General features: G+C 59.4%; 100 protein-coding genes and 1 riboswitch (1 of these 101 cut by a window edge). Of the genes, 52 read left to right on the top strand and 48 right to left on the bottom strand.

Features of this window, described 5'->3' with window-relative positions; genetic code table 11:
- The first annotated feature begins 51 nt into the window (after positions 1 to 51).
- From ribF to LB453_RS18975, 9 genes are all read left to right on the top strand, one after another.
- The gene (gene ribF / locus LB453_RS19015) at positions 52 to 975 is read left to right on the top strand and encodes a bifunctional riboflavin kinase/FAD synthetase (protein WP_103793903.1); all 924 of its coding nucleotides are present in this window, start codon (positions 52 to 54) and stop codon (positions 973 to 975) included.
- A gap of 28 nt (positions 976 to 1,003) precedes the next feature.
- Positions 1,004 to 3,823 carry an isoleucine--tRNA ligase gene (gene ileS, locus LB453_RS19010; protein ID WP_103794039.1) on the top strand — a complete coding sequence of 940 codons (2,820 nt, stop codon included), beginning with the start codon at positions 1,004 to 1,006 and terminating at the stop codon, positions 3,821 to 3,823.
- The gene (lspA, locus tag LB453_RS19005; RefSeq protein ID WP_103793904.1) at positions 3,823 to 4,326 is read left to right on the top strand and encodes a signal peptidase II; all 504 of its coding nucleotides are present in this window, start codon (positions 3,823 to 3,825) and stop codon (positions 4,324 to 4,326) included. Before ileS ends, lspA begins: the two co-directional genes overlap by 1 nt.
- Before the next feature lie 3 nt (positions 4,327 to 4,329).
- Positions 4,330 to 4,800, top strand: coding sequence for an FKBP-type peptidyl-prolyl cis-trans isomerase (fkpB, locus tag LB453_RS19000; protein ID WP_103793905.1), 471 nt, complete (start codon positions 4,330 to 4,332; stop codon positions 4,798 to 4,800).
- Entirely contained in the window at positions 4,781 to 5,734 is a 954-nt protein-coding gene (ispH, locus tag LB453_RS18995) for a 4-hydroxy-3-methylbut-2-enyl diphosphate reductase (RefSeq protein WP_103793906.1), read from the top strand. Before fkpB ends, ispH begins: the two co-directional genes overlap by 20 nt.
- Positions 5,735 to 5,947: 213 nt before the next feature.
- Positions 5,948 to 6,763, top strand: coding sequence for a 4-hydroxy-tetrahydrodipicolinate reductase (gene dapB / locus LB453_RS18990; RefSeq protein ID WP_103793907.1), 816 nt, complete (start codon positions 5,948 to 5,950; stop codon positions 6,761 to 6,763).
- 471 nt (positions 6,764 to 7,234) lie between these two features.
- A complete protein-coding gene (gene carA / locus LB453_RS18985; RefSeq protein WP_224481551.1) occupies positions 7,235 to 8,383 on the top strand; it encodes a glutamine-hydrolyzing carbamoyl-phosphate synthase small subunit in 1,149 nt (382 codons plus the stop codon).
- A 14-nt stretch (positions 8,384 to 8,397) separates the two neighbouring features.
- Positions 8,398 to 11,622: a carbamoyl-phosphate synthase large subunit gene (gene carB / locus LB453_RS18980; protein WP_103793908.1), complete on the top strand. Its 3,225-nt coding sequence runs from the start codon at positions 8,398 to 8,400 to the stop codon at positions 11,620 to 11,622.
- A gap of 238 nt (positions 11,623 to 11,860) precedes the next feature.
- On the top strand, positions 11,861 to 13,000 hold the full coding sequence (locus LB453_RS18975; protein ID WP_103793909.1) for a porin: 1,140 nt from the start codon (positions 11,861 to 11,863) through the stop codon (positions 12,998 to 13,000).
- Between the two features lie 40 nt (positions 13,001 to 13,040).
- On the opposite strand, the gene LB453_RS18970 is transcribed toward LB453_RS18975, so the two are convergent.
- Positions 13,041 to 13,418 (bottom strand): DUF805 domain-containing protein, encoded by a 378-nt coding sequence (locus LB453_RS18970; RefSeq protein WP_103793910.1) that lies wholly within the window; start codon positions 13,416 to 13,418, stop codon positions 13,041 to 13,043.
- A 253-nt stretch (positions 13,419 to 13,671) separates the two neighbouring features.
- Between LB453_RS18970 and folA the strand changes: the two genes are divergently transcribed.
- Positions 13,672 to 14,151: a type 3 dihydrofolate reductase gene (folA, locus tag LB453_RS18965; protein WP_103793911.1), complete on the top strand. Its 480-nt coding sequence runs from the start codon at positions 13,672 to 13,674 to the stop codon at positions 14,149 to 14,151.
- A gap of 56 nt (positions 14,152 to 14,207) precedes the next feature.
- Here the strand turns inward: folA and apaH are convergent, their stop codons facing one another.
- From apaH to lptD, 6 genes are read right to left on the bottom strand one after another with little or no spacing between them, the layout of a single operon-like run.
- On the bottom strand, positions 14,208 to 15,062 hold the full coding sequence (apaH, locus tag LB453_RS18960) for a bis(5'-nucleosyl)-tetraphosphatase (symmetrical) ApaH (protein WP_103793912.1): 855 nt from the start codon (positions 15,060 to 15,062) through the stop codon (positions 14,208 to 14,210).
- Positions 15,063 to 15,120: 58 nt separating this feature from the next.
- Positions 15,121 to 15,498 (bottom strand): Co2+/Mg2+ efflux protein ApaG, encoded by a 378-nt coding sequence (gene apaG / locus LB453_RS18955; RefSeq protein ID WP_103793913.1) that lies wholly within the window; start codon positions 15,496 to 15,498, stop codon positions 15,121 to 15,123.
- A 3-nt stretch (positions 15,499 to 15,501) separates the two neighbouring features.
- Positions 15,502 to 16,323, bottom strand: a complete 822-nt coding sequence (gene rsmA, locus LB453_RS18950) for a 16S rRNA (adenine(1518)-N(6)/adenine(1519)-N(6))-dimethyltransferase RsmA (protein ID WP_103793914.1) — start codon at positions 16,321 to 16,323, stop codon at positions 15,502 to 15,504.
- Complete coding sequence (gene pdxA, locus LB453_RS18945; protein WP_103793915.1) at positions 16,316 to 17,308, bottom strand: 4-hydroxythreonine-4-phosphate dehydrogenase PdxA; 993 nt, start codon at positions 17,306 to 17,308, stop codon at positions 16,316 to 16,318. The genes rsmA and pdxA overlap by 8 nt, the downstream gene beginning before the upstream one ends.
- Positions 17,298 to 18,593 (bottom strand): peptidylprolyl isomerase SurA, encoded by a 1,296-nt coding sequence (surA, locus tag LB453_RS18940; RefSeq protein ID WP_103793916.1) that lies wholly within the window; start codon positions 18,591 to 18,593, stop codon positions 17,298 to 17,300. Before surA ends, pdxA begins: the two co-directional genes overlap by 11 nt.
- A gap of 55 nt (positions 18,594 to 18,648) precedes the next feature.
- Entirely contained in the window at positions 18,649 to 21,027 is a 2,379-nt protein-coding gene (gene lptD / locus LB453_RS18935; RefSeq protein WP_103793917.1) for an LPS assembly protein LptD, read from the bottom strand.
- Between the two features lie 182 nt (positions 21,028 to 21,209).
- On the opposite strand from lptD, the gene djlA reads away from it, so the two are divergent.
- Positions 21,210 to 22,013: a co-chaperone DjlA gene (gene djlA / locus LB453_RS18930; RefSeq protein WP_103793918.1), complete on the top strand. Its 804-nt coding sequence runs from the start codon at positions 21,210 to 21,212 to the stop codon at positions 22,011 to 22,013.
- Between the two features lie 13 nt (positions 22,014 to 22,026).
- Here djlA and rluA read toward each other — a convergent pair whose 3' ends face one another.
- The 3 genes from rluA to polB all read right to left on the bottom strand — a co-directional run bounded on the left by rluA (position 22,027) and on the right by polB (position 28,155).
- The gene (gene rluA / locus LB453_RS18925; RefSeq protein WP_103794040.1) at positions 22,027 to 22,680 is read right to left on the bottom strand and encodes a bifunctional tRNA pseudouridine(32) synthase/23S rRNA pseudouridine(746) synthase RluA; all 654 of its coding nucleotides are present in this window, start codon (positions 22,678 to 22,680) and stop codon (positions 22,027 to 22,029) included.
- Positions 22,681 to 22,731: 51 nt separating this feature from the next.
- On the bottom strand, positions 22,732 to 25,638 hold the full coding sequence (gene rapA, locus LB453_RS18920) for an RNA polymerase-associated protein RapA (RefSeq protein ID WP_103793919.1): 2,907 nt from the start codon (positions 25,636 to 25,638) through the stop codon (positions 22,732 to 22,734).
- A 156-nt stretch (positions 25,639 to 25,794) separates the two neighbouring features.
- A complete protein-coding gene (gene polB / locus LB453_RS18915) occupies positions 25,795 to 28,155 on the bottom strand; it encodes a DNA polymerase II (protein WP_103793920.1) in 2,361 nt (786 codons plus the stop codon).
- A 154-nt stretch (positions 28,156 to 28,309) separates the two neighbouring features.
- Between polB and LB453_RS18910 the strand changes: the two genes are divergently transcribed.
- Positions 28,310 to 29,074 carry a DedA family protein gene (locus tag LB453_RS18910; protein ID WP_103793921.1) on the top strand — a complete coding sequence of 255 codons (765 nt, stop codon included), beginning with the start codon at positions 28,310 to 28,312 and terminating at the stop codon, positions 29,072 to 29,074.
- On the opposite strand, the gene thiQ is transcribed toward LB453_RS18910, so the two are convergent.
- The 4 genes from thiQ to sgrR form a co-directional block, all read right to left on the bottom strand.
- A complete protein-coding gene (gene thiQ / locus LB453_RS18905; protein WP_103793922.1) occupies positions 29,051 to 29,773 on the bottom strand; it encodes a thiamine ABC transporter ATP-binding protein ThiQ in 723 nt (240 codons plus the stop codon). The genes LB453_RS18910 and thiQ overlap by 24 nt on opposite strands.
- Complete coding sequence (thiP, locus tag LB453_RS18900) at positions 29,757 to 31,367, bottom strand: thiamine/thiamine pyrophosphate ABC transporter permease ThiP (protein ID WP_103793923.1); 1,611 nt, start codon at positions 31,365 to 31,367, stop codon at positions 29,757 to 29,759. The genes thiQ and thiP overlap by 17 nt, the downstream gene beginning before the upstream one ends.
- A complete protein-coding gene (gene thiB, locus LB453_RS18895) occupies positions 31,343 to 32,329 on the bottom strand; it encodes a thiamine ABC transporter substrate binding subunit (protein ID WP_103793924.1) in 987 nt (328 codons plus the stop codon). Before thiB ends, thiP begins: the two co-directional genes overlap by 25 nt.
- Positions 32,330 to 32,374: 45 nt before the next feature.
- Positions 32,375 to 32,467, bottom strand: a riboswitch (TPP riboswitch).
- A gap of 35 nt (positions 32,468 to 32,502) precedes the next feature.
- A complete protein-coding gene (sgrR, locus tag LB453_RS18890) occupies positions 32,503 to 34,164 on the bottom strand; it encodes an HTH-type transcriptional regulator SgrR (protein ID WP_103793925.1) in 1,662 nt (553 codons plus the stop codon).
- Between the two features lie 249 nt (positions 34,165 to 34,413).
- Here sgrR and LB453_RS18885 point away from each other — a divergent pair, with 249 nt between their 5' ends.
- Positions 34,414 to 35,592 (top strand): MFS transporter, encoded by a 1,179-nt coding sequence (locus LB453_RS18885; protein WP_103793926.1) that lies wholly within the window; start codon positions 34,414 to 34,416, stop codon positions 35,590 to 35,592.
- A 153-nt stretch (positions 35,593 to 35,745) separates the two neighbouring features.
- Here LB453_RS18885 and leuD read toward each other — a convergent pair whose 3' ends face one another.
- The 5 genes from leuD to leuL all read right to left on the bottom strand — a co-directional run bounded on the left by leuD (position 35,746) and on the right by leuL (position 40,586).
- Positions 35,746 to 36,351, bottom strand: coding sequence for a 3-isopropylmalate dehydratase small subunit (gene leuD / locus LB453_RS18880; RefSeq protein ID WP_103793927.1), 606 nt, complete (start codon positions 36,349 to 36,351; stop codon positions 35,746 to 35,748).
- 2 nt (positions 36,352 to 36,353) lie between these two features.
- Positions 36,354 to 37,757 carry a 3-isopropylmalate dehydratase large subunit gene (gene leuC / locus LB453_RS18875; protein WP_103793928.1) on the bottom strand — a complete coding sequence of 468 codons (1,404 nt, stop codon included), beginning with the start codon at positions 37,755 to 37,757 and terminating at the stop codon, positions 36,354 to 36,356.
- A gap of 4 nt (positions 37,758 to 37,761) precedes the next feature.
- Positions 37,762 to 38,853: a 3-isopropylmalate dehydrogenase gene (gene leuB, locus LB453_RS18870; RefSeq protein ID WP_103793929.1), complete on the bottom strand. Its 1,092-nt coding sequence runs from the start codon at positions 38,851 to 38,853 to the stop codon at positions 37,762 to 37,764.
- A 2-nt stretch (positions 38,854 to 38,855) separates the two neighbouring features.
- Positions 38,856 to 40,412 (bottom strand): 2-isopropylmalate synthase, encoded by a 1,557-nt coding sequence (leuA, locus tag LB453_RS18865; RefSeq protein WP_103793930.1) that lies wholly within the window; start codon positions 40,410 to 40,412, stop codon positions 38,856 to 38,858.
- 90 nt (positions 40,413 to 40,502) lie between these two features.
- Positions 40,503 to 40,586, bottom strand: coding sequence for a leu operon leader peptide (leuL, locus tag LB453_RS23450; RefSeq protein ID WP_127908400.1), 84 nt, complete (start codon positions 40,584 to 40,586; stop codon positions 40,503 to 40,505).
- 728 nt (positions 40,587 to 41,314) lie between these two features.
- Here leuL and ilvI point away from each other — a divergent pair.
- The 22 genes from ilvI (at position 41,315) to mutT (ending at position 67,115) form a co-directional block, all read left to right on the top strand.
- Complete coding sequence (gene ilvI, locus LB453_RS18855; RefSeq protein ID WP_103793931.1) at positions 41,315 to 43,039, top strand: acetolactate synthase 3 large subunit; 1,725 nt, start codon at positions 41,315 to 41,317, stop codon at positions 43,037 to 43,039.
- Positions 43,040 to 43,041: 2 nt separating this feature from the next.
- Complete coding sequence (gene ilvN / locus LB453_RS18850; protein ID WP_033749472.1) at positions 43,042 to 43,533, top strand: acetolactate synthase small subunit; 492 nt, start codon at positions 43,042 to 43,044, stop codon at positions 43,531 to 43,533.
- Positions 43,534 to 43,721: 188 nt separating this feature from the next.
- Positions 43,722 to 44,732: a catabolite repressor/activator gene (gene cra / locus LB453_RS18845; RefSeq protein WP_103793932.1), complete on the top strand. Its 1,011-nt coding sequence runs from the start codon at positions 43,722 to 43,724 to the stop codon at positions 44,730 to 44,732.
- A gap of 487 nt (positions 44,733 to 45,219) precedes the next feature.
- The gene (gene mraZ / locus LB453_RS18840; RefSeq protein ID WP_103793933.1) at positions 45,220 to 45,678 is read left to right on the top strand and encodes a division/cell wall cluster transcriptional repressor MraZ; all 459 of its coding nucleotides are present in this window, start codon (positions 45,220 to 45,222) and stop codon (positions 45,676 to 45,678) included.
- A gap of 2 nt (positions 45,679 to 45,680) precedes the next feature.
- Positions 45,681 to 46,622, top strand: coding sequence for a 16S rRNA (cytosine(1402)-N(4))-methyltransferase RsmH (gene rsmH, locus LB453_RS18835; RefSeq protein ID WP_103793934.1), 942 nt, complete (start codon positions 45,681 to 45,683; stop codon positions 46,620 to 46,622).
- A complete protein-coding gene (gene ftsL, locus LB453_RS18830) occupies positions 46,619 to 46,939 on the top strand; it encodes a cell division protein FtsL (protein WP_033749477.1) in 321 nt (106 codons plus the stop codon). The genes rsmH and ftsL overlap by 4 nt, the downstream gene beginning before the upstream one ends.
- Positions 46,940 to 46,955: 16 nt before the next feature.
- Positions 46,956 to 48,722, top strand: coding sequence for a peptidoglycan glycosyltransferase FtsI (locus tag LB453_RS18825; protein ID WP_103793935.1), 1,767 nt, complete (start codon positions 46,956 to 46,958; stop codon positions 48,720 to 48,722).
- Positions 48,709 to 50,196, top strand: a complete 1,488-nt coding sequence (gene murE, locus LB453_RS18820; RefSeq protein ID WP_224481550.1) for a UDP-N-acetylmuramoyl-L-alanyl-D-glutamate--2,6-diaminopimelate ligase — start codon at positions 48,709 to 48,711, stop codon at positions 50,194 to 50,196. Before LB453_RS18825 ends, murE begins: the two co-directional genes overlap by 14 nt.
- Positions 50,193 to 51,551 (top strand): UDP-N-acetylmuramoyl-tripeptide--D-alanyl-D-alanine ligase, encoded by a 1,359-nt coding sequence (gene murF, locus LB453_RS18815; RefSeq protein ID WP_103793937.1) that lies wholly within the window; start codon positions 50,193 to 50,195, stop codon positions 51,549 to 51,551. Before murE ends, murF begins: the two co-directional genes overlap by 4 nt.
- Complete coding sequence (gene mraY / locus LB453_RS18810) at positions 51,545 to 52,627, top strand: phospho-N-acetylmuramoyl-pentapeptide-transferase (protein ID WP_033749483.1); 1,083 nt, start codon at positions 51,545 to 51,547, stop codon at positions 52,625 to 52,627. The genes murF and mraY overlap by 7 nt, the downstream gene beginning before the upstream one ends.
- Before the next feature lie 2 nt (positions 52,628 to 52,629).
- Positions 52,630 to 53,946: a UDP-N-acetylmuramoyl-L-alanine--D-glutamate ligase gene (gene murD / locus LB453_RS18805; protein WP_103793938.1), complete on the top strand. Its 1,317-nt coding sequence runs from the start codon at positions 52,630 to 52,632 to the stop codon at positions 53,944 to 53,946.
- Entirely contained in the window at positions 53,946 to 55,172 is a 1,227-nt protein-coding gene (gene ftsW, locus LB453_RS18800) for a cell division protein FtsW (RefSeq protein ID WP_103793939.1), read from the top strand. The genes murD and ftsW overlap by 1 nt, the downstream gene beginning before the upstream one ends.
- Positions 55,169 to 56,227, top strand: coding sequence for an undecaprenyldiphospho-muramoylpentapeptide beta-N-acetylglucosaminyltransferase (murG, locus tag LB453_RS18795; RefSeq protein ID WP_103793940.1), 1,059 nt, complete (start codon positions 55,169 to 55,171; stop codon positions 56,225 to 56,227). The genes ftsW and murG overlap by 4 nt, the downstream gene beginning before the upstream one ends.
- A gap of 69 nt (positions 56,228 to 56,296) precedes the next feature.
- Entirely contained in the window at positions 56,297 to 57,772 is a 1,476-nt protein-coding gene (gene murC / locus LB453_RS18790) for a UDP-N-acetylmuramate--L-alanine ligase (RefSeq protein WP_103793941.1), read from the top strand.
- Complete coding sequence (locus LB453_RS18785; protein ID WP_103793942.1) at positions 57,765 to 58,685, top strand: D-alanine--D-alanine ligase; 921 nt, start codon at positions 57,765 to 57,767, stop codon at positions 58,683 to 58,685. Before murC ends, LB453_RS18785 begins: the two co-directional genes overlap by 8 nt.
- A 1-nt stretch (position 58,686) precedes the next feature.
- Positions 58,687 to 59,523 carry a cell division protein FtsQ gene (ftsQ, locus tag LB453_RS18780; RefSeq protein ID WP_048783799.1) on the top strand — a complete coding sequence of 279 codons (837 nt, stop codon included), beginning with the start codon at positions 58,687 to 58,689 and terminating at the stop codon, positions 59,521 to 59,523.
- On the top strand, positions 59,520 to 60,776 hold the full coding sequence (gene ftsA / locus LB453_RS18775; RefSeq protein ID WP_033749492.1) for a cell division protein FtsA: 1,257 nt from the start codon (positions 59,520 to 59,522) through the stop codon (positions 60,774 to 60,776). Before ftsQ ends, ftsA begins: the two co-directional genes overlap by 4 nt.
- Before the next feature lie 69 nt (positions 60,777 to 60,845).
- On the top strand, positions 60,846 to 62,000 hold the full coding sequence (gene ftsZ / locus LB453_RS18770) for a cell division protein FtsZ (RefSeq protein WP_033749494.1): 1,155 nt from the start codon (positions 60,846 to 60,848) through the stop codon (positions 61,998 to 62,000).
- Between the two features lie 101 nt (positions 62,001 to 62,101).
- Positions 62,102 to 63,019 carry a UDP-3-O-acyl-N-acetylglucosamine deacetylase gene (gene lpxC, locus LB453_RS18765; protein ID WP_033749496.1) on the top strand — a complete coding sequence of 306 codons (918 nt, stop codon included), beginning with the start codon at positions 62,102 to 62,104 and terminating at the stop codon, positions 63,017 to 63,019.
- 300 nt (positions 63,020 to 63,319) lie between these two features.
- Entirely contained in the window at positions 63,320 to 63,826 is a 507-nt protein-coding gene (gene secM, locus LB453_RS18760) for a secA translation cis-regulator SecM (RefSeq protein WP_199187274.1), read from the top strand.
- A 70-nt stretch (positions 63,827 to 63,896) separates the two neighbouring features.
- On the top strand, positions 63,897 to 66,602 hold the full coding sequence (secA, locus tag LB453_RS18755) for a preprotein translocase subunit SecA (protein ID WP_103793944.1): 2,706 nt from the start codon (positions 63,897 to 63,899) through the stop codon (positions 66,600 to 66,602).
- Positions 66,603 to 66,719: 117 nt separating this feature from the next.
- Positions 66,720 to 67,115 carry an 8-oxo-dGTP diphosphatase MutT gene (gene mutT, locus LB453_RS18750; protein ID WP_103793945.1) on the top strand — a complete coding sequence of 132 codons (396 nt, stop codon included), beginning with the start codon at positions 66,720 to 66,722 and terminating at the stop codon, positions 67,113 to 67,115.
- A 24-nt stretch (positions 67,116 to 67,139) separates the two neighbouring features.
- On the opposite strand, the gene yacG is transcribed toward mutT, so the two are convergent.
- The 3 genes from yacG to coaE are packed head-to-tail and all read right to left on the bottom strand — an operon-like array spanning position 67,140 to position 68,702.
- Complete coding sequence (yacG, locus tag LB453_RS18745; RefSeq protein WP_103793946.1) at positions 67,140 to 67,337, bottom strand: DNA gyrase inhibitor YacG; 198 nt, start codon at positions 67,335 to 67,337, stop codon at positions 67,140 to 67,142.
- An 8-nt stretch (positions 67,338 to 67,345) separates the two neighbouring features.
- On the bottom strand, positions 67,346 to 68,089 hold the full coding sequence (gene zapD, locus LB453_RS18740) for a cell division protein ZapD (RefSeq protein ID WP_103793947.1): 744 nt from the start codon (positions 68,087 to 68,089) through the stop codon (positions 67,346 to 67,348).
- A gap of 4 nt (positions 68,090 to 68,093) precedes the next feature.
- A complete protein-coding gene (coaE, locus tag LB453_RS18735; RefSeq protein ID WP_103793948.1) occupies positions 68,094 to 68,702 on the bottom strand; it encodes a dephospho-CoA kinase in 609 nt (202 codons plus the stop codon).
- Positions 68,703 to 68,918: 216 nt separating this feature from the next.
- Between coaE and LB453_RS18730 the strand changes: the two genes are divergently transcribed.
- A complete protein-coding gene (locus tag LB453_RS18730; RefSeq protein WP_103793949.1) occupies positions 68,919 to 69,959 on the top strand; it encodes a GMP reductase in 1,041 nt (346 codons plus the stop codon).
- A 32-nt stretch (positions 69,960 to 69,991) separates the two neighbouring features.
- Here LB453_RS18730 and hofC read toward each other — a convergent pair whose 3' ends face one another.
- The 4 genes from hofC to nadC form a co-directional block, all read right to left on the bottom strand.
- A complete protein-coding gene (gene hofC, locus LB453_RS18725) occupies positions 69,992 to 71,191 on the bottom strand; it encodes a protein transport protein HofC (protein WP_103793950.1) in 1,200 nt (399 codons plus the stop codon).
- Positions 71,178 to 72,569 (bottom strand): type II secretion system protein GspE, encoded by a 1,392-nt coding sequence (gene gspE / locus LB453_RS18720; protein WP_103794041.1) that lies wholly within the window; start codon positions 72,567 to 72,569, stop codon positions 71,178 to 71,180. Before gspE ends, hofC begins: the two co-directional genes overlap by 14 nt.
- On the bottom strand, positions 72,556 to 73,005 hold the full coding sequence (gene ppdD, locus LB453_RS18715; RefSeq protein WP_103793951.1) for a prepilin peptidase-dependent pilin: 450 nt from the start codon (positions 73,003 to 73,005) through the stop codon (positions 72,556 to 72,558). Before ppdD ends, gspE begins: the two co-directional genes overlap by 14 nt.
- A 180-nt stretch (positions 73,006 to 73,185) precedes the next feature.
- Positions 73,186 to 74,082, bottom strand: coding sequence for a carboxylating nicotinate-nucleotide diphosphorylase (gene nadC / locus LB453_RS18710; RefSeq protein WP_103793952.1), 897 nt, complete (start codon positions 74,080 to 74,082; stop codon positions 73,186 to 73,188).
- A gap of 198 nt (positions 74,083 to 74,280) precedes the next feature.
- On the opposite strand from nadC, the gene ampD reads away from it, so the two are divergent.
- A complete protein-coding gene (gene ampD / locus LB453_RS18705) occupies positions 74,281 to 74,832 on the top strand; it encodes a 1,6-anhydro-N-acetylmuramyl-L-alanine amidase AmpD (RefSeq protein ID WP_103793953.1) in 552 nt (183 codons plus the stop codon).
- 16 nt (positions 74,833 to 74,848) lie between these two features.
- Positions 74,849 to 75,703: a beta-lactamase regulator AmpE gene (gene ampE / locus LB453_RS18700; RefSeq protein WP_224481549.1), complete on the top strand. Its 855-nt coding sequence runs from the start codon at positions 74,849 to 74,851 to the stop codon at positions 75,701 to 75,703.
- On the opposite strand, the gene LB453_RS18695 is transcribed toward ampE, so the two are convergent.
- From LB453_RS18695 to aroP, 3 genes are all read right to left on the bottom strand, one after another.
- Entirely contained in the window at positions 75,685 to 76,644 is a 960-nt protein-coding gene (locus tag LB453_RS18695; RefSeq protein WP_103793955.1) for a family 43 glycosylhydrolase, read from the bottom strand. The two genes, ampE and LB453_RS18695, sit on opposite strands and share 19 nt — an antisense overlap.
- Entirely contained in the window at positions 76,641 to 78,053 is a 1,413-nt protein-coding gene (locus tag LB453_RS18690; protein WP_103793956.1) for a glycoside-pentoside-hexuronide (GPH):cation symporter, read from the bottom strand. Before LB453_RS18690 ends, LB453_RS18695 begins: the two co-directional genes overlap by 4 nt.
- A gap of 167 nt (positions 78,054 to 78,220) precedes the next feature.
- A complete protein-coding gene (gene aroP, locus LB453_RS18685) occupies positions 78,221 to 79,576 on the bottom strand; it encodes an aromatic amino acid transporter AroP (RefSeq protein WP_103793957.1) in 1,356 nt (451 codons plus the stop codon).
- A 515-nt stretch (positions 79,577 to 80,091) separates the two neighbouring features.
- On the opposite strand from aroP, the gene pdhR reads away from it, so the two are divergent.
- The 4 genes from pdhR to lpdA all read left to right on the top strand — a co-directional run bounded on the left by pdhR (position 80,092) and on the right by lpdA (position 87,295).
- On the top strand, positions 80,092 to 80,856 hold the full coding sequence (pdhR, locus tag LB453_RS18680) for a pyruvate dehydrogenase complex transcriptional repressor PdhR (protein ID WP_033793510.1): 765 nt from the start codon (positions 80,092 to 80,094) through the stop codon (positions 80,854 to 80,856).
- A 132-nt stretch (positions 80,857 to 80,988) separates the two neighbouring features.
- The gene (gene aceE / locus LB453_RS18675) at positions 80,989 to 83,655 is read left to right on the top strand and encodes a pyruvate dehydrogenase (acetyl-transferring), homodimeric type (RefSeq protein WP_103793958.1); all 2,667 of its coding nucleotides are present in this window, start codon (positions 80,989 to 80,991) and stop codon (positions 83,653 to 83,655) included.
- A 14-nt stretch (positions 83,656 to 83,669) separates the two neighbouring features.
- Complete coding sequence (gene aceF / locus LB453_RS18670; protein ID WP_103793959.1) at positions 83,670 to 85,571, top strand: pyruvate dehydrogenase complex dihydrolipoyllysine-residue acetyltransferase; 1,902 nt, start codon at positions 83,670 to 83,672, stop codon at positions 85,569 to 85,571.
- 299 nt (positions 85,572 to 85,870) lie between these two features.
- Complete coding sequence (lpdA, locus tag LB453_RS18665; RefSeq protein WP_033749657.1) at positions 85,871 to 87,295, top strand: dihydrolipoyl dehydrogenase; 1,425 nt, start codon at positions 85,871 to 85,873, stop codon at positions 87,293 to 87,295.
- Between the two features lie 56 nt (positions 87,296 to 87,351).
- Here the strand turns inward: lpdA and LB453_RS18660 are convergent, their stop codons facing one another.
- Positions 87,352 to 87,561, bottom strand: a complete 210-nt coding sequence (locus LB453_RS18660; protein ID WP_224481548.1) for an NUDIX hydrolase — start codon at positions 87,559 to 87,561, stop codon at positions 87,352 to 87,354.
- A complete protein-coding gene (locus LB453_RS18655; RefSeq protein WP_224481547.1) occupies positions 87,558 to 87,794 on the bottom strand; it encodes an NUDIX domain-containing protein in 237 nt (78 codons plus the stop codon). The genes LB453_RS18660 and LB453_RS18655 overlap by 4 nt, the downstream gene beginning before the upstream one ends.
- A 746-nt stretch (positions 87,795 to 88,540) precedes the next feature.
- Here LB453_RS18655 and acnB point away from each other — a divergent pair.
- Complete coding sequence (gene acnB / locus LB453_RS18650) at positions 88,541 to 91,138, top strand: bifunctional aconitate hydratase 2/2-methylisocitrate dehydratase (RefSeq protein WP_103794042.1); 2,598 nt, start codon at positions 88,541 to 88,543, stop codon at positions 91,136 to 91,138.
- Between the two features lie 153 nt (positions 91,139 to 91,291).
- Entirely contained in the window at positions 91,292 to 91,654 is a 363-nt protein-coding gene (gene yacL, locus LB453_RS18645) for a protein YacL (RefSeq protein ID WP_103793960.1), read from the top strand.
- Between the two features lie 143 nt (positions 91,655 to 91,797).
- On the opposite strand, the gene LB453_RS18640 is transcribed toward yacL, so the two are convergent.
- The 4 genes from LB453_RS18640 to LB453_RS18625 are packed head-to-tail and all read right to left on the bottom strand — an operon-like array spanning position 91,798 to position 96,214.
- Entirely contained in the window at positions 91,798 to 93,117 is a 1,320-nt protein-coding gene (locus LB453_RS18640) for an MFS transporter (RefSeq protein WP_103793961.1), read from the bottom strand.
- Between the two features lie 42 nt (positions 93,118 to 93,159).
- Entirely contained in the window at positions 93,160 to 94,113 is a 954-nt protein-coding gene (locus LB453_RS18635; protein ID WP_103793962.1) for a phosphoglycerate dehydrogenase, read from the bottom strand.
- 57 nt (positions 94,114 to 94,170) lie between these two features.
- Positions 94,171 to 95,055 carry a dihydrodipicolinate synthase family protein gene (locus LB453_RS18630; RefSeq protein ID WP_224481546.1) on the bottom strand — a complete coding sequence of 295 codons (885 nt, stop codon included), beginning with the start codon at positions 95,053 to 95,055 and terminating at the stop codon, positions 94,171 to 94,173.
- A gap of 10 nt (positions 95,056 to 95,065) precedes the next feature.
- Positions 95,066 to 96,214, bottom strand: a complete 1,149-nt coding sequence (locus tag LB453_RS18625) for an iron-containing alcohol dehydrogenase (protein WP_103793964.1) — start codon at positions 96,212 to 96,214, stop codon at positions 95,066 to 95,068.
- Between the two features lie 189 nt (positions 96,215 to 96,403).
- Here LB453_RS18625 and dtnK point away from each other — a divergent pair, with 189 nt between their 5' ends.
- The 3 genes from dtnK to LB453_RS18610 are packed head-to-tail and all read left to right on the top strand — an operon-like array spanning position 96,404 to position 99,404.
- Entirely contained in the window at positions 96,404 to 97,663 is a 1,260-nt protein-coding gene (gene dtnK / locus LB453_RS18620) for a D-threonate kinase (RefSeq protein ID WP_103793965.1), read from the top strand.
- Positions 97,656 to 98,636: a D-threonate 4-phosphate dehydrogenase gene (locus LB453_RS18615; protein ID WP_103793966.1), complete on the top strand. Its 981-nt coding sequence runs from the start codon at positions 97,656 to 97,658 to the stop codon at positions 98,634 to 98,636. Before dtnK ends, LB453_RS18615 begins: the two co-directional genes overlap by 8 nt.
- A 6-nt stretch (positions 98,637 to 98,642) precedes the next feature.
- Entirely contained in the window at positions 98,643 to 99,404 is a 762-nt protein-coding gene (locus LB453_RS18610) for a DeoR/GlpR family DNA-binding transcription regulator (RefSeq protein ID WP_103793967.1), read from the top strand.
- Positions 99,405 to 99,816: 412 nt separating this feature from the next.
- On the opposite strand, the gene speD is transcribed toward LB453_RS18610, so the two are convergent.
- From speD to LB453_RS18595, 3 genes are all read right to left on the bottom strand, one after another.
- Positions 99,817 to 100,626, bottom strand: a complete 810-nt coding sequence (gene speD / locus LB453_RS18605) for an adenosylmethionine decarboxylase (RefSeq protein WP_103793968.1) — start codon at positions 100,624 to 100,626, stop codon at positions 99,817 to 99,819.
- Between the two features lie 14 nt (positions 100,627 to 100,640).
- On the bottom strand, positions 100,641 to 101,510 hold the full coding sequence (gene speE / locus LB453_RS18600; protein WP_103793969.1) for a polyamine aminopropyltransferase: 870 nt from the start codon (positions 101,508 to 101,510) through the stop codon (positions 100,641 to 100,643).
- 107 nt (positions 101,511 to 101,617) lie between these two features.
- Positions 101,618 to 101,965 carry a YacC family pilotin-like protein gene (locus tag LB453_RS18595; RefSeq protein WP_103793970.1) on the bottom strand — a complete coding sequence of 116 codons (348 nt, stop codon included), beginning with the start codon at positions 101,963 to 101,965 and terminating at the stop codon, positions 101,618 to 101,620.
- A 180-nt stretch (positions 101,966 to 102,145) separates the two neighbouring features.
- On the opposite strand from LB453_RS18595, the gene cueO reads away from it, so the two are divergent.
- On the top strand, positions 102,146 to 103,741 hold the full coding sequence (gene cueO, locus LB453_RS18590) for a multicopper oxidase CueO (protein ID WP_103793971.1): 1,596 nt from the start codon (positions 102,146 to 102,148) through the stop codon (positions 103,739 to 103,741).
- On the opposite strand, the gene LB453_RS18585 is transcribed toward cueO, so the two are convergent.
- Entirely contained in the window at positions 103,742 to 105,025 is a 1,284-nt protein-coding gene (locus LB453_RS18585) for a cystathionine gamma-synthase family protein (RefSeq protein ID WP_103793972.1), read from the bottom strand.
- Between the two features lie 271 nt (positions 105,026 to 105,296).
- Between LB453_RS18585 and hpt the strand changes: the two genes are divergently transcribed.
- From hpt to LB453_RS18570, 3 genes are all read left to right on the top strand, one after another.
- Complete coding sequence (hpt, locus tag LB453_RS18580; RefSeq protein WP_103793973.1) at positions 105,297 to 105,833, top strand: hypoxanthine phosphoribosyltransferase; 537 nt, start codon at positions 105,297 to 105,299, stop codon at positions 105,831 to 105,833.
- 223 nt (positions 105,834 to 106,056) lie between these two features.
- Positions 106,057 to 106,980, top strand: a complete 924-nt coding sequence (locus LB453_RS18575) for an ABC transporter ATP-binding protein (RefSeq protein ID WP_103793974.1) — start codon at positions 106,057 to 106,059, stop codon at positions 106,978 to 106,980.
- Entirely contained in the window at positions 106,977 to 107,747 is a 771-nt protein-coding gene (locus LB453_RS18570; protein WP_103793975.1) for an ABC transporter permease, read from the top strand. Before LB453_RS18575 ends, LB453_RS18570 begins: the two co-directional genes overlap by 4 nt.
- Before the next feature lie 179 nt (positions 107,748 to 107,926).
- Here LB453_RS18570 and panD read toward each other — a convergent pair whose 3' ends face one another.
- The 9 genes from panD to thpR all read right to left on the bottom strand — a co-directional run bounded on the left by panD (position 107,927) and on the right by thpR (position 115,027).
- The gene (gene panD, locus LB453_RS18565) at positions 107,927 to 108,307 is read right to left on the bottom strand and encodes an aspartate 1-decarboxylase (RefSeq protein WP_103793976.1); all 381 of its coding nucleotides are present in this window, start codon (positions 108,305 to 108,307) and stop codon (positions 107,927 to 107,929) included.
- Between the two features lie 40 nt (positions 108,308 to 108,347).
- A complete protein-coding gene (gene panC, locus LB453_RS18560; RefSeq protein WP_103793977.1) occupies positions 108,348 to 109,202 on the bottom strand; it encodes a pantoate--beta-alanine ligase in 855 nt (284 codons plus the stop codon).
- A 15-nt stretch (positions 109,203 to 109,217) separates the two neighbouring features.
- Entirely contained in the window at positions 109,218 to 110,012 is a 795-nt protein-coding gene (gene panB / locus LB453_RS18555; RefSeq protein WP_103793978.1) for a 3-methyl-2-oxobutanoate hydroxymethyltransferase, read from the bottom strand.
- A gap of 88 nt (positions 110,013 to 110,100) precedes the next feature.
- Positions 110,101 to 110,586 (bottom strand): 2-amino-4-hydroxy-6-hydroxymethyldihydropteridine diphosphokinase, encoded by a 486-nt coding sequence (folK, locus tag LB453_RS18550; RefSeq protein WP_103793979.1) that lies wholly within the window; start codon positions 110,584 to 110,586, stop codon positions 110,101 to 110,103.
- The gene (pcnB, locus tag LB453_RS18545) at positions 110,583 to 112,004 is read right to left on the bottom strand and encodes a polynucleotide adenylyltransferase PcnB (RefSeq protein WP_224481783.1); all 1,422 of its coding nucleotides are present in this window, start codon (positions 112,002 to 112,004) and stop codon (positions 110,583 to 110,585) included. Before pcnB ends, folK begins: the two co-directional genes overlap by 4 nt.
- Before the next feature lie 39 nt (positions 112,005 to 112,043).
- Entirely contained in the window at positions 112,044 to 112,973 is a 930-nt protein-coding gene (gene gluQRS / locus LB453_RS18540; RefSeq protein WP_103793981.1) for a tRNA glutamyl-Q(34) synthetase GluQRS, read from the bottom strand.
- Between the two features lie 70 nt (positions 112,974 to 113,043).
- Positions 113,044 to 113,499 carry an RNA polymerase-binding protein DksA gene (gene dksA, locus LB453_RS18535; RefSeq protein WP_033749555.1) on the bottom strand — a complete coding sequence of 152 codons (456 nt, stop codon included), beginning with the start codon at positions 113,497 to 113,499 and terminating at the stop codon, positions 113,044 to 113,046.
- Positions 113,500 to 113,785: 286 nt separating this feature from the next.
- Complete coding sequence (gene sfsA, locus LB453_RS18530; RefSeq protein ID WP_103793982.1) at positions 113,786 to 114,490, bottom strand: DNA/RNA nuclease SfsA; 705 nt, start codon at positions 114,488 to 114,490, stop codon at positions 113,786 to 113,788.
- 12 nt (positions 114,491 to 114,502) lie between these two features.
- Positions 114,503 to 115,027: an RNA 2',3'-cyclic phosphodiesterase gene (gene thpR, locus LB453_RS18525; RefSeq protein ID WP_103793983.1), complete on the bottom strand. Its 525-nt coding sequence runs from the start codon at positions 115,025 to 115,027 to the stop codon at positions 114,503 to 114,505.
- A 36-nt stretch (positions 115,028 to 115,063) separates the two neighbouring features.
- Between thpR and hrpB the strand changes: the two genes are divergently transcribed.
- On the top strand, positions 115,064 to 115,343 hold the beginning of the coding sequence (hrpB, locus tag LB453_RS18520) for an ATP-dependent helicase HrpB (protein WP_103793984.1). It continues 2,204 nt past the right edge of the window; only the first 280 of its 2,484 coding nucleotides appear in the window; its start codon is at positions 115,064 to 115,066; its stop codon lies off the right edge, out of view.

The raw sequence follows: 115,343 nt of genomic DNA, 5'->3' as shown, positions 1-115,343 counted from the left end.
TAGCCGGTTTCAAGGGTATAATCCGCCGATTTCCACCGGTTTGAGTCAGCCATGAAGTTTATCCGCGGTATTCATAATCTAAACGAGCAGCATCGCGGCTGCGTCCTGACCATTGGTAACTTCGACGGCGTCCATCGCGGCCATCAGGCGCTGATGGCGCGCCTGTGCGAAGAGGGACGAAAACGCCAGCTTCCGGTGATGGTCATGCTGTTCGAGCCGCAGCCGCTTGAGCTGTTTGCCGGAGATAAAGCGCCAGCGCGTCTGACGCGCCTGCGGGAGAAGCTGAAGTATCTGGCGGAGGCGGGCGTGGATCAGGTGCTGTGCGTGCGATTTGACCGCCGCTTTGCCGCGCTGTCGGCGCAGTGCTTTATCACCGATCTGCTGGTGGATAAGCTGGGCGTCAGATACCTGGCGGTGGGGGATGATTTCCGCTTTGGCGCTGGTCGTCAGGGCGATTTCCTGTTATTACAGAAGGCGGGTGCCGAGTACGGCTTTGACGTCGTCAGCACCGAAACCTTCTGCGACGGCGGCAAGCGAATCAGCAGCACTGCCGTGCGTCAGGCGCTGGCCGATGACGACTTAGCGCTGGCGCAAACGCTGCTGGGCCATCCTTTCAGTATCTCTGGCCGCGTCGTGCACGGCGATGCACTGGGACGCACCATCGGTTTTCCCACCGCGAACCTTCCTTTACGCCGCATCGTCTCGCCGGTGAAAGGCGTTTATGCGGTGGAGGTGCTCGGCCTGGGCGCGCCCGTTCCCGGCGTCGCCAATATCGGCACGCGGCCGACGGTAAAAGGATTGCGCCAGCAGCTTGAAGTTCACCTGCTTGACATCAATATCAATCTGTATGGAAAGCACATTGATGTGGTGCTGAAGCATAAGATACGTAACGAGCAGCGCTTTGCCTCACTGGAGGCGTTGAAAGAACAAATTGCGAAAGATGTGGTAACCGCCCGGCGCTTCTTTGGGCTTTAACCCCGCAAAATACGGAAACGAGAATCTGATGAGTGACTATAAATCTACCCTGAATTTGCCCGAAACGGGGTTCCCGATGCGCGGCGATCTTGCCAAACGCGAGCCGGGAATGCTGCAACGCTGGTATGATGACAACCTGTACGGCATCATCCGCGAAGCCAAAAAAGGGAAAAAAACCTTTATCCTGCATGACGGCCCTCCCTATGCCAACGGCAGCATCCATATTGGTCACTCAGTTAACAAGATTCTGAAAGACATTATCGTTAAGTCGAAAGGCATGGCGGGCTTTGACTCGCCTTACGTGCCGGGCTGGGACTGTCACGGTCTGCCGATCGAGCATAAGGTCGAGCAGATGATCGGCAAGCCGGGCGAGAAGGTGACACCGGCGGAATTCCGCGAAGCGTGCCGCAAATATGCCGCGGAGCAGGTTGAAGGCCAGAAGACGGACTTTATCCGTCTCGGCGTGCTGGGCGACTGGGAACGTCCCTACCTGACGATGAACTTCCAGACCGAAGCTAACATCATCCGCGCGCTGGGCAAGATCATCGATAACGGCCATCTGCACAAGGGCGCGAAGCCGGTGCACTGGTGTCTGGACTGCCGTTCCGCGCTGGCGGAAGCGGAAGTCGAATACTATGACAAAACCTCGCCCTCTATCGACGTGATGTTTAACGCGGTAGAGAGCGACGCGGTGCGCACGAAGTTCGGCGACGCGCCGGTCAACGGCCCGATTTCGCTGGTGATCTGGACGACGACGCCCTGGACCATGCCGGCAAACCGCGCTATTTCACTGCATCCGGAATTCGACTATCAGCTGGTGCAGATTGACGGTCGCGCCCTGATCCTCGCGAAAGAGCTGGTGGAGAGCGTGCTGAAGCGCGCTGGCGTCGAGCAGTGGACCGTACTGGGCGAATGCAAAGGCGCGGCGCTGGAGCGTCTGACCTTCCAGCATCCTTTCCTGGTCAATATTCAGTCGCCGGTGGTGCTGGGCGAACACGTTACCCTCGAGGCCGGTACCGGTGCCGTGCATACCGCGCCGGGCCACGGTCCGGATGACTATGTCATCGGCCAGAAGTATGGCATCGAAGTGGCTAACCCGGTCGGCCCGGACGGCACCTATCTGCCGGGTACCTATCCGACCCTCGACGGCCTGAACGTCTTTAAAGCCAACGACGTTATCGTTGAGCTGCTGAAAGAGAAGGGCGCCCTGCTGCATGTGGAAAAACTGCTGCACAGCTATCCGCACTGCTGGCGTCATAAAACGCCGATCATCTTCCGCGCTACGCCGCAGTGGTTTATCAGCATGGATCAGAAAGGGCTGCGCGCGCAGTCGCTGAAAGAGATCAAAGGCGTGCAGTGGATCCCGGACTGGGGTCAGGCGCGCATCGAGTCGATGGTTGCCAACCGTCCAGACTGGTGTATCTCTCGTCAGCGCACCTGGGGCGTGCCGATGGCGCTGTTCGTGCATAAAGAGACCGAGCAGCTGCATCCCGACACGCTGGCGCTGATGGAAAAAGTGGCGCAGCGCGTGGAGCAGGACGGCATTCAGGCGTGGTGGGATCTCGATCCGCGCGATCTGATGGGCGACGACGCTGACAACTACGTCAAAGTACCCGATACGCTGGACGTCTGGTTCGACTCCGGCTCTACCAGCTATGCGGTCGTTGATGCCCGTCCGGAGTTCGGCGGCCACGCTGCTGATATGTATCTGGAAGGCTCCGATCAGCATCGCGGCTGGTTTATGTCCTCGCTGATGATCTCTACCGCGATGAAGGGCAAAGCGCCTTATCGCCAGGTGCTGACCCACGGCTTTACCGTGGATGGTCAGGGCCGCAAGATGTCCAAGTCGATCGGCAACACCGTTTCGCCGCAGGACGTTATGAACAAGCTGGGCGCGGATATTCTGCGTCTGTGGGTCGCCTCGACCGACTATTCGGGCGAAATGGCGGTCTCCGACGAGATCCTGAAACGCTCTGCCGACGCCTATCGTCGTATCCGCAACACCGCGCGCTTCCTGCTGGCTAACCTTAACGGCTTCAACCCTGAAACCGATATGGTGGCGCCGGAAGAGATGGTGGTGGTGGATCGCTGGGCGGTCGGCCGCGCGCAGGCGGCGCAGGCGGATATCATCAAATCGTATGAAAACTACGATTTCCACGAAGTGATTCAGCGTCTGATGCAGTTCTGCTCGGTGGAAATGGGCTCCTTCTATCTGGATATCATCAAGGATCGCCAGTACACCGCGAAGGGCGACAGCCTGGCGCGCCGCAGCTGTCAGAGCGCGCTGTGGCATATCGCCGAGGCGCTGGTGCGCTGGATGGCGCCGATCATGTCCTTTACCGCTGATGAAATCTGGGGCTATCTGCCGGGCAAACGCGCGCAGTATGTCTTTACCGAAGAGTGGTATGACGGCCTGTTCGGCCTGTCGGCGGATGAGGCACTGAACGATGCCTACTGGGCGGAGCTGCTGAAGGTGCGTGGCGAAGTCAACAAAGCTATCGAGCAGGCGCGCAGCGACAAGCGTATCGGCGGCGCGCTGGAAGCCACGGTAACGCTCTACGCCGATGCGGAGCTGGCGGCGAAGCTGCAGGCGCTGGGCGATGAGCTGCGCTTTGTGCTGCTTACCTCGGGCGCAACGGTGGCGGACTACGCGCTGGCAAGCGAAGAGGCGCAGCAGAGCGAGCTGGTAAAAGGTCTGAAAATCGCGCTGCATAAAGCGGAAGGCGAGAAATGTCCGCGCTGCTGGCACTACACTACCGACGTCGGCCAGAACCCGGAGCATCTTGCCGTGTGCGGACGCTGTTATACCAACCTGGCCGGCAACGGCGAAGAGCGTAAATTTGCCTGATGCGTAAACCTATTCTCTCAACCGGCTTACGCTGGGTATGGCTGGTGCTGGCGGTGATCCTGGTCGATTTCGCCAGCAAACAGTGGGTGATGAACAACATGATGCTGCATGAAACGCAGCCGCTGATGCCGTTCCTCAACCTGTTCTACGCGCACAACTATGGCGCGGCGTTCAGCTTCCTGGCGGATAAAGGCGGCTGGCAGCGCTGGTTCTTCGCCGGCATCGCCATCGCTATCGTGGTGGCTCTGCTGGTGATGATGTACCGCAGCCGCGCCAGCCAGAAAATCGTTAATATCGCCTACGCGCTGATTATCGGCGGCGCGGCGGGCAACCTGTTCGATCGTGCCTGGCACGGATTTGTCGTCGACTTTATCGACTTCTATATCGGTGACTGGCACTTCGCCACCTTTAATATCGCTGACTGCGGCATCTGTATCGGTGCCGCGTTAGTGGTGCTGGAGGGCTTTCTCAGCCCCGCTGGCAAACAGGCAAAACAAGGGTAAGACATGACAGTCTCTGTAGAGCGCGACAGCGCGGTGCTGCTGCATTTCACGCTGAAGCTCGAGGATGGCTCCGTCGCAGAGTCGACGGCAGCGTCCGGCAAACCGGCGCTGTTCCGCCTGGGCGACGGCAGCCTTTCCGCCGCGCTGGAGCAGGAGCTGCTGGGGCTGAAGGCAGGCGACAAGCACGCCTTTACGCTGGAGCCGGAAGCGGCGTTCGGTGCCGTCAGCCCGGACCTGATCCAGTACTTCTCGCGCCGCGACTTTGTTAATGCGGGCGAGCCGGAAATCGGTGCCATTATGCTCTTTACCGGCATGGGCGGCAGCGAGATGCCCGGCGTGATCCGCGATATCTCCGGGGATTCTATTACCGTGGACTTTAACCATCCGCTGGCCGGTCATCAGGTTCACTTCGATATCGACGTGCTGGAAATCGATCCGGCGCTGGAGGCAAACGATGCAAATCCTGCTGGCTAACCCGCGCGGCTTCTGCGCCGGCGTCGATCGCGCCATCAGCATTGTTGAGCGTGCGCTGGAAATGTACGGCGCGCCTATCTATGTGCGGCATGAGGTGGTGCATAACCGCTACGTGGTAAACAGCCTGCGCGAACGCGGCGCGATCTTTATCGAAGAGATTGCGGAAGTGCCGGATAACGCCATTCTGATTTTCTCGGCGCACGGCGTATCGCAGGCGGTGCGCGCCGAGGCGAAGGCGCGCAGCCTGACCATGCTGTTCGACGCCACCTGTCCGCTGGTGACCAAAGTCCATATGGAAGTGGCCCGCGCCAGCCGTAAAGGGGTGGAGGCGATCCTGATTGGCCATGCGGGTCATCCAGAAGTGGAAGGCACCATGGGGCAGTACAGCAACCCCAACGGCGGCATGTATCTGGTGGAGTCGCCGGAAGATGTGTTTAAGCTGCAGGTAAAGGATGAGAGCAATCTCTGCTTTATGACGCAGACCACGCTGTCGGTTGATGACACCTCAGACGTGATCGATGCGCTGCGCGCACGCTTCCCGGCGATTATCGGCCCGCGCAAAGATGATATCTGCTACGCCACCACCAACCGGCAGGAAGCGGTGCGCGTACTGGCGCGCGATGCGGAAGTGGTGCTGGTGGTTGGCTCGAAGAACTCCTCAAACTCCAATCGCCTGGCAGAGCTGGCGCAGCGCGCCGGCAAGCTGGCGAAGCTGATCGACTCTGCGGACGACATCCAGGAAGAGTGGGTGAAAGGCATCAAGTGCATCGGCGTAACCGCTGGCGCATCGGCGCCCGATATTCTGGTGCAGCAGGTGATCCAGCGCCTGCGCGAGCTGGGCGGCGAAGCGGCCATTGAGCTGATTGGACGCGAAGAGAACATCGTGTTTGAAGTGCCGAAAGAGCTGCGCGTCGAGGTGCGCAACGTGCAGTAACTCTGCGCTATCTGCTTGCTAAAAGGCCGACGAGAGTCGGCCTTTTTTATGGGCTAAGGAATGCGTTCCAGTCAGCGGAATTGCTTTTACTGATAATCGGTAAGCGCTACCCTGAAATTCTAATTATCCCCGATTAGTAGTGGCGCGTCTGTTAACTGACCGTTAACCTGATTGCGCTTTGCATGCATAGTTTTGTATCAGGAATGAATAAATATGAGTAATTACCGCATTGCCATCGTGGGCGCGTCAGGCCGTATGGGGCGCAATCTGATTCAGGCGACGCAGCAGGCGGAGGGCGTCGAGCTGGGCGCCGCGCTGGTGCGTCCAGGCTCCTCGCTAATCGGCAGCGACGCCGGTGAGCTGGCCGGGCTGGGAAAAAACGGCGTTATCATCACCGACGATCTGCGCAGCGTGATGGATGATTTCGACGTGCTGGTGGATTTCACCCGCCCTGAAGGCACGCTGCACTATCTGGCGCTGTGCCACGAGTACAACAAGGCGATGGTAATCGGCACGACCGGCTTCGACGACGCGGGCAAAGCGGCGATCCAGGCAGCCGCTGCCGACATCGGCATCGTATTCGCCGCCAACTTCAGCGTTGGGGTCAATCTGGTGCTGAAGCTGCTGGAGAAAGCAGCGAAGGTGATGGGCGACTATGCCGATATCGAAATCGTTGAGGCGCATCATCGTCACAAAGTCGATGCGCCTTCCGGCACGGCGCTGGCGATGGGCGAAGCGATTGCTGACGCCATGAACTGGGATTTGAAGGATCGCGCCGTCTACGCGCGCGAAGGCTATACCGGTGAGCGCAAGCCGCAGACCATCGGTTTTGCCACGCTGCGCGCCGGCGACATCGTCGGCGAGCATACCGCGATGTTTGCCGATATCGGCGAGCGCGTAGAGATAACCCACAAGGCTTCCAGCCGCATGACCTTCGCTAATGGCGCGGTTAAGGCGGCACTGTGGCTAAAAGAGGCGAAATCCGGGCTTTATGATATGCGAGACGTGCTGGATTTATCGATGCCGTAAATGTTGTGAACCATCGTGATGTGGTTATTTCAATCAGTAAAGCATTGATTGAGCAGGGCGATAGCGTTATCGCCCTATGTTTTTTTTGCTAAAATAAGCCTTTCATTGTCATACCTGTTTAAATGGCAGAAAATAGCATCTTTTCTTTATCGCTGCGGTTAAAAAAAGAACTTTTTTGACCATTTGGTCAAAAAAAAAGGCATCCGCACCTCGCTTTTATTTTATTTACCTCAGGCAACCGTTTATTCCCGCCGCTAAGATCGCTTTTTTGCGACTTATTCCTGGTTTTATCCCTCAGTGACGCGAAAACCAATAAAAAATCACGCTTCAGGGTAGACAAGCCGTAGGGCGATCATTAGAATGCGCGCAATTTGCCAAAAATCGACCACTCAGGCGGTTTTTGCCTTGATTCAGGGCCAAATTTTGAATTAATATGCAAATATTGTGACTGTTTATTCCCTGGAGGATGTTTTGATTAAGTCAGCGCTCTTGGTTCTGGAAGACGGAACCCAATTCCACGGTCGGGCCATAGGGGCAACGGGATCGGCAGTGGGGGAGGTCGTTTTCAATACGTCAATGACCGGTTATCAAGAAATACTCACTGATCCCTCCTATTCCCGCCAGATCGTCACCCTCACTTATCCCCATATCGGCAATGTCGGCGTTAACGCCGCTGATGCAGAATCCACCCAAATTCACGCTCAGGGCCTGGTTATCCGCGACCTGCCGCTGATTGTCAGCAACTTCCGCAGCGAAGAGAGCCTGTCAGCCTACCTGCAGCGCAATAACGTCGTGGGCATCGCCGATATCGATACCCGCAAGCTGACGCGTCTGCTGCGTGAAAAAGGTGCGCAAAACGGCTGCATCATCGCCGGCGACAACCCGGATGCGGCGCTGGCGCTGCAGAAAGCCCAGGCGTTCCCGGGGCTGAAAGGAATGGATCTGGCGAGAGAAGTCACAACGGCGGAGACCTATAGCTGGCAGCAGGGTTCCTGGACGCTGAACGAGGGCCTGCCGCAGGCGAAGAGCGCGGAAGCGCTGCCGTATCACGTTGTGGCCTACGATTATGGCGTGAAATTCAATATCTTCCGCATGCTGGTGGATCGCGGCTGCCGCCTGACGGTGGTGCCGGCACAGACGCCTGCGGAAGAGGTGCTGAAGCTCAATCCAGACGGGATTTTCCTCTCTAACGGACCGGGCGACCCGGAGCCGTGCGATTACGCCATCAGCGCGATTAAAGCCTTTCTCGAAACCGAGATCCCGGTATTCGGCATCTGCCTCGGCCACCAGCTGCTGGCGCTGGCGAGCGGCGCGAAAACCGTGAAAATGAAGCTTGGCCACCACGGCGGCAACCACCCGGTGCAGGATCTCGACAACAACCGCGTAATGATCACCGCGCAAAACCACGGCTTTGCCGTTGATGACGCCAGCCTGCCGGCGAACCTGCGCGTAACGCACATTTCGCTGTTCGACAAAACGGTGCAGGGCATTCATCGCACCGATAAACCGGCGTTCAGCTTCCAGGGACATCCGGAAGCGAGCCCGGGCCCGCACGACGCCGCGCCGCTGTTCGATCACTTTATCGAGCTGATCGAAGCCTACCGTTCGAAAGCTAAGTAATCAGGAGCCAGAAAATGCCGAAACGTACAGATATAAAATCCATCCTGATCCTTGGCGCAGGCCCGATTGTTATCGGCCAGGCCTGTGAGTTTGACTACTCTGGCGCGCAGGCCTGTAAGGCGCTGCGCGAAGAGGGCTACCGCGTCATTCTGGTGAACTCCAACCCGGCGACCATTATGACCGACCCGGAGATGGCCGATGCGACCTATATCGAGCCGATTCACTGGGAAGTGGTGCGCAAAATTATCGAAAAAGAGCGCCCGGACGCGGTGCTGCCGACCATGGGCGGCCAGACGGCGCTGAACTGCGCGCTGGAGCTGGAGCGTCAGGGGGTGCTGGAAGAGTTCGGCGTCACCATGATTGGCGCCACGGCTGATGCCATTGATAAGGCAGAAGATCGTCGTCGTTTTGACGTGGCGATGAAAAGCATCGGGCTGGATACCGCACGTTCAGGCATCGCCCATACCATGGAAGAAGCGCTGGCGGTGGCTGAAGATGTCGGCTTTCCCTGCATCATTCGTCCCTCATTCACCATGGGCGGCACCGGCGGCGGCATCGCCTACAACCGCGAAGAGTTTGAAGAGATTTGCGAGCGCGGTCTGGACCTCTCGCCGACCAACGAGCTGCTGATCGATGAGTCGCTGATTGGCTGGAAAGAGTATGAGATGGAGGTGGTGCGCGACAAGAACGACAACTGCATCATCGTCTGCTCCATTGAAAACTTCGACGCGATGGGCATTCACACCGGCGACTCCATTACCGTGGCGCCGGCGCAGACCCTGACCGACAAAGAGTATCAAATCATGCGTAACGCCTCACTGGCGGTACTGCGTGAAATCGGCGTGGAAACCGGCGGCTCTAACGTGCAGTTCTCGGTTAACCCGAAGGATGGCCGCCTGATTGTTATCGAAATGAACCCGCGCGTCTCGCGCTCCTCGGCGCTCGCCTCTAAGGCGACCGGCTTCCCGATCGCCAAGGTGGCGGCCAAGCTGGCGGTCGGCTTCACGCTGGACGAGCTGATGAACGATATTACCGGTGGTTTGACGCCGGCGTCGTTTGAGCCCTCTATCGACTACGTTGTCACCAAGATCCCGCGCTTCAACTTCGAGAAATTCGCCGGCGCAAACGACCGTCTGACCACGCAGATGAAGTCCGTAGGCGAAGTGATGGCAATTGGCCGTACCTTCCAGGAGTCGATGCAGAAAGCGCTGCGCGGCCTGGAAGTTGGCGCAACCGGCTTCGATCCGAAGGTCCACCTGGATGATGCCGATGCGCTGACCCGCATTCGCCGCGAGCTGAAAGACGCGGGCGCCGAGCGTATCTGGTATATCGCCGATGCGTTCCGCGCCGGTATGTCGGTGGATGGCGTCTTTAACCTGACCAATATTGACCGCTGGTTCCTGGTGCAGATTGAGGAGCTGGTTCGTCTGGAAGAGCAGGTGGCGCGCGAAGGGGTGAACAGCCTGAGCCAGCCGTTCCTGCGTGCGCTGAAGCGTAAAGGCTTCGCCGATGCGCGTCTGGCGATGCTGGCGGGCGTCTCGGAAGGGGAGATCCGCAAGCTGCGTCAGCAGTACAACCTGCATCCGGTCTATAAGCGCGTCGATACCTGTGCCGCCGAGTTCGCCACCGATACCGCCTACATGTACTCCACCTATGAAGAGGAGTGCGAAGCGAACCCGAATCAGGATCGCGATAAGATTATGGTGCTGGGCGGCGGGCCAAACCGCATCGGGCAGGGCATTGAGTTCGACTACTGCTGCGTACACGCCGCGCTGGCGCTGCGCGAAGATGGTTTCGAAACCATTATGGTCAACTGCAACCCGGAAACCGTTTCTACCGACTACGATACCTCCGACCGTCTCTACTTCGAACCGGTTACGCTGGAAGACGTGCTGGAAATTGTGCGTATCGAGAAGCCGAAAGGCGTGATCGTGCAGTACGGCGGCCAGACGCCGCTGAAGCTGGCGCGCGCGCTGGAAGCTGCTGGCGTGCCGGTTATCGGCACCAGCCCGGACGCGATCGACCGCGCCGAAGATCGCGAGCGCTTCCAGCAGGCGGTCGATCGCCTCAACCTGAAGCAGCCGGCCAACGCCACGGTTACGACGCTAGAGCAGGCGGTCGAGAAAGCAGCCAGCCTCGGCTATCCGCTGGTGGTGCGTCCTTCTTACGTGCTGGGCGGCCGCGCGATGGAGATCGTCTACGACGAGATCGACCTCAAGCGCTACTTCCAGACCGCCGTCTCCGTCTCCAACGACGCGCCGGTGCTGCTGGACCGCTTCCTGGATGACGCGGTAGAGGTTGACGTAGACGCGATCTGCGACGGTGAACGCGTGCTGATTGGCGGCATCATGGAGCATATCGAGCAGGCTGGCGTACACTCAGGCGACTCCGCCTGTTCGCTGCCCGCCTATACGCTCAGCCAGGAGATCCAGAACGTGATGCGCCAGCAGGTTGAGCGCCTGGCGTTTGAGCTCAACGTGCGCGGCCTGATGAACGTGCAGTTCGCGGTGAAGGATAACGAGGTTTACCTGATTGAGGTCAACCCGCGCGCGGCGCGTACCGTGCCGTTTGTCTCTAAAGCCACCGGCGTGCCGCTGGCGAAAGTGGCGGCGCGCGTAATGGCAGGCAAAACTCTGGCCGAGCAGGGCGTCACAAAGGAAGTGATCCCGCCATACTACTCGGTAAAAGAGGTGGTGCTGCCGTTCAACAAATTCCAGGGCGTGGATCCGATTCTCGGCCCGGAAATGCGCTCCACCGGTGAAGTGATGGGCGTTGGCCGTACCTTCGCCGAAGCCTTCTCAAAAGCGATGCTGGGCGCTCAGAGCAATATGAAGAAGAGCGGCCGCGCGCTGCTGTCGGTACGCGAAGGCGATAAGAAACGCATCGTCGATCTGGCGGCCAAGCTGCTTAAGTTCGGCTTTGAGCTGGACGCCACCCACGGCACCGCCGTGGTGCTGGGCGAAGCGGGCATCAATCCGCGTCTGGTGAATAAGGTGCATGAAGGTCGTCCGCATATTCAGGACCGCCTGAAGAACGGCGAATATACCTATATCGTCAACACCACCGCTGGTCGTCAGGCGATTGAGGATTCGCGCGTTATTCGTCGCAGCGCGCTGCAGTATAAAGTGCACTACGACACCACGCTGAACGGTGGTTTCGCGACGGCCATGTCGCTGAATGCGGATCCAACGGAACAGGTGATTTCCGTACAGGAAATGCACGCGCTGATTAACGGTTAATTTCCGTGCGCAATAAAACGGCCCTCTGGGGCCGTTTTTTTTATTTTTTTATCGCCTGCTTTGATAATAAATAACTAAAAACGATTAAAGTTTTGCTCATTTGTCTTTAGGCTTAGCGCGCAATGCTATTGTTGTTATTTTTCGGAAAAATCGCACAAATTTATAAAGCGAAAGCCCGCTTGCTCAACGTAATATTCCGCCGCCTATTCTTCCGGGCCTATCAGGGATTTATAAAAAAATGAAAATGCGTGCTTTCACACTCAGCGCTATTGCTGCGTTAATGGCGGCTGCGCCATTGGCCAGCCAGGCTGAAATTACTCTGCTGAAACAAGATCCGCAGGCGGGCGATCCGCTGAGCCGACTCAACTTCACCGTGGGCGGCAGTATTCGTCCGCAGTTCGAACATCTGACCGGCGTTAACGACAAATCGTACAAGCGTAATGGCTTTGACGGCGGCACCCGTTTCCGTTTCGCCGCTGACTATTATCTGTTCGACGATATTAGCTGGGCGAGCTACTACGAGGTGGGCGTTAATATTCCCGCCGTATTCGACTGGGATAACCACTATAAAGAGGGCGCCAACGACACCACGCGTCGCCAGCTCTATACCGGCCTGAAAAGTAAAACCTGGGGTGAGATCTATTTCGGCCAGCAGAACAGCGTCTTCTATGACGTTGTCGGCGCGAAGACCGATATCTGGGATTACGATATGAAAGGCCAGGCGCCGGGCAACGGCATCAACGGCGACTATGACGGCTCCTACCGTTCACGCAAGCAGCTGAAGTATAAAAATACCTTCGGCGCGGTCGATCTGTACGCCTCTTACCTGTTCAGCGACAACGAATATCTGCCGGGCAACGGCCTGCGCTACAAGCGCAAAGGCGGCGGCTCGCTGGGCGTGGATTACCATATCACCGACGACCTGACCTGGGGCACGGCGTGGAACTACACCCGCGCAGAGATGCGTAACCCGGGCAATGGCGACAGCGGTGACTACAACCAGAATATCTACGGCACCGCATTAAGCTGGAAGCCGGGTAACTGGACGTTCTCCGCAGGCGGCGGCTGGTATCAAAACTACCTGCTGACCAAACGCAGCAACGTCAACGACTACTTCGCCGACGATGCATGGGGCCTGGAATACTTTGCCGGCTACAAAATTCCGGTCAAGCAGTATGGCCTGAAAGCGGTGCAGCCTTACGTGATGGGCGATCGTCTGGAATATGTTAACGGCCGCAACTACCAGCGCATCGACAACGGCGTCGGCGTAACGCTGTTCCTCGACTACGGTTTCCGCGTCGACTACGAGCACGTGTTTACCTCCAGCACCGACAACCTGGGCGATATGAACCTGGTGCGTCTGCGCTACGATTTCTAATCGTCAGAAATGGAAAACGGCTCCTCAGGGAGCCGTTTTTTTATGGGGCGAGCGCCGCGTTATCCAGCGGGTCGGGACCAAAGCGGTTTGGACCGACGGTGCCGCGCAGGCAGAAGTAGATTAGCAGTAGCAGCGTGCCCAGCAGCGGAATAAGCATAATCAGCAGCCACCAGCCGGAGCGATCGAGATCGTGCAGGCGACGCACCCCAACGGCGACGGAGGGGATCAGAACGGCAAGGGAGTAGATCAGCGAAAGCAGGCCCTGGTCTGCGTGAATTTTCAGCCCGAACAGCTCATCTGCCGCGCTGCAGGCCAGCGAAATCAGCGTGCTGAAGAGTAAAAACAGCCAGAACGTTTTGCGACGACAGCGACCGTTAACGACCGCATACATTTTTAAAACCGTCAGATAGTGGTTCACTCTCTTGTCCCTTTTTTAATCAAGCCCGAGCCGCCGTTGCTGTTACCCCGGCGCTATTCCCGCCCTTGTGCCAGGGAACCTATTTTATCTGGCGGCTTAGGGTGCTGCACAGGAAAAAAGCGGTGTAAAACTCTGCTGAGTTATAAAAATGCGGTGGCAAAAGCCCTTTACGTAATTACACTCTTCCCCCTATCGACGAAAGTTTCGCCTTTACGTATGATGGCGCGAATTTTTTATCTGTGAGTCTCTTAACATGATTAGTCTGATCGCGGCATTAGCAGCAGATCGCGTCATTGGTATGGAAGGTGCCATGCCGTGGAACCTGCCTGCGGATTTGGCGTGGTTTAAACGTAACACCCTGAATAAGCCGGTGATTATGGGGCGTCTGACCTTTGAATCCATCGGTCGTCCGCTGCCGGGACGCCTGAATATTGTGGTCAGCCGTCAGCCGGGCGCAGCGGAAGGGGTGACCTGGGTAACCTCGCTGGACGAGGCGATTAAAGCGGCCGGTGACGTGCCGGAGATTATGGTGATTGGCGGTGGCCGTATCTACGAGCAGATGCTGAAGCGCGCCGATCGCCTCTATCTCACCCATATCGACGCCGAAGTAGAAGGGGACACGCAGTTCCCTGATTACGAACCGGACGAGTGGCAATCGACCTTTAGCGAGTTTCACGACGCCGACGAGCAGAACTCCCACAGCTACTGCTTCGAAATCCTCGATCGCCGCTAAGCGTTAGTCAGCAAAACGCCTTGTCCCTGGACAAGGCGTTTTCTTTTGCGCGTTTGTCAGGCGGACTGCTGCGGCGGAACGCTGTCGTTGACCGTCGGCTGGCGGTTAGAGGCCTGCGTATAGTAGCGCTGGCTTTCCCAGTGCAGCAGCGTCAGCACGCCACCCCAGCAGCAGCCGGTATCGAGACCGATCACGCCGCGCGGCGTACCTTTGCCCTCCAGCGAGGCCCAGTGACCGAACACCTGGGTATAATCCTCGGGCAGCTTACTGGGGATGGTAAACCAGGGGCGCAGCGGCGGCGGTGCGGCGTCCGGCGTCTCTTTGCAGATCATATCGAGCTGGCCGTTGGGAAAGCAGAAGCGCATGCGCGTCAGGGCGTTGGCGGAAAAGCGCAGGCGCGCCAGGCCGCTCAGCTCCGGCGTCCAGTTATTTGGCATATCGCCATACATGGCGTCGAGAAACAGCGGATAGCTGTCGCTGGAGAGCACCGCCTCCAGCTCGTGCGCACAGGCCTGGGCCGTCTCCAGATCCCACTGCGGCGTCACCCCGGCATGCGCCATCACCAGCTTCTTCTCTTCGTCCACCTGCAGCAGCGGCTGACGGCGCAGCCAGTTGAGCAGCTCGTCGGCATCTTCCGCTTCGAGCAGCGGCGTCAGGCGATCCTTGGGCTTGTTGCGGCTAATGCCGGCGAACACCGCCAGCAGATGCAAATCGTGATTGCCCAGCACCATACGCACGCTCTCGCCGAGCGATTTCACGTAGCGCAGCACCTCAAGGGATCCTGGACCGCGCGCCACCAGGTCGCCGGTCAGCCACAGCGTATCCTGCTCAGGCGTAAAGTCGACCTGCTTTAGCAGAGCGCGCAGCTCATCGTAACAACCGTGGACGTCGCCAATCAGATATGTGCTCATAGAGAATTATCCGCAATAAAAGACCGCGCCCGACGGCGTCGGGCGAAGGGTGAAAAGATCAGTGTATATGGCTTTCTACGGCGAGGCGGAACACCGGGATGTCGATATGAAAGGTTTCCCCCTCTTCATCCTGCATCACATAGTGTCCCTGCATGGTGCCCATTGGCGTTTCAATAATGGCACCGCTGGTGTACTGAAATTCGCTGCCGGGCGCGATCACCGGCTGCTCGCCGACCACGCCTTCGCCCTGAACTTCGGTTTCGCGCCCGTTACCGTTAGTGATTAGCCAGTAACGGCCCAGCAGCTGCACGGCATTTCGACCCAGATTCCGGATGGTGATGGTATAGGCAAAGACAAAGCGCTCCTCTTCCGGCGAGGATTGAGAAGCGATATAGAGACTTTGTACCTGAACAGAGATCCGGGCCGATTCACTCATGCATTACTCCAGCGGTTCAACGTTGTGCGTCGCCAGCCAGTTGGCTAACTGACAGTATTGCGCCACCGACACGTTTTCCGCGCGGAGTCCTGCATCGATGCCCAGCTCGTCCAGCGCGCCGGCAGTGAACAGATAGCCGAGGCTGTTGCGCAGCGTTTTGCGACGCTTGCCGAAGGCTTCGGTGGTAATGCGGCTCAGTACGCGAATATCGCTGACCGGATATGGCGGCTCAGTAAAGGGCACCAGGCGCACCACAGCCGAATCCACTTTAGGCGGCGGCGTAAAAGAGTGCGGCGGCACTTCGAGCACCGGGATAACCTGACAATAGTATTGCGCCATCACGCTGAGGCGGCCGTAGGCTTTGCTGCCCGGACCGGCGACGAGGCGGTTAACCACCTCTTTCTGCAGCATGAAGTGCATATCTTTAATTGAACCAGTATAGCTGAAAAGGTGGAACATCAGCGGGGTCGAGATATTGTAGGGCAGGTTGCCAAAGACGCGCAGCGGCTGACCTTTCTCTTTAGCCAGTGCGGCAAAATCGAAGGTCATCGCATCCTGCTGATAGATCGTCAGTTTGGGGCCGAGAAACGGATGGGTCTGCAGGCGCGCGGCCAGATCGCGATCCAGCTCGACCACCGTCAGGGCGTCGAGACGTTCGCCGACCGGTTCGGTCAGCGCGCCGAGGCCAGGGCCGATCTCCACCAGCGCTTCGCTGCGCTGCGGATGAATGGCGGAGACAATGCTATCGATAATGTACTGATCGTTCAGGAAGTTCTGCCCGAAACGTTTACGGGCGTAGTGCCCCTGATGGACGCGATTATTCATTACTGCTCTTGATCATAGTGATGGCGAGGTTAAGCGCCGTAATAAAGCTGCCCGGCTCCGCCTGACCCAGACCGGCCAGTTCCAGCGCGGTGCCGTGGTCGACGGAGGTTCGGATAAAGGGCAGGCCAAGGGTGATATTCACCGCGCGGCCGAATCCCTGAAATTTTAGCACCGGCAAACCCTGATCGTGATACATCGCCAGCACCGCATCGGCGTGCTGCAGATATTTGGGCTGGAAGAGGGTGTCGGCCGGCAGCGGCCCGGTGAGCTGAATACCCTGTTCGCGCAGGGAGTCGAGCGCCGGAATAATAGTGTCGATCTCCTCGCGTCCCATATGACCGCTCTCGCCCGCGTGGGGGTTAAGCCCGCAGACAAAGATATGCGGCTGGAGGATGGCGAACTTCTGCTGCAGATCGCGATGCAGAATAGTGATCACTTCACGCAGGCTGGCGTGGGTAATGGCCGCAGAGACATCTTTTAGCGGCAGATGTGTGGTCGCCAGCGCGACGCGCAGCTCCTCGGTCGCCAGCATCATCACGACGCGATGGCCGCCGGCGCGATCGGCGAAGAACTCGGTATGGCCGGTAAAAGGAATGCCTGCATCGTTAATCACGCCCTTATGCACCGGGCCGGTGATCAACGCGGCGAATTCGCCGTTCAGGCAGCCGTCGCAGGCGCGCGCCAGCGTCGCCAGCACATAGGCGCTGTTGGCAGGCTGCAGTTTTCCGGGCGTGACCGGCTGCGCGGTTTCAACCGGCAGAATAGTCAGCGATCCCGCCAGCTGCGGCTGCGCCGCGAGGCCGGGCTGATAGTCGCGCAGCGTCAGCGGCAAACCGAGCTGGGCAGCGCGCTCATGCAGCAGCTGCGGTGACGCGCAGACCACCAGTTCAACCGGCCAGTTTTGCTGAGCCAGCTGAATGGCGAGATCGGGACCAATCCCGGCGGGTTCGCCGGGCGTAATGACGACGCGGTAATTACTGGGCATTGCCGTCCAGAATTTTCACGTAGGCGCTGGCGCGCTGTTCCTGCATCCAGGTTTGCGCTTCTTCGGCAAACTTGCGGTTAAACAGCAGGCGATAGGCGCGCTCTTTCTGCGCCGCGTCGGTTTTATCCACCTGACGCGTATCCAGCAGCTGGATCAGGTGCCAGCCGAAAGAGGAGTGAACCGGCTGGCTGGTCTGGCCTTTCTGCAGCTGCAGCAGGGCGTCGCGGAATGCCGGGTCGAAGGCTTCCGGCGAGGACCAGCCCAGATCGCCGCCCTGGTTGGCGGAGCCCGGGTCGTCAGAGAACTGCTTGGCTGCCGCGGCGAAGCTGGTTTTACCGCTGCGGATATCGGCGGCAATCTGCTCCAGTTTCGCGCGCGCCTGATCGTCGGTCATGATCGGCGACGGTTTGATCAGAATATGACGCGCGTGCACTTCGGTGACGGAGATATTTTTGCTCTCGCCGCGCAGGTCGTTAACCTTCAGGATATGGAAGCCGACGCCAGAGCGGATCGGGCCGACGATATCGCCTTTCTTCGCGCTCGACAGCGCCTGAGCGAACAGGGTCGGCAGCTCTTCAATCTTGCCCCAGCCCATGTTGCCGCCTTTCAGCGCCTGCGGGTCGGCAGAGTAGGTAACGGCCAGCTTGCCGAAATCCGCGCCGCCTTTCAGTTCGCCGACCAGCTGCTTAGCCAGCGCTTCCTGATCGTCGACCTGCTGCTGCGACGGGTTTTCCGGCAGCGGCAGCAGAATCTGGCTGACGTTCAGCTCGGTGCCCTGGGCGTTTTGCGCGCCGACCTGGGTCGCCAGCGTATCGACCTCCTGCGGCAGGATAGTCACGCGGCGACGTACTTCATTGTTGCGTACTTCGGCGATCAGCATCTCTTTGCGGATCTGTCCGCGGTAGTCGCTGTAGTTAACGCCGTCGTAGGCCAGACGGCTGCGCAGCTGATCGAGGCTCATACGGTTCTGCGCGGCGATATTGGCGATCGCCTGGTCGAGTTGCTGATCGCTGATCTGCAGGCCCGCTTTTTCGCCCATCTGCAGGATGATATTGTCCATGATCTGACGTTCAAGGATCTGGTGACGCAACGTTTTGTCGTCCGGCAGCTGCTGCCCGGCCTGCTGCGCCTGCGCCTTCACGGTGCGCAGCATATTATCTACGTCACTCTCCAGCACGACGCCGTTATTAACAACGGCAGCGACTTTATCAACCACTTGTGGTGCTGCGAACGCGGTGTTGGCGGCTACCGCCACACCCAGAATCAGCATTCTCCAGTTCTTCATACTTTTTCCATAGTTGTTTCCGCAGTGCGGGAATTACCAGTCAAACATCGCAACATCAGAAAGCGCGCTGGTAAGGGATAATGCCCTGACGCAGCATCTGGTCGGTGCCTAAGCCATAACCGGAGCTCAGACCACGCAGCTCAATGTTGAATGAGATTTGGTTGTCATACTTACTGTCGTTGTTTTCCCAACCGTTGATCTTGCGTTCGTAACCGACGCGGATCGCGTAGCAGCAGGAGCTGTACTGCAGGCCAACCAGCTGCGAAGCGGGTTTCTGGTTACGCGTATCGTAGTAGTAGGCGCCTACTACTGACCAGGCGTCCGCAATCGGCCAGCTGGCGGTGCCGCCGACCTGTGAAATGCCCTTTTTATAGATCGGGTTGTTCACCAGGTCGGAGTTGTTCAGCGCGCTGGCCACATATTCCGGGCTGCTGTAGCGATAGCTCAGCTGCAGAACGCGGTCGGCGTCGCGACGATATTCAAGCACGGTATTGCCCTGCGCGACGTTATCGAGACGGGTGTCATACTGCAACCCGCCGCGTAAGCCCCAGCGATCGCTGACTTTCCAGTAGGTGTCGCCGGCCCAAATCAGGCTGCCGGTGTCATCTTCTTTATTTGTCTGGTTTACGCCGGTACGCGCAGGAGTAAACGAGTAGATTTGACCCACGGAAACGTTAAAACGTTCAACCAGATCCTGATCATAAATACGCGTGGTGACGCCGGTCGCTACCTCATTGGCGGAGGCGATGCGATCCAGACCGCTATAGGTACGGTCGCGGAACAGGCCGGTATAGTCGGTCTGCAGCAGCGTTGAGTCGTACGGATAGATATCGCTCTGGTTGCGGTATGGAATATAGAGATACTGCACGCGCGGCTCGAGGGTCTGGGTGTAGCCTTGCGCCCAGTCCATATCGCGGTCAAACACCAGACGGCCATCGACCTTGAACTGCGGCATGGTGCGGTTCACCGAGCTTTTCAGCTGGCCGCTCTGGCTGTTGTCCGCGCCCGCCAGGTTGGCGTTGTAATACTCCAGCGAATCCTGCTGATAGTGCGTGGCAAGGAACTTCGCTTCGGTATCCAGGCTCGCCCAGCCGTTGGAGAGCGGCAGGTTCAGCGTCGGCTCGATGTGCAGGCGGGTTGCTTCAGGATAGTGATTGTTGACGTTGGTAAACTTCACCGCCTGAGCATAGACGCGGCCGTCGAACGGGCCTATGTCGTTCTGATAGAAGTTCAGATCGAGCTGCGGCTGCGCGCGATAGACGTTGGAGTTGCTGGTATCGCCGAAGACCTGGAAGTCGCGGCTGGAGAGCGTGGCGTCCCAGTTCGTGTCGGCGTAGCCGATGCTGAACTTCTGCGTCGCATAGCCGTCAGTCGAGCTGTAATACTTCGAGTCGAGATCGTTAAAGTAGTAAGGATCGCTAACTTTGGTGTAATCGGCGTTGAAGCGCCAGTGCTGATCGTAGACCCCGGCGTGTTGCCAGTAGAAGAGCCAGCGGTCGTTGCTCTTGTCTTCCGCAATATTACGCGCCGCTTTGTCTTTATCATACTGATTGTCCGACGGCAGATAGTCGAACTCCATCAGGCCGGCACCGAACTGCGTCAGGTAGCGGAATTCGTTTTCCAGCTGCATGCCGCGCTTCGACATATAGTGCGGCGTAATGGTGGCGTCCGCCTGCGGCGCAATGTTCCAGTAGTAGGGCAGAACAAACTCAAAGCCTTTACTGCTGCCATATTTCGCGTTAGGGATCAGGAAACCGGAGCGGCGGCGATCGCCGATCGGCAACTGCAGATAGGGGCTATAGAAGATCGGCACCGCACCCAGCTTAAAGCGGGCGTTCCAGATCTCCGCCACCTCTTCTTCGCGATCCTGGATCACCTGGGATCCCACTACGCTCCAGCTGTTGTAGCCGGGCAGGCAAGAGGTAAAGCTGCCGTTTTCCAGAATGGTGTAGCGGTTGTCGGCGCGCTGCTTCATCAGCTCGGCGTCGCCGCGACCCTGGCGACCCACCATCTGGTAGTTGCCGTTCCAGACGTTGGTATCTTTAGTATTCAGATTGGACCAGGCTTTCGGACCTTTCAGGATGACCTGGTTGTCGTCATAGCGCACATTACCCAGCGCGTCGACGGTGCGAACCGGCGTGGTCTGTCCTTCCTGCTGACGCTGATGCAGCTGCATCTCATCGGACTGCAGGCGGCTGTTGCCCTGCTGCACATCCACGTTGCCGGTGAATACCGCGTCGTCCGGATAGTTCCCCTTCGCCGCGTCAGAATGAATGGTCACCGGCAGCTGGTTAGTCTGGCCAGTGACCAGCGGGCGATTATAGCTCGGCACGCCCAGCATACACTGCGACATAAGATCGTCGGCCAGGGCTGACTGACTGGATATCGCTGCGCCAATCATGGTGGCCAGCAGGGTAGGTAGTCGTTTATTCATACGCGGTATCGAGAATTCCATGAAAACTGGCATCATGCCGACAATCGGCTCAGAGACTAACGCACTGCCCGGCGTTGTGCCAGTGTTAATCCGTGTCTGTCCGCGTTGCCGTTAGGCGCTGGGATAAATGACAGGTATGATAATGCAATTTTCAGCCGCAAGCATGGCGAATTGAGGAGTTTATGCGCTACTGGGGAAAAGTAATTGGGCTGGTGCTGGGGCTGCTTTCCGGCGCTGGTTTTTGGGGCATTGTGTTTGGCCTGGCGATTGGCCATCTGATCGATAAAGTTCGCAGCGCAAAGGGACAGGCCTGGTTTGCGAATAACCAAACCCGCCAGACGCTGTTTTTTCAGACCACTTTTCAGGTGATGGGCCACCTTACCAAATCGAAGGGGCGCGTCACCGAAGCCGATATTCAAATCGCTTCCTTATTAATGGAGCGCATGCAGCTGCACGGCGAGGCGCGCACCGCTGCCCAGCGCGCCTTCCGCGAAGGCAAGCAGGGCGACTATCCGCTGCGCAGCAAACTGCGCGAGCTGCGCAGCGCCTGTTTCGGCCGCTTCGATCTGATTCGGATGTTTCTGGAAATTCAGATTCAGGCGGCGTTTGCCGACGGTTCGCTGCATCCGAACGAGCGCCAGGTGCTCTACGTGATCGCTGAGGAGCTCGGCATCTCGCGCATGCAGTTCGATCAGTTCCTGCGCATGATGGAGGGGGGACAGCAGTTCGGCGGCGGACAGGGCGGCGGCTTCCAGCAGGCGCAGCGCGGGCCGACGCTGGAGGATGCCTGCAGCGTGCTGGGGGTTAAAAGCAGCGACGACGCCACCACCATCAAGCGCGCCTACCGCAAGCTGATGAGCGAGCATCATCCCGATAAGCTGGTAGCGAAAGGCCTGCCGCCGGAGATGATGGAGATGGCGAAGCAGAAGGCGCAAGAGATTCAGGCGGCTTACGATCTGATTCGCCGCGAGAAAGGCTTTAAATAACCGGCTGGCCCGCTCAGAAATCGGCGGGCTGGCGGAACGTCATGCTGTTGCCAAAGGCTGGATGGGTAAGGGTCAGCGACTCGGCGTGCAGCAGCAGGCGCGGCGCCCGCGCTTTCGCTTCCGGATGCGCGTAAAAGTTATCGCCTAAGATAGGATGGCCCAGCGCCAGCATATGCACGCGCAGCTGGTGGGAACGGCCGGTAATCGGCTTTAGCGCCACGCGCGCGCTGTTGTCGTCCAGAAAAGCCAGCACTTCATACTCGGTCTGCGCCGCTTTGCCGGTTTCAAAGCAGACCTTCTGTTTCGGCCGGTTCGGCCAGTCGCAGATAAGCGGCAGATCTATCACCCCTTTTTCCGCTGCCGGATGACCCCAGACGCACGCCACATAGCTTTTTGACGGCTCGCGCTCGCGAAACTGGCGCTTTAGCTCGCGCTCCGCCGCCTTGGTTAAGGCGACCGCGAGCACGCCGCTGGTGGCCATATCGAGACGATGCACCGATTCCGCCTGCGGAAAGTCGCGCTGAATGCGCGTCATGACGCTGTCTTTATGCTCTTCCAGTCGGCCAGGCACCGACAGCAGCCCGCTCGGCTTATTGACCACCATAATGTGCGCATCCTGGTAAAGGATGTGCAGCCAGGGTTCGCGCGGCGGATTGTAGGGTTCCATCATCTGTTCGCTTTCTGTTCAGAATAAAAGGGGCCCGAAGGCCCCGGGCCATTACTGATGCGTCACCACGATCAGGCGCAGCGCGTCGAGACGCCAGTTGGCCTGGCTCAGGCTTTCCAGCACCTGCTGACGATTGCTCTCCAGCGCCTCAATCTCATCTTCACGGATGTTAGGATTGACCGCCTTCAGCGCTTCGAGACGGGACAGCTCCGCGCCCAGCTTCTCATCCGCTTCGGCGCGCGCCGCTGCGATCAACGCCTGCGCTTCCGGCACGACTTTCTCTTCCGCCTGCACCAGAATCGCATGCACATCCTGCTGCACCGCGTTGACCAGCTTGCTGCCGGTGTGGCGATTCACCGCGTTGAGCTGGCGGTTGAAACTCTCAAACTCCACCTTGCCCGCCAGGTTGGTGCCGTTGCGATCCAGCAGCATGCGGATCGGCGTCGGCGGCAGGAAGCGCGTCAGCTGCAGATGCTTCGGCGCCTGCGCCTCAACCACGTAGATCATCTCAACCAGCAGCGTGCCCACCGGCAGCGCCTTGTTTTTCAGCAGCGACAGCGCGCAGCTGCCGGTGTCGCCGGAGAGGATCAGATCCAGGCCGTTGCGGATCAGCGGATGCTCCCAGGTAATAAACTGGGTATCTTCGCGCGACAGCGCCTGATCGCGGTTAAAGGTGATGGTGCAGCCATCCTCCGGCAGGCCCGGGAAATCAGGCACCAGCATATGGTCAGACGGCGTCAGTACGATCAGATTATCGCTGCGATCTTCCTGGTTGATGCCGACGATATCGAACAGGTTGAGCGCGAAGTTCACCAGCTCAGTATCGTTGTCCTGCGCGGCGATCTCCGCCGCCAGCGCCTGCGCCGACTCGCCGCCGTTGGAGTTCAGCTCCAGCAGGCGGTCGCGGCCGTGCTCCAGCTGCGCCTTCAGCGACTCGTGCTGCTTGCGGCATTCAGCAATAAACTCATCCAGCCCCTCGCTGTTTTCCGGCGCGGCGAGGAAGTTGATCAGCGGCTGATGCACGCTGTCGTAAATGGTGCGGCCGGTAGGGCAGGTGTGCTCAAAGGCGTCGAGCCCCTCGTGATACCAGCGCAGCAGCACCGCCTGGGCGGTTTTCTCCAGCCATGGCACCATAATCTGAATATCGTGCGCCTGGCCGATGCGATCGAGACGGCCGATACGCTGCTCCAGCAGATCCGGGTTAAACGGCAGATCGAACATCACCAGACGGCTGGCGAACTGGAAGTTGCGCCCTTCAGAACCGATCTCGGAGCAGAGCAGCACCTGCGCGCCATTCTCTTCTGAAGCGAACCAGGCGGCGGCGCGGTCGCGCTCAATAATCGACAGCCCCTCGTGGAACACCGCCGCGCGGATGCCCTCGCGCTCGCGCAGCACCTGCTCCAGCTGCAGCGCAGTGGCCGCCTTGGCGCAGATCACCAGCACTTTCTCTTTACGGTTGCTGGTCAGGTAGCCCAGCAGCCATTCTACGCGCGGATCAAAGTTCCACCAGGTGCCGGTGTCGCCTTCAAACTCCTGATAAATCTGTTCGGGGTAGAGCAGGTCACGCGCACGCTCTTCCGCGCTTTTACGCGCGCCCATAATGCCAGAGACCTTGATAGCGGTCTGATACTGGGCGGGCAGCGGCAGGCGGATCTGATGCAGTTCGCGTTTCGGAAAGCCCTTCACGCCGTTACGCGTGTTGCGGAACAGGACGCGGCTGGTGCCGTGGCGATCCATCAGCATGGCGATCAGCTCTTTGCGCGCGTCGAGTTTGCCGTCGCGTTCGCTGTTGGCAACCTGCAGCAGCGGCTCAATATCCTGCTCGCCCACCAGATCGTTGATGATGTTCATCTGCTCCTGCGAGATCGCTTTGTCGGCCAGCAGCGAAGAGACCGCGTCGGCGACCGGGCGGAAGTGCTGCTGCTCTTCGACAAACTGCGCAAAGTCGTGGAAGCGATTGGGATCGAGCAGGCGCAGACGGGCGAAGTGGCTCTCCATGCCCAGCTGTTCCGGCGTCGCGGTCAGCAGCAGCACGCCAGGGATCTGCTCCGCCAGCTGTTCAATCACCGCATATTCGCGGCTCGGCTCGCCTTCGCTCCAGGCGAGGTGGTGCGCTTCGTCGACTACCATCAGATCCCACTCCGCCTCCGCCAGCAGTGCAAGACGCTGCTTGTTGCGGCGCACAAAATCGAGCGAGCAGATAATCAGCTGTTCGGTCTCAAAGGCGTTGTCACTGTCGTGCTGCGCTTCGGCGTAGCGGTCGTCGTCGAACAGCGAAAAATGGAGATTAAAGCGGCGCAGCATCTCGACCAGCCACTGGTGCTGCAGGGTTTCCGGCACGATGATCAGCACGCGCTCGGCGCGTCCGGCCAGCAGCTGCTGCTGGATAATCATGCCGGCTTCGATGGTTTTGCCGAGGCCCACTTCATCCGCCAGCAGCACGCGCGGCGCATGGCGGCGGCCCACGTCGTGGGCGATATGCAGCTGGTGCGGGATCAGGTTGGTGCGCATACCGCGCAGGCCGCTCACCGGCAGGCGATACTGCGCGCTCTGATATTTGCGGGCGCGGTAGCGCAGGGCGAAGCGATCCATACGGTCGAGCTGGCCGGCGAACAGGCGATCCTGCGGTTTGCTGAACACCAGCTTGCTGTCGAGCATCACTTCACGCAGCACCACCTCGCTTTCATCCGTATCGAGACGCGTGCCGATATAGGTCATCAGGTCATTTTCATTGCGTACTTCATCGACGCGCATCTGCCAGCCTTCGTGGCTGGTCACCGTATCGCCCGGATTAAAGATAACGCGCGTGACCGGTGAGTCGTTACGGGCATACAGGCGGTTTTCCCCCGTCGCCGGAAACAGCAGCGTAACCATGCGGGCGTCCACCGCCACGACCGTTCCGAGCCCCAGCTCACTTTCCGTATCACTAATCCAGCGCTGACCTAATGTAAAAACCATATTTTTCTAGCTCGAATTTTTAAGGTGTTTTTGGTGATGTTTCCCCGCCACAGGCAATACCTTTTCCCCAGACAAAGGGCGGTCTGGTCAGGTTTTAAGAGCGGTGAGATAGAGGAAGGGCGCTATGGTACTGGAAGGCAGGCCATTCGTCACCTGTCAAAAAAGCCCCAGCTGCCCTGTAATCAGTGTAGCAAAGTCGCCGTCGACGAAGGGTAAAATGCCGTCGGCCACCGGCTGCAGCTGCTTGCTGACGTAGTGATCGTAATCCAGCGGCGTTACGCGCGCCTCCAGCGGTTCGGGGCCTGCCGTCGCCATAACATAGCGAATCGAGCCGCCGTTTTGATACTGCAACGGACGGTTCAGCCTGCGGTTTTGCTCATCCGCCAGCCGCGCGGCGCGCACGTGCGGCGGCACGTTGCGCTCATAGTCGGCCAGCGGGCGGCGCAGCCGTTTTTTATAGACCAGCAGATCGTCCAGCTCGCCCGCCAGCAGCCGCGCCACGGTGTCGCGCACGTATTCCTGCCAGGGCTCGCCGCGGAAAATATGGCCGTAGAGCGCCTGCTGAAACTGCTGCGCCAGCGGCGTCCAGTCGGTGCGCACCGACTCCAGCCCTTTAAACACCAGCCGCTCGTTTGCGCCGTCGCGGATCAGCCCGGCGTAACGCTTTTTGCTGCCCTGTTCGGCGCCGCGAATGGTCGGCATCAGAAAGCGGCTGAAGTGGTTTTCATACTCCAGCTCCAGCGCGCTGTCGAGGCCGTACTGCTGCTGCAGATGCTCGCGCCACCAGTGGTTAACCCGCTCGGCCAGCCGCCGGCCCGTGGCTGCCGCCTCCGCTTCGCCGTGCGGCGATTTTAGCCAGACAAAGGTGGAGTCGGTGTCGCCATAGATCACATCAAAGCCCTCGGCCTCAATCAGCTCGCGCGTCTGTTGCATAATGGCGTGACCGCGCAGCGTAATCGACGAGGCGAGGCGCGGATCGAAGAAGCGGCAGGCGCTGGTGCCGAGCACGCCGTAAAAGGCGTTCATAATAATTTTCAGCGCCTGCGACAGCGGCTGATTGCCCTGTTTTTTCGCCGCTTCGCGCCCCTGCCAGATCTGCTCCACCAGGGCGGGCAGGCAGTGGGTAAGGCGCGAAAAGCGCGCTTCGCGGAAGCCGGGCACCGAATCGGCGTCGTCGGGATGGGCCAGGCCTTCAACCAGCCCGACCGGATCGATCAGGAAGGTGCGGATAATCGACGGATAGAGGCTTTTATAATCGAGCACCAGCACCGAGTCGTAGAGGCCGGGACGAGAATCCATTACGTAGCCGCCGGGACTCGCTTCCGGCGCGACCTCGCCGAGATTGGGCGCGACGTAGCCTGCGCGATGCATGCGCGGAATATAGAGATGGCTGAAGGCGGCCACCGAGCCGCCGTGGCGATCCGCCGCCAGCCCGTTGACCGAGGCGCGCTCCAGCAGAAACGGCATAATCTCGGTTTTATGGAAAATACGCGTTACCAGCTCGCAGTCTTTGAGGTTATAGCGCGCCAGCGCCGGCTTATCGTTGGCGAAGCGCCAGTTAATCTCTTCCATGCGGTGCCAGGGATTGTCGATCGCTTTGCCTTCGCCCAGCAGCGTTTGCGACACCGCCTCCAGGCTAAAGGAGGGGAAGCTCCAGAAGGCGGATTTCAGCGCCTCGATGCCGTCGATAATCAGGCGGCCAGCCGCGCTGGCGGAAAAGACGCCGGGCTTGAAGCCGTGCTCGCGCCACTCCAGCGGCGCATTCTGCCGTCCCAGACGCAGCGGAATCGCGTAGCGGTCAGCATGTTTCTGCAGCACGCGCAGGTCGAACTGCACCACATTCCAGCCGATCAACACGTCGGGATCGTGCTCGGCAAACCAGGCGTTCAGCGCTTCCAGCAGCTGCGGTCGGGTATCGACATAGATCAGGTCGAAGTCGAGCGCGCTGGCGTCGCCGTTGGGCGGGCCGAGCATAAAGACCTGGCGCTGGCCGCAGCCCTCCAGCCCAATGCAGTAAAGCTCGCCGTGCTGGGTGGTTTCGATATCCAGCGATACCCACTTCAGCGGCGGACGATAGTCGGGGTGGGGCTTCAGGCGCGCGTTGACCAGGGTATCGCCCTGCGGTTCGCCGCTGAACCACACCGGTGCGGTGATAAAGCGCTCCATCAGGAAACGCTCCGGCGGGCGGATATCCGCTTCGAACACCGGAATGCCCTGTTCGCGCAGCAGCTTCTCCAGCCGCTGCAGCTGGCGATGCTGGCGGCAGTAGAGGCCGAAGACCGGGCGGCGGCGAAAGTCCTTTAGCGCCAGCGGCTGCAGGCGCACCTGACGCTCGTCGCGCAGCAGCGCTTCCACCTGCGGCTGATAGTCGCGCGGAATAAAGGCTACCGACTCCTGAGCCGGCAGAACCACGCGCTGCGGGCCGCTGTCCGTCGCCAGCCAGTAAACGATTTCGGTGCCCTGAGCGCTGTCGCGCCAGTGGCGGGTAAGCAGGAATCCTGCGCGAGGCGTATTCACATCGGCTCCAGACGAAAAAACAGCCAGAGTATAACATGGTTATTTATCCAGTGCGCGCGGCGCGCTTTTGTCAACATCGCCCTACAATTCTTACCTTGACGCTGTGGTGCCGCCTCAGGACAATCCAGCATCCAAAGTCTGAGTAAGGAAGGTTATGGAAGCCTGGATTCAACATCTGTTTACGCAGTCGCTGGAGTACGCGCTGATCGCCGTTGCGCTGGTGACCTTTCTTGAATCGCTGGCCTTTGTCGGCCTGCTGCTGCCGGGCACCGTGATGATGGCGAGCCTGGGCGCGCTGGTAGGTAGCGGTCAGATTGGGCTTTATCCCGCCTGGGCGGCGGGCTTTGTTGGCTGCCTGCTGGGCGACTGGATCTCATACGGCATTGGCTGGAAGTTTCAGGGGCCGCTGCACCGCTGGAAATACCTGCAAAAATATAAAGGGCTGCTGGATAAAACCGAGCACGCGCTGCATCAGCACAGCATGTTCACTATTCTGGTCGGGCGCTTCGTCGGGCCGACGCGTCCGCTGATCCCGCTGGCGGCCGGCATGCTTGAGCTGCCGGTGCGCAAGTTTCTGCCGCCGAACCTGATTGGCTGCGTGCTGTGGCCGCCGCTCTATCTGCTGCCGGGCATTCTGGCGGGGGTGGCGATCGACGTGCCGAAGGATGCGCAGAGCGGCGCGTTCAAGTGGCTGCTGTTGCTGGTGGCGCTGCTGGTCTGGCTCGGCTGCTGGCTCGGCTGGCGCTGGTGGCGCAGCGGCAAAAGCCGCGACTGGGCCACCGCCTGGCTGCCGCCTGCGCGCCTGCGCTGGCTGGCACCGCTGAGCATCGCGATTGCGGTCGCCGCCTTCGTCGCGATCCAGTTCCATCCGATGATGCCGCTGTTCCGCCAGCTGTTATGGCGCGTGTTCTTTGCCTGACGATCGCGCGATGCCGAGCACGTCGGCCTCGCGCGTGCCGCCCGACAGCAGCGTCTCGGTCGCGCCGTCCCAGTAGACGCGACCATCGACGATCACCAAACTGCGCGGCGCAATCTGCTGCGCATCCTCCAGACTGTGCGACACCATCAGCAGGGTAATCGCCCGCGCCTCGCAGACGCGCCGCACCAGCTGCAGCATCTCGTTACGCAGCGCCGGATCGAGCGCCGAGAAGGGCTCGTCCAGCAGCAGCACCGGCCGGTCGCGCAGCAGACAGCGCGCCAGCGCGGCGCGCTGACGCTGGCCGCCGGAGAGCTGGCCCGGCAGGCGCGTCAGCAGATCGCTTAATCCCACCTGATCGGCAATCTCTTCCAGCTGCCGCCGCTGCGCGGCGTTCAGCTTCAGCCCAGGGTGCAGACCCAGCGCCATATTCTGCTGTACGCTAAGGTGCGGAAAGAGGTTGTTCTCCTGAAACAGCATCGACACCGGACGCTGCGACGGCACGCTATGGGCGTGATCCGCGCCGTCGATGCGCAGCGCGCCCTGGCTCACCGGCAGAAAGCCGGCGATCAGGCTGAGCAGCGTACTTTTACCCGCACCGCTGGGGCCGAGCACCGCCAGCCGCTCGCCGCGTTCGGCGCTGAAGCTGAAACGCATCGGCAGATGCTGATAGAGGTAGGTGAGATTAGTCAGTGTCAGCATGGTGGCCAGGTAATTTTTCCATCAGGGTAAACAGCAGCAGGCAGATCGCTAACAGCAGCAGGGCGGTAACCGCGCCGTCCGCGCCGCGATAGGCGCCGGTCTGCTGATAGAGGTAAAAAGGCAGGGTTCGGAAGTCGGCGCTGCCGAACAGCGCCACCACGCCGAAGTCGCCGACAGAGAGCACGCAGGCAAAGGCCAGCGCCTGCGCCAGCGGACGCTTCAGCGCGCGCAGCTCAATCAGCCGCAGTCGGTTCCAGCCACTAATCCCCAGCGAGGCGCACAGGTGCGAATAGCGCTCGGCGCTGTCGCGCATCGGATTTTCCAGCACCTTTAGCGCATAGGGAATGGCGAGCAGCGCGTTGGCGAAGATCACCAGCCCGTCGGGCGAGTCGGGCAGGCCGGTGGTGGCGTTAAAAAGTAAAAAGAAGCCCGTGGCCAGCACGATGCCCGGCATTGCCAGAATCAGCATGCCGCTGGTCTCCATCACCTGCGCTGGCAGCGTGCGCTGGCGCTGGCGCAGCTCGCGACTGCTCCACAGCAGCATCATGGTGAGCGTGACGCAGAGCGCGCCCGCGCCGATGGCGATACGCAGCGAGGTCAGCGTCGCCTGCCATAGCGCCGGCTGCGCCAGCGCGCCGCCCGATATGCCGCGCAGCCCGTCAACCATCACCGCCAGCAGCGGCGGCAGCAGCAGTAACAGCGCCAGCGCGATAAGCAGGCCGTCGCCGATGCGTGCGCGCCGCGAATCGTGCGGGTCGCGCCAGCCCCGCAGCTGCGCGCTGCCCGCAGGTATCGCCTTGCTGAAGCGCTGGCTCAGCAGCACCAGCGTCAGGCAGAAGGCGAGCTGGATCAGCGCCAGCAGCGCGGCGCGGCCGGGATCGTAGTCGTAACTCAGCGCCTGAAAGATCGCCAGCTCAATGGTGGTGGCCTGCGGGCCGCCGCCCAGCGAGAGCACGGTGGCGAAGCTGGCGAAGCAGAGCATAAAAATCAGCGCGCCGGTAGGCAGTAGCTGGCGGCGCAGCCAGGGCCACTCCAGCAGGCGGAAAAGATGCCAGCCGCGCAGCCCGAGCTGGGCGGCGAGCTGACGCTGCTCGCCCGGAATCGTCTCCAGCGTCTGCAGCATCAGGCGCGTCGCCAGCGGCAGGTTGAAAAAGCAGTGCGCCAGCAGAATGCCCTGCAGCCCATAGGGCGAAAAGCGGTAGTCGACGCCGAACAGCTGGCAGAGCTGCGCCAGCCAGCCAACGCGGCCATAGACCGTCAGCAGGCCGAATACCGCCACCAGCACGGGCAGCACCAGCGTCATGGCGCAGAGGCGCAGCAGCAGCTGACGGCCGGGAAAACGCCGTCGGTAGAGGGCGCGCGACAGGGGTATCGCAGGCAGCAGCGACAGCAGGGCGGAGAGCAATGCCTGGGTGAAAGAGAATCGCACTACGTGGTGCAGATAGCTGTCGTGCAGCAGCGCGCGCCAGTCGCCCGTCGGCGCGCTGGCCCAGAGCGCGCCGAACGCCAGCAGCGCCACGCCGCACAGCAGCAGCGCGGCGCTGCTGCCCGGCACCATCCAGAGTGGGATTAGCGGCTGACGGCGCGTTGCCATGCGCTAATCCAGTCTGCGCGCTGCTGCGCGACTTCCTGCGGGCTAAACTGCAGCGCGGTTTGCGGCACGCTCAGGGTCTGATAGCCCGCGGGCAGATCGCTTTTTATCACCGGATACATCCAGTTGCCGGTCGGGATGGTGTTCTGGAAGGCGGGGGTCAGCATAAACTGCATAAACTGCTGCGCCAGCTTCGGCTGCTTGCTGCTGGCAAGCTGCGCGGCAACCTCGACCTGCAAATAGTGGCCTTCGGCGAACGGCGCGGCGGCGTAATTCTCTTTCTTCTCTTCGATCAGGTGATAGGCGGGCGAGGTGGTGTAGCTCAACACCAGATCGCCTTCCCCTTTCAGGAACAGGCCGTAGGCTTCACTCCAGCCCTTGGTCACGGTAACGGTTTTCTGCGCCAGCTTCTGCCAGGCCTCTGGCGCCTTGTCGCCGTAAACCTTCTGCATCCAGAGCAGCAGACCCAGACCCGGGGTGCTGGTGCGCGGATCTTCGTAGATCACGCGCCATTTTTGCGGGCTCTCCACCAGCTCTTTCAGGCTGGTGGGCGGGTTTTTAAGGCGCGTTTTGTCATAGACGAAGGCGAAGTAGCCGTAGTCGAAGGGCACGAAGGTTTGATCCTGCCAGCCGCCCGGCAGCGTCAGGTTATGGAGATCGACCCCGCTTTTAGCGAACAGGCCGGTCTGCTGCGCCGCCTGTAGCAGGTTGTTATCGAGGCCGAGCACCACGTCAGCCTTGCTGTTTTTGCCTTCCATGCGCACGCGGTTCAGCAGCGAGACGCCATCCTCCAGCGCCACATAGCGCAGCTCGCAGCCGCACTGCGCCTCAAAGGCTTTTTTCACCGCCGGGCCGGGGCCCCATTCGGCGGAAAAGGAGTCGTAGGTGTAGACGGTCAGGGCCGGTTTTGCCGCCAGCGCCGGCACGGACAGCAACATCAGCAGAGGGAGGATCTGTTTAACCACTTTGCGCTCCTGAGGGAGAATTGTTATGAGTCGCAAAGGATCTGAGCGTAGCAGCCTCTCAAATCCCTACGTCGGTATTAACCGAATCAGGTTCGACGGGTTTCTCTCAGCCTTTTGCAGGCACCCCGTTGAGAACGGCTCATTCTAGACATTTCGTCGCCAGGGGGAAAGCGTCACAGCGTCGGCGGCGCGAACCAGGCGGATTTAAAGTCGAACCAGCCGAGGGTATTCAGGCGCACGCCGCGCATGCTGCGCTGGCCTTCGAGCAGCAGCCAGTGATGAAACAGCGGATGCAGACTATCCGCATCCAGCAGCCGTTTGCTCCACTCCGCCAGCGGCAGGGTTTTGCCTCGCCAGCGCGCGGCGTCCGCTTCCCAGTCGAGCGGCAGACAGTGATGCAGCAGCGGAAGCTCGTAGAGCTGGGCGAACAGCGAATACTCCAGCGGCAGAGTGAAATTGACGCTGCCGAGCCAGATGTCGCTTTCCGCCTCGCCCTGATGCCAGGTTTCATACTCGACCGCGCGGGTAATCAGCCGCACGTTATGCTGCGCCAGCAGCGGGCGCAGCGCGCTGGCGATCCCCTCATGCTCCACGTGCTGGCTGTACCACGTCAGCGTCAGGCTCTCCAGCCCGGGCGGCTTGGTCGCCGGCGTAAGATCGCGGCGATGATGCCAGCGCGGCAGCAGGCCGTAAGCGGGATACCAGTAGCGCTGGTAGCCAGCCTCGGCATAGTTAAGCAGGGCGACGGGATTCAGCAGATGGCAGAGCCAGCGCCGGACGGCGGCATCGCGTCCCTGAGCGGAGCGCTGGTCGAACAGCAGAAAATAGCAGCCCTCTTCAAGACGGCTCTCTTCCAGTTTTTCATCCTCGGCGGCACCTTGCAGACGCACGCCGGCGTAAACCAGCTCGTCGCTAATCTCCGGCAGCACCCAGATAGAGACATCATCGATCAGGGCGCGAAAGCCAAAGTAGTCGTCAAACGCCTCGATCTTCAGCTGACTCTGCTGGTTGCGCACTACGCGATAGGGGCCGGTGCCGACCGGATGGCGGGCGAAGTCGCGCATCTGCGGCCATTCACGCGGCAGGATCATGGCGCTGACGCTGCCGAGCAGCCACGGCAGCCAGTCGTCGGGTTCGCTCAGATGGAGATCCAGCGTCCAGGGCGCGGGTGAATCAATGCGCTGAATATGGGAGAAGAGCGGCTGCGGACGCAGGCGTTCCAGGCTCGACGTCACGTCCGCCATCTCCAGCTCGCGGCCGTGATGAAAGCGGATCGCCGGGCGCAGGTAAAAACGCCAGTGCAGCGGCGAGATCGCCTGCCAGTGATGGGCGATATCCGCCTCTACTTCCCCGTTTTCCTCATTTATACGCGTCAGGCCGTTGAAGATCTGACGCGCCAGATGCGTTTCAGAACGGCGCAGCGGCGAGCCGGGCAGCAGGTTTAGCAGCGGGCGATAGTAGAGCACGCGCAGAATATGTTTACCCTGGCGAAAGCTGCGGCCGAGATGGGCGCGGATCATCTGGCGCACCTCCGCCTTGTCGCCCACCAGCTGCACCAGCTGATCGATGCGATCCTGCGCCAGCAGATCCTCAGCGCGCTGCTGCTGCAGCGCCAGGCCGGTATAACGGAAAATAAGCTGCGAGCGCTTGCCTCGTCCCGCCTCTGCCTGCCAGGTGAGCCAGCCCGCCTCCTGCATCGCGTTAAGCAGGTTACGCATATGGCGACGCGAGCAGTGCAGCTGCTCAGCCAGCTCGCTGAGCGTGACCAGCTGGCTTTCGCCCTGGCAGCTTTGCCACAGGCGGATAAACTGCTGCTTAAGGCGTGATGAGGACATAAAAGAGGAACTCCCTGTGAAAAGCGCTCAGTTTTTCCTGCCTCATATTAAGGGCAAACTGAGCGCTATTGGAAGAGCGGGAGGCATTCAATACGGAATGGCGCTCGACCACGATTCCGCTGCGGCGGGATCTTTCTGAGTAGGGTGCAATTACACCGCCAGCAGAGATTTTTCCTGCTGGCTTTTTTCTGTTGCGCTAGAATCCTCTCTCTTGTTTTCCTGCTTTTACCACCGTAAAGGGATGTCGCTATGAAGTCGCTGTTAACCCGGAAGCGCCGTATCAATCCGGTCTTTCTCGCCTTTATGGCCGCCTCTTTTATGATCGGCGTTGCCGGCGCGCTGCAGGCGCCGACGCTGAGCCTGTTTCTGACGCGAGAAGTGCAGGCGCGCCCCCTCTGGGTCGGGCTCTTTTTTACCGTTAACGCCATCGCGGGCATCCTGGTCAGCATGCTGGTGGCGAAGCGCTCTGACAGCCGCGGCGATCGCCGCACGCTGATCCTCTTTTGCTGTGCGATGGCGTTTTGCAACGCGCTGCTGTTCGCCTTTACCCGCCACTATCTGACGCTGATTACCCTGGGCGTGCTGCTCTCGGCGCTGGCCAGCGTGTCAATGCCGCAGATCTTCGCGCTGGCGCGCGAGTATGCCGATCGGTCGGCGCGCGAAGCGGTGATGTTCAGCTCGGTGATGCGCGCCCAGCTTTCGCTCGCCTGGGTCATCGGCCCGCCGCTGTCGTTTGCGCTGGCGCTTAACTTTGGCTTTGTGACGCTCTTCCTGGTGGCGGCGGCGCTGTTTCTGCTCTGCATTCTGCTGATCAAGTTCACCCTGCCGTCGGTGCCGCGCGCCGAGCCGCTGATGCAGAGCGGCGGCATGCCGTTAAGCGGCTGGCGCGACCGCGACGTGCGACTGCTGTTTATCGCCTCGGTGACGATGTGGACCTGCAACACCATGTATATCATCGATATGCCGCTCTATATCAGCGTCACGCTCGGCCTGCCGGAGAAGCTGGCGGGGCTGCTGATGGGCACGGCGGCCGGGCTGGAAATTCCGGTGATGCTGCTGGCCGGTCACTATGCGAAGCGCGTCGGCAAGCGCAACCTGATGCTGATCGCGCTGGCGGCGGGCATTCTGTTTTACGCCGGGCTGGCGATGTTCGCTTCGCAGACCGCGCTGATGGTGCTGCAGCTGTTTAACGCGGTGTTTATCGGCATTATCGCCGGTATCGGCATGCTGTGGTTTCAGGATCTGATGCCGGGCAGGCCGGGCGCGGCGACGACGATGTTTACCAACTCGATTTCGACCGGAATGATTCTGGCGGGCGTGATTCAGGGAACGCTGAGCGAGCGCTTCGGACATATTGCGGTGTACTGGCTGGCGCTGGGGCTGGCTGTCGCGGCGTTCGCCATGTCGGCGCGCGTGAAGAACGTATAAAAGAGAAGGGCGACGCGGTGGTCGCCCTTAAAAGGAGAGGGGCTAACGAGGGTGGCACAGGCCGATCGCAAAGCCGATCAAGGCATCTATGCTTGCCCGACCCACGACATTCCTGCCGCGGGACGCTTTGCTCTTCTGCCCATCTGGTAAGCCTTAATTCAGAAACGCAGGCTGGCGCTGTTCGTAGTCGGTAATCGCCGCTTCGTGCTGCAGCGTCAGGCCGATGCTGTCCAGGCCGTTCAGCATGCAGTGGCGGCGGAAACTGTCGATCTCGAACGGGTAGACCTTATCGCCCGCCGTCACCGTCTGCGCTTCAAGATCCACGGTAAAGCGGATGCCCGGCTGCGCCGCCACCAGCTTAAACATCTCGTCCACCTGCTCGTCGCTTAGCCGCACCGGCAGCAGCTGGTTGTTAAAGCTGTTGCCGTAGAAGATGTCGGCAAAGCTCGGCGCAATCACCACGTGAAAACCAAAGTCGGTCAGCGCCCAGGGGGCGTGCTCGCGCGACGAGCCGCAGCCAAAGTTCTCGCGCGCCAGCAGAATGCTGGTGCCCTGAAACTCGGGCTTGTTCAGCACAAAGCTGGCGGTGGGTACCTGACCCGCGTCGTCGTCAAAACGCCAGTCGTGAAACAGATGCGCGCCAAAGCCGGTGCGCGTCACCTTCTGCAGAAACTGCTTGGGAATAATGGCGTCGGTGTCGACGTTTGCCGCGTCCAGCGGGGCGACGATGCCGGTGTGCTGAGTAAATTTATTCGCCATGATTACGCTCCTGTCAGTTCACGGATATCGGCAAAGTGGCCGGAAACCGCCGCAGCGGCGGCCATTGCCGGGCTGACCAGGTGAGTACGACCACCACGGCCCTGGCGCCCTTCAAAGTTACGGTTGCTGGTCGAGGCGCAGCGCTCGCCCGGATTCAGGCGATCGTTGTTCATCGCCAGACACATTGAGCAGCCCGGCAGACGCCATTCGAAACCGGCGTCGAGGAAAATCTTGTCCAGTCCTTCCGCTTCCGCCTGCGCTTTTACCGGGCCGGAACCCGGCACCACCATCGCCACCACGCCCGGCGCGACCTTGCGCCCTTTGGCGATAGCCGCCGCGGCGCGCAGATCCTCAATACGTGAGTTGGTGCAGGAGCCGATAAACACCTTATCGATTGCGACGTCAGTCAGGCGAATGCCCGGCTGCAGATTCATATAGGCCAGCGCCTTCTCGGCTGAGGCACGTTCGACCGGATCGGCAAAAGAGGCCGGGTTCGGGATCGGCTCATCCACGGCAATGACCTGACCTGGATTGGTGCCCCAGGTGACCTGCGGCGCGATATCGGCGGCGTTCAGCGTCACAACAGCGTCATAGTGCGCGCCTTCATCGGACTTCAGGGTGCGCCAGTATGCCACCGCCTGCTCCCACTTCTCGCCCTGCGGCGCAAACTGGCGGCCTTTCAGGTAGCTGAAGGTGGTGTCATCCGGTGCCACCAGACCCGCTTTGGCGCCCATCTCGATCGCCATATTGCACAGGGTCATGCGACCTTCCATGCTCAGCGCTTCGATAGCCGGCCCGCAGAACTCGACCACGTGACCGGTGCCGCCTGCGCTGCCCGTTTTGCCAATGATCGCCAGCACGATATCTTTTGCGGTAATGCCCGGCGCGGCGTCACCCAGCACCTCGATTTTCATGGTTTTCGCGCGACCCTGCTTCAGCGTCTGAGTGGCAAAAACATGTTCAACTTCCGACGTGCCGATGCCGAAGGCCAGCGAACCGAAGGCGCCGTGCGTGGCGGTGTGCGAATCGCCGCAGACGATGGTCATGCCCGGCAGCGTCATGCCTTGTTCCGGCCCGATAACGTGAACGATGCCCTGGAACGGGTGATTCAGATCGTAAAGCTGCACGCCGAACTCGGCGCAGTTCTTCATCAGTTCCTGCATCTGGATGCGCGCCATCTCGCCGGAGGCGTTGATGTCTTTGGTCTGGGTCGACACGTTATGGTCCATAGTGGCGAACGTTTTCGACGGCTGACGCACCTTGCGGCCATGGGCGCGCAGACCGTCAAAGGCCTGCGGTGACGTCACCTCATGGATCAGGTGACGATCGATATAGAGCAGCGGGGTCTCGTTGGGCGCTTCGTGAACGACATGTGCATCAAATAACTTCTGGTATAAAGTTTTCATTATTTTATTTTTCCTCGGCGATAAAGCGGGCAATCACGCTGCCCATCTCATCCGTGGTGACGGCGGGGCCATCACCGGCCAAATCTCGGGTGCGGTAGCCTTCTTCCAGCGCGCGGCTGACGGCGCGCTCAATGCTGTCGGCGGCGGCATCTGCATTCAGGCTGTAGCGCAGCAGCAGCGACAGCGACAGGATCTGCGCTACCGGGTTAGCGATATTCTGTCCGGCGATGTCGGGCGCAGAGCCGCCTGCTGGCTCATACAGACCAAAACCCTCTTCGTTCAGGCTGGCGGAGGGCAGCATGCCCATTGAGCCGGTGATCATCGCGCACTCGTCAGAGAGGATATCGCCGAACAGGTTGGAGCAGAGCAGCACATCGAACTGCGACGGATCTTTAATCAGCTGCATGGTGGCGTTGTCGATATAGATGTGGCTCAGCTGCACGTCCGGATAGTCCTGCGCCACTTCATTGACGATTTCGCGCCACATTACCGACGTCTGCAGCACGTTGGCTTTATCCACAGAGGTGACTTTATTGCGACGCTTGCGCGCCGACTCAAAGGCGATGCGGGCGATGCGTTCAATTTCGAAACGGTGATAGACCTCGGTGTCGAAGGCGCGCTCGTGCGGGCCGTTGCCTTCGCGTCCTTTCGGCTGGCCGAAGTAGATGCCGCCGGTCAGCTCACGCACGCACAGAATATCAAAGCCTTTCGCGGCGATATCGGCACGCAGCGGGCAGAAGGCTTCCAGACCCTGATAGAGCGCGGCCGGACGCAGGTTGCTGAACAGTTTGAAATGCTTGCGCAGCGGCAGCAGCGCGCCGCGCTCCGGCTGTGCGGCGGGCGGCAGATGCTCCCATTTCGGGCCGCCGACCGAACCAAACAGAATGGCGTCCGCCTGCTCGCAGCCCGCAACGGTTGCGGGCGGCAGCGGTTCGCCGTGGCGGTCGATGGCGATGCCGCCGACGTCATATTCGCTGGTGGTAATACGCATATCAAAGCGGTGGCGAATGGCGTCCAGCACTTTCAGGGCCTGCGCCATGACTTCCGGGCCGATACCGTCGCCGGGCAATACTGCGATATGAGAAGAGGTAGACATAGTTACACCGTTTCCTTCTGAAATTTGCGCTGCAATTCTTTTTCGACTTCTTTGGCGCGCCAGATATTGTTCAGCGCGTTTACCATCGCCTTCGCGGAGGACTCGACGATATCGGTCGCCAGACCCACGCCGTGGAATTTGCGGCCGTTGTAGTTAACCACGATATCCACCTGGCCCAGCGCGTTCTCGCCGTGGCCTTTTGCCGTTAACTTGTAGTTCACCAGCTCGGCTTCAAAGCCGGTAATGCGGTTGATCGCCTGATAAACCGCGTCGACCGGGCCGTTGCCGGTCGCGGCGTCCGCTTTGGTCTCTTCGCCGCAGCCCAGCTGCACCGACGCGGTCGCCGTGACGCTGGAGCCGGTCTGCACGTTGAACGCATTCAGCTGGAAATATTCCGGCTCCTCATGCTGCTTATTGATAAAGGCCAGCGCTTCCAGATCGTAATCAAATACCTGGCCTTTCTTGTCGGCCAGCTTCAGGAAGGCGTCATACAGCGCGTCCAGGCTGTAGTCGCTCTCTTTGTAGCCCATCTCTTCCATGCGGTGTTTTACCGCGGCACGGCCGGAGCGTGAGGTCAGGTTCAGCTGGATTTTATGCAGGCCGATCGACTCTGGCGTCAGGATCTCGTAGTTTTCGCGGTTTTTCAGCACGCCATCCTGATGGATACCGGAGGAGTGAGCGAAGGCGTTAGAGCCGACTACCGCTTTGTTCGCCGGGATCGGCATATTGCAGATCTGGCTGACCATCTGGCTGGTGCGGTAGATTTCCTGGTGATGGATGTTGGTATGCACGTTCAGGATCTGCTGGCGGGTTTTAATCGCCATGATCACCTCTTCCAGCGCGCAGTTACCGGCGCGCTCGCCCAGCCCGTTCAGCGTGCCTTCAACCTGGCGCGCGCCCGCCTGCACGGCAGCCAGCGCATTGCCGGTCGCCATGCCTAAATCGTCGTGGGTATGCACCGACAGAACTGCTTTATCGATATTGGGTACGCGGTTGATCAGCTGGCTGATGATGCTGGCGTATTCGCCCGGCAGGGTGTAGCCCACGGTATCCGGGATGTTAATAGTGGTGGCGCCGGCGTTAATCGCCGCTTCCACTACCCGACACAGATCGTCGATCGGCGTGCGGCCGCCATCTTCGCAGGAGAATTCAACGTCGCTGGTGTAGTTGCGCGCACGTTTCACCATCTGTACCGCGCGCTCGATTACCTCAGGCAGGGTGCTGCGCAGTTTGGTGGCGATATGCATCGGCGAGGTGGCGATAAAGGTGTGGATACGAAAGGCCTCCGCCACGCGCAGCGCTTCCCAGGCGGCATCGATATCTTTCTCGACGCAGCGCGCCAGCCCGCAGACGCGGCTGTTTTTGATGGTGCGCGCGATGGTCTGCACGGATTCAAAGTCGCCCGGCGATGAGACCGGAAAACCGACTTCCATCACGTCTACGCCCATGCGCTCCAGCGCCAGTGCGATCTGCAATTTTTCTTTCACACTCAGGCTGGCCTGTAATGCCTGCTCACCATCGCGCAGAGTGGTATCGAAAATAATGACTTGCTGGCTCATCGTATTCATCCTTATGCGTTAACTTCACCGTGCAACGAGCATAAAAAAACCCGCGCAAGGCGCGGGTTTTTAACTTTCAGCAGGTTCGAATCAGTGTTTGATTCTGCCCACGAGTCTACCGCGCAAACTGAATGCGTTAAGTAGTAGACCGAGTAGGCGGAATGAATGAAACATGGATTCGAACCTCGTAAAATTTTGTGCTGCACATATTGGTACTGGAATCAGGACGGGATGTCAACCATAAGTAAAAGGGTATTTTTGGCGACGGTTAAGGAAAAAATCCTGCGATTTCGAGCCAGCTCAGTGAAACAGACAATGTCAGACAAAATGGCGCGCAGAAGCGGCGATATGGTACAGGAGTAATAATTTAAGTTGCTGATTTTAATCTTTTAAACTGGGTTTTTTCTCCCGCTGCGCTAAAAAGGTTTTACCGCTGCGCGGCAGCAGATTGTCGTGCGTCAGCTTTATTTCAGAGTTAATAACGCCAGAAATGAATTTCACAGGAAAATTGTGGGCTGACGGAGGCGAAATTAATTTTTTATTATTTCTTATAACCCGCTGTAAATGATTTCGTCTCCAGCATTTTATTCTGCCTAACTTCCGGTGAATTAGATAATTCCTCGCGCGCTTAACTTATCGCGCAGAGGCTTTACGGCCAGCGTAACGATAAGCGCAGACTCTGACGTTTGCCTGCCAGGTTTTCTACGGTTATGGTAATCGACCAACTCTTAAAACAATCAACCAAGCAGATTTCTCTGTATCTGGATGTCGGAAACGCGTTCCGGCGTCTGCGCATAAACATAAGGTTTTGATCTTAACTGGCGAATGTGGGGCAGGATGCCAGTGGCGCGCTGGAACAGCGAGCGTCAGTGGATTCAGTTCCTCAAGCCTGGAGGCAGAAAATGGAGATGTTGTCAGGAGCCGAGATGGTCGTCCGTTCGTTAATCGATCAGGGCGTAAAGCAGGTGTTCGGTTATCCGGGCGGCGCGGTACTGGATATTTACGACGCGCTGCAAACCGTCGGCGGAATCGATCACGTACTGGTGCGCCACGAGCAGGGTGCGGTGCATATGGCCGACGGCCTGGCGCGCGCGACCGGTGAAGTCGGCGTGGTGCTGGTCACGTCGGGACCCGGCGCAACCAATGCGATTACCGGTATCGCCACCGCCTATATGGATTCAATTCCGCTGGTGATCCTGTCGGGGCAGGTGCCTTCCTCGCTGATCGGCTACGATGCCTTTCAGGAGTGCGATATGGTGGGGATTTCCCGTCCGGTGGTGAAGCACAGCTTTCTGGTGAAAAGCACCGAAGAGATCCCGACCGTGCTGAAAAAAGCCTTCTGGCTGGCAGCCAGCGGGCGTCCGGGCCCGGTGGTGATCGATCTACCGAAAGATATTCTGAACCCGGCCAATAAGCTGCCTTATGTCTACCCGGATTCGGTGAGCATGCGCTCCTATAATCCGACCATCCAGGGCCACAAAGGCCAGATTAAGCGCGCGTTAAACACGCTGCTCGCCGCGCGTAAGCCAGTGATGTATGTCGGCGGCGGTGCGATTACCTCGGCCTGCGAGGCGGAGCTGCTGCAGCTTGCGGAGCAGCTGAATATTCCGGTCACCAGTTCGCTGATGGGGCTGGGTGCCTTCCCCGGCACGCACCGTCAGGCGGTGGGCATGCTCGGCATGCACGGCACTTACGAAGCCAACATGACAATGCATAACGCCGATCTTATCTTCGCCGTCGGCGTGCGCTTTGACGATCGCACCACCAATAACCTGGCCAAATATTGTCCCAATGCGACGGTGCTGCATATCGATATCGATCCTACGTCGATCTCGAAAACCGTGGCGGCGGATATTCCGATCGTCGGCGATGCGAAACAGACGCTGCAGCAGATGCTCGATCTGCTGGCGCAAAGCGAGACAAAGCAGGATCTCGACAGCCTGCGCGACTGGTGGCAAAGCATCGACGGCTGGCGCAGCCGTAAATGCCTGGCTTACGATCGCACCAGCGAAAAGATCAAACCACAGGCGGTGATCGAAACCATCTGGCGCCTGACCAACGGCGAGGCGTACGTCACCTCGGACGTCGGCCAGCATCAAATGTTTGCGGCGCTCTATTATCCCTTTGATAAACCGCGCCGCTGGATCAACTCCGGCGGGCTCGGCACCATGGGCTTCGGGCTGCCGGCCGCCCTGGGTGTCAAAATGGCGCTGCCGCAAGAGACGGTTATCTGCGTGACCGGCGACGGCAGCATTCAGATGAATATTCAGGAGCTTTCTACCGCGCTGCAGTACGATCTGCCGGTGCTGGTGCTGAGTCTGAACAACCGCGTTCTCGGTATGGTGAAGCAGTGGCAGGATATGATCTATTCCGGCCGCCATTCGCAATCTTATATGGAGTCGCTGCCGGACTTCGTGCGCCTGGCAGAGGCGTACGGTCACGTCGGTATCGCTATTCAACATCCTTCTGAGCTGGAGGAGAAGCTGCAGCTGGCGCTGGATACGCTGGCTAAGGGGCGTCTGGTGTTCGTCGACGTGACCGTCGACGGCAGCGAGCACGTCTACCCGATGCAGATCCGCGGCGGGTCGATGGATGAGATGTGGCTGAGCAAAACGGAGAGGACATAAGTATGCGTCGTATTTTATCGGTTCTGCTGGAGAATGAATCCGGCGCATTGTCTCGCGTGGTGGGCCTCTTTTCCCAGCGCGGCTATAACATCGAGAGCCTGACCGTCGCGCCAACCGACGATCCGACCCTGTCGCGCATGACTATTCAGACCGTGGGCGATGAAAAGGTGCTGGAGCAGATTGAAAAGCAGCTGCATAAGCTGGTGGATGTGCTGCGCGTCAGCGAGCTGGGGCAGGGCGCCTATGTCGAACGCGAAATCATGCTGGTGAAGCTGCAGGCCACCGGCTACGGCCGTGAAGAGGTGAAGCGCAGCGCGGAAATCTTCCGCGGTCAGATTATTGACGTGACGCCGACGCTGTACACGGTTCAGCTGGCGGGCACCAGCGACAAGCTCGATGCCTTCCTTAACACCGTGCGTGAAGTGGCGGAAATCGTTGAAGTGGCGCGTTCCGGCATTGTCGGCGTGTCGCGCGGCGATCGCATTATGCGGTAATTTCCCCAGGTGACTGTCTCTAACCCGGCGTAATGCCGGGTTTTTTTATTTTATGCGCTATGCAGAGATCGCTAAGAAAAGCGGTTGCTCAGCGCGAAGTTCTGCTGTTAGATGTTACAAACGAGTTACCCTTAGCTTAGTTGCGGACATCTGCCGCAACGCGGCTCGCCGTGAAGTATGGAGTTATCGTGAAACTGGATGAAATCGCGCGTCTGGCAGGCGTGTCGCGCACCACGGCCAGTTATGTCATTAATGGCAAAGCGCGGCAGTATCGTGTCAGCGAAAAAACCGTCGAGAAAGTGATGGCGGTAGTGCGTGAGCATAACTACCACCCTAATGCCGTGGCGGCGGGCCTGCGCGCCGGTCGCACGCGCTCGATCGGCCTGGTGATCCCCGATCTGGAAAACACCAGCTATACCCGCATCGCCAACTATCTTGAACGTCAGGCGCGTCAGCGCGGCTATCAGCTGCTCATCGCCTGCTCGGAAGATCAGCCCGACAATGAAATGCGCTGCATCGAACATCTGCTGCAGCGCCAGGTTGATGCGATAATCGTTTCCACCTCTTTGCCGCCCGAGCATCCGTTCTATCAGCGCTGGATCAACGATCCGCTGCCTATTATCGCGCTGGACCGCGCGCTGGATCGTGAACACTTCACCAGCGTCGTCGGTGCCGATCAGGACGACGCTTTTACGCTGGCGGCTGAATTGCGTCAGCTGCCGGTGAAAAACGTGCTGTTTCTCGGCGCGCTGCCTGAGCTTTCCGTCAGTTTCCTGCGCGAGATGGGCTTCCGCGACGCCTGGAAAGAGGATCCGCGCCCCATCGACTATATCTACTGCAACAGCTTCGAGCGCACGGCGGCGGCGGCGCTGTTTGAGAAGTACCTTGACGATCACGATATGCCAGAGGCGCTCTTCACGACCTCATTCGGCCTGCTGCAGGGCGTTATGGATGTGACGCTAAAACGCGACGGGCGCCTGCCGACCGACCTCGCCATCGCGACCTTTGGCGACCACGAATTACTGGACTTTTTAGAGTGTCCGGTGCTGGCCGTCGGGCAGCGTCATCGCGACGTGGCGGAGCGCGTGCTGGAGTTAGTTCTGGCTTCGCTTGATGAACCGCGAAAACCGAAACCGGGATTAACTCGCATTCGGCGAAATTTATTTCGCCGCGGCCAGCTGAGCCGCAGAGTTAAATAGTTGGCGGGCAGCAATACCGCTGCCCTTAAATTTTTCTGTATTAATATTTTTCCGCTTTTAGGGTAAAAAAGCGTAAATCTGCGACACCTCATCTAACAAATTAGCAGCGATGTGATTGTTAAATGTCCATTTCTTAAGGGGGATGCCCGCTCCCGACCCGCCTCAAGCGGCCAGCACCGCTTTCGGAACACCCCTAAAATGCAGCCCCTGTCTCAGAAATAGTGAAGAATATTAGCGCAGGTCGTCAGGCTTATTTTTAAGCATTTTTTCAGGCGCCCTGGTTTTTATTCCATTATTCATCAGGTTAATTTTTAAAATTGACCTTTTGCCCCGTTTGTCGCTTTTCGATCAGCGAAATTACCCCTTGTAAATAGTTATATTCCCGCCGCGCTTCGGCTTGACAACGATTTCGTCGCCTCCGTAAACTCGTGGCGTGGTAAAAAGTGGGGTAAAGTGGTGAAAATGGGGAGCTGAGGGGAAGACTGGCATGTTCCGTGGAGCAACGTTAGTCAATCTCGACAGCAAGGGGCGACTGGCCGTACCAACGCGCTATCGCGACACGCTGATCGGGGAATCTCAAGGGCAGATGGTATGTACCATCGACCTTCATCAGCCATGCCTGTTGCTTTATACCTTGCCCGAATGGGAAATCATCGAAAAAAAGCTGTCTCGCTTATCCAGCATGAACCCCGTTGAGCGTCGCGTACAGCGTCTGCTGCTGGGGCATGCCAGTGAGTGTCAGATGGACAACGCAGGCCGTTTACTGCTGGCGAATACCCTTCGGCAACACGCGAGCCTGACGAAAGAAGTGATGCTGGTCGGCCAGTTCAACAAGTTTGAACTGTGGGATGAACAGACCTGGTATCAACAAGTTAAGGATGACATTGACGCAGAACAGTCGGCTCAGGAACCTTTATCTGAGCGGTTGCAGGACTTGTCGCTATAGCTATGCAGGAAAATTTTAAACATACCACGGTGCTGCTGGACGAGGCGGTTAACGGCCTCAACATCAGGGAAGACGGCATCTACATCGACGGCACCTTTGGTCGCGGCGGACATTCACGTTTGATTCTGTCGCAGCTGGGCGCGCAGGGACGGCTTATCGCTATCGATCGCGACCCGCAAGCTATCGCCGCCGCCGCTGAGATCGACGATCCGCGTTTCTCTATCGTGCACGGGCCGTTCTCCGCGCTGGCAGACTATGTCGAAGAGCTGGGGCTCAGCGGCAAAATCAGCGGCATCCTGCTCGATCTCGGCGTGTCGTCGCCGCAGCTGGACGACGCTGAACGCGGCTTCTCCTTTATGCGCGACGGGCCGCTGGATATGCGCATGGATCCGACGCGCGGACACTCCGCTGCCGAATGGCTGCTGAAGGCGGAAGAGGCGGATATCGCCTTTGTGCTGAAGACCTACGGCGAGGAGCGTTTCGCGAAACGCATTGCGCGCGCCATCGTTGAGCGCAACCGTGAACAGCCGATGACGCGCACCAAAGAGCTGGCCGAGGTGATCGCGGCGGCGACGCCGGTGAAAGATAAGTTCAAGCATCCGGCGACGCGCAGCTTTCAGGCGATCCGCATCTGGATCAACAGCGAGCTGGAAGAGATTGAAATGGCGTTAAAAGGCGCGTTAACGGCGCTGGCCCCGGAGGGACGTTTGTCCGTTATCAGCTTCCACTCGCTGGAAGATCGCCTGGTGAAGCGTTTTATGCGCGACCAGAGCCGCGGCCCGCAGGTGCCGGCAGGTTTACCGATGACCGAGTCACAGCTTAACGCGCTGGGCGGACGTCAGCTGAAGCTGCTGGGCAAAATGACGCCGGGCGACGCGGAAGTCGCAGACAACCCGCGCGCGCGCAGTTCGGTACTGCGCATCGCGGAGAGAACCGAGGCATGATCGGCAACGAACGTCACAGCCTGCCGGGAGTCATCGGCGGCGATCTACTGCGATTCGGCAAAATTCCGCTGATTTTGCTAATCGCCGTGCTGGTGTCGGCCGTGATGGTGGTGACGACGACGCACAAAACGCGTCTGCTGACCGCGCAGCGCGAACAGCTGGTGTTAGAGCGCGACGCGCTAGACATTGAATGGCGTAACCTGATCCTTGAGGAGAACGCGCTGGGCGATCACAGCCGGGTGGAGCGCATCGCCACCGAGAAGCTGCAGCTACAGCATGTGGACCCGTCTCAGGAAAATATCGTGGTACAGAAATAAGGAACGCTAAATCGCAATGAGCGGCGCAAGCAAAACGCTGAAGTTGAAAAAACAGGAAGATAAAGCCAGCTTTGTAAGCTGGCGTTTTGCGTTGCTGTGCGGCTGTATTTTACTGGCGCTGTTCGGTCTGCTCTCCCGCGTTGCCTGGCTGCAGGTCATCAGCCCGGACAAGCTGGTGAAAGAGGGCGACCTGCGCTCGTTGCGCGTGCAGGCTGTTCCCACCGCGCGCGGCATGATTAGCGATCGCGCCGGTCGTCCGCTGGCGGTCAGCGTGCCGGTCAACGCCATCTGGGCCGACCCGAAAGAATTGCACGACGCCGGCGGCGTCACCCTCGACGGCCGCTGGAAGGCGCTCGCTGACGCGCTCTCTATCCCGCTCGATCAGCTGGCAACCCGCGTTAACGCCAACCCGAAAGGCCGTTTTATCTACCTGGCGCGCCAGGTCAGTCCCGCCATCAGCGACTACATCAAAAAGCTCAGGCTGCCGGGGATCCATCTGCGTGAAGAGTCGCGGCGCTACTATCCCGCCGGTCAGGTCACTTCTCACCTGATCGGCTTTACCAATATTGATGGTCAGGGCATCGAGGGCATCGAAAAGAGCTTCGATAAGTGGCTGACCGGCGCGCCGGGCGAACGTACCGTGCGTAAAGACCGCAACGGCCGCGTAATCGAAGATATCTCATCGGTGGACAGCCGCGCCGCCCACAACCTGACGCTCAGCATCGACGAACGCCTGCAGGCGCTGGTCTACCGTGAACTCAATAACGCGGTGGCGTTCAACAAAGCTGAATCGGGCACCGCCGTGCTGGTCGACGTCAACACCGGCGAAGTGCTGGCAATGGCGAACAGCCCGGCCTATAACCCCAATAACCTCAGCAACACGCCCAAAGAGATGATGCGCAACCGCGCCATCACCGACATTTTCGAGCCTGGCTCGACCGTTAAGCCGATGGTGGTGATGACGGCGCTGCAGCGCGGCGTGGTGCGGGAAAACAGCGTGCTTAATACCGTACCGTACCGCGTCAATGGTCACGAGATCAAAGACGTGGCGCGCTATAACGAACTGACCCTTACCGGGATTCTGCAGAAGTCGAGTAACGTCGGCGTTTCACGGCTGGCGTTAGCGATGCCCTCCTCAGCGCTTGTAGAAACTTATGCGCGCTTTGGCCTGGGTAAACCGACCAATTTGGGGCTGGTCGGGGAAAGTAGTGGCTTATACCCTCAAAAACAACGGTGGTCTGACATAGAGAGGGCCACCTTCTCTTTCGGCTACGGGCTAATGGTAACGCCGTTACAGTTAGCGCGTGTCTACGCAACGATTGGCAGCTTCGGCATTCACCGACCACTGTCGATCACCAAAGTCGATCCGCCCGTCGCGGGCGAGCGCGTTTTCCCGGAATCGGTAGTAAAAACCGTGGTTCATATGATGGAAAGCGTGGCGCTGCCAGGCGGCGGCGGCATAAAAGCGGCCATCAAAGGCTATCGCATCGCGATTAAAACCGGTACGGCGAAAAAAGTCGGGCCGGATGGCCGTTACGTCAATAAATACATTGCTTATACCGCAGGCGTTGCGCCTGCCAGTCATCCTCGTTTTGCGCTGGTGGTGGTGATCAACGATCCCCAGGCCGGTAAATATTACGGTGGTGCGGTCTCCGCGCCGGTGTTCGGTGCCATCATGGGCGGCGTACTGCGCACCATGAACATCGAGCCGGATGCGTTGCCGACCAATGACAAAAACGAGCTGGTGACTAACAGAAGTGAGGAAAAAAGTGACAGATCGTAACCTGCGCGACTTGCTGGACCCATGGGTGCCAGGCGCGCCGGCGCGTCCCCTGGGTGACATGACACTGGACAGCCGCAAGGCGGCGTCCGGCGATCTGTTTGTGGCCGTGGCAGGCCACCACGCCGATGGACGACGTTTTATTCCACAGGCGATCGCGCAGGGCGTTTCTGCGGTGATCGCAGAGGCCGAAGGCGAAGCCAGCGATGGCGATATCGTTGAGATGCACGGCGTGCCGGTGATTTACCTGGCGCAGCTTCAGCAGCGTCTCTCTGCGCTGGCGGGCCGCTTCTACGGTCAGCCCGGCGAGAAGCAGAAGCTTATCGGCGTTACCGGCACCAACGGTAAAACCACCACCACCCAGCTGCTGGCGCAGTGGGCGCAGCTGCTGGGGGAAACCAGCGCGGTGATGGGCACGGTTGGTAACGGTCTGCTGGGACACCTGACGGCGACCGAAAACACCACCGGCTCCGCCGTTGACGTGCAGCACCAGCTGCAGGCGCTGCAGCAGCAGGGCGCGACGCTGACCGCTATGGAAGTCTCCTCGCACGGTCTGGTGCAGCACCGCGTGGCGGCGCTGCCGTTCGCTGCGGCGGTCTTTACCAATCTGAGCCGCGATCATCTCGACTATCACGGCGACATGCAGGCCTATGAGTCGGCTAAAAAACTGCTGTTCACCGAGCATCAGGTTGGCAGCATGATCCTGAACGCCGACGATGAGGTTGGCCGCCGCTGGCTGGCAACGCTGCCTGATGCCGTCGCCGTTACTATGGAAGACAATTTGCAGCCCGGCTGCCGTGGCCGCTGGGTAAAAGCGGAAGAGGTGACCTATCAGGAGAGCGGCGCGCATATCCGCTTCAGCTCCAGCTGGGGCGAGGGCGAGTTCGACAGCCGTCTGATGGGCGCCTTTAACGTCAGTAATCTGCTGCTGGCTTTTGCCACGCTGCTGGCGCTGGATTATCCGCTTGCCGATCTGGTGCGGACCGCACCCCAGCTACAGCCGGTATGCGGGCGCATGGAAGTCTTCAGTGCGCCAGGCAAACCCACCGTAGTCGTCGATTATGCCCATACGCCAGACGCGCTGGAAAAAGCGCTGCAGGCGGCGCGCCTGCACTGCACAGGCAAGCTGTGGTGTCTGTTCGGCTGCGGCGGCGACCGCGATAAAGGCAAGCGTCCCCTGATGGGTGCCATCGCCGAGCAGTTCGCGGACGTGGTAGTGATTACTGACGACAACCCGCGCAGCGAAGATCCGCAGGCTATCGTTAACGACATTTTGACCGGCCTGCTTGAGCCGCACCGCGCACGTGTCGTCGCCGGACGTGCGCAAGCTGTCACTAACGCCGTTCTCCAGGCGCAGCCTGACGACATCGTGCTGGTGGCGGGTAAAGGTCACGAAGATTATCAAATCGTGGGAAATCGCCGTCTGGATTACTCCGACCGCACCACGGTTGCCGCGCTATTAGGAGTAACGGCATGATCCCGGTTTCCCTGAAAACTCTGGCTGAAATCAGCGGTGGTACGCTCCACGGCAGCGATTTGACCCTTAACGAGGTGACTACTGATACGCGTAAAGTGACGCCTGGCAGCCTGTTTGTTGCGCTGGTCGGCGAACGCTTCGATGCCCACGACTTTGCCGCTGACGCTATCGCCAGCGGCGCGCAGGCGCTGTTAGTGAGTAAGCATTTACCTCTTTCTGTCCCGCAGGTGGTGGTCGCCGACACGCGTATCGCGTTCGGCAAGCTGGCCGCCTGGGTGCGCCAGCAGTCGAAGGCGCGCGTCGTGGCGCTGACCGGCTCCTCCGGCAAAACCTCGGTGAAAGAGATGACCGCCGCGATCCTGCGCGAGTGCGGTGAAACGCTCTATACCGCTGGCAACCTGAATAATGATATTGGCGTGCCGATGACGCTGCTGCGCCTGGCGCCGCAGCATCAGTACGCCGTGATTGAGCTGGGTGCCAATCACCAGGGCGAAATTGCCTACACCACCGAGCTGACGCGTCCAGAGAGCGCGCTGGTGAATAACCTGGCGGCGGCACACCTGGAAGGCTTCGGCTCGCTGGCGGGCGTGGCGAAGGCGAAAGGGGAGATCTTCAACGGTCTGCCGGCGAACGGCACCGCTATCCTCAACGCCGACAGCAACGACTGGCCGCACTGGCAGAACAACCTGCACGGCAAGCGCGTCTGGCGCTTTTCTCCTCAGGCGGCAGAGAGCGACTTTAGCGTGCGTGACGTACGTATGGGCGTTGATGGAACGCACTTCACGATGCAGACGCCAGGCGGCGATATTGCCATTACGCTGCCGTTGCCTGGCCGCCATAACATTGCCAACGCGCTGGCTGCCGCCGCGCTGGCGCTGTCGATCGACGCGCCGCTCAGCGCCATTCAGCGCGGGTTAAAAAACCTTCAGGCCGTGCCTGGCCGCCTGTTCCCCATCCGTCTCTCTGAGCATCAGCTGCTGCTGGATGACAGCTATAACGCCAACGTCGGCTCAATGACGGCCGCCGCACAGGTGCTGGGCGAGATGCCTGGCTATCGCGTAATGGTGGTGGGCGATATGGCTGAGCTGGGAGACGAGGCGGAGCAGTGTCACCGTGAAGTGGGCCTGGCGGCAAAGGCCGCAGGGGTCGATCGCGTTCTCAGCGTTGGCGAACTGAGCGCATACATGAGTGAAAGTAGCGGAGTTGGCGAACATTTCGCCACTAAAACCGCATTGACTGAACGTTTACGGACGCTGTTGTCCGAACATCAGGAATTAACCGTTTTGATTAAAGGTTCGCGGAGTGCTGCCATGGAGCAGGTCGTGCAGAACCTACAGGAGATGGGAACATGTTAGTCTGGCTGGCCGAGCATCTGGTCGCTTTTTATTCCGGCTTCAACGTCTTTTCATATTTGACGTTTCGCGCCATTGTCAGCCTGCTGACCGCCTTATTTATCTCATTATGGATGGGGCCGCGCCTGATCGCCTGGCTGCAAAAGCTGCAAATCGGCCAGGTGGTACGCAACGACGGCCCGGAGTCGCACTTCAGCAAGCGCGGCACGCCGACCATGGGCGGGATTATGATCCTCACTTCGATCACCGTTTCGGTGCTGATGTGGGCCTATCCTTCCAATCCCTACGTCTGGTGCGTACTGGTGGTGCTGGTGGGCTTCGGCATTATCGGTTTTGTCGATGACTACCGCAAAGTGGTGCGCAAAGATACCAAAGGGCTGATCGCGCGCTGGAAATATTTCTGGATGTCGGTGATTTCGCTCGGCGTGGCGTTTGCGCTCTACGCCGCCGGTAAAGGCACGCCTGCCACGCAGCTGGTGGTGCCGTTTTTCAAAGACATCATGCCTCAGCTTGGCCTGTTCTACGTGGTGCTGGCCTACTTCGTTATCGTCGGTACCGGCAACGCCGTAAACCTTACCGATGGTCTGGACGGACTGGCGATTATGCCGACCGTTTTTGTCGCGGCAGGGTTCGCGCTGGTGGCCTGGGCGACCGGCAACGTCAAGTTCGCCGAGTATCTGCATATTCCCTATTTACGCCATGCAGGCGAGCTGGTGATCGTCTGTACCGCCATCGTCGGGGCAGGGTTGGGCTTTCTGTGGTTCAACACCTATCCGGCGCAGGTCTTTATGGGCGATGTGGGATCGCTGGCGCTGGGCGGCGCCCTGGGCACGCTGGCCGTGCTGCTGCGTCAGGAATTTTTGCTGGTGATTATGGGCGGCGTGTTCGTGGTGGAGACGCTGTCGGTGATCCTGCAGGTAGGATCGTTCAAGCTACGCGGACAGCGCATTTTCCGCATGGCGCCGATTCATCATCACTATGAACTGAAAGGCTGGCCGGAACCGCGCGTGATTGTGCGCTTCTGGATCATTTCGCTGATGCTGGTGCTTATTGGCCTGGCCACGCTGAAGGTACGTTAATTATGGCTGACTATCGGGGCAGAAAAGTCGTCATTATCGGGCTGGGCCTGACGGGCCTCTCCTGTGTTGATTTCTTTTTAGCGCAAGGCGTAACGCCACGCGTGATGGATACCCGTGTGTCGCCGCCGGGACTCGACAAGCTGCCTGAGCAGGTTGAGCGCTACACCGGCGGCCTTAACAGCGACTGGCTGCTGGCGGCGGATCTGATCGTCGCCAGCCCAGGCATGGCGCTGGCGCATCCGGCACTGACCGAAGCAGCCGAGGCGGGCGTTGAAATCGTCGGCGATATCGAGCTGTTCTGCCGCGAGGCGCAGGCGCCGATCGTGGCGATCACCGGCTCTAACGGCAAAAGTACCGTTACCACGCTGGTTGGCGAGATGGCGCGAGCCGCGGGCTGGCAGGTTGGCGTCGGCGGCAATATCGGCCTGCCGGCGCTGTCGCTGCTGAAATCGCCCGCGCAGCTTTATGTGCTGGAGCTTTCCAGCTTCCAGCTGGAAACCACCTGGAGCCTGAAAGCCGCGGCGGCGACCATTCTCAACGTCACCGAAGATCATATGGATCGCTATCCGCTCGGTATGCAGCAGTATCGTGCCGCCAAGCTGCGCATCTATGAAAACGCGCGCGTCTGCGTGGTGAACGCCGACGATGCGCTGACCATGCCAGTACGCGGTGCCGATGCGCGCTGCGTCAGCTTTGGCATCGATTTCGGCGACTACCACCTTAATCGTCAGCAGGGCGCCACCTGGCTGCGGGTGAAGGGCGAAAAGGTGCTGAACACCGATGAGATGAAGCTGGTGGGGCAGCATAACTATACCAATGCGCTGGCGGCGCTGGCGCTGGCCGACGCCGTGGGCCTGCCGCGCGCCTCCAGTCTGGCGGCGCTGACCAGCTTTACCGGGCTGGCGCATCGCTTCCAGCTGGTGCATGAGGCCAACGGCGTGCGCTGGATTAACGACTCAAAAGCTACCAACGTCGGCAGCACCGAAGCGGCGCTTAACGGCCTGCAGGTGCAGGGCCGCCTCTGGCTGCTGCTGGGCGGCGACGGTAAGTCGGCGGATTTTAGTCCGCTGGCGCGCTACGTGCAGGAGGAGAAGGTTCGCCTCTACTGCTTCGGCCGCGACGGCGACGCGCTGGCGGCGCTGCGGCCCGAGAGTGCGGTTCGCACCGAGACGATGGAGCAGGCGATGGCGCTGATTGCGCCGCAGGTGCAGCCTGGCGATATGGTGCTGCTCTCGCCCGCCTGCGCCAGCCTCGACCAGTTCCGTAATTTCGAACAGCGCGGCGATCGCTTCGCGCAGCTGGCGAAGGAGTTAGGCTGATGCGTATTCCTGGCGGCGGAATGATAATCGGACTCTTCGCCTTTATCGGCAGTCGGCTGAAAGACTGGGTAATGGGCGCGCGCGAAAGCGACGACTCCGCCCTGGTGCTCTATGACCGCACGCTGCTGTGGCTCACCTTCGGCCTGGCTATTGTCGGCTTCGTGATGGTGACCTCGGCCTCGATGCCGGTCGGTCAGCGTCTTAACGACGATCCCTTTTATTTTGCCAAGCGCGACGCCTTCTATATCGTGCTGGGACTCGGCATCGCGCTGGTTACGCTGCGGGTGCCGATGGATTTCTGGCAGCGCTACAGCAACGTTATGCTGCTGGCCACGGTGGTGATGCTGCTTATCGTGCTGGTAGTCGGCAGCTCGGTGAACGGCGCCTCGCGCTGGATCGCCCTCGGCCCGCTGCGTATCCAGCCGGCGGAGCTGTCGAAGCTGTCGCTCTTCTGCTATCTCGCCAGCTATCTGGTGCGTAAGGTCGAAGAGGTGCGTAACAACTTCTGGGGCTTCTGCAAACCGATGGGCGTGATGGTGGTGCTGGCGGTGCTGCTGCTGGCGCAGCCTGACCTTGGCACCGTGGTCGTACTCTTCGTCACCACGCTGGCAATGCTCTTCCTGGCGGGCGCGAAGCTGTGGCAGTTTCTGGCGATTATCGGCTCCGGCATGTTCGCCGTGGTGCTGCTGATTATCGCGGAACCCTACCGTATGCGGCGCGTGACCTCGTTCTGGAACCCCTGGGAAGATCCCTTCGGCAGCGGTTACCAGCTGACCCAGTCGCTGATGGCGTTTGGCCGCGGCGAATTCTGGGGGCAGGGGCTCGGCAACTCGGTGCAAAAACTGGAGTATCTGCCGGAAGCGCATACCGACTTTATCTTCTCTATTATCGGCGAAGAGCTGGGTTATATCGGTGTGGTTTTAGCCTTGTTGATGGTATTCTTCGTCGCTTTTCGTGCGATGTCGATCGGCCGCCGCGCGCTGGAGATCGATCAGCGTTTTTCCGGCTTTCTCGCCTGCTCTATCGGCGTGTGGTTTAGCTTCCAGGCGCTGGTTAACGTCGGCGCGGCAGCGGGTATGCTGCCGACCAAAGGTCTGACGCTGCCGCTGATCAGCTACGGCGGCTCCAGCCTGTTGATTATGTCGACCGCCATCGTGTTTTTGCTGCGAATTGATTATGAAACGCGCCTGACCAAAGCGCAGGCGTTTACCCGAGGTGCCCGATGAGTGGGAAGCGTTTGATGGTGATGGCGGGCGGAACCGGCGGGCATGTTTTCCCCGGTCTGGCCGTCGCCCATCATCTGATGGAGCAGGGTTGGCAGGTTCGCTGGCTCGGCACAGCCGACAGAATGGAAGCGGATCTGGTGCCGAAACACGGTATTGAGATTGAGTTTATCCGCATCAGCGGCCTGCGCGGCAAAGGCCTGAAGGCGCTACTGCTGGCGCCGATGCGTATTTTTAACGCCTGGCGTCAGGCGCGCGCCATTATGCGGGCGTGGCAGCCGGACGTGGTGCTGGGCATGGGCGGTTACGTTTCCGGTCCCGGCGGCCTCGCCGCCTGGAGCTGTGGCATTCCGGTGGTGCTGCACGAGCAGAACGGCATTGCCGGACTGACGAACAAATGGCTGGCGAAGATCGCCAGCAAGGTGATGCAGGCGTTTCCCGGCGCTTTTCCGCATGCGGACGTCGTCGGCAATCCGGTGCGTACCGACGTGCTGGCGCTGCCGCTGCCAGCGCAGCGTCTGGTTAACCGCAGCGGCCCGGTTCGCGTGCTGGTGGTCGGCGGAAGCCAGGGCGCGCGCGTGCTGAACCAGACGCTGCCGCAGGTCGCGGCCGCGCTGGGCGACAGCGTGACGCTGTGGCATCAGACCGGCAAAGGCGCACTGCAGGATGTGCTCAGGGCGTACCAGCAGGTCGGGCAGACGCAGCACAAGGTTACAGAGTTTATTGACGATATGGCGGCCGCCTACGCCTGGGCGGATGTGGTGGTTTGCCGCTCCGGCGCGCTGACCGTCAGCGAAATCGCCGCTGCGGGCTTACCGGCGATTTTCGTGCCTTTTCAGCATAAAGATCGTCAGCAGTACTGGAATGCGCTGCCGCTGGAAAAAGCGGGCGCGGCCAAAATTTTTGAGCAGCCGCAGTTTACCGCGGATGCCGTGGCGGAGACGCTGCGCCGCTGGGATCGCCCAACGCTGTTGAGCATGGCGGAAAAGGCCCGCCAGGTGGCGATCCCCGATGCGACCGAACGGGTTGCGCGAGAAGTGGCGCGCGCCGCGAAGTGAATAATCGGGCCAGCATTGCTGGCCGGTGCCGTAACGGGCACGGATAAAGATGACAGGTAACTAGGAACGATGAATACACAACAACTGGCAAAACTGCGCTCCATTGTGCCCGAGATGCGTCGCGTCCGGCACATTCACTTTGTCGGCATCGGCGGTGCCGGCATGGGCGGTATTGCCGAAGTGTTGGCGAACGAGGGTTACCATATTAGCGGCTCCGATCTGGCGCCGAACGCGGTGACGCAGCATCTGGCGGCGCTGGGCGCCACCATCTATTTCAACCATCGCCCGGAAAACGTCATCGACGCCAGCGTGGTGGTGGTGTCCAGCGCGGTAGCGCAGGACAACCCGGAACTGGTCGCGGCGCGCGAACAGCGTATTCCCGTTATCCGCCGCGCTGAGATGCTGGCGGAGCTGATGCGCTTTCGTCACGGCATCGCCATCGCCGGCACGCACGGCAAAACCACCACCACGGCGATGGTGTCGAGCATCTATGCGGAAGGCGGCCTGGATCCGACCTTTGTTAACGGCGGTCTGGTTAAGGCGGCGGGCACGCACGCGCGGCTCGGCAGCAGCCGCTACCTGATTGCGGAGGCGGACGAGAGCGACGCCTCTTTCTTGCATCTGCAGCCGATGGTGGCGGTAGTGACCAATATCGAAGCTGACCACATGGACACCTACCAGGGCGACTTCGAAAACCTGAAGCAGACGTTTATTAATTTTCTGCACAACCTGCCGTTTTACGGTCGTGCGGTAATGTGCATCGATGATGTGGTGATCCGCGATCTGATCCCGCGCGTGGGACGTCATATCACCACCTACGGCTTCAGCGACGACGCCGACGTGCGCATTGAACACTATGAGCAGCGCGGCGCGCAGGGGCACTTTACCCTGGTGCGTCACGACAAGCCTCGCCTGCAGGTGACGCTGAACGCCCCAGGCCGCCATAACGCGCTTAACGCGGCGGCGGCGGTAGCGGTCGCGAGCGAAGAGGGCATCGACGACGACGCCATTCTCGCCGCGCTGGAGAGTTTCCAGGGCACCGGGCGTCGCTTCGATCTGTTGGGCGAATTCCCGACGGAGCCGGTAAACGGCAATCCGGGCACGGCGATGCTGGTCGACGATTACGGTCATCATCCGACCGAAGTCGACGCCACCATCAAGGCGGCGCGCGCCGGCTGGCCGGACAAGAAGCTGGTGATGGTATTTCAGCCGCACCGCTATACGCGCACTCGCGACCTGTTCGACGACTTCGCCAACGTGCTGTCGCAGGTCGACGTGTTGCTGATGCTGGATGTCTATTCGGCGGGCGAAACGCCGATCCCCGGCGCAGACAGCCGCGCGCTCTGCCGCTCTATTCGCGGACGCGGCAAGGTCGATCCGGTGCTGGTACCGGATCACGACGCGCTGCCGGAAATGCTGGCGCCGCTGCTGTCGGGCAAGGATCTGATTCTGGTGCAGGGCGCCGGTAACGTAGGCAAAGTGGCGCGCAAGCTGGCGGATTGCAAGCTGCAGCCCGAGCGTAAAGCGGAGGAGCGTCATGGCTGATAAAGTCGCCGTCCTGATGGGCGGTACCTCGGCAGAGCGCGACGTGTCGCTGATGTCGGGCAGCGCGGTGCTGGCGGGTCTGCGCGAGGCGGGCATTAACGCCCACGCGGTCGATACCCGCGATGTGTCGGTGCTGACGCTGAAAGAGCAGGGCTTTGACGCCGCGTTTATCGCGCTGCACGGCCGCGGAGGCGAAGATGGCACGCTGCAGGCGGTGCTGGAATTTTTACAGCTGCCCTATACCGGCAGCGGCGTGATGGCGTCCGCTATCACTATGGATAAGCTGCGCACTAAGCTGCTCTGGCAGGGACGTGGATTGCCGTCTGGCCGGTTTGTCTGGCTGACGCGCGAGCAGTATCAGGCGGGTTTGAACGCTGAAACGCGCGACGCCGTCGAGGCGCTGGGCCTGCCGCTGTTCGTCAAGCCGAGCAGCGAAGGCTCCAGCGTCGGCATCAGCCGCGTCAACACGCCGGAGACGCTGCCTGCCGCGCTGGATGAGGCTTTTCGTCATGACGATAACGTGCTGATCGAGGCCTTTCTCAGCGGCGAGGAGTACACGGTCGGCATTATTGGCGACCAGATTCTGCCGGCCATACGCATTCAGACCGCCAGCGAATTTTATGACTATGAAGCAAAATACATTTCTGACGATACTCAATACTTCTGCCCGGCTGGTTTGAGCGCCGAGCGGGAGGCAGAACTGCAGAGGCTGGTCTGGGACGCATGGCGCGCACTGGGCTGCAGCGGCTGGGGACGAGTCGATGTCATGGTGGACGGTGAAGGCAACTTCCAGCTGCTGGAGGCGAACACTTCGCCGGGCATGACCAGCCACAGCCTGGTGCCGATGGCGGCAAGCGTTGCGGGAATGAGCTTCTCGCAGCTGGTGGCGCGTATTCTGGAACTGGCTGACTGATATGTCACAGGCGGCACTTAACGCACGGAACCGCGAACCCCAGGAGCGCGTGCGCACGGGGCGCAGCAACGGGGCCAGACTTTTCGGCATCGTTTTTCTGCTGATGGTTATTGGCATTATGATTTTCGGCGGGCTGGTGGTACTGAAGTGGATGAACGACGCGTCGCGCCTGCCGCTTTCACGGCTGGTGGTGACGGGCGAAACCCACTACACCACGCACGATGATATTCGCCAGGCGATTTTGTCGCTGGGCGCGCCGGGCACCTTTATGTCGCAGGATGTTAACATCCTCCAGCAGCAGATTGAGCGACTGCCGTGGATTAAACAGGTCAGCGTGCGCAAGCAGTGGCCTGACGAGCTGAAGATCCACCTGGTGGAATATGTGCCGGTGGCGCGCTGGAACGATCTGCATATGGTGGACGCGGACGGCGTCTCCTTCAGCGTGCCGGCCAGCCATATCGGCAAGGAAACGATGCCGATGCTGTATGGGCCGGAAGGCAGCGAAAAAGAGGTGTTGGCGGGCTATCACAGCATGAGCGACGTGCTGAAGGCCAACAAGTTTACCCTGAAGGTCGCGTCGATGACGGCGCGGCGGTCATGGCAGCTGGTCACCAGCGACGATGTACGCATCGAGCTGGGGCGCGGCGAACCCATGAAGCGTCTTAACCGATTTATCGAGCTCTACCCGGCGTTGCAGCAGCAAGGGCAAAATGAGCACAAGCGTATCAGCTATGTGGATTTGCGGTACGACTCGGGTGCAGCCGTGGGCTGGACGCCGGAGCCCGTAGAGCTCCAGGACAGTAATCAGCAACAGAACCAGGCACAGGCTAAACAATGATCAAGGCAACGGACAGAAAACTGGTAGTTGGACTCGAAATTGGCACCGCGAAGGTTGCCGCCCTGGTTGGGGAAATTCTGCCCGATGGTATGGTCAACATTATCGGGGTGGGCAGTTGCCCGTCTCGCGGCATGGATAAAGGCGGCGTAAACGACCTCGAGTCGGTGGTGAAATGCGTACAGCGCGCCATCGACCAGGCTGAGCTGATGGCGGATTGCCAGATCTCGTCGGTCTACCTCGCTTTATCGGGCAAACATATCAGCTGCCAGAACGAAATCGGGATGGTTCCGATTTCAGAAGAGGAAGTGACTCAGGATGATGTGGAAAATGTCGTACACACTGCGAAGTCAGTGCGCGTGCGCGATGAGCACCGCATCCTGCATGTTATTCCTCAGGAATACGCTATCGATTATCAGGAAGGCATCAAAAATCCGGTCGGCTTGTCGGGCGTGCGCATGCAGGCAAAAGTGCACCTGATCACATGTCACAACGATATGGCGAAAAATATCGTTAAAGCCGTTGAACGTTGCGGCCTTAAAGTTGACCAACTGATTTTTGCCGGTCTGGCGTCCAGCTTCGCCGTACTGACCGAAGATGAACGTGAGCTTGGCGTCTGTGTTGTCGACGTCGGCGGCGGTACAATGGATATCGCTGTTTATACAGGCGGCGCGCTGCGTCACACTAAAGTGATCCCCTATGCGGGTAACGTAGTCACCAGCGATATCGCCTACGCGTTCGGCACGCCGCCGACAGATGCGGAAGCGATTAAAGTTCGCCACGGCTGCGCGCTGGGTTCGATTGTCGGCAAAGACGAAAACGTCGAAGTGCCGAGCGTTGGCGGACGTCCGCCGCGCAGTCTGCAACGGCAGACGCTGGCTGAAGTGATCGAGCCGCGCTACACCGAATTGCTGAATCTGGTTAACGACGAGATTTTGCAGCTACAGGAACAACTGCGTCAGCAGGGCGTTAAGCACCATCTGGCAGCCGGGATTGTGCTGACCGGTGGCGCGGCGCAAATTGAAGGGCTTGCCGCCTGCGCGCAACGCGTTTTCCATACGCAGGTGCGCATCGGGCAGCCGCTCAATATCACAGGATTGACAGATTACGCGCAGGAACCTTATTACTCGACCGCAGTGGGACTGCTGCACTATGGCAAAGAGTCCCATATGAACGGCGATGCAGAGACGGAAAAACGCGCATCGGTGGGCAACTGGTTCAAGCGCATCAATAGCTGGTTGAAGAAAGAATTTTGATTTTAGAAAGGAGACCATGCTGGCACTGTTTATGGTCTCCAGGCGACAGGCACATAACGGAGAGAAATCATGTTTGAACCGATGGAATTAACCAATGACGCGGTGATTAAAGTCATCGGCGTCGGCGGGGGCGGTGGCAACGCCGTAGAGCACATGGTACGCGAGCGTATCGAAGGTGTGGAATTCTTCGCTGTGAACACCGACGCCCAGGCGTTGCGTAAAACAGCGGTTGGCCAGACTATCCAGATCGGTACCAATATCACCAAAGGTCTGGGTGCCGGAGCGAATCCGGAAGTTGGTCGTACCTCTGCGGAAGAAGATCGCGAAGCACTGCGTTCTGCGCTGGAGGGAGCAGACATGGTGTTTATCGCGGCCGGTATGGGCGGCGGTACCGGTACCGGCGCTGCGCCGGTGGTGGCGGAAGTAGCCAAAGACCTGGGCATTCTGACCGTTGCGGTCGTGACCAAGCCTTTTAACTTCGAAGGCAAAAAGCGCATGGCCTTTGCCGAGCAGGGCATCGCCGAGCTCTCTAAGCATGTGGATTCGCTGATTACGATCCCGAACGACAAGCTGCTGAAAGTGCTGGGTCGCGGCATCTCTCTGCTCGACGCCTTTGGCGCGGCAAACGACGTGCTGAAAGGCGCAGTACAGGGCATCGCCGAGCTGATTACGCGTCCGGGCCTGATGAACGTCGACTTCGCTGACGTGCGCACCGTTATGTCCGAAATGGGCTACGCCATGATGGGTTCCGGCGTTGCCTGCGGCGAAGACCGTGCGGAAGAGGCGGCGGAAATGGCGATCTCCAGCCCGCTGCTGGAAGATATCGACCTTTCTGGCGCGCGCGGCGTGCTGGTCAACATCACCGCGGGCTTCGACCTGCGTCTGGATGAGTTCGAAACCGTGGGTAACACTATCCGCGCCTTCGCCTCTGACAATGCGACCGTGGTTATCGGTACCTCGCTGGATCCAGAGATGAACGACGAACTGCGCGTCACCGTGGTGGCAACCGGCATCGGCATGGACAAACGTCCGGAAATTACCCTGGTGACCAACAAGCCAGCCAGCCAGCCTGTGATGGATCATCGCTACCAGCAGCACGGCATGTCGCCGCTGCCGCAGGAGCAAAAGCCGGCGGCTAAAGTGGTCAACGACCAGACTGCGCAGTCAAACAAAGAGCCCGATTACCTTGATATTCCAGCGTTTCTGCGTAAGCAGGCCGATTAGGAATAAGCTGAGAATTGGGATTCTCCGCTCTTTGTGCTAAAGTGTTCGCCCGCTGGTAAAGTATACTGGCGGTCGGATGGGTAATATTGCGAGATAATACGATGATCAAACAAAGGACATTAAAACGTATTGTTCAGGCGACTGGTGTCGGTTTGCATACCGGCAAGAAAGTCACGCTGACCTTACGCCCTGCGCCGGCTAATACCGGGGTCATCTATCGTCGCACTGACTTGAATCCACCGGTTGATTTCCCGGCTGATGCAAAATATGTGCGCGACACCATGCTGAGTACCTGCCTGGTGAATGATGAAGGCGTACGTATTTCGACGGTTGAGCATTTGAACGCCGCGCTGGCTGGCCTGGGTATCGACAACATTATCGTTGAAGTGGATGCGCCGGAAATTCCGATTATGGACGGCAGCGCCGCGCCCTTTATCTATCTGCTGATGGATGCGGGTATCGAACAGCTGAACAGCGCGAAGAAATTCGTGCGCGTTAAGCAGACTGTTCGCGTGGAAGATGGCGATAAGTGGGCCGAGATCAAGCCGTACAACGGTTTCTCTCTCGATTTCACCATCGACTTCAACCATCCGGCGATCGACTCCAGCTCCCAGCGCTATCAGCTGAACTTCTCTGCCGACTCTTTTGTGCGTCAGATCAGCCGCGCGCGTACCTTCGGCTTTATGCGCGAAATCGAGTATCTGCAATCCAAAGGCCTGTGCCTGGGCGGTAGTCTGGATTGCGCTATCGGTCTCGACGATTTCCGCGTGCTGAATGAAGAAGGCCTGCGTTTTGAAGATGAATTCGTTCGTCACAAAATGCTGGATGCGATCGGCGACCTGTTTATGTGCGGCCACAATATTATCGGCGCGTTCACCGCGTTCAAATCAGGCCACGCACTGAACAACAAGCTGCTGCAGGCCGTCCTGGCGAAACAAGAAGCCTGGGAATGGGCTACCTTCGAAGACGAAGCGGAACTGCCGCTGGCGTTCAAGGCACCGAATCTGGTTCTGGCTTAATTACCCCGGAACCCTGAAAGGCTGGTTATGCTGACACCCTCTCCGGTCAGCGGCACCAGCCTTTTTTATTGCGCTTTTTTTGCCCCTCTGAATTTTCGACACGTCTCGCACTAAATGGCATAGCGTTGCTGAAACGCTGAACAAACAGGCGGCTTTTCTTCCAGAGCGACTTTAAACACTGATGTGGGCGCCCCACATTAATGGTACTATCAGGCGCTCTGAAAAGCTGAGCGCCGCTGTTCAAAGACGAGCGGCAAACCCCTGACAACGACGCGCTCGTTGATGCGCAATGGAAGAGTTGTGATCGGAATTTTTCTACGCTGGCGACATTTAGGCAGACGCTATTTCTGGCCTCATCTCCTGTTGGGGATGGTGGCGGCCAGCTTTGGCTTGCCTGTCTGCGCCCAGAGCGCCGAATTCAACACCTCATCCGAATCCTCCTCCAGCAGCCTGTTCGTCGGCAACGCCGCGCGCTTCGATCATCTGATCCGGCTGCAGGAGACGGCGCGTCGTCCCAGCTTTACGATAGATTACTGGCATCAGCACGCTATCCGCACGGTTATCCGCCATCTTTCTTTTACCCTGACGCCGCAGGCGGAAACGCCCGATATGCTGCCGCTGGCTGCGCACAAGCTGGCGTTGATCGACTCGCTTCAGGCGTTGCTGACTACCCACACCTCTCTGCGCCAGCCGTCGCAGCCGGTCGCTGAGGCGCCGCGCGATACGCTCGCGCCTGCCACTTCACTGGCCGACTGGCGCAGCAAAACCCATGCAATTCGCGCCGGACCGTCTACGCTGCTTGTCTGAACCCCTTTTTAAAATACCTTTATTTATTATCGCAGCCCGCGCGACGCGGCTGAATTGAGAAGTTTTTAATATGTTAATCAAACTGTTAACTAAAGTATTTGGCAGCAGCAACGATCGTACCCTGCGCCGCATGCGCAAAGTCGTAGACGTCATCAACAAGATGGAGCCGGATTTCGAGAAACTTTCTGACGATGAGCTGAAAGCGAAAACCGACGAGTTCCGCGAGCGCCTGAAAAAGGGCGAGACGCTGGAAAGCCTGATCCCGGAAGCCTTCGCAACGGTGCGTGAAGCGAGTAAGCGCGTCTTCGGCATGCGTCACTTTGACGTACAGCTGATCGGCGGCATGGTGCTGAACGATCGCTGTATCGCAGAGATGCGCACCGGTGAAGGTAAAACGCTGACCGCGACCCTGCCGGCGTACCTCAACGCCCTGAGCGGCAAAGGCGTGCACGTTGTCACCGTCAACGACTATCTGGCGCAGCGCGATGCGGAAAATAACCGTCCGCTGTTTGAATTCCTGGGCCTGAGCGTCGGCATTAACCTGCCGGGCATGCCTTCAGTGGCGAAGCGCGAAGCCTACGCGGCAGATATTACCTACGGCACCAACAACGAATATGGCTTTGACTATCTGCGCGACAATATGGCGTTCAGCCCTGAAGAGCGCGTGCAGCGTAAGCTAAACTACGCGCTGGTGGATGAGGTCGACTCCATTCTGATCGACGAAGCGCGTACGCCGTTGATTATCTCCGGTCCGGCGGAAGACAGCTCGGAAATGTACACCCGGGTCAACAAAATCATTCCTGGCCTGGTACGCCAGGAGAAAGAAGATTCTGACACCTTCCAGGGCGAAGGCGATTTCTGGGTTGATGAGAAAGCGCGTCAGGCGCACATGACCGAGCGCGGTCTGATCAAGGTCGAAGAGCTGCTGGTCAGCCAGGGCATTATGGAAGAGGGCGAATCACTCTACTCGCCAACCAACATCATGCTGATGCATCACGTCACCGCGGCCTTGCGCGCTCACGCGCTGTTCACGCGCGATGTGGATTACATCGTGAAGGATGGCGAAGTGGTTATCGTCGACGAGCACACCGGCCGTACCATGCAGGGCCGCCGCTGGTCAGATGGCCTGCATCAGGCGATTGAAGCCAAAGAGGGCGTGGAGATCCAGAACGAGAACCAGACGCTGGCCTCTATCACCTTCCAGAACTACTTTCGTCTCTACGAAAAGCTGGCCGGTATGACCGGTACGGCGGACACTGAGGCCTTTGAGTTCAGCTCTATTTATAAACTCGACACGATCGTCGTGCCGACCAACCGTCCGATGGTACGTAAAGATCTGCCCGATCTGGTCTATATGACCGAAAAAGAGAAGATCGACGCGATCATCGAAGATATCCGCGAGCGTACCGCCAATGGGCAGCCGGTGCTGGTGGGGACAATCTCTATTGAAAAATCAGAGGTGGTCTCTAATGAACTGACCCGCGCGGGCATCAAGCACAACGTGCTGAACGCCAAGTTCCACGCCCGTGAAGCGGACATCGTCGCTCAGGCGGGTCAACCGGGTGCGGTCACCATCGCTACCAACATGGCGGGTCGTGGTACCGACATTATGCTGGGCGGCAGCTGGCATGCAGAGGTCGCCGAACTGGTCGAGCCAACAGAAGCGCAGATCGAAGAGATTAAAGCGGCCTGGCAGCAGCGCCACGATGCGGTACTCGCCTCAGGCGGTCTGCATATTATCGGCACCGAGCGCCATGAGTCGCGCCGTATCGACAACCAGCTGCGCGGTCGCGCCGGTCGTCAGGGCGACGCCGGTTCTTCCCGTTTCTACCTGTCGATGGAAGATGCGCTGATGCGTATTTTCGCCTCGGATCGCGTCTCTAATATGATGCGTAAACTGGGCATGAAGCCGGGTGAAGCGATCGAGCACCCGTGGGTAACCAAAGCCATCGCTAACGCGCAGCGTAAAGTCGAGAGCCGTAACTTCGATATCCGTAAGCAGCTGCTGGAGTATGACGACGTGGCGAACGACCAGCGTCGCGCTATCTACAGCCAGCGCAACGAGCTGCTGGACGTTTCCGACGTCAGCGAAACCATTAACAGCATCCGCGATGACGTGTTTAAAACCACCATCGACACCTACATTCCGCCGCAGTCGCTGGAAGAGATGTGGGACGTGCCGGGTCTGGAAGAGCGTCTGCGCGCTGACTTCGATCTCGACCTGCCGATCGCCGAGTGGCTCGATAAAGAGCCGGATCTGCATGAAGAGACGCTGCGCGAGCGCATCATGACGCGCGCCCGCGAGAGCTACGCCAGCAAGGAAGAGGTGGTTGGCGTTGAGATGATGCGTAACTTCGAAAAAGGCGTCATGCTGCAGACGCTGGATTCGCTGTGGAAAGAGCACCTGGCGGCGATGGACTATCTGCGTCAGGGCATCCATCTGCGCGGCTATGCGCAGAAAGATCCTAAGCAGGAGTACAAGCGCGAATCCTTCGCCATGTTCGCAGCCATGCTTGAGTCGCTGAAATATGAAGTGGTCAGCACCCTGAGCAAGGTTCAGGTACGTATGCCGGAAGAGGTTGAAGCGATGGAGCAGCAGCGTCGCGAAGAGGCGGAACGCCTGGCGCAGCAGCAGCAGCTCAGCCATGTTGACGACGAAGCGGCAGCCGCCGCATCGCTGGCAGCGCAGAGTGGCGAGCGCAAAGTCGGACGCAACGATCTTTGCCCGTGCGGCTCTGGTAAAAAATATAAGCAGTGCCACGGCCGACTGGCCTGACAGCTGTAAAAAAGGCGCTTCGGCGCCTTTTTTCTTGCCTGCGCGGCGTGATTAACTTTGCGCCGCCCATGCTTTAAAATCAGCGCACATTCACCCACCTGACGTGGAAAAAATTGTATGAAGCACCTGCAGGTTGCCGTTGGCATCATCCGTAACGCCGATAAAGAGATCTTTCTGGCCCAGCGCCCGGCGTCGTCCCATATGGCAAATATGTGGGAGTTCCCCGGCGGCAAGATCGAGCCGGGCGAGAGCGCTGAAGAGGCGCTGAAGCGCGAACTGCTGGAGGAGACCGGCATCGAGGTAACGCAGGCGACGGCGATTGGCTCGGCGGATCATACCTATGAAGCGCTGCGCGTGACGCTGAACTTCTTTCTGGTGGAAGGCTGGAAAGGGGAGCCGTGGGGCCGCGAAGGACAGCCGCAGCGCTGGGTTGCGCAGCGCGCGCTGGTGGCGGAGGAGTTCCCGCCGGCTAACCATGCGCTGGTTGCGCGTCTGGTCGCCGGCGAGCTTTAATAGCAGGGGCGCCAGCCCCTGCTGTCAGCGCTGCTCTTCGCTCCAGTCATCGCTGTCGTTCAGATCGCCCTCGCTGGGGATGCGCTTCTCTTCGTCCGCCCATTCGCCTAAATCAATCAGCTGGCAGCGCTTGCTGCAGAAAGGACGCCACGGACTGAGCTCATCCCAGATTACATCTTTCCCGCAGTGCGGACACTGAACGGTAATCACTTCATTTTGCATAGCTACCTCTAACAACAGGCCAGTTCAAAGTTGAGTCGTGCGGGCACCTCGCCGCGTTCGCTGTCCAGCGGCAAAAAGCGGATGGCGTAACGACTTTTGTGGCCGGAAACCTGGGGGTAAAGCGCATCTTCCAGCTGTAACTGCAGGCGCAGCAGCTCTGCACCTTCGGCATTGTCCTGATAGAAACCGTTCAGGCTGGTCTGATGGCGAAACGCGCCCGACTGGCGAATAAGATCCAGAATCATCGCCAGGCTCTGGTGCAGCGGCGCCAGCGTCTCCAGCCAGGCGGCGACATGGCCGTCGCGCACCTCTTGCGGCTGATGCAGCCAGATATGTAGCCCTGGCAGATCGAAGCTGCAGCAGCCGCCCGGAATGCTGAGCCGCTGACGCACCAGGCCGATAAGCCGATCTTCGCGCAACTGCTGCCCCATACGCGGTGCGCTGTTGAGCTGAACCGCCTGCGCTTTGAGCTTGTCACGCAGCGCATCGACCACGGCCATATCAACGCCCGGCACATCAGCCCAGGCGCGCAGTTTTTGCTGCTGACGCTCCAGCTCTTTCAGCAGTTCGGTGCGCATATCGCCGCGCTCGAAAATATCCAGCAGCTCGCCAATGATGCGGAAAAAGGTGAGCGCCGAAGCGGTGCGGGTCAGCGGCACGGTTTCATGCAGCTGCTGGATCAGGAACTCCACGCGCAGCCAGGTGCGCATTTTTTCATTCAGGGGATGTTCAAACAGAACGACTGTGCTCATGGCGTTAATCCTGTTGCGTTGCCGCCAGCGCCAGATAGCGCTGGTGCAGGGCGGCAACCTGCGGCAGCGCCTCATCGGGCGTGCCGCTGTTATTAATGACGTCGTCGGCTACGGCGAGGCGCGCGCTGCGCGTCGCCTGAGCAGACAGAATATTTTGCGCCTGCTGGCGGTCGATGCCGTCGCGCTGGATAGTGCGCCTGAGCTGCGTCGCTTCATCGACGTCAACCACCAGGACGCGATCCGCCTGATGCTGCAGGCCGTTTTCGACCAGTAACGGCACAACCCACAGCACATAAGGCGCGGTCGACAGCGCTTTCAGCTGCTGCGTGCGGGCGTTAATCAGGGGATGAAGCAGATTGTTCAGCCAGGCTTTTTCATCGGGCGACTGGAAAATAATCTCTCTCAGTCGGGGGCGATTCAGCGCGCCTTGCTCTGTCAGGATACGTTCGCCGTGGCGTTCCGCAATCCGCTGCAGCGCCGCGGATCCCGGCTCGACGACTTCGCGCGCGATCACATCCGCGTCGATGATGGGCACGCCAAGCGCCGCAAAAGCATTGGCGATGGTGCTTTTTCCACTGCCGATTCCTCCGGTCAGCGCCACGGTATAAGGCATATCACTCTCTCAGGCGCGCTACGCAGCAGGTAAACCGCAGCGTAAAACTGTGTGCGCGATCACAATGAAAATTCTCAGTTAAATTTATCGGATTGTAGCTTAAATAAAGTGAAATTCGCAGTCTTGTCGGCAGGCGTATGGCGCGTATGATTAGGCCACTGGAGCCGTGTGCGCTACCCGAACTGCGATTCGCCGCCACTTACCAGGACAATTTTTATGCGTATTGAAGAAGATTTAAAGCTGGGTTTTAAAGACGTGCTGATCCGTCCTAAACGATCCACGCTGAAAAGCCGCTCTGAGGTCGAACTGGAGCGTCACTTTACCTTTAAGCATTCTGGCCTGAGCTGGAGCGGCGTGCCGGTGATTGCCGCTAACATGGACACCGTCGGCACCTTCAGCATGGCGGAAGCGCTGGCTGGCTTCGATATCCTTACGGCGGTGCATAAGCATTACGACGTCGAGGCGTGGCGCGTTTTTATTCAGCGTTCCCCGGTCGCGGTGTTGAATCATATTATGGTGTCGACCGGCACCTCCGACGCCGACCTGCAAAAGCTGACGGCGATTCTGGCGCTCTCCGCCGATCTCAAATTCATCTGTATTGACGTGGCGAACGGCTATTCCGAGCACTTTGTTACCTTTCTGCAGCGCGCGCGCGAACGCTTCCCGGATCGCACCATCTGCGCAGGCAACGTGGTTACCGGCGAAATGGTGGAAGAGCTGATCCTCTCCGGCGCGGATATCGTTAAGGTGGGCATTGGCCCGGGGTCGGTATGCACCACGCGCGTGAAAACCGGCGTTGGCTATCCTCAGCTTTCGGCGGTCATCGAGTGCGCAGATGCGGCGCACGGCCTGGGCGGGCAGATTGTCAGCGACGGCGGCTGCGCGGTGCCGGGTGATATCGCTAAAGCGTTTGGCGGCGGCGCCGATTTCGTGATGCTGGGCGGCATGCTGGCCGCGCACGATGAGTGCGAGGGCACGCTGGTCGAAGAGAACGGCGAGCAGTTTATGCTGTTTTACGGTATGAGTTCAGAGTCGGCGATGAAGCGTCACGTGGGCGGCGTCGCACAGTATCGCGCGGCGGAAGGCAAAACGGTGAAATTGCCGCTGCGCGGTCCGGTCGCCGAGACGGCGCGCGACATTCTCGGCGGCCTGCGTTCAGCCTGTACTTACGTTGGCGCAGAGCGGCTGAAGGAGCTGACCAAGCGAACCACCTTTATCCGCGTCGCCGAGCAGGAAAACCGCGTTTTTAACCGTTAACGACCGTCCGGCATTAGGGCGCCTTGTGCGCCCTAATAGATCACACTCCCCAGCCCAAACACCGGCAGATACATCGCGATCACCAGCGTGCCGACGATGGCGCCAACGATCACCATCATGGCGGGCTCCAGCGAGGCGGCGAGCCTGTCGGCCCGCGCCAGGGTTTGCGCCTCATGCCATTCCGCCAGCCGCGCCAGCATGGTATCGAGCGCGCCAGCCTCTTCCCCGACGTGTACCAGCTGCATGCAGAGCGGCGTAAACAGCGGGTGGTCACGCATCGCCTGATGCAGCGGCGCCCCCTGCGTAATATGGTGCTGAAGCTCTACCACGGCGTCGCGCCACAGCCGGGTCGTCAGCGTCGCCTCCGCCGCCTGCAACCCCTGCAGCAGGGTGATGCCCGCCTGCTGTGTAAGCTGCAAAACCGCATAGATTTGGCTGAGCTGGCTGCCGCGCCACAGCTCCGAGAGCAGCGGCAGGCGCAGCATCAGACGCTGCTCCCACAGCTGCCACGCAGGCGAGCGTCGACGCAGCGCGCGCCAGGCAGCGGCGACTGTCAGCAGCGCGACCGCGATCCAGCCGCCCCAGCGCTGCAGGCTAACAGAGAGCGCCATCACCGCGGCGGTGAAGGCGGGCAGCGGCGCATTAAACGAGGCGTAGACCGAGACGAATTCTGGCAGTACGAACAGCAGCATGGCGGCGCTTACCGCCACGGCCACCAGTAAAATAAACAGCGGGTAGCGCAGCGCTTTTATCACTTTATTCCACAGCTGCTGCTGACGCGCCTGCTGATCGGCCAGCTGCGCGCAGCAGACGTCAAGCTGGCCGGTGAGTTCGCCCACCTGCATCAGCGCGGCGAACAGGGGCGGAAAAATCTGCGGCCACTGGCTTAACGCCTGCGAGAAGGGCTCGCCGCTTAATATCCGCTGGCGCAGCGCATGCAGCAGCAGTCGCCAGCCGGGTTGCGGATGGCCCTGCGACAGCAGCTCCAGCCCCTGCGCCAGCGGCAGGCCCGCTTTAAGCAGCGTGGCAAGCTGTCTGACAAGGTCGATTTTCTGCTGCCATTTCCAGTCGCGCGCGCGCCATACCCTGGCGCGCTGCCAGCTAACCGGCAGCAGATCCTGTTCTGCCAGCTGGCGCAGCAGGCTCTCTTCGTCAGCCGCAAGCAGCTCGCCCTCATGCAGCTGCTGCTGGCCATTGACCGCCTGCCAGCGGTAGAGGCTAAGACGGGACATCTTCCAGTCCGGTCACGCGCTGCATCTCCTCCAGCGAGGTCTCGCCGCGGCTGACCGCCTCTAGCCCGCTGCTGAACAGGGTGCGCATACCCTGCTTTTTCGCCAGCGCCAGCACGCTGTCGAGCGGCATTTCCGCGGCGATGGCGTTTTGCAGCTTGCCGCCAACCGGCAATATTTCAAACAGCGCCAGCCGCCCAAAATAGCCGGAAAAGCAGTGGTCGCAGCCGGGCGCGCGCCAGGTTTGCAGGGTGCCGGGCCAGATGTCGGGCGGGAAATGGGCGAGCGCCTGCGCCGGCTGGCGACAGTGCGGGCAGAGCCGCCGCACCAGCCGTTGCGCCACGATTAGCCGCAGCGCCGGGCCGAGCAGATAGCCGGGAATGCCCATCTGCCGCAGCCGCGTCAGCGTTTCCGCCGTGGAGTTGGTATGCAGCGTCGATAATACCAGGTGGCCGGTCTGCGCCGCTTTAACCGCGATTTCCGCCGTTTCCGCATCGCGGATCTCGCCCACCATAATCACGTCGGGATCCTGACGTAGCAGCGCGCGCAACACCCGGTTGAAATCGAGTCCGCATTTTGGATTGATCTGCGTCTGGTTAACGCCGGCCAGCGGAATTTCCACCGGATCCTCGACGCTGCTGACGTTTACCTGCGGCTGATTGAGCGTGCTCAGGCAGCTATAGAGCGTAAAGGTTTTCCCGCTGCCGGTCGGCCCTGTCACCAGAATCAGGCCCTGCGGCTGCGCCAGCGCGGCGCTCAGCAGACGGCGCTGCGCGGCGGGCAGGCCCAGCTTATCCAGCGAGAGGGTACTGCTTTCGCTCTGCAGCAGACGGATAACCGCCTTTTCACCGTACTGCACCGGCAGCGTCGCCAGACGGAAGGCGGCGGTTTTGCCCTCCAGCGTCAGGGTAAACTGCCCATCCTGCGGCAGCCGTCGCTCGGCAATATCCAGCCCGCCGAGAATTTTCAGTCTGGCGAGCAGCGCGGCGGGCGGCGCCTCGCTCAGCGGCGTCAGCGGCTGCAGCACGCCGTCGATGCGCAGCCGTATCCTTACGCCGTCGCGCTGCGGCTCGATATGAATATCGGACGCCCGCCGCCGTAGCGCCTGTTGCAGCATCTGGTTTACGGCGTCGACCGCCGACTCCGGCAGCGCCTCGCGCGGGGCATCCGCAGAGGCGCTGCCGTGCTGGTGAAGATCGAGCCGCGCCAGCGGCCAGCATTCGATTTCAATCTGACACTGGCTGGCGAAGTGCAGCGCCTCGCTCAGCCCCTCCGGCACCGGTTCTGCCACGGCGACGCGCAGCAGCGTCGCATCGTGATGCAGCAGCACGGCCCGATAGCGCTGGCACAGGGCGCGAATAGCGGCATCAGGCATCGTCAGCTCCTTTATCATCGAAGCGGAACTGTTCCAGGCAGTTATCGCGCAGGCTGTCGCTGCTGCTGTTACAGCTGCGCTGCCACCTCAAACCGCCTTCCGCGCTGTCCCATACCGGCGTCATTTCGACGCTCAGGCCGTTCAGGCTCTCCTGACCGGTTAAGGTAATGACGCCGTTTACGACGCTGAGGGTAGAGACGTAACGTGAACCTTTCGCCGCCGGAACGCCTTTCTCGCCAGCCTGACACTGCGCCGGGCCGCCGCGCTCCAGCGCGCAGAGCTCAACGGCCGTTTTGTAAGGCACCATGGTTTGCAGCATGTCGGTAAGTGCCGCGCGCTGCAGGTAGTTTTGGTAGGCCGGTATGCCGATAGCGCTGAGGATCGCCACGATCCCCACCACAATCATCAGCTCGACCAGGGTAAAGCCCTGTTGGTTGCTCATTGCATCGCCTTTCTTATGGGTAAGAGACGGCAGAGTAGAAAAGCGCAGGCGTCAGGCCCAGCGGCAGATTTCCGGGCCGGAAAAAGGCGCGCAAGAAAACGGCAGCGTTGCAGCGAGGGAAACAGCAGGGTGGGAGTGGACGCGCAAAAAAGCCGTGCGCGGCGGCACGGCCCTGACGGTTTACAGGCTGGTGAAGCGCATCGAGAGATCGAGCGCGCGCACGTGTTTGGTGAGCGCGCCGACGGAGACATAGTCGACGCCGGTCTGGGCAATCTGCAGCAGCGTCGCTTCCGTCACGTTGCCGGAGACCTCAAGCTGCGCCCGTCCCTGCGTGCGCGCCACGGCGTCGCGCATCGCGTCGAAGGTGAAATTATCCAGCATAATAATGTCGGCACCCGCCGCCAGCGCCTGATCCAGCTCCTCCAGCGACTCCACTTCGACCTCTACCGGCACGTCCGGATGCAGCCAGAACGCTTTCTCTACCGCCTGACGAATCGACCCGCTGGCGATGATATGGTTTTCCTTAATCAGAAAGGCGTCCGAGAGGCCGAGGCGATGGTTCGCGCCGCCGCCGCACAGCACCGCATATTTCAGCGCAGTGCGCAGTCCCGGCAGGGTTTTGCGCGTGTCCAGCAGCTGCGTGTCGCTGCCTTCCAGTAGTTGCACATAGCGTCGGGTTTCGGTCGCTACCCCTGACAGCGTCTGGACGAAATTCAGGGCGGTGCGCTCGGCGGTCAGCAGGAGGCGGGAAGGGCCGCTCAGGGTGAACAGCGTTTGATCGGGTGTCAGGCTGTCGCCATCTTCGACCTGCCAGCTCAGCGTCACATGGCCGCCAAGCTGGTTAAACACCTCTTCTACCCAGCGTTTACCACAGAAAACACCCGCCTCACGCGTGATGACCCGGGCGTGCGCCGGGCTCTCTTCAGGAAGCAGCTGGGCGGTAATGTCGCGGTCGGCGTCGATTTCGCCGCCTAAATCCTCCTGCAAGGCGCGCGCGACCGTAGCGGGAATGTCCTGCTCGATGCGGGCGATCAGCGCCTCGCGGCGGCTATCAACACTATAACGGCGGGTTGGCATAACGATTTCGCTCCTGATGACCTCAATACAGAGGCAGCCACAATAGATCGAAACGGCGCTTTTCACCAGACGCAGCCGCACTTTTGTTTAGTATACTTAACTCTCGTCCGGCAGCGTCGCCTGGCCGCACCTTTAGGCTGCAAAAAGTTATCGTAAATCATGCTATTCTCAGCCGGACTCTGCTAAGGAAAAACCAGCATGAAACTGGAACAGGGCTGGCTGACCGACATTCGTCAGGTGCCGTCGCCGCATTTTAATCAACGTCCCAATGACGAGACGCCCTCGCTGTTGGTGATCCACAATATCAGCCTGCCGCCGGGCGAATTCGGCGGGCCGTGGATCGATCGGCTGTTTACCGGCACCTTGCCGCCCGACGCCCATCCCTATTTTGCCGACATCGCCCATCTGCAGGTCGCCGCGCACTGCCTGATTCGCCGCGACGGCGAAATCGTGCAGTATGTCTCTTTCGATCATCGCGCCTGGCACGCCGGGGTTTCCAGCTATCAGGGCCGCGAAAACTGCAACGACTTCTCTATCGGCATCGAGCTGGAAGGCACCGACGATCTGCCTTATACCGATGCGCAGTACCAGGCGCTGGCCGCCGTCACACAGCTGCTGCTGCAGCACTATCCTTTAACGCCATCGCGCATTACCGGCCACAGCGATATCGCCCCGACGCGCAAGACCGATCCGGGGCCGGCTTTTGACTGGGAGCAGTATCAGCAGCTGCTGGCGCAGACTTCTTTTTGATTTTCGCGGAGTGGGTATGACGTTGTTTTCCTTGTTACTGGTTTTAGGTTGGGAACGCCTGTTTAAGCTGGGTGAGCACTGGCAGCTCGATCATCGGCTGGAGCCGATCTTTCGCCGCCGCCGCCGTTTTTCGCTGCCGCGCACGCTCGGTATGACCCTGCTGGCGATGGCGCTGACGGCGCTGGCGATCTGGAGCGTAAAAGGCCTGCTGTTTGGCGTCGCGCAGCTACTGTTCTGGATCCTGATCGGCCTGCTCTGCATCGGTGCCGGATCGGCGCGCCGGCACTATCACGCCTATTTGAAAGCGGCGAGTCACGACGATGTGGCAGCGCATCAGGCGATGGCGGCGGAGCTGACGCTGATCCACGGCGTGCCGGTGGAGTGCAGCGAGCGGGAGTTCCTGCGCGAGCTGCAAAACGCGCTGATCTGGATTAATTTTCGCTTCTATCTGGCGCCGATGTTCTGGTTTGTGGCGGGCGGCCCTTACGGGCCGGTGCTGCTGGTGGGTTACGCCTTCCTGCGCGCCTGGCAGAGCTGGCTGGCGAAGCATCAGTCGCCGCTGGAGCGCGCGCAGTCAGGCGTCGACGGCCTGCTGCACGTTATCGACTGGATCCCGGCGCGGCTGGCCGGCGTCGCCTATGCGCTGATGGGGCACGGCGAGAAGGCGCTGCCCGCCTGGTTCGCTGCGCTGACCGACCGTCACCGCTCGCAGTATCAGGTTCTGACCAGCCTGGCGCAGTTTTCGCTGGAGCGCGATCCGCACCTGGACAAGGTTGAAACTCCGCGCATCGCGGTGGCGCTGGCGAAGCGCATCTCGCTGGTGCTGGTGGTGGTGGTGGCACTGCTTACCATCTACGGCACGCTGGTATAGTCCGCAGGCGGCACGCCGAAGTCAGGTGTGCCGTCGTCGCGCCAGATAAAACTTTTTAGCCGCGTATGACGATTGGGGTCCCACAGCGGATCCCCTTCGATTTCCGTGTAGTTGCGTGCGTGATAGACCAGCACATCCTCGCCGTTCTCATCCTGAGTAAAGCAGTTATGGCCCGGACCGTACTGGTGGTTATCCCAGTTTGAAGTAAAGACCGGCCGCGCCGACTTGCGCCAGTTAGCGGCATTAAGCAGATCCTGCCGCACGTCGATCGACAGCAGCCCCATGCAGTAGTTTTCGTCGGTGGCGCTGGCGGAGTAGGTAACGAACAGCCGGTCGCCATGCTTAATCACCGCCGGCCCTTCGTTAACGCTGAACCCGGCGCACTCCCACTCATATTCCGGCCGGCTCAGCATGGTCGGCGTGCCTTTCAGCGTCCAGGGATTAAGCAGTTCCGCCAGATAAAGGTTGGAGTTGCCCGGAATCGCCGGATCTTTCTGCGCCCACAGATACCAGTTTTTACCCTGATGGACGAAGTGCGTGGCGTCCAGCGCAAAGCTGTCGAACTGGCTAAACACCCGGCGCGGCGCCTGCCAGCGTCCGCTGAGCGGATCGGCGTCGTCGCACACCAGCGCGTACATGCGGTGCTGAAACAGCCCGTCTTTAATGTCGCGCGTCGGCGCGGCGGCGAAATAGATCACCCACTGTTGGTCGATGCGGTGCAGCTCCGGCGCCCAGATCAGTTCGCTGCAGGGGCCGCTCTCTGGCTTGCGCCAGACAACGACCGGTTCGGCATGGCGCAGATCGTGCAGCGTGCTGGCGCGACGCAGCTCCAGCCGGTCATAGGCGGGTACGGAGGCGATAAAATAGTATTGCTGCTCATGACGCAGGATAAAGGGATCGGCCCGCTGTTCAATAAAGGGGTTCGGCCAGGGTTTGCTCATTTCGCTTCTCCGGGTTGGGTGACGACGCCGTCGCGCTGATGCACTTCATGCAGTTCGCGGAAGTTGGCGCGGCGCAGTGCGAGATCGTCCTGAATTGTGCGCATTAGCGCGCGGTCGACCTTCAGCAGGCGCACGACGCCTGCGGTAATCAGATAGCCCACGCCCGGAATAACGGTGAACAGCAGCATAATGCCGTTTACCGCCTGCGAAGACTGCTGTTTCGCGCCCGCGTCGTAGCCGTAAATCGAGAGTAAAAAGCCGACCATCGCGCCCGCGACCGCCAGGCCAACCTTGAGGAAAAACAGGTTGCCGGAGAAGCTGATGCCGGTGATGCGCTTGCCGGTTTTCCACTCGCCGTAGTCATCGACATCGGCCATCAGCGACCAGTGCAGCGGCGACGGGATTTGATGCAGCACGTTCAGCAAAAAGTAGGCGACGACCACCGCGACGGTGGCGTGCGGATCGATCCAGTAGAAGCCGCAGGAGAACAAGGCCAGCGCGATATTGGTCCAGAAAAAAACCTTCAGCTTGCACCAGCGGTCGGTAAGCAGTTTCGCCAGCGTGCTGCCCAGCATCATGCCTACCACGCCGAGGCTGATAAACAGCGTGGCGAAATGGGTCGACTGCCCCATCACCCAGGTGACGTAGTACATGGTGGCGGCCATGCGGATAAAGCCGGGGCAGACGTTGCAGAAGGTGAGCAGCAGAATGCGCACCCACTGGTCGTTTTTCCACACGTCGCGCAGATCGCTTTTTAACGCGTCATGGGTCGGCACCGCCGGGCGAATACGTTCGCGCACCGTGGCGAAGCAGAACAGAAACATTGCCAGCCCAATCAGCGCCAGTACGCTCATCGCCAGCTGATAGCCGCGCGCCTTGTCCTCGCCGCCGAACCACTCCGCCATCGGCAGCAGCGACAGGGAAAGGATCAGCGTCGCAATGCCGACCATGACAAAGCGATAGGACTGGCAGGAGACGCGCTCGCCGGGATCGCTGGTGATCACGCCGCCCAGCGAGCAGTAGGGAATGTTGATGGCGGTGTAGGTCAGGGACATCAGAAAGTAGGTGACGAAGGCCCAAATCACCTTGTTTTCATAGCTCCAGTCCGGCGTCGTGAACATCAGCACGCTAAAAAGCACGTAGGGCACAGAGATCCAGAGCAGCCAGGGGCGGAAGCGCCCCCAGCGGCTCTGGGTACGATCGGCGATGGCACCCATAATCGGATCGGTAACCGCATCAAGCACGCGTACCGAGAGCAGCAGGGTTCCTACCAGCGCAGGCGCGAGACCGAAAACATCGGTATAGAAGTAATTAAGAAACAGCATGATGGCGCCGCCAATCATATTACAGCCAGCGTCGCCCATGCCGTAACCCAGCTTTTCGCGAAAAGAGAGGGCGGAATCCTTCATGATAATTATCCTGCGCATTAGGTATGAGCAGAGAATTATCGTTGCTGTATCAGCGGGATGGCTGGCAACAAATAGTCAGTAAGATGGACAAAACAGGCGCGGCGGGAAAAGTGTGAGCTGGATCGAGAGGGAAAACAGCCCGCCGAGCGACGTCGGCGGGCTAAACATCAGGCGCGCTGCACCTTGTTTTTGATGGCGTAGCCGATAGCCAGGATCACCAGCCAGACCGGGATCAGCCAGACCGATATCGCCATACCCGGCGTCATCAGCATAATAACCAGAATACCTGCAAGAAAGGCCAGGCAGAGCCAGTTGCCGAACGGATAGAGCAGAGCCTTGAAGCGCGTCGTCACGCCCTGCTGATCTTTCTTACGACGGAACTTCAGGTGCGCAAGGCTAATCATCGCCCAGTTGATCACCAGCGCAGAGACCACCAGCGACATCAGCAGGCCGAAGGCTTCGCCCGGCATCAGGTAGTTAATCAGCACGCAGAGGGCGGTCGCTACGGCAGAGACCAGAATGGTGGCCACCGGTACGCCGCGACGATCCACCTGCAGCAGCGCTTTCGGCGCGTTGCCCTGTTGCGCCAGGCCGAACAGCATGCGGCTGTTGCAGTAGACGCAGCTGTTATAGACCGACAGCGCGGCGGTCAGGATCACCACGTTCAGCGCGTTCGCCACCAGCGCGTCGCCAAGCTCATGGAAGATCAGCACAAAGGGGCTGGTATCTGCGGTAACGCGCGTCCAGGGCATCAGCGACAGCAGCACCGCGAGCGAGCCGATATAGAAAATCAGAATGCGATAGATAACCTGATTGGTGGCTTTGGGGATGCTCTGCTCTGGATTATCGGCTTCCGCGGCGGTAATGCCGACCAGCTCCAGACCGCCGAAGGAGAACATAATGATCGCCATCATCATCACCAGCCCGCTGAAGCCGTGCGGCAGGAAGCCGCCCTGCGCCCAGAGGTTGCTGACGCTGGCCTGCGGGCCGCCGGTGCCGCTGAAGAGCAGCCAGCCGCCGAACAGGATCATGCCGATCACCGCGATCACTTTAACGATAGAGAACCAGAACTCCATCTCGCCATAGACTTTCACGTTGGTGAGGTTAATGGCGTTGATCAGCACAAAGAACACGGCGGCAGTAATCCAGGTGGGGATATCGGGCCACCAGAACTGAACATATTTGCCAACGGCGGTAAGCTCGGCCATGGCAACCAGTACGTAGAGCACCCAGTAGTTCCAGCCAGAGGCGAAGCCGGCGAAGTTACCCCAGTATTTGTAGGCGAAGTGGCTGAAGCTGCCGGCGACCGGCTCCTCGACCACCATCTCTCCCAGCTGACGCATAATCAAAAAGGCGATAAAGCCGGCAATGGCGTAGCCCAGAATAACGCCCGGACCGGCAGCCTGGATCACCGATGCGCTGCCCAGAAACAGGCCGGTTCCCACCGCGCCGCCCAGCGCGATCAGCTGAATATGACGGTTTTTCAGCCCGCGCTTCAGCGTGTCGCCATGCTGTTGTTCCATACGAACCTCGTGTTGTTTTAATTCTTCTGTTGCAGCGCGTGATGGCTGTCAGGAAGTGGTTACAATAACGTACTGATTTATTTACGGTATCAGGCGCCTTCTCTGTAAGCGGATGCTACCCTGGCGACAAGAATAGTGATATGCGATGCGCTTTGCACCTGCTTTCTCTTTTCGTGCTGAGAGTTGACTGAAAAAGCATCGTCGCCATCACACTGCCGCCTGCGCCTGTTCTGCCATGAATTGAGGCCAAAGACGAATAAGGTTGTCTTATGGCCAGGGAGGGAATCGCCCTTAACGCCGTGTAAGGTTTGGTAAAAGTAGCGAGATTTAACATCGGCTTCACCGCGCTATTTCTGTTTTTCCGGCGGCAACTTAAGGGCATGAGGAGGCCGGTATGGCAAGGATTGTGACCGGCGTCATATAGACACAAGGTGAATACTTTGTTACTTTACGGCCAACTTTTTGGAATTGGTATTACCAATTTACTCCGGACGACGGCTTGATAAGAAGGGAAGATGGCTTACAGTAAGATTCGCCAACCCAAGCTCTCAGATGCCATTGAGCAGCAGCTGGAATCGCTGATTATGGAAGGGACGCTGCGTCCTGGTGAGAAGCTGCTGCCTGAGCGCGAACTCGCCAAACAATTTGATGTCTCACGTCCATCCCTTCGCGAAGCCATACAGCGTCTGGAAGCGAAAGGTTTGCTGCTGCGCCGTCAGGGCGGCGGTACTTTCGTCCAGCAGAATCTCTGGCAAAGCCTGAGCGATCCGCTCGTCAGCCTGCTTACTAAGCATCCGGAATCCCAGTTTGATTTACTGGAAACGCGCCATGCGCTGGAAGGGATCGCGGCTTACTACGCGGCGCTGCGCGGCACGGAAGAGGATATCGAGCGTATCCGCCACTGCCACGTGCAGATACAGCAGGCTCAGGAGAGCGGCGATCTCGACGCCGAGGCAAATGCGGTGATGCAGTATCAGATCGCTGTCACAGAAGCTGCCCATAATGTGGTGCTGCTGCATTTGCTGCGTTCGATGGGACCGATGCTGGAACAAAACGTTCGACAGAATTTTGAATTGCTCTACTCGCGCCGGGAAATGCTGGCGAAAGTAAGCGGTCACCGCGCCAGTATTTTCGAGGCGATTGTGGCGCGCGAGCCGGAACAGGCGCGCGAAGCTTCGCATCGTCACCTGGCGTTCATAGAGGAAATCTTGCTGGACAGAAGTCGGGAGCAGACTCGTCGTGAACGCTCCCTGCGTCGTTTACAGCAACGTAAGGAATAACGCGCGGCAAAGAACGCGCGGACATTAACGACGGGCCTGTCTCCTTGTGCTTTGGCGAACCACACAAGCAGAACACATGGAGACAGGCTCCTGACAATTCAACGTATTAGACACAGATAAGGAATACCCCCCATGTCAGAACGTTTACAGAATGACGTGGATCCGATCGAAACTCGTGACTGGCTACAGGCGATCGAATCGGTCATCCGTGAAGAAGGTGTTGAGCGTGCGCAGTATCTGATCGATCAGGTGCTGAGCGCAGCCCGCAAAGGCGGCGTAAAAGTGGCGGCAGGCGGCAACGCCGTCAGTAACTATATCAACTCTATCGCCGTTGAAGACGAGCCGGAGTATCCGGGCAACACGACTCTGGAGCGTCGTATCCGTTCCGCAATTCGCTGGAACGCCATCGTATCGGTGCTGCGTGCCTCGAAAAAAGATCTGGAGCTGGGCGGCCATCTCTCCTCATTCCAGTCTTCCGCGACCATCTATGAAGTGTGCTTTAACCACTTCTTCCGCGCGCGCAGCGATAAAGACGGCGGCGATCTGGTTTACTTCCAGGGTCATATCTCGCCGGGCATCTACTCGCGCGCCTTCCTGGAAGGTCGTCTGACCGAAGAGCAGATGAACAACTTCCGTCAGGAAGTACATGGCAACGGCCTTTCCTCTTATCCGCACCCGAAACTGATGCCGGACTTCTGGCAGTTCCCGACTGTTTCCATGGGTCTGGGTCCGTTGAACGCCATCTATCAGGCGAAGTTCCTGAAATATCTGGAACACCGCGGCCTGAAAGACACCTCTAACCAGACCGTTTACGCCTTCCTCGGCGACGGCGAGATGGATGAGCCAGAATCCAAAGGCGCGATCACCATCGCGACCCGCGAGAAGCTGGACAACCTGGTGTTTATCATCAACTGTAACCTGCAGCGTCTGGACGGCCCGGTTACCGGCAACGGCAAGATCATCAACGAACTGGAAGGCATCTTCGCGGGCGCCGGCTGGAACGTAATCAAAGTGATCTGGGGCGGTCGCTGGGACGAGCTGCTGAAGAAAGACACCAGCGGCAAGCTGATTCAGCTGATGAACGAAACCGTTGACGGCGACTACCAGACCTTTAAATCCCGTGACGGCGCCTATGTGCGCGAACACTTCTTCGGTAAATACCCGGAGACGGCGGAGCTGGTGAAAGACTGGTCAGACGAAGAGATCTTCGCCCTGAACCGCGGCGGTCACGATCCGAAGAAAATCTACGCGGCACTGAAGAAAGCGCAGGAGACCAAAGGTCAGCCGACGCTGATTCTGGCGCATACCATTAAAGGCTATGGTATGGGCGACACCGCGGAAGGTAAAAACATCGCGCACCAGGTGAAGAAGATGAACATGGATGGCGTTCGCTACATCCGCGATCGCTTCAACGTGCCGGTTGCCGACGACAAGATCGAAGAGCTGCCGTACGTCACTTTCGAGAAAGGTTCGGAAGAGTACAACTACCTGCACGGCCAGCGCGAGAAGCTGGGTGGCTACCTGCCAACCCGTCAGGCGCAGTTCACTGAAAAACTGGAAATGCCGAAGCTGGAAGAGTTCAAGGCGCTGCTGGAAGAGCAGAGCAAAGAGATCTCTACCACTATCGCTTTCGTGCGCGCCCTGAACGTGATGCTGAAGAACAAGTCGATCAAAGATCGTCTGGTGCCGATCCTTGCGGACGAAGCCCGTACCTTCGGTATGGAAGGTCTGTTCCGTCAGATTGGTATCTACAGCCCGAACGGCCAGCAGTACACGCCGCAGGACCGCGAGCAGGTTGCTTACTATAAAGAAGACGAGAAAGGCCAGATTCTGCAGGAAGGGATCAACGAGCTGGGCGCAGGTTCATCCTGGCTGGCGGCGGCGACCTCTTACAGCACCAACAACCTGCCGATGATCCCGTTCTACATCTACTACTCTATGTTCGGTTTCCAGCGTATCGGCGACCTGATGTGGCTGGCGGGTGACCAGCAGGCGCGCGGCTTCCTGGTGGGCGGCACGTCCGGTCGTACCACGCTGAACGGCGAAGGTCTGCAGCACGAAGATGGTCACAGCCATATTCAGTCGCTGACTATCCCGAACTGTATCTCTTACGATCCGGCCTACGCCTATGAAGTGGCGGTCATCATGCATGACGGTCTGGTGCGTATGTACGGTGAAGCGCAAGAAAACATTTACTATTACATCACCACGCTGAACGAAAACTACCACATGCCAGCGATGCCGGAAGGCGCTGAAGAGGGTATCCGTAAGGGTATCTACAAGCTGGAAACCGTGGAAGGCAGCAAAGGTAAAGTGCAGCTGCTGGGCTCAGGCTCTATCCTGCGTCACGTACGTGAAGCGGCGCAGATCCTGGCGAAAGATTACGGCATCGGCTCCGACGTCTACAGCGTGACCTCGTTCACTGAACTGGCGCGCGACGGCCAGGACTGCGAGCGCTGGAACATGCTGCATCCGACTGAAGAAGCGCGCGTGCCGTACATCGCTCAGGTGATGAACGACGCGCCGGCGGTGGCATCGACCGACTACATGAAGCTGTTCGCTGAACAGGTTCGCAGCTATGTTCCGGCCAGCGATTACCGCGTGCTGGGCACCGACGGCTTCGGCCGCTCTGACAGCCGCGAAAATCTGCGTCACCACTTCGAAGTGGACGCCTCCTACGTGGTCGTGGCTGCGCTGGGCGAGCTGGCTAAACGTGGCGAAATCGACAAGAAAGTGGTAGCGGACGCGATCGCTAAGTTCGACATCGATGCCGATAAAGTTAACCCGCGTCTGGCTTAAGAGGTAAGAGAGTAATGGCTACTGAAATTAAGGTACCGGATATCGGGTCTGATGAAGTTGAAGTCACCGAAATTCTGGTGAAGGTTGGCGACAAGGTGGAAGCCGAGCAGTCGCTGATCACCGTAGAAGGCGACAAAGCCTCTATGGAAGTTCCCTCGCCGCAGGCGGGCGTGGTGAAAGAGATCAAAATCGCCACCGGCGACAAAGTCGAAACCGGCTCGCTGATTATGATTTTTGACGCAGAGGGTGCAGCGGCAGAAGCTGCGCCTGCGGCGGAAGAGAAGAAGGCCGAAGCCGCTCCGGCGCCGGCGGCCGCCTCTACCGCAGCCAAAGACGTTAACGTGCCAGACATCGGCGGCGACGAAGTTGAAGTCACCGAGATCCTGGTGAAGGTCGGCGACAAAATCGAAGCTGAGCAGTCGCTGATCGTCGTTGAAGGCGATAAAGCCTCAATGGAAGTGCCTGCGCCGTTCGCCGGCACGGTGAAAGAGATCAAAATCGAAACCGGCGCGAAAGTCAGCACCGGCTCGCTGATCATGGTCTTCGAAGCGGAAGGCGCAGCGCCTGCCGCTGCCGCGAAGCCGGAAGTGAAAGAAGCGGCAACCTCGGCACCGGCTGCAGCCGCGGGCGCGAAAGAGGTTAACGTACCGGATATCGGCGGCGACGAAGTGGAAGTCACTGAAGTGCTGGTGAAAGTCGGCGACAAAGTGGAAGCCGAGCAGTCGCTGATTGTGGTTGAAGGTGACAAAGCGTCTATGGAAGTGCCTGCGCCGTTCGCGGGTACCGTCAAAGAGCTGAAAGTTTCCACCGGCGATAAAGTGAGCACCGGCTCGCTGATCATGGTGTTCGAAGTAGAAGGCGCGGCGAAAGCCGAAGCGCCGAAGCAGGAGGCTGCACAGGCTTCGGCTCCGGCAAAAGCTGACGCGCCTGCCGCTGCTGCACCGGCTGCGCCGAAAGCGGACGCGAAGGGCGACTTCGCTGAGAACGACGCCTACGTGCATGCGACGCCGGTTATCCGTCGTCTGGCGCGCGAATTTGGCGTGAACCTGGCGAAGGTAAAAGGCACCGGTCGCAAAGGTCGTATTCTGAAAGAAGACGTTCAGAGCTACGTGAAAGAGGCGGTGAAGCGTGCGGAAGCGGCACCGGCTGCTGCTGCCAGCGGCGGAAGCCTGCCTGGCCTGCTGCCGTGGCCGAAAGTGGACTTCAGCAAGTTTGGTGAAGTGGAAGAAGTGGAACTGGGCCGCATCCAGAAAATCTCTGGCGCGAACCTGAGCCGTAACTGGGTGGTTATCCCACACGTTACCCACTTCGACAAAACCGATATCACCGATCTGGAAGCGTTCCGCAAGCAGCAGAACGCCGAAGCCGAGAAGCGCAAGCTGGACGTGAAGTACACCCCGGTGGTGTTCATCATGAAAGCGGTCGCTGCCGCGCTGGAGCAGATGCCGCGCTTCAACAGCTCGCTGTCAGAAGATGCGCAGCGCCTGACGCTGAAGAAGTACATCAATATCGGCGTGGCGGTTGATACGCCAAACGGCCTGGTGGTTCCGGTCTTTAAAGACGTGAACAAAAAAGGCATCACCGAGCTCTCTCGCGAGCTGATGGCGACTTCGAAGAAAGCGCGCGACGGCAAGCTGACCGCCAGCGATATGCAGGGCGGCTGCTTCACCATCTCCAGCCTTGGCGGCCTCGGTACGACGCACTTCGCACCGATCGTCAACGCGCCGGAAGTGGCTATCCTCGGCGTCTCCAAATCGGCGATGGAGCCGGTCTGGAACGGCAAAGAGTTTGTGCCGCGCCTGATGATGCCGATCTCGTTGTCCTTCGACCACCGCGTGATCGACGGAGCTGATGGTGCGCGTTTCATCACCATCATCGGCAATATGTTGTCTGACATTCGCCGTCTGGTGATGTAAGCACAATCAAGGCCGGCAATCGCCGGCCTTGTTGTAAAAGATTCGTGGCATCGCGGTTTGCAGTTTGTTAACAATTCTGTAAACTCTTGCGGTGATAAATGTCCCGGTGGAGCAAAGGACATCGTGAGCCTGTTTCGTCAGGCGTACCTGGCGCAGTCAGTTGTTGACGCCCAGCGCGCAGAACCCGCAGCGTACTCAAGATACGCAAGGCGTCGCGCACTGCCCGGATGCAAGTGGCCGACCAGCCTGATGAGAAGCGCTCTACGTCTGACCCGCCGGATCACAACTAAGAGGTCATGATGAGTACAGAGATTAAAACCCAGGTCGTGGTACTTGGGGCTGGTCCTGCAGGTTACTCTGCAGCCTTCCGTTGCGCTGATTTAGGTCTGGAAACCGTACTGGTAGAGCGTTACAGCACCCTCGGTGGTGTCTGTCTGAACGTAGGCTGTATCCCGTCAAAAGCGCTGCTGCACGTTGCTAAGGTGATCGAAGAGGCGAAAGCCCTGGAAGAGCACGGCATCGTGTTTGGTCAGCCCTCTACGGACATCAACAAAGTCCGCACCTGGAAAGAGAAAGTCATCAACCAGCTGACCGGCGGTCTTGCTGGCATGGCGAAAGGTCGTAAAGTTAAAGTGGTTAACGGCCTGGGCAAATTCACCGGTGCAAATACTCTGGTTGTGGAAGGAGAAGGCGGCGCGACCACCATCAACTTCGACAACGCTATTATCGCGGCTGGCTCTCGTCCGATTACGCTGCCGTTTATCCCGCACGACGACCCGCGCGTATGGGACTCTACCGATGCGCTGGAGCTGAAAGAAGTGCCAGAGCGTATGCTGGTAATGGGCGGCGGTATCATCGGTCTGGAAATGGGTACCGTTTACCATGCGCTGGGTTCGCAGATTGACGTGGTTGAGATGTTTGACCAGGTTATCCCGGCAGCCGATAAAGATGTGGTGAAAGTATTCACCAAGCGCATCGCTAAGCAGTTCAACCTGATGCTGGAAACCAAAGTCACCGCGGTTGAAGCGAAAGAAGACGGTATCTACGTCACGATGGAAGGCAAGAAAGCTCCAGCTGAACCGCAGCGTTACGACGCGGTGCTGGTGGCGATCGGCCGCGTGCCGAACGGTAAAGGTCTGGATGCTGGCAAAGCGGGCGTGGAAGTGGACGACCGCGGCTTTATCCGCGTCGACAAGCAGATGCGTACCAACGTGCCGCACATCTACGCTATCGGCGATATCGTCGGCCAGCCGATGCTGGCGCATAAAGGCGTGCATGAAGGCCACGTGGCGGCAGAAGTTATCGCCGGCATGAAGCACTACTTCGATCCGAAAGTGATCCCGTCAATTGCCTATACCGAGCCGGAAGTGGCGTGGGTTGGCCTGACTGAGAAAGAAGCGAAAGAGAAGGGCATCAGCTACGAGACGGCGACCTTCCCGTGGGCGGCTTCTGGCCGTGCTATCGCCTCTGACTGCGCTGACGGCATGACCAAGCTGATTTTCGATAAAGAGACGCATCGTGTTATCGGCGGCGCGGTTGTCGGCACCAACGGCGGCGAGCTGCTGGGTGAAATCGGTCTGGCGATCGAGATGGGCTGCGATGCGGAAGATATGGCGCTGACCATTCATGCGCACCCGACGCTGCACGAGTCGGTTGGCCTGGCGGCTGAGATCTTCGAAGGCAGCATTACCGACCTGCCGAACCCGAAAGCGAAGAAGAAGTAAGTTTCTTTTGCTGGTTCAGAAAAAGCCTCCGAAAGGGGGCTTTTTTATGGGCGGGTTTATTTTAGTTGCATCGACTTGATGATGAGATCGCGAGAAAAGATAGTTTCGCTTGATTGCTCAATCTCCTCTTTTGTCCTCCAGTGGTGTCTCTGGGTGAAGTGCTGCTCATTGTTACTCCAGCCGATGACATCGGCCTCCTGACTGTTCACCCTAACCACAAAGAAACGCTCGTCCGTAAGAACCGTTTCTCCACTCGGCAGCATCATCCTGAGCTGTTTTTTGCTACCTGTAAGCCGGGCGCTTTATATATAAAGCCTGTTTCTTCGTAAAGTTCTCGCGATGCTGCTTCTTCGAAAGATTCATCTTCTTTGAGTCCACCGTCGGGCGTTGCCTGGTACGAGTTTCCTGTAAGTACATCGTTTTCAGGTTGAAACTGAAAAAGAAGGATATGGTTTTCAGGTGAAAGAATTATCAATCCCGATGCCGGACGCGTACCCATTATTTCTTGTCAGGGCTTTCTGGATTTTATCTGAGTTAACTTGAAGGCTTAGGGGCAGATGGAAGAAAATAATGAACGATAACTGGCGCGACCCATACCCTGTTTTTTCTTTCAAAATTAAGTTTTTGATTTTTATTGATTTATTTTGATTCTGCGAAAAAGGGTTTTGATGAGGATTTGGTCAAAAATAATTTCTAATGAGCAAGTTAGAATGTGTTGGCAACAGTTCACTGCCGTACAGGCAGCCTGGAAATTTTTGCATCTCGCCGGTAAAACGCACCAGCAGTTCACTGCCGTACAGGCAGCCTGGAAAGACACATACGCAGCTCACAGGCAGTCATAGTGTACAGACAACCTCAAACAGACATTCTTATTTTAAACCTCCGTTTACTTCATTTTAACGCGTAACCCATAACCAATACGCCTGTCTCCTCATAAAAAATTAATCCAAAAGTTATATCAACACCTTCGGCACTGCTGAGTTATTTCTTGATGCAGCTATCTTCAGGCCAGAGCAAATTAACAAAATCTGCCTCATTTCTTGCCCTCACTTCTCAGCTAGCCCATAAACGCAAAAACCGCACAATTTACCCCTGTTAATTATGTTGTGTTTTTGTAAACGGATTAACAAACAGCCTGAACCCTGCTATGCTGCCCCACGCGGAACCGGGCACCTTACCCTACTCATGGAATGCTTAGCATCAGGGTGCACCGGAGACCCATACAATGTGAGCGAGGAGAACGTCGTGCTAGTAGAATACCGTAAGCACGTTGCTGAGCGTGCTGCCCAGGGGATCGTACCTAAGCCGTTAGATGCTTCCCAGATGGCCGCGCTGGTTGAACTGCTGAAAAACCCGCCAGCGGGTGAAGAAGAATTCCTGACCGATCTGTTGGTCAACCGTGTCCCACCCGGCGTTGATGAAGCCGCCTACGTTAAAGCGGGTTTCCTTGCCGCGGTTGCTAAAGGCGAAACGACCTCTCCTCTGGTATCCCCTGAAAAAGCGATTGAACTGCTCGGCACTATGCAAGGCGGTTACAACATTCATCCGCTGATTGAGGCGCTGGACAACGAGAAGCTGGCCCCGATTGCCGCCAAAGCGCTGTCGCACACGCTGCTGATGTTTGACAACTTCTACGACGTTGAAGAAAAAGCGAAAGCGGGCAATACCCATGCGCAGCAGGTAATGCAATCCTGGGCGAACGCCGAGTGGTACCTGTCACGCCCTGAGCTGGCAGAAAAAATTACCGTCACCGTGTTCAAAGTGACCGGCGAAACCAACACCGACGACCTCTCTCCGGCGCCGGATGCATGGTCTCGTCCAGATATTCCACTGCACGCGCTGGCAATGCTGAAAAACGCACGTGAAGGCATCAACCCGGATGAGCCGGGCAACGTCGGCCCGATCAAGCAGATTGAAGCGCTGCAGGCCAAAGGCTATCCGCTGGCTTACGTCGGCGACGTCGTCGGCACCGGCTCTTCGCGTAAATCGGCAACCAACTCCGTACTCTGGTTCATGGGTGACGACATCCCGAACGTCCCGAACAAAAAAGGCGGCGGTCTGGTGCTGGGCAGCAAAATCGCACCAATCTTCTTCAACACAATGGAAGATGCGGGCGCGCTGCCGATCGAAGTTGATGTAGGCGAGCTGAACATGGGCGACGTGATCGACGTCTACCCGTACAAAGGCGAAGTGCGCAACCACGAAACCGGCGAGCTGCTGGCCAGCTTTGAGCTGAAAACCGACGTGCTCATCGACGAAGTCCGCGCCGGCGGCCGTATTCCGCTGATTATCGGCCGCGGCCTCACCAGCAAAGCGCGTGAATCGCTGGGCCTGCCACACAGCGACGTGTTCCGTCAGGCGAAAGACGTGGCGGAAAGCACGCGCGGCTACTCGCTGGCGCAGAAAATGGTTGGTCGCGCCTGTGGCGTTGAAGGCGTCCGCCCTGGCGCTTACTGCGAACCGAAGATGACCTCGGTAGGTTCTCAGGACACCACCGGTCCTATGACGCGCGACGAGCTGAAAGATCTGGCGTGCCTCGGCTTCTCCGCCGATCTGGTGATGCAGTCATTCTGCCACACTGCCGCCTATCCGAAGCCGGTCGACGTTAACACGCACCACACGCTGCCGGACTTCATTATGAACCGCGGCGGCGTCTCGCTGCGTCCGGGCGACGGCGTTATCCACTCATGGCTGAACCGCATGCTGCTGCCGGACACCGTCGGCACCGGCGGCGACTCGCACACCCGCTTCCCGATCGGCATCTCGTTCCCGGCGGGTTCTGGCCTGGTGGCTTTCGCCGCCGCGACCGGCGTCATGCCGCTCGATATGCCGGAATCTGTACTGGTACGCTTTAAAGGCAAAATGCAGCCGGGCATCACCCTGCGCGATCTGGTGCACGCCATCCCGCTGTACGCCATCAAACAGGGCCTGCTGACCGTTGAGAAGAAAGGCAAAAAGAACATCTTCTCTGGCCGCATCCTGGAGATCGAAGGTCTGCCGGATCTGAAAGTCGAGCAGGCGTTTGAACTGACCGATGCGTCTGCTGAGCGCTCAGCGGCGGGCTGTACCATCAAGCTCGATAAAGCGCCGATTATCGAATACCTCAGCTCCAACATCGTGCTGCTGAAGTGGATGATCGCAGAAGGCTACGGCGATCGCCGTACGCTGGAGCGTCGTATCCAGGGCATGGAAAAATGGCTGGCGGATCCGCAGCTGCTGGAAGCGGACGCCGACGCCGAATACGCGGCGGTTATCGAGATCGATCTGGCCGATATCAAAGAGCCGATCCTCTGCGCGCCGAACGATCCGGACGACGCGCGCCTGCTCTCTGACGTGCAGGGCGAGAAGATCGACGAAGTGTTTATCGGTTCGTGCATGACCAACATCGGTCACTTCCGCGCGGCAGGTAAGCTGCTCGACAGCCATAAAGGCCAGCTGCCGACCCGCCTGTGGGTTGCGCCGCCGACCAAGATGGATGCGGCTCAGCTGACTGAAGAGGGCTACTACAGCGTCTTCGGTAAGAGCGGTGCGCGTATCGAGATCCCGGGCTGCTCGCTCTGCATGGGTAACCAGGCGCGCGTGCAGGACGGCGCGACGGTGGTTTCTACCTCGACGCGTAACTTCCCGAACCGTCTCGGCACCGGCGCTAACGTCTACCTGGCATCGGCTGAACTGGCTGCGGTCGCGTCGCTGCTCGGCAAACTGCCGACGCCGGATGAGTATCAGCAGTTTATGGTGCAGGTGGATAAAACTGCCAGCGACACATACCGCTACCTCAACTTTGACCAGCTGGATCAGTACACCGATAAAGCAGACAATGTGATTTTCCAGACTGCGGTCTGAGTGACTCACTAAAAAACAAAGGGGCGATAATCGCCCCTTTTTCTTTTGCCTTTTCCCCGCAATAATGTCGCCCCGATCTCACTTTAGCGTTGATGATGCGCACACACTATTCTGGTGCGGATTCACTCGCGTCATTAACCAAAGGGTTAGCCCATGGAATACGAATTTTTACGCGATCTCACCGGGCAGGTGAAAGTACGCATGTCAATGGATCACGAAGCGGTGGGCCACTGGTTTAACGAGGAAGTGAAAGAAAACCTGGCGCTGCTGGACGAGGTCGAAGCCGCGATGCGTAGTATCAAGGGCAGCGAGCGCCAGTGGCAGCGCATTGGCCATGAATATACGCTGTGGATGGACGATGAAGAGATCATGATCCGCGCTAACCACCTTGCCTTAGAGGATGACGGGCTGGAAGAAGGCATGAACTACTACGACGAAGAGAGCCTGTCGTTCTGCGGCGTGGAGGATTTTCTTGCCGTTATGAACGCCTACCGCCAGTTTTTACAGGGGCGCTGAGTCAGCGCGGCCACTCCGATCGCTGAACGCCGTCAGCACCGCCGTTTCAAGCCACTCTTGCAGGCGGGTAGCCTGATCAATATTGCGCCGCGTTAAACGCAAAAAGGCTCCGATCGCCATCAGAGCCTTTTTGCCCGCGCCTGTCAGACGCTGCTGGCGACCGCCTGCGGCTCTGGCGCTTTCTCTTTATCGACAATCGGCTCAACCTTGCCCATCAGGAACAGATAGTTGAGGATGCCGATAACCACCAGCACGGCGGAGAAAACCAGCGCCCAGGTAAAATTGCCGGTGGCGCCAACAATCGCGCCGGTGATAATCGGGCCGACCGCGCCGCCCATATTCGACACCGTATTCTGCAGCCCGGCGACGATAGAGACGCTGTTTTTCGGCGCCACGTCGCCCGGCAGCGCCCAGACCTGCGAGGCGGCCACGGTGGTGCCCGACTTGGCGATACAGAGCAGCAGCACGGTCATAAACACCGATTCGGTAAAGGGCGCGAACCCGATGCAGAGCGCCATCAGCAAGCCAATGGTCAGAAACAGCTTGCGCGTGGCGGTCAGCGACAGCACCTTTTTATGCACCATGCGATCCGACGCCCAGCCCGCCAGCACCTCGATCACCATGCCGCAGATCAGCGGCAGCGCGGCGACGAAGCCCATCTTCAGAAAGTCCATGCCCTTGTCTTTCACCAGATAGGTCGGCAGCCAGGTAATAAAAAAGTAGGAGGTGTAATTGATGGTGAAAAAGCCGATGCACATCGCCCAGATATTGCGGTAGCGCAGCAGCCGGTACCACTTCATCGGCCGCACGCCTTTCTCACCATGTTTCTGCGCCTGGCCGTCGCGGATCAGACGCACTTCGTTCTGGTCGATCCTTTTATGGTCTTCCGGGTTCTCGGCATAGATAAAATACCAGGCGATGACCCAGAACAGGCCGATGGCGCCGATAACCAGAAAGGTAATGCGCCAGTCCACCATGGCGATCATCCAGACGATGAGCGGCATCGCCACCGCGCCGCCGAATTTCGAGGCGCTGTCGAACAGCCCCGATACGGTGGCGCGTTCGCGATCCGGGAACCAGCGCGCGGCGATGCCCGCGTTGCTGGGATAGGCGGCCGCTTCACCGACGCCCAGCGCCAGGCGCAGCGCCAGCAGCGATTTAAAGCCGGTCGCCAGGCCCATCGCCATGGTGGCGATCGACCACCAGCCGACTGCGATGCCGAGCCCTTTTTTCTGACCAAAACGGTCGGCGAACCAGCCCGCCGGGATTTGCAGCAGCGCATAAGACCAGAAGAAGGCGGCCATAATCAGGCCCATCATCTCCGGGTTGATCTCCAGCTCGGTGATCAGATGCGGTGCGGCGGCGGAGAGCACCGTCCGGTCAATATAGTTAATGGCGACCGCCAGCCACATCAGGCCAGCGATCCACCAGCGAATTTTGGTCGAGCGCAGCGTAGAGTTCATCATTATTTTCCACTCGAATCAGGTTGCAGGCGAGGGCGGCGCTTACGCCAGCCCGTTCATAACGTTGATCGGCCGCTCGCCCTGTCGGACGCACTGCACAATCTGCGCCACGCAGCGTTCGCCGATAGCGCTGATGGCGCCGTCGGTGTAGCCAGCGATATGCGACGTCGGGATAAAATTCGGCAGGCTAAACAGCGGGTGCGAAGTGAGTGGCTCCTGGACAAATACGTCGGCCGCCGCACCGGCAATTACGTTGTCCTGCAGCGCATGGAAGAGATCCTCTTCATTGACGACGCCGCCGCGCGAAACGTTGATCAAAAAGGCGCGCTTCTTCATGCGGCGCAGACGCGCACCGTCGAACAGGTTGCGCGTCTCGTCGGTCAGCGGCGTGTGCAGGGTAATAAAATCGCTCTCTTCGGTCAGCTGGTCGAGGCTGACAAAGGTGATGCCATGCTCGGCGGCAAAGGCTTCGTCAGGATAGAAGTCAAAGGCGATGACGCGCATGCTGAAACCTTTTGCACGCAGCGCCACCTGCTTACCGATATTGCCCAGCCCGATAATGCCCAGCGTTTTGCCGTAGACGTCGGTTGCGAAAATACGCGGCCAGTTGCCCGCGCGCGTTTCCGTTACCGCCTGAGTCAGCTGGCGCGCGCCGCTGAGGATCAGCGCAAAGGCGAAGTCGGCGACGGCATGCTTGTTGGCGTCCGGCACGTTGGTCACGTAAATCCCGCGCGCGCGCGTGGCGTCGAGGTCGATATTATCGACGCCGACGCCGTGCTTGCAGACAATTTTCAGCGCAGGCGCCTGCGCCAGCAGCGCGTCGTCTACCTCGGTAAAGGCGACGATCATCGCCACGGTCTCTGGCAGATGCGGCGCCAGCGCTTCTGCCGGCGCGTCGGCGGGCAGGGTCACCAGCTCAAAGCCGTGCTGTTTCAGGGTATCAATCGGCGTCGTGTCATATCTGGCGAACGACGGCGAGGTGCAGATTATCTTCATCGCGTTTCCCAATGGGTTTAAAGCAGAAAAGGGCAGCAACGGCTGCCCTGACGGCCATTACTTCAGGTACTGATTGACGACCTGACGGATTTTTTGCTCTTCGTCGGCGCTGAACCGCACCGCATAGCGACTGTCGCCTACGTCGTAGCCCAGCAGCGATACCGCCTTCTTCACCGCCGCTGGCGAGAAGCCGATGCTGTAGAGATCGGTCCGCAGGCCGGTGACGTTCTCCTGCGCCGCGCGCGAGCCCTCAATATCGCCTGCGTTGAAGCGCGACCAGATGGCGTTGATTTCGTTCGGGGCGGCGTTGGCCAGGCCCGAGATACAGGCGGAGCAGCCGTCGACGAAGCCCTGATGGATCAGCGAGTCCGGCCCGTTAAGCACGTCGAAGTTCTCGATGCCTTCCGCCGCCTTGATAAAGCCGCTCAGGCTCTCATAGCTGCCCGCCGAGTCTTTGATGCCGATAATGTTGGGATGGGACGCCAGGGCACGCACGGTGTCCGGCTGTAGCGTATTGCCGGTTCGTGCCGGAATGTTGTAGAGGAACAGCGGCACCTCAAGCGCGTCAGCGACCGTCTGGTAGTGATAGATCAGCTCTTCCTGACGAAGCGGCACGAAGTAGGGCGTGATCACAGAAACCGCATCCACGCCCAGCTTCGCGATCTGCCTGCCGAGACGGATGGTCTCACGCGTCGAGATCTCGCCGATATGCGCCACCACCGGCGCGCGGCCGTTAACTTCATCAAGACAGGTCTCGGTGACGGCGAGCTTCTCCTGCTCGTTCAGCACAAGGAACTCGCCGTTGGTGCCGCCGCAGAAGATACCGTTGCCTGCGGCCAGCTGGCGTTTTACCTGCTCGCGCTGGGCGGCGGGGTTATAAGCACCTTCCGAATCGAAGCAGGTCACGATAGCGGTCAATACGCCGGTAATTTTCTGACTCATATAATCCTCTTTATTCCTGATGTGAAGGGAACAGCGTCAGGTAGACGTCACGGACGTCATTCGCGCTGACGGCAGCGGGTACGTTCTTCATCAGACGTTGCACGTCGAGCGCCGCTTCCACTAAATAGGGCAGGTGATCCGGGCCGATGCCAAGCTCTTCCAGGCTGGCTGGCAGCTTCAGTCGTTTAACCAGCGCGGTGAACCAGGCCACCAGCGCGTGCGATTTTCTCTCGTTATCCAGCGAGGTATCCGCATCCGGCAGCAGATCGTAAGCCTGCGCGAATTTGTCTACCGCTGCCGGTCGTACAAAGGCCATGCAGGGTGCCAGCAAGATGGCGTTGGCGACGCCGTGCGGCAGATGATATTTGCCGCCCAGCGGATAGGACATGGCGTGCACCAGATGCGTGCCCGCATGGGCGATCGCCGCGCCGCCGTAATAAGAGGCCCACAGCATATCAAGCCGCGCCTGCAGGTTGTGCGGCTCGGCAACGGCAGTTTCGAGGCTGGCGAACAGCTTCTTCAGGCCGATCAGCGCGTAGTTGTCGCTTACCGGATTGGACACCGTGGCGGTAAAGCATTCAATCAAATGACAAAGCGCATCGATGCCGGTGGAAGAGGCGATATGCGGCGGCATGCTGGTGGTCAGCTCCGGCACCAGCGCCACGAAGTCGGGCAGCATCACCGGCGAGATAATGCCGACTTTGGTTTCACGTTCGGGAATAGCGAGGATCGCATTAGGCGTCGCTTCCGAGCCGGTGCCGGCGGTAGTGGGGATCAGCAGCGAGGTGGTGCGCGCGGTCGGCTTTTCGCCCGCCAGCAGCGCCTCCAGCGACGGGGCATTACTGACGCACAGCACCGAAAGCAGCTTGGCGACATCGAGCACGCTGCCGCCGCCGACGCCGATAACCAGATCCACATCGCGCGTGGGCAGCGCCGCCAGCACCGCGGCGACATCATGCTGGCTCGGTTCCGGCGGTACGCTGTTAATCACGCTGACGCGAACAATATGCTGTTTCAGCTGGGCGATAAGCGCCTGCACCGCCGGGATGGTTTCAATATTCTTGTCCGTCACCAGCAGCGCGCTGGCTTTTCCTTTCAGCAGATAGCTAATGTCGTTCAGCGCCTGAAAGCCGCTAATTACCGTGCTGTTGATATTCATTTTATACCCTTATTACTGCGAAGCCTGAGCGAATGATTAAATTTGGTCAAACGGGTGCGATATCTGTCACTTGCTGTGGTTAAGTTTATAGAGCATATCGATTTTGATTAATTTGATCTTGCTCACATATAATCAACCGTGATTGAATATAATCATTCGGTAGCAGCATGCAGCTCAACGGGAGAGAAGATGACGCAGAAGTCATGGAAAACGCCGGTGTTGGTTATTGCCGATGACTTTACCGGCGCTAACGACGCCGGCAGCGGGCTGGCAAAGGCGGGCGCTCGCGTGCACGTCCTGTTCAGCAGCGAAGCGCCGCTGGATGTCGCCGCCGCTGACGTCTGGGTGATCAGCACCGACAGCCGCGCCGTCAGCGCCGCAGAGGCGGCGGCGCGTACCGAAGCCGTGGTGCGGCGGCATCAGGATTTTATTGCGCAGGGCTGGCTGTTTAAAAAGATCGATTCCACGCTGCGCGGCAATATCGGCGCCGAAGTGCGCGCCGCGCTGGCTGCCAGCGGCAAGCAGCGGGCGCTAATCGTCCCCGCCGTGCCGCGGCTGGGACGGGTGACGCGCCGCGGCGAGGTGCAGGTCAACGGCGTGCCGCTGACCGAGACCGAATACGCCAGCGATCCAAAAACGCCGGTGATCAGCGCGCGGGTGTTAACGCAGCTTGGGATCGCGGGCAGGGAGATCGATCTCGCCGCGCTGCGCAGCGATCGCTTTGCCGCGCTGCTGGCGGAGCAGCAGGGCGCAGTGGTGATCGATGCGGAAAGCGAGAGCGATATTGCGCTTATCCTGGCCGCCGCCGCGCAGCTTGACGAAACGCCGCTGCTGGTGGGCGCCGCCGGACTGAGCGACGCGCTCGGCGCGCAGCTGGCGGTACGCGCCACTGCGCCGGTGCTGGCCGTTATCGGCTCGATGAGCGCCAGCGCGCAGCAGCAGATCGCCCGGCTGGCGGCGCAGCGAGATATCACGCTGGTGGATATCGATATCCGTCAGCTGTTTGAACGCCCTCGCTGGCCGGACGGCGCGCGCTGGGCGGAGCAGGCTCTCGCTGCGCTGCGCGCCGGTCGCCATACGGTGCTTCGCACCTGCCAGCACGCCGGGCAGCGTCATGAGATCGAGGCGCTGTGTCGGCAGCAGCAGATAACGCGCCAGCAGCTGGGCGAAGCGATTTGCCAGTTTCTGGGCGAACTGACCCTGATGCTCTGTCGCGCGCAGCGGCCCGCAGCGCTTTATCTCTCTGGTGGCGACGTAGCGATTGCGGTTGCGCAGGCGCTGGGCGCCAGCGGCTTTCAGATTCAGGGCATCGTGGCGGACTGCGTGCCGCACGGCGTCCTGCTTAACAGTGAATTTACCCTGCCGGTGATGACCAAAGCGGGCGGTTTTGGCGACGAAAACACCCTGGTAGCAGCCATTCGTTTTATTGAGGAGAAGTCGAGTGAGTAAAATTATTGCGGTGACCATGGGCGATCCGGCGGGCATTAGCCCGGAGATCATCATCAAAGCGCTGGCGGAAGGCGATCTTAACGGCGCGCCGGCGGTGGTGGTGGGATGCGCGGCGACGCTGCGCCGCATCCTTGCTCTGAACATTACGCCGCAGGTCGAGCTGCGCGTGCTGGATAGCGTAAAAGAGGCGCACTTCGCGCCAGGCATTATTAACGTTATCGACGAGCCGCTGGCCGATCCCGATGCGCTGAAGCCGGGCGTGGTGCAGAAGCAGGCGGGCGATCTCGCCTGGCGCTGCGTGAAGCGCGCCACCGAGCTGGCGCTGGCGGGCGAGGTTCAGGCTATCGCCACCGCGCCGCTGAATAAAGAGGCGCTGCACTCGGCGGGCCATCTCTATCCTGGCCATACTGAGCTGCTGGCGCATCTGACCGACACCAAAGATTACGCGATGGTGCTTTATACCGATAAGCTGAAGGTTATTCACGTCACCACGCATATCGCGCTGCGTAAGTTCCTCGACACGCTGAGCCGCACGCGCATCGAAACGGTGATTGGCATGGCGGATACCTTCCTGCGCCGCGTCGGTTTTGAAAAGCCGCGTATCGCGGTGGCGGGCGTTAATCCGCACGCTGGTGAAAACGGTCTGTTTGGCGACGAGGAGATCACCACCGTCGCGCCGGCGGTGAAGGCGATGAAGGCGCAGGGCATTGAGGTTTTCGGCCCCTGTCCGCCCGATACGGTGTTCCTGCAGTGTCAGGAAGGGCAGTATGACATCGTGGTGGCGATGTACCACGATCAGGGACATATCCCGCTGAAACTGCTTGGCTTTTACGACGGCGTGAATATCACTGCCGGTCTGCCGTTTATCCGCACCTCTGCAGACCACGGCACCGCTTTTGATATCGCATGGACAGGTAAAGCGAAGTCTGAGAGCATGGCGATCTCCATTAAACTCGCGATGCAGTTAGCATAGGGAAATATGAAGGGACAAAGTCGCCTTGACCAGATTATGGACTATCTGAAAAGCCATAATCTGGTGACTGTTGATCAGCTGGTGAGCGCTATTTCCGCCTCGCCGGCAACCATTCGACGTGATTTGATTAAGCTGGATAAAGAAGGCGTGATTAGCCGCAGCCACGGCGGCGTTACGCTGAATCGTTTTATTCCGGCGCAGCCTACCACGCTGGAGAAGATGCAGCGTAATCTGGCGGAGAAGCAGGCTATCGCCCACCACGCCGCCACGTTCGTGCAGTCGGGCGATGCGGTAGTGCTGGACGCCGGCACCACCATGCTGGAGCTGGCGCGTCAGCTGACGCATTTGCCGCTGCGCGTGATTACCGCCGATCTGCATATCGCGCTGTTTCTCTCGGAATTCAAACAGATTGAAGTGACCATTATCGGCGGCCGCATCGACGACTCGAGCCAGTCGTGCGTAGGTGAGCACGGGCGGCGTCTGCTGCGCAGCATTAATCCCGATATCGCTTTCGTCAGCTGCAACTCCTGGAGCCTGGAGCGTGGCATCACCACGCCGACAGAAGAGAAGGCCGGGCTGAAGCGCGATCTGCTGGCGAATGCGCGCCGTCGCATTCTGCTGGCTGACAGCAGCAAATATGGCTCCTGGTCGCTGTTCTGCGCCGCCCCGGTGGATGAGCTGACCGATGTGGTGACCGACAGCCGGTTAGACGAAGAAGTGTGCCGCACGCTGCGCGAGCGCGGAATTGCGCTGGCGCTGACGGATTAACGCTGCGGGTCGTTTAGCTGGCACCCGCTGCGCTTTTTTCTCGTTGAAATAAGGGGAAGGGCAGGACGGCCGCGCCTGTTTATTGGGCATGCGTGGGATTGAGCGCTTCGGCTGAAAAGTACGATCCTGTTTTTTATTTCAAAACTAATCAGCCTTTCTCGCCTGGATTTTTTTCGGCATCCTTTTGCACACCCTTTTTTATAGGCTGGCTGTAATTTATTGAAAAATAAGGCGCGGCAGTGCGTGTCTGATAAAAGGGGTTTTGGCTCAATATTGCTGCTTTTTAGTGGGATATGAGCAGGTTAGTTTGGTAAGGTAACCGTTCACTGCCGTACAGGCAGCTTAGAAATTAAAACCCCCAAAGAAATCGGCGCGCGTCTGCCGCTATGGCGTGACATCGCGCGCCTGGTCATTAAAAGGTCTTCAGGCCCACAGCCGGAATATTGCGGCCGTAGTAAATCTCGCGCATCTCCTTCCACAGCAGGTCGGTAATGCGTTTGTGTTCCGCCGGGCTGAGATCTTCAGGGCGGGTATTGAACAGGTAGTGCTTCAGGTCGAACTCTTTCAGCAACATCTTGGTGTGAAAGATATTTTCCTGATAGACGTTCACATCCACCATGTCATACATCGCCTTCATATCTTCCGACATAAAGTTCTGGATCGAGTTAATCTCATGGTCGATAAAGTGTTTCACGCCGTTTACGTCGCGGGTAAAGCCGCGCACGCGGTAGTCGACGGTAACGATATCGGACTCCAGCTGGTGGATCAGGTAGTTCAGCGCCTTCAGCGGGGAGATCACGCCGCAGGTTGAGACTTCGATATCCGCACGGAAGGTGCACAGGCCGCCTTCAGGATGGCTTTCCGGGTAGGTGTGCACGCAGATATGGCTCTTGTCCAGGTGCGCCACAACGGAATTAGGCAGCGGACCAGGATGCTCTGAATTGTCGATATCCTTTGGATCGATCGGCTCTTCGCTCACCAGAATGGTGACGCTGGCGCCCTGCGGTTCATAATCCTGGCGCGCAATATTAAGCACGTTCGCGCCGATAATCGAACAGGTTTCCGTCAGGATCTCCGTCAGGCGATTGGCATTGTATTGCTCATCGATATAGGCGATATAGCCATCGCGTTCGGCTTCAGTATTCGCATAACAAATATCGTAAATACAAAAACTCAGGCTTTTGGTCAGGTTGTTGAAGCCATGCAGTTTAAGCTTTTGCAATTTGGTTCACCTCCTTATAAAGGCTGTTCAGCGGACAGGGCGGTCAGCAGGTACTGCGGCAGCGCAAAGCTGCCGGCATGGATAGCCGGGTTATAGTAGCGGCAGGTCAGGCCCGACGCCGCGAAACGCGTTTGCAGCGTGGCGAGGTCAAGGTGACGCAGCGCCGGATTATCGCTTGCCCAGGCGAAAGTCATAATGCCGCCGTAGTAGGTCGGGATCGCTGCCTGATAAAAACTGACGTCGGCGAAATAGTGGCTGAGTTTACGATGGCTGTTGATCGCTTCCTCCTGCTGCAGAAAGCAGACGCCGTTCTGCGCCACGAAAATGCCGCCAGGATTAAGGGCGTTTTTGCAGCCAGCGTAAAATTCTGAGGTGAACAGGCTCTCGCCCGGTCCGACAGGATCGGTGCAGTCGGAGATGATCACATCGAATTTTTCCTGAGTCTGGCTGACGAAGTTTACGCCATCGTCGATCACCAGATTGAGACGCGGATCCTGATAAGCGCCCTGGCTGTGATTAGGGAGATATTGCTGGCAAAAGGTCACTACGCCGGCGTCAATCTCTACCATCGTTATGCTTTCCAGCTGCTGATGACGTGCCACCTCGCGCAGCATCGCGCCGTCGCCGCCGCCGATAATCAGCACGCGCTTCGCCGCGCCGTGCGCCAGCAGCGGCACGTGCGTCATCATTTCGTGATAGATAAATTCGTCGCGCTCGGTGGTCTGCACCACGCCGTCCAGCGCCATTACGCGGCCCATCTGCGCGTTTTCGAAGATGATCAAATCCTGATGCGCGGTCTTTTCCCGGTACAGCTCTTTATCGACCGTGAAATATTGTCCGAAACCGGCATGAAGGGTTTCATACCACATTTCTTTTTGCGCCATGGTGGGCTCCTCTCTGATGACTTGGCCATGAAAAAGAGCGGCATATCATAACCAGGAGTGACCGTGCATGCACGGTCAAATGAACGGCGTAAAGGCGGGCGTGCGGCTTATTTAACGTAGGCGAGCAGGCTGAGGGAGTCGCGCGCCAGCGACTTGCACTTCTTGTCGTTGGTAATGGCGATGCCGCTCAGATCTTTATAGCTCGCTTCGCCAAGCGCCTTCATGTTGTAGGCCGCGTAATTACTCAAATCCCAGCGGTTCTGCTGAGCGAAAAACACCAGGGCTTTGCGGATTTGCGCATCAGGCAGATCCTGATAGCCGCAATCATTTTTCAGGTAAACGAATACCGCGGTGAGATCGGCCAGATCTTCTGCTTCGGATTCGCTTAGTGCGAAGCTGGTGGAGGAGAAGCCAAAGAGTCCTGCCAGTAACAGGATCCTGATGCTTTTCTTCATAGTAATTCTCATTCATTAATCATCATGTGACGATAGCACAGTGACTGGCAGGATTCCGATTATTTTGCCGCTGGAAGGCCGCTCGAGCACTTTTTTCAGGCGTTTCCGCTAACAGGGCTTGACCCTCCCGCAGGGGAAGGGTTTAGGCTGTGGTTCCCTTATCACACGGATGAATAAGCTATGCATCGTCGCCACTTTCTCAAACTGACCGCAGCGCTGAGCGCGGCCGGGGCGCTGCCGCTCTGGAGTCGATCCCTGATGGCAGCCAGCCGTCCGCTGCTGCCGATTCCTTCACGGCTGGAGCCAGATCCGCGCGGCCAGATCCAGATCACCGCCATGACCGGCACCAGCCAGTGGCAGGGCAAGGATGTGCCGACATGGGGCTACAACGGCGCGCTGCTGGGGCCAGCCATCGTGCTGCGCCGCGGCAAGCAGGCCACGGTTAATATCCTTAACCGCCTGCCGGAAGCGACCACGCTGCACTGGCACGGGCTGGCGATCCCCGGCGACGTCGACGGCGGGCCGATGGCGCGTATTGAACCGGGTGCGACGCGCCAGGTCAGCTTTACGCCGGATCAGCCCGCCGCTACCTGCTGGTTCCATCCCCATCTGCATGGCAAAACCGGCCATCAGGTGGCGCAAGGACTGGCGGGCCTGATCCTGCTACAGGATGAGGAAACCGACAAGCTGCGCCTGCCGTCGCAGTGGGGCTCAGACGATGTGCCGCTGATTTTCCAGGACAAGCGGCTAACCCAGGACGGCAGCCGCATCGACTATCAGCTCGATATCATGAGCGCCGCGGTAGGCTGGTTCGGCGATATGATGCTGACCAACGGCGTACAGTATCCGCAGCAGGCGGTGCCGCGGGGCTGGCTGCGCCTGCGCCTGCTGAACGGCTGCAACGCGCGCTCGCTGCATATCGCCGCCAGCGACAACCGACCGCTCTATGTTATCGGCAGCGACGGTGGCCTGCTGGCGGAGCCGGTGAAGGTGACGTCGCTGCCGCTGCTGCCGGGAGAACGCTTCGAGGTGATGGTCGATACCTCTGACGGCAAAACCTTCGATATCGTCACTCTGCTGGTTGAGCAGATGGGCATGACGCTGGCGCCGTTCGACCAGCCGCTGCCGCTGGTGCAGATCCTGCCGCTGCGCGTAATGGCGAGCGCGACGCTGCCGGATAGTCTGGTGCAGCTGCCGCCGGTTCCCTCGGCGGAAGGCGCTAACGCACGCTGGCTGCAGCTAATGATGGATCCGCAGCTCGATCGGCAGGGCATGGCGGCGCTGATGCAGCGCTACGGCGATAAAGCGATGGGCAAGGCTGGCGGCCATCACGCCATGCCGGCAGCTGGCGGCCATGAGGGGATGGCGATGAACGGTCACGATATGCCGACGCATGACGCGCACGGCGGCGGCGCAGCGCAGGGCTACGATTTCCACAGCGGCAACAAGATCAACGGCCAGGCCTTTAATATGGCGAAGCCGATGTTTAACGTTACGCCCGGCCAGCTGGAAAAATGGACCATCTCCGGCGAAGGCGACAAGATGCTGCACCCCTTCCATATCCACGGCACGCAGTTCCGCATTCTTTCAGAAAACGGCAAGCCGCCTGCGCCGCACCGGCAGGGCTGGAAAGATATGGTCAATGTCGACGGCTGGCGCAGCGAAGTGCTGGTGCGCTTTGACCACCGCGCCGCCGCCGAACACGCCTATATGGCGCACTGCCACCTGCTCGAGCATGAAGACACCGGCATGATGCTGGGCTTCACCGTCGGCTAATCAGGCTTTCTCGAGCGCCAGGCGAATATCTTCCACCAGATCGCCGGCGTTCTCGATGCCGATAGAGAGGCGGATAGTGGCGTCGCTGATGCCGATGCGCTGCCTGACCGCCTCCGGCACGCCAGAATGGGTGGTGCTGCCGGGGTGGCTGGCAAGGGACTCGGTGCCGCCCAGGCTCACCGCCTGTTTAAACAGCCCCAGCGCGTTAAGGAAACGGAAGGCGGCGGGCTGTCCGCCCACAATATCAAATGAGAAGGTCGAGCCGGCGCCGCTGCACTGCTGGCGGAAAGTACGGCCTTCGGCGCTGTTCTCGTCGAGGTAGGGCAGCCACTGCAGCTTCGCCACCTTTTCATGGTCGCGCAAAAAGGCGGCCACCGCCTCGGCGTTCTGCCAGGCCTTCTCCATGCGCAGCGACAGCGTCTCCAGCGAACGGCCAATCATCCAGCTGGAGTGGGGATCGAGCTGGGTACCGATGGCGCTGCGCAGCGAGCGTATCTGGGTAATCAGCGCCTTGCTGCCCATCGCCGCGCCGGCAATCAGGTCGGAGTGACCGCCGACATATTTGGTCAGCGAGTAGAGCGAGATATCGGCACCGAAGTTCAGCGGACGCTGAAACAGCGGGCCGAGCAGGGTATTGTCGCAGGCGACCACCGGACGCGATCCCTGCTGCTGGCCAATCTCATCAGCGATGCGCGCGATCAGCGCAATATCGACCAGGCTGTTGGTGGGGTTGGCCGGCGTCTCGATCAGGATCAGCGCGACGCGACCCTTGCTCAGCGCCGTCTGCGCGGCGGCGCGCACTTTCTCTTCATCGGTGCCGTCGCTGAAGCCCACCGGCTCAATATTCAGGTTATGCAGCGTTTTGCTCAGCAGCGTCTCGGTGCCGCCGTAGAGCGGCTGCGAGTGCAGGATCACATCGCCCGGGCGCGCAAAGGTCAGCAGCGTGGTAGAGATGGCCGACATGCCCGACGAGAACAGGGCGCAGCTCTCCGCCTCTTCATAGATCGCCAGCCGATCTTCAACGATTTCGCTGTTGGGATGGTTAAAGCGCGAATAGACCAGCCCGCCGCTTTTGCCTTCCGGCGGTTCACGCCGTCCCGCCACATAATCAAAGAAGTCACGCCCCTCTTCGGCGCTGTTAAAGACAAAGGTCGAGGTCAGAAAGACCGGCGGTTTGACCGCACCTTCCGACAGGCGCGGATCGTAGCCGTAGTTAAGCATCTGGGTTTCGGGATGCAGCTTACGATCGCCAATATGGGTTTTTTTACTGGAGTTATGGGACATGGGATCTCCTGCTCAGCGCAGATGTAAGGTAACGATATGTTGGTCATAAGCTAACACGCAGCGGAATGTTCTGTTAAAGGCCGGTAAGTTCTAAGTTTATATCATCTGCGTACCCTGAGCCTGACGGCGGCTTAGCGCTGCATCTCGCCGCGTCTGGCAAGCTGTGATACTCTCCTGCGAATCGCTACCCGCTCAGGTCTGTGCGGGTTCTCTCTGTTCATCCGCTGCTGAGGATGAACGATCCCTTTAAAATCAACGAGAAGTACAGGTTTTGAAACATACTGTTGAAGTGATGATTTCCGAAGAGGCGATCGCAACGCGCATTGCCGAACTGGGTAAAGAGATTTCCGAGCGCTATCGCGACAGCGGCAGCGAGATGGTGCTGGTCGGTCTGCTGCGCGGCTCCTTTATGTTTATGGCCGATCTCTGCCGCGCCGTCGAGGTGCCTCACGAAGTCGACTTTATGACCGCCTCCAGCTACGGCAGCGGCATGTCCAGCTCGCGCGACGTAAAAATCCTCAAGGATCTCGATGAAGATATTCGCGGCAAAGATGTGCTGATTGTCGAAGATATCATCGACTCCGGCAATACGCTGAGCAAGGTGCGCGAGATCCTGCGCCTGCGCGAGCCGAAATCTCTCGCCATCTGCACGCTGCTGGATAAGCCCGAGCGTCGCGAAGTAGAAGTAACGGTGGAGTATGTCGGCTTCACCATTCCTGACGAGTTCGTGGTCGGCTTCGGCATCGACTACGCCCAGCGCTATCGTCATCTGCCCTTTATCGGCAAAGTGGTGCCGCTCGAATCCTGAGCCTGACCGCACGATCTTCCAAGGCCGACCGCCTCGGCCTGGTGTAGGCTGTGCTCCGATTCAGGAGTTCAGCCTTCACCTCCGCAAAAAAATGCCCACCCAGGAAGATTTTACGCTCAGGGTGGCTCATCATAAGTAGCAACGTTGCGGCGACATCGCGTCAGCCAGCGGCTCGCTATGTCTATCGCGACTCACCGACATTAAAACAGGATATGGATTCGGAATGACTTATGCACTGGAACTTTCCCGGCTGACCAAGACCTATTCCGGCGGCGTGCAGGCGCTGAAGGGCATAGATCTTAAGGTCGAAGCCGGCGATTTTTATGCGCTGCTGGGGCCAAACGGCGCGGGCAAATCGACCACCATCGGAATTATCAGTTCGCTGGTGAACAAATCTGGCGGCAGCGTACGGGTGTTCGGCTACGACCTCGAAAAAGAGGTGGTGAACGCCAAACGCCAGCTCGGCCTGGTGCCGCAGGAGTTTAACTTCAATCCGTTCGAGACCGTGCAGCAAATTGTGGTGAACCAGGCGGGCTACTACGGGGTAGAGCGCCGCGATGCGCAGCAGCGCGCAGAGAAGTATCTGACGCAGCTCGATCTCTGGGGCAAGCGCAACGAGCGCGCGCGGATGCTCTCCGGCGGCATGAAGCGCCGTCTGATGATCGCCCGCGCGCTGATGCATGAGCCGAAGCTGCTGATCCTCGACGAACCGACGGCAGGCGTCGATATCGAGCTGCGTCGCTCGATGTGGACCTTCCTTAAAGAGCTGAACGAAAAAGGCACCACCATTATTTTGACCACGCACTATCTGGAAGAGGCAGAGATGCTGTGCCGCAACATCGGCATTATCCAGAGCGGCGAGCTGGTGGAGAACACCTCGATGAAGGGACTGCTGGCCAAGCTGCAGTCGGAAACCTTTATTCTCGATCTGGCGCCGGGCAGCGCGCTGCCGACGCTGGAAGGGTTCCAGTATCGTCTGGTGGACGCCTCAACGCTGGAGGTTGAAGTTATGCGCGAACAGGGTCTGAACAGCGTGTTCGGCCAGCTGAGCGCGCAGGGCGTGCAGGTATTAAGCATGCGTAACAAGGCGAACCGCCTGGAAGAGCTGTTTGTCAGCCTGGTGCAGGGTAAAGGAGTAAAAGCATGACACATTTGTACTGGGTGGCGCTTAAGAGTATCTGGGCCAAGGAGATTAACCGTTTCGCGCGCATCTGGATCCAGACGCTGGTGCCGCCGGTGATCACCATGACGCTCTATTTTATTATTTTCGGCAACCTGATCGGCTCGCGCATCGGCGATATGCACGGCTTCAGCTATATGCAGTTTATCGTGCCGGGCCTGATTATGATGGCGGTGATCACCAACGCCTACGCCAACGTCGCCTCGTCGTTCTTCAGCGCCAAGTTTCAGCGCAATATCGAAGAGCTGCTGGTGGCACCGGTGCCGACGCATATCATTATTGCCGGCTATGTCGGCGGCGGCGTGGCGCGCGGTCTCTGCGTCGGGGTGCTGGTCACGGCGGTTTCGCTGTTTTTCGTGCCGTTCCACGTTCACTCCTGGCCGATGGTGGCGCTGACGCTGCTGCTGACGGCGATCCTCTTTTCGCTGGCTGGCCTGCTGAACGCGGTATTCGCGCGCACCTTCGACGATATCAGCCTGATCCCGACCTTTGTGCTGACGCCGCTGACCTATCTGGGCGGGGTGTTCTATTCGCTGACGCTGCTGCCGCCGTTCTGGCAGGCGGTGTCGAAGCTTAACCCGGTGGTCTATATGATCAGCGGCTTCCGCTTCGGCTTCCTCGGCATCAACGACGTGCCGCTGGTATTTACCCTGTCGGTGCTGATCGCCTTTATCCTGGTGTTTTATATTCTGGTCTACACGCTGATTCAGCGCGGACGCGGCCTGCGCACCTGATAAAAAAAGCAGCCGGATGGCTGCTTTTTTTTGCCAGACGGCTCAAAAGCCTGACAAGTGGGCGACGTGAACCGAAGAGCAAAGCGTCCCACGCCATGGAAGGCGTGGGCCGAGCGGGCAGGGATGCCATCTTTTGCGTCTTTGCGATCGGTTCACGCCGCCCACGTCAGCACCGCCCCTCAGGCGACCTGCACCGGCAGCGCCTTCGCCAGACGCTTCATCTGATTGTCGCCCTCAAAATAGGCCACCTTCGGCTGCCACTGGCGCGCTTCCGCATCCTCCACCTGCACGTAAGAGCAGATAATCAGGATATCGCCTTCGCAGGCGCAGCGTGCCGCCGCGCCGTTTACCGAAATAATCTTCGATCCGCGTTCGGCGGCGATAGCGTAGGTGGAAAAGCGCTGGCCGTTGGTGACGTTATAGATATCGATGGCTTCATACTGCAGGATGCCAGAGGCGTCGAGGAAATCCTGATCGATGGCGCAGGAGCCCTCATAGTGTAAATCCGCCTGGGTCACCTTCACGCGATGCAGCTTGCCTTGTAAAACGGTACGTATCATAACCAGAAGACCTTGTTGTTCTGCCTGAAAACGACCCCGCTTACTGCGTGAGGTCGACCTGTTGATTATCAATAAGACGCGCTTTGCCCAGCCATGCCGCCATCAGGATCACCGCGCGGCGGCTCTCGACCGTCAGCGGCTCCAGCGTATCGGCGTCGCAAATCGCCAGTCCGTCCGGACGCAAACCCTTCTCGCCAAGTTCTGCCTCGGCGGCTTCGATAATCTCTTCGATATGGCGTTCGCCGTTAGCGAGGCGCGCCGCCATCCCGTTCATCACCTGCGCCAGCGCAGGCGCAAGCTGACGCTCGTCGTCGGTGAGATAGCCGTTGCGCGAGCTGAGCGCCAGACCATCTTTGGCGCGCACCGTTGGTACGCCGACAATCTCAATATCGAAGCCCATATCCGCCACCATCTTGCGGATAATCGCCAGCTGCTGAAAATCCTTTTCGCCGAAACAGGCGATATCGGGTTGCACCAGATTAAACAGCTTGCTGACGATGGTGGCGACGCCGCGAAAGTGGCCGGGACGGCTTGCGCCTTCCAGCAGCGATGACAGCACCGGCACCTCGACGAATGTCTGGTTCGCCAGCCCGTGCGGATAAACCTCCGCAGGCGAAGGCGCGAACACCACGTCGACCTTACGCCGGTTAAGCTTCTCGCAGTCCTCCTGCAGCGTACGCGGATAGCGCGCCAGATCGTCGGCGCGATCGAACTGCATTGGGTTAACGAAAATCGACACCACGACAATATCGCCGCGCTCGCGCGCCTCGTCCACCAGCGTCAGATGACCGTCATGCAGGTTGCCCATGGTCGGCACCAGCGCGATGCGTTTTCCCTGCTGCCGCCAGCGACGAATTTCACGGCGCAGCATCGGCAGCGTTTCAATGATCAGCACGGTAAAGCTCCTGGATTACTGGAAACTGTGTTCAGCCGCGGGGTAGGTTCCCGCTTCGACTTCGGCGATATAGTGACGGATAGCGGCGCGCATGTCGCCCGCCTCCGCGAGAAAGTTTTTCGCGAATTTCGGGATATGGCCGCCGGTAATGCCGAAGGCGTCATGCATCACCAGAATCTGGCCGTCGGTGACGCTGCCCGCGCCAATGCCGATAACCGGAATTGTAAGCGCCTGGGTAATGCGCTGCGCCAGCGAAACCGGCACGCACTCCAGCACCATCAGCTGCGCGCCCGCGGCTTCCAGCGCCAGCGCGTCGGCCAGCAGCCGCTCGGCGGCCGCCTCATCGCGGCCCTGCACCTTATAGCCGCCGAAGATATTCACCGACTGCGGCGTCAGGCCGAGATGGCCGCATACCGGCACTGCGCGCTCGGTCAGCATACGCACCGTCTCCACCAGCCACTCGCCACCCTCCAGCTTCACCATATTGGCGCCGGCGCGCATCAGCTGCGCGGCGCTGTCGAAGGTTTGCTGCGGCGTGGCGTAGCTCATAAAGGGCAGGTCGGCCATCAGCAGCGCCTGCGGCGCGCCGCGGCGGACGGCGGCGGTGTGATAGGCAATATCGGCGACGGTGACCGGCAGCGTCGACTCATGGCCCTGAACGGTCATGCCGAGCGAATCGCCAATCAGCATCACCTGAATGCCTTCGTCGGCGAACAGGCGGGCAAAGCTGAAATCGTAGGCGGTCAGGGTGGCGAACTTACGTCCGCTGGCTTTCCACTGACGCAGATGAGAAATAGTGGTGGGTTTCATTGCGCTCTCAACTCAAGTATTTCAGATGGGCGCAGTGTACTGGATAGCGGGGGAGAGCGGAATCTCCCGCGTATCAATCTGTGCGGCGTCAGCCGTGCCAGGGGCGAATGGCGCTGGCGTCGAGGCGAGCCAGCAGGTCGCGCAGCGGGCGGCCGTCCGGCAGCGTCGCGTCGGGCGCGATCTCCAGCAGCGGCACCAGCATAAAGGCGCGGTTGTGCATATCGTAGTGCGGCACGATCAGGCGCGGCGTGTTGAGGTGCTGCTGGCCGAAAAGCAGGATATCGATATCGAGCGTGCGCGCTCCCCAGCGTTCCGCCTTGCGTACGCGACCGTGCTCAAGCTCGATACGCTGGGTATGATCCAGCAGCGCTTCCGGCGCCAGATCGGTTTCCAGCGCCACCGCCGCGTTCAGGTAATCCGGCTGGTCCGGCGGGCCGTAAGGTGGCGTGCGGTAGAAAGAGGAGGTGGCGACGCGCGCCGTATCCGGCAGCGCGTCCAGCGCCCGCAGCGCCGCGTCGACCTGGTGCAGCGGATCGGCAAGATTGCTGCCGAGCGCCAGGTAGACGCGCGTCACGAGGCGCTCTGACCGTCGCGACGCGGCGCAGCCGGACGGCGGCGCGGACGGCGCGTTTTGCGGCGCGGCGCCGGGTCGTCGCCCAGCGTATTGAGCATGGTTTTCTGCTGCGTCGGCGCGGCGGCCTGGAATTCGCCCCACCAGTGGCTGAGGCGGATTAGTTCCGGGTTATTCTCCACCTCGGCGCGCAGCGCCAGCAGATCGTAGGCGGCGCGGAATTTTGGATGCTCCATCAGCTTCCAGGCGCGTTTGCCGTGGCGGCGCGACATGCGCAGCTGCAGCTGCCAGATATCGCGGATCAGCGTGGTGATGCGTTTCGGGATAGCCAGCGCGCGGCAGGCTTCATCCAGCGTATCGTTCATCGCCATCGCAAAGGCGTCGAAATAGGTCAGGCCGCTCTCCTGGGCGATGCGCTGCGCCGCCTCAAGCTGCGGATACCAGAACATCGCCGCGAACAGGAAAGCCGGGTTGACGCGCATATCGTTATGGATGCGGTTATCGGTGTTTTTCAGCACCTGCGCCACCATCCGCTCCATATAGCTGTCGCCATCTTCGGTGAAGTTGCGCGTGATGGTAGGGAACAGCGGCTGGAACAGCTGGAACTCGCGCAGCTTAACATAGGTGCTGTAGCCGTAGCCCGCCTGCAGCAGCTTCAGCGACTCTTCAAACAGGCGCGCCGGCGGAATATCGCGCAGCAGCGTGGCGAGACGCGGGATCGGCTCGGCGGTTTCCGCCGCAATGGTCATATCCAGCTTGGCGGCGAAGCGCACCACGCGCAGCATACGCACCGGATCTTCGCGGTAGCGCGTCTCGGGATCGCCAATCAGGCGGATAATACCCTGCTGCAGATCCTGCAGGCCGCCGACGTAGTCGCGTACCGTAAAGTCGGCGACGTTATAGTAGAGGCTGTTGATCGTCAGATCGCGGCGCTGCGCATCATCCTCGATGCTGCCAAAGATGTTGTCGCGCAGCAGCATGCCGCTCTGGGCGCGCTGCGACTGATTGCGATCCTCTTCAACATCCTCTTCGGTCTGATGATGGCCGCGGAAGGTCGCGACTTCGATCACTTCAGGGCCGAACATGACGTGCGCCAGACGGAAGCGACGCCCGACCAGACGGCAGTTGCGGAACAGCTTGCGCATCTGCTCTGGCGTGGCGTTGGTGGTGATATCGAAGTCCTTGGGCTTTTTACCCAGCAGCAGGTCGCGAACGCCACCGCCCACCAGATAGGATTCGTAGCCTGCTTTGTTCAGGCGATAGAGGACCTTGAGGGCATTTTCGCTAATGTCTTTGCGCGAGATGTTATGGCTCTCACGAGGGATAATGGTCATCTGATGACGCTCAGTTTCAACCTCGACAGGCGCCTCCTCATCACGCATGAGGACTTTCCGGCAAAAATTAGCAACTCGGGTAAAAATGGGACACCTCGACAGCGACGTAAAGTGGTGTAAATAAAATCAGCGGCTAATCATAGCCTGTTGCGAATCATTTAGGAATGGTGTTGTCGGCTCAGCCGGTTTCGGGGCGTTCTCCCGGGGTATCAAAGCGATATTCCACTGCGAGAGGGCGCTTTCCAGCAGTTTCTCCTGCGTTTCATCCCGCCAGCCTGCCGAAACGGGCTGCCCCAGAAAGCGCAGCGCCTGCACCAGCAGCGGTCGCGGATCCCCTGCGGGCAGGGAAGGCGCATGATTCTGCTTCGACAGTTTGTTGCCGTCCAGGTTGAGCGCCAGCGGCAAATGCAGATAGTCAGGCACCGGCCAGCCGAACTGCTGATAGAGCGCAATCTGCCGCACCGTCGGCTCAATCAAATCCGCGCCGCGCACAATCTCCGTCACGCCCTGAAAATGGTCGTCGACCACCACCGCAAGGTTGTAGGCAAACAGGCCGTCGCGACGATGAATAATAAAATCTTCCTGCGCCAGGCGCGCATCCACCGATAAGCGGCCGTGCAGCCGATCCTCGAAGCTGAAAACCGGCGCGTGCTGGCGCAGGCGCAGCGCAGCATTTTCCGGCCCCAGCTGGCGATCGCGGCAGTGACCGTCATAGAACCCGCCGATCTGCTGGATGCGGCGACGGGTACAGGTGCAGTAATAGCTCTGGCGATGCGCCTGCAGCCAGGCCAGCGCCTCGCGATAGGCGTCATGACGCTGCGACTGCCACAGCACCTCGCCGTCCCAGTGCAGGCCGTAGTGCTCCAGCTGTTGCAGAATACGGGTGGCGGCGCCGGGGACTTCGCGCGGCGGATCGATATCTTCAATGCGCACCAGCCAGCGGCCGTTTTGCGCGCGCGCGTTCAGATAGCTACCCAGGGCAGCAATCAGCGAGCCGAAATGGAGGTCGCCAGAAGGCGAGGGGGCGAAGCGCCCGATGCAGGGATGCGTAGACACAGGCTTTAAAATTCACCGCACAGCGGCACAGCAGCGTGCTTTTCCGCAGTGCGGTGAGTCAGGCTTGGCGTTAGCCAGCCATCTGTTTTTCGCGGATTTCTGCCAGCGTCTTGCAGTCGATACAAAGATCGGCGGTCGGACGCGCTTCCAGACGGCGAATGCCGATCTCCACGCCGCAGGATTCGCAGTAGCCGAAGTCGTCATCTTCAACTTTCTTCAGCGTCTTTTCGATCTTCTTGATCAGCTTACGCTCGCGGTCGCGGTTGCGCAGTTCAAGGCTGAATTCCTCTTCCTGCGCAGCACGGTCAACCGGATCCGGGAAGTTCGCCGCTTCGTCCTGCATATGCGAGACGGTACGGTCAACTTCATCACGCAGCTGATTGCGCCAGGCTTCCAGAATCTTGCGAAAATGTTGCAGCTGGGCTTCGTTCATATACTCTTCGCCCGGCTTCTCCTGGTATGGCTCCACCCCAGCGATGGCGAGAATACTCAGGGACGATGTTTTACGGTTTTGCCCTTCTTGCATGTTGTTTCTCCTGGATAACACGCACTATACCTTTTGTGGTTCAGCGCCAGCGATTAGGCGTCAGGCGGATGAGTGTAGTCAGTGATCTACATTTTGCCTGGCGGGTGTCGCCGCGTTGCCGCAAATGGGTACATCGATCCCCCTACGGGGAAAAACAGGCCGCTATAAATAACAGAAGCAGTCAAGGTTGGCAATTATTGATGAACGCACCTTGACAAGCCTGTGAGGAACAGCGTATTTGGCGCCTCGCGTTAACCCTTCATACCACAATAATTTGCAAAAGATATTACAAGGTTACGGAAACCGGTTTTTTCAGAAACAGGCCTGCCGGTGATAAATCCGCGCGATATGCCAAAATCTCTACGCCATCCTGCTGCGCCTGGACCAGTTGGTCTGCGTAACGTGCATCGATGTGACGCGCGGGGGAGACGTCCTCAATCCCCGAGTGCAGAACCGCAAACAACAAAACAGCCCGATGGCCGGCAGCCGCGACGGCGCTTAGCTCGCGCAGATGCTTCTGGCCTCGAACCGTCACCGCATCCGGAAAATAGCCTTTTCCTTGATGTAAAAGGGTCACGGACTTGACTTCAATATAGCAGTTGCGCCTGCCGCCTGCCTGAAGCAGAAAGTCGATTCGGCTCTTTTCCGCGCCGTACTTTACTTCAGCCTGGCAGCGTTCGTATCCCGCTAATTCCGGTAGCGCTGCGGCGAGCAGCGCCTCTTTTACCAGCTGGTTGGCGCGCAGCGTATTAACGCAGATCCAGTGGCCCTGCTGCGTTTCGGTCAGCTCCCAGCTGTGCGGGTATTTGCGCGTCAGGCTGTCGGAGGTGGAGTACCACACTCTGTCTCCCGGCGTGGCACAGCCGGTCATGGCGCCGGTGTTGGCGCAGTGAATCGTCAGGGTTTCCCCTTCCGGCGTCACCACGTCGGCGAGAAAACGCTTATAGCGGGTAATCAGTCGGGCGGGCTTTAACGGCGGTGAAAACAGCATAGCGCTCCAGAATCAGCTCAGCGGCCAGCTCGCCAGCGCCTGATAGCGCGTGCGGCCCCGCGCGTAGTGCGAGGAAAACAGCGAAAAATGGTCGACGCGAAAGCGCCAGTGAAAGTCGCGCGGCGGCAGCGCGATGCGCGGGGCGGCGTCGCGCAGCAGCGTAACGTGCGGATGAAACGGCTGCGCGCTCTGGGCGCAGCCGTGGCGCGCGACCTGGGCGCGCAGCAGAGCGGCGAGCTGCAGCAGGCCGCGCGGCGGCCGCTGGCAGCCGATCCATACCACGCCCGGACGCGGCCAGTGGCCGGCGTCGTCGAGGTCGAGATCGAAGCCGGGCTGCTGAATGCGCGCCGCCAGCTGTTGCAGCTTCAGCGCGGTCTCGTTTTTGACCTCGCCGAGAAAGGCGAGCGTCAGGTGCAGATTGGCCGCCGCGATGGGGCGGCCGGCGTCGTCGGCAAAGCGATCGGCGCGCCAGCGCACCAGCTGCTGCTGCAGCGCATCAGGCAGCCCGATGCCGAAAAACAGGCGTTGCGTCTCCATGGCGGTCTCCGGCAATCCTCGCGGATGAGTGCTACAATGCGCGCCATCTTAACACAGGCTGAACGGGAGTTTGCCGTGAGTGATTTACCGGTCAGCGCCGTGCTGCCCGACCTGCTTCAGGCGCTCGACGTCGCGCCGCAAATTCTGCTGGCGGCCCCGACCGGCGCGGGCAAATCAACCTGGCTGCCGCTGCAGCTGCTGCAGAAGGCGAACCTGACGGGGCGCATTATTATGCTGGAGCCGCGGCGGCTGGCGGCGCGCAACGTGGCGCAGCGGCTGGCGGAGCAGCTCGGCGAACAACCCGGCGCCACCGTTG

The organism is Pantoea agglomerans (assembly GCF_020149765.1).
Lineage (GTDB): Bacteria > Pseudomonadota > Gammaproteobacteria > Enterobacterales > Enterobacteriaceae > Pantoea > Pantoea alvi.
The sequence above is the reverse complement of the archived record's forward strand: the minus strand, read 5'-3'. Positions and strand labels throughout refer to the sequence as shown.

Coding starts and splice junctions, on each gene's coding strand:
- ribF (WP_103793903.1), top strand. CDS start 52: ATGAAGTTTATCCGCGGTATTCATAATCTAAACGAGCAGCATCGCGGC.
- ileS (WP_103794039.1), top strand. CDS start 1,004: ATGAGTGACTATAAATCTACCCTGAATTTGCCCGAAACGGGGTTCCCG.
- lspA (WP_103793904.1), top strand. CDS start 3,823: ATGCGTAAACCTATTCTCTCAACCGGCTTACGCTGGGTATGGCTGGTG.
- fkpB (WP_103793905.1), top strand. CDS start 4,330: ATGACAGTCTCTGTAGAGCGCGACAGCGCGGTGCTGCTGCATTTCACG.
- ispH (WP_103793906.1), top strand. CDS start 4,781: ATGCAAATCCTGCTGGCTAACCCGCGCGGCTTCTGCGCCGGCGTCGAT.
- dapB (WP_103793907.1), top strand. CDS start 5,948: ATGAGTAATTACCGCATTGCCATCGTGGGCGCGTCAGGCCGTATGGGG.
- carB (WP_103793908.1), top strand. CDS start 8,398: ATGCCGAAACGTACAGATATAAAATCCATCCTGATCCTTGGCGCAGGC.
- LB453_RS18975 (WP_103793909.1), top strand. CDS start 11,861: ATGAAAATGCGTGCTTTCACACTCAGCGCTATTGCTGCGTTAATGGCG.
- folA (WP_103793911.1), top strand. CDS start 13,672: ATGATTAGTCTGATCGCGGCATTAGCAGCAGATCGCGTCATTGGTATG.
- apaH (WP_103793912.1), bottom strand. CDS start 15,062: ATGAGCACATATCTGATTGGCGACGTCCACGGTTGTTACGATGAGCTG.
- apaG (WP_103793913.1), bottom strand. CDS start 15,498: ATGAGTGAATCGGCCCGGATCTCTGTTCAGGTACAAAGTCTCTATATC.
- rsmA (WP_103793914.1), bottom strand. CDS start 16,323: ATGAATAATCGCGTCCATCAGGGGCACTACGCCCGTAAACGTTTCGGG.
- pdxA (WP_103793915.1), bottom strand. CDS start 17,308: ATGCCCAGTAATTACCGCGTCGTCATTACGCCCGGCGAACCCGCCGGG.
- surA (WP_103793916.1), bottom strand. CDS start 18,593: ATGAAGAACTGGAGAATGCTGATTCTGGGTGTGGCGGTAGCCGCCAAC.
- lptD (WP_103793917.1), bottom strand. CDS start 21,027: ATGAATAAACGACTACCTACCCTGCTGGCCACCATGATTGGCGCAGCG.
- djlA (WP_103793918.1), top strand. CDS start 21,210: ATGCGCTACTGGGGAAAAGTAATTGGGCTGGTGCTGGGGCTGCTTTCC.
- rluA (WP_103794040.1), bottom strand. CDS start 22,680: ATGGAACCCTACAATCCGCCGCGCGAACCCTGGCTGCACATCCTTTAC.
- rapA (WP_103793919.1), bottom strand. CDS start 25,638: ATGGTTTTTACATTAGGTCAGCGCTGGATTAGTGATACGGAAAGTGAG.
- LB453_RS18910 (WP_103793921.1), top strand. CDS start 28,310: ATGGAAGCCTGGATTCAACATCTGTTTACGCAGTCGCTGGAGTACGCG.
- thiQ (WP_103793922.1), bottom strand. CDS start 29,773: ATGCTGACACTGACTAATCTCACCTACCTCTATCAGCATCTGCCGATG.
- thiP (WP_103793923.1), bottom strand. CDS start 31,367: ATGGCAACGCGCCGTCAGCCGCTAATCCCACTCTGGATGGTGCCGGGC.
- sgrR (WP_103793925.1), bottom strand. CDS start 34,164: ATGTCCTCATCACGCCTTAAGCAGCAGTTTATCCGCCTGTGGCAAAGC.
- LB453_RS18885 (WP_103793926.1), top strand. CDS start 34,414: ATGAAGTCGCTGTTAACCCGGAAGCGCCGTATCAATCCGGTCTTTCTC.
- leuD (WP_103793927.1), bottom strand. CDS start 36,351: ATGGCGAATAAATTTACTCAGCACACCGGCATCGTCGCCCCGCTGGAC.
- leuC (WP_103793928.1), bottom strand. CDS start 37,757: ATGAAAACTTTATACCAGAAGTTATTTGATGCACATGTCGTTCACGAA.
- leuB (WP_103793929.1), bottom strand. CDS start 38,853: ATGTCTACCTCTTCTCATATCGCAGTATTGCCCGGCGACGGTATCGGC.
- leuA (WP_103793930.1), bottom strand. CDS start 40,412: ATGAGCCAGCAAGTCATTATTTTCGATACCACTCTGCGCGATGGTGAG.
- leuL (WP_127908400.1), bottom strand. CDS start 40,586: ATGTTTCATTCATTCCGCCTACTCGGTCTACTACTTAACGCATTCAGT.
- ilvI (WP_103793931.1), top strand. CDS start 41,315: ATGGAGATGTTGTCAGGAGCCGAGATGGTCGTCCGTTCGTTAATCGAT.
- ilvN (WP_033749472.1), top strand. CDS start 43,042: ATGCGTCGTATTTTATCGGTTCTGCTGGAGAATGAATCCGGCGCATTG.
- mraZ (WP_103793933.1), top strand. CDS start 45,220: ATGTTCCGTGGAGCAACGTTAGTCAATCTCGACAGCAAGGGGCGACTG.
- rsmH (WP_103793934.1), top strand. CDS start 45,681: ATGCAGGAAAATTTTAAACATACCACGGTGCTGCTGGACGAGGCGGTT.
- ftsL (WP_033749477.1), top strand. CDS start 46,619: ATGATCGGCAACGAACGTCACAGCCTGCCGGGAGTCATCGGCGGCGAT.
- LB453_RS18825 (WP_103793935.1), top strand. CDS start 46,956: ATGAGCGGCGCAAGCAAAACGCTGAAGTTGAAAAAACAGGAAGATAAA.
- murF (WP_103793937.1), top strand. CDS start 50,193: ATGATCCCGGTTTCCCTGAAAACTCTGGCTGAAATCAGCGGTGGTACG.
- mraY (WP_033749483.1), top strand. CDS start 51,545: ATGTTAGTCTGGCTGGCCGAGCATCTGGTCGCTTTTTATTCCGGCTTC.
- murD (WP_103793938.1), top strand. CDS start 52,630: ATGGCTGACTATCGGGGCAGAAAAGTCGTCATTATCGGGCTGGGCCTG.
- ftsW (WP_103793939.1), top strand. CDS start 53,946: ATGCGTATTCCTGGCGGCGGAATGATAATCGGACTCTTCGCCTTTATC.
- murG (WP_103793940.1), top strand. CDS start 55,169: ATGAGTGGGAAGCGTTTGATGGTGATGGCGGGCGGAACCGGCGGGCAT.
- murC (WP_103793941.1), top strand. CDS start 56,297: ATGAATACACAACAACTGGCAAAACTGCGCTCCATTGTGCCCGAGATG.
- LB453_RS18785 (WP_103793942.1), top strand. CDS start 57,765: ATGGCTGATAAAGTCGCCGTCCTGATGGGCGGTACCTCGGCAGAGCGC.
- ftsQ (WP_048783799.1), top strand. CDS start 58,687: ATGTCACAGGCGGCACTTAACGCACGGAACCGCGAACCCCAGGAGCGC.
- ftsA (WP_033749492.1), top strand. CDS start 59,520: ATGATCAAGGCAACGGACAGAAAACTGGTAGTTGGACTCGAAATTGGC.
- ftsZ (WP_033749494.1), top strand. CDS start 60,846: ATGTTTGAACCGATGGAATTAACCAATGACGCGGTGATTAAAGTCATC.
- lpxC (WP_033749496.1), top strand. CDS start 62,102: ATGATCAAACAAAGGACATTAAAACGTATTGTTCAGGCGACTGGTGTC.
- secA (WP_103793944.1), top strand. CDS start 63,897: ATGTTAATCAAACTGTTAACTAAAGTATTTGGCAGCAGCAACGATCGT.
- mutT (WP_103793945.1), top strand. CDS start 66,720: ATGAAGCACCTGCAGGTTGCCGTTGGCATCATCCGTAACGCCGATAAA.
- yacG (WP_103793946.1), bottom strand. CDS start 67,337: ATGCAAAATGAAGTGATTACCGTTCAGTGTCCGCACTGCGGGAAAGAT.
- zapD (WP_103793947.1), bottom strand. CDS start 68,089: ATGAGCACAGTCGTTCTGTTTGAACATCCCCTGAATGAAAAAATGCGC.
- coaE (WP_103793948.1), bottom strand. CDS start 68,702: ATGCCTTATACCGTGGCGCTGACCGGAGGAATCGGCAGTGGAAAAAGC.
- LB453_RS18730 (WP_103793949.1), top strand. CDS start 68,919: ATGCGTATTGAAGAAGATTTAAAGCTGGGTTTTAAAGACGTGCTGATC.
- hofC (WP_103793950.1), bottom strand. CDS start 71,191: ATGTCCCGTCTTAGCCTCTACCGCTGGCAGGCGGTCAATGGCCAGCAG.
- ppdD (WP_103793951.1), bottom strand. CDS start 73,005: ATGAGCAACCAACAGGGCTTTACCCTGGTCGAGCTGATGATTGTGGTG.
- nadC (WP_103793952.1), bottom strand. CDS start 74,082: ATGCCAACCCGCCGTTATAGTGTTGATAGCCGCCGCGAGGCGCTGATC.
- ampD (WP_103793953.1), top strand. CDS start 74,281: ATGAAACTGGAACAGGGCTGGCTGACCGACATTCGTCAGGTGCCGTCG.
- ampE (WP_224481549.1), top strand. CDS start 74,849: ATGACGTTGTTTTCCTTGTTACTGGTTTTAGGTTGGGAACGCCTGTTT.
- LB453_RS18695 (WP_103793955.1), bottom strand. CDS start 76,644: ATGAGCAAACCCTGGCCGAACCCCTTTATTGAACAGCGGGCCGATCCC.
- LB453_RS18690 (WP_103793956.1), bottom strand. CDS start 78,053: ATGAAGGATTCCGCCCTCTCTTTTCGCGAAAAGCTGGGTTACGGCATG.
- aroP (WP_103793957.1), bottom strand. CDS start 79,576: ATGGAACAACAGCATGGCGACACGCTGAAGCGCGGGCTGAAAAACCGT.
- pdhR (WP_033793510.1), top strand. CDS start 80,092: ATGGCTTACAGTAAGATTCGCCAACCCAAGCTCTCAGATGCCATTGAG.
- aceE (WP_103793958.1), top strand. CDS start 80,989: ATGTCAGAACGTTTACAGAATGACGTGGATCCGATCGAAACTCGTGAC.
- aceF (WP_103793959.1), top strand. CDS start 83,670: ATGGCTACTGAAATTAAGGTACCGGATATCGGGTCTGATGAAGTTGAA.
- lpdA (WP_033749657.1), top strand. CDS start 85,871: ATGAGTACAGAGATTAAAACCCAGGTCGTGGTACTTGGGGCTGGTCCT.
- LB453_RS18660 (WP_224481548.1), bottom strand. CDS start 87,561: ATGATGCTGCCGAGTGGAGAAACGGTTCTTACGGACGAGCGTTTCTTT.
- LB453_RS18655 (WP_224481547.1), bottom strand. CDS start 87,794: ATGGGTACGCGTCCGGCATCGGGATTGATAATTCTTTCACCTGAAAAC.
- yacL (WP_103793960.1), top strand. CDS start 91,292: ATGGAATACGAATTTTTACGCGATCTCACCGGGCAGGTGAAAGTACGC.
- LB453_RS18640 (WP_103793961.1), bottom strand. CDS start 93,117: ATGAACTCTACGCTGCGCTCGACCAAAATTCGCTGGTGGATCGCTGGC.
- LB453_RS18635 (WP_103793962.1), bottom strand. CDS start 94,113: ATGAAGATAATCTGCACCTCGCCGTCGTTCGCCAGATATGACACGACG.
- LB453_RS18630 (WP_224481546.1), bottom strand. CDS start 95,055: ATGAGTCAGAAAATTACCGGCGTATTGACCGCTATCGTGACCTGCTTC.
- LB453_RS18625 (WP_103793964.1), bottom strand. CDS start 96,214: ATGAATATCAACAGCACGGTAATTAGCGGCTTTCAGGCGCTGAACGAC.
- dtnK (WP_103793965.1), top strand. CDS start 96,404: ATGACGCAGAAGTCATGGAAAACGCCGGTGTTGGTTATTGCCGATGAC.
- LB453_RS18610 (WP_103793967.1), top strand. CDS start 98,643: ATGAAGGGACAAAGTCGCCTTGACCAGATTATGGACTATCTGAAAAGC.
- speE (WP_103793969.1), bottom strand. CDS start 101,510: ATGGCGCAAAAAGAAATGTGGTATGAAACCCTTCATGCCGGTTTCGGA.
- LB453_RS18595 (WP_103793970.1), bottom strand. CDS start 101,965: ATGAAGAAAAGCATCAGGATCCTGTTACTGGCAGGACTCTTTGGCTTC.
- cueO (WP_103793971.1), top strand. CDS start 102,146: ATGCATCGTCGCCACTTTCTCAAACTGACCGCAGCGCTGAGCGCGGCC.
- LB453_RS18585 (WP_103793972.1), bottom strand. CDS start 105,025: ATGTCCCATAACTCCAGTAAAAAAACCCATATTGGCGATCGTAAGCTG.
- LB453_RS18575 (WP_103793974.1), top strand. CDS start 106,057: ATGACTTATGCACTGGAACTTTCCCGGCTGACCAAGACCTATTCCGGC.
- LB453_RS18570 (WP_103793975.1), top strand. CDS start 106,977: ATGACACATTTGTACTGGGTGGCGCTTAAGAGTATCTGGGCCAAGGAG.
- panD (WP_103793976.1), bottom strand. CDS start 108,307: ATGATACGTACCGTTTTACAAGGCAAGCTGCATCGCGTGAAGGTGACC.
- panB (WP_103793978.1), bottom strand. CDS start 110,012: ATGAAACCCACCACTATTTCTCATCTGCGTCAGTGGAAAGCCAGCGGA.
- dksA (WP_033749555.1), bottom strand. CDS start 113,499: ATGCAAGAAGGGCAAAACCGTAAAACATCGTCCCTGAGTATTCTCGCC.
- sfsA (WP_103793982.1), bottom strand. CDS start 114,490: ATGCTGTTTTCACCGCCGTTAAAGCCCGCCCGACTGATTACCCGCTAT.
- thpR (WP_103793983.1), bottom strand. CDS start 115,027: ATGGAGACGCAACGCCTGTTTTTCGGCATCGGGCTGCCTGATGCGCTG.